The organism is Falsiroseomonas sp., assembly GCF_051859025.1.
In the GTDB taxonomy this organism is placed as follows: domain Bacteria; phylum Pseudomonadota; class Alphaproteobacteria; order Acetobacterales; family Acetobacteraceae; genus Falsiroseomonas.
Map to the genome: position 1 here is coordinate 1 of NZ_JBHYGL010000039.1, position 113,361 is coordinate 113,361.

General features: G+C 70.2%; 101 protein-coding genes and 3 tRNA genes (1 of these 104 only partly in view). 36 read left to right on the top strand and 68 right to left on the bottom strand.

Annotated elements, in window-relative coordinates; all coding sequences use genetic code 11:
- Positions 1–221: 221 nt before the first annotated feature.
- From ACTIE5_RS25965 to ACTIE5_RS25975, 3 genes are all read right to left on the bottom strand, one after another.
- Entirely contained in the window at positions 222–1,205 is a 984-nt protein-coding gene (locus ACTIE5_RS25965) for a tripartite tricarboxylate transporter substrate-binding protein (RefSeq protein ID WP_439552640.1), read from the bottom strand.
- A gap of 97 nt (positions 1,206–1,302) precedes the next feature.
- Positions 1,303–2,280: a tripartite tricarboxylate transporter substrate-binding protein gene (locus ACTIE5_RS25970; protein WP_439552641.1), complete on the bottom strand. Its 978-nt coding sequence runs from the start codon at positions 2,278–2,280 to the stop codon at positions 1,303–1,305.
- Between the two features lie 73 nt (positions 2,281–2,353).
- Positions 2,354–3,262, bottom strand: a complete 909-nt coding sequence (locus ACTIE5_RS25975; RefSeq protein ID WP_439552642.1) for a LysR family transcriptional regulator — start codon at positions 3,260–3,262, stop codon at positions 2,354–2,356.
- 111 nt (positions 3,263–3,373) lie between these two features.
- Here ACTIE5_RS25975 and ACTIE5_RS25980 point away from each other — a divergent pair, with 111 nt between their 5' ends.
- From ACTIE5_RS25980 to ACTIE5_RS25995, 4 genes are all read left to right on the top strand, one after another.
- Entirely contained in the window at positions 3,374–3,613 is a 240-nt protein-coding gene (locus tag ACTIE5_RS25980) for a DUF1127 domain-containing protein (protein ID WP_439552643.1), read from the top strand.
- A 90-nt stretch (positions 3,614–3,703) separates the two neighbouring features.
- The gene (gltX, locus tag ACTIE5_RS25985) at positions 3,704–5,101 is read left to right on the top strand and encodes a glutamate--tRNA ligase (protein ID WP_439552644.1); all 1,398 of its coding nucleotides are present in this window, start codon (positions 3,704–3,706) and stop codon (positions 5,099–5,101) included.
- 222 nt (positions 5,102–5,323) lie between these two features.
- Entirely contained in the window at positions 5,324–6,103 is a 780-nt protein-coding gene (locus ACTIE5_RS25990) for a hypothetical protein (protein ID WP_439552645.1), read from the top strand.
- A 122-nt stretch (positions 6,104–6,225) separates the two neighbouring features.
- Positions 6,226–10,251, top strand: coding sequence for a beta strand repeat-containing protein (locus tag ACTIE5_RS25995; protein WP_439552646.1), 4,026 nt, complete (start codon positions 6,226–6,228; stop codon positions 10,249–10,251).
- Positions 10,252–10,431: 180 nt separating this feature from the next.
- Here ACTIE5_RS25995 and ACTIE5_RS26000 read toward each other — a convergent pair whose 3' ends face one another.
- The 17 genes from ACTIE5_RS26000 to rpsB form a co-directional block, all read right to left on the bottom strand.
- On the bottom strand, positions 10,432–11,313 hold the full coding sequence (locus ACTIE5_RS26000; RefSeq protein ID WP_439552647.1) for a DUF697 domain-containing protein: 882 nt from the start codon (positions 11,311–11,313) through the stop codon (positions 10,432–10,434).
- Positions 11,310–12,737 carry a YcjX family protein gene (locus tag ACTIE5_RS26005; protein WP_439552648.1) on the bottom strand — a complete coding sequence of 476 codons (1,428 nt, stop codon included), beginning with the start codon at positions 12,735–12,737 and terminating at the stop codon, positions 11,310–11,312. The genes ACTIE5_RS26000 and ACTIE5_RS26005 overlap by 4 nt, the downstream gene beginning before the upstream one ends.
- A 12-nt stretch (positions 12,738–12,749) precedes the next feature.
- Positions 12,750–13,139 carry a lactoylglutathione lyase gene (gene gloA, locus ACTIE5_RS26010; RefSeq protein ID WP_439552649.1) on the bottom strand — a complete coding sequence of 130 codons (390 nt, stop codon included), beginning with the start codon at positions 13,137–13,139 and terminating at the stop codon, positions 12,750–12,752.
- The gene (locus ACTIE5_RS26015) at positions 13,136–14,044 is read right to left on the bottom strand and encodes an LpxI family protein (RefSeq protein WP_439552650.1); all 909 of its coding nucleotides are present in this window, start codon (positions 14,042–14,044) and stop codon (positions 13,136–13,138) included. Before ACTIE5_RS26015 ends, gloA begins: the two co-directional genes overlap by 4 nt.
- The gene (lpxA, locus tag ACTIE5_RS26020) at positions 14,041–14,946 is read right to left on the bottom strand and encodes an acyl-ACP--UDP-N-acetylglucosamine O-acyltransferase (protein ID WP_439552651.1); all 906 of its coding nucleotides are present in this window, start codon (positions 14,944–14,946) and stop codon (positions 14,041–14,043) included. Before lpxA ends, ACTIE5_RS26015 begins: the two co-directional genes overlap by 4 nt.
- A complete protein-coding gene (gene fabZ / locus ACTIE5_RS26025) occupies positions 14,943–15,434 on the bottom strand; it encodes a 3-hydroxyacyl-ACP dehydratase FabZ (RefSeq protein WP_439552652.1) in 492 nt (163 codons plus the stop codon). Before fabZ ends, lpxA begins: the two co-directional genes overlap by 4 nt.
- 107 nt (positions 15,435–15,541) lie before the next feature.
- Complete coding sequence (lpxD, locus tag ACTIE5_RS26030) at positions 15,542–16,573, bottom strand: UDP-3-O-(3-hydroxymyristoyl)glucosamine N-acyltransferase (protein ID WP_439552653.1); 1,032 nt, start codon at positions 16,571–16,573, stop codon at positions 15,542–15,544.
- 4 nt (positions 16,574–16,577) lie between these two features.
- Positions 16,578–17,375 (bottom strand): OmpH family outer membrane protein, encoded by a 798-nt coding sequence (locus tag ACTIE5_RS26035; protein ID WP_439552654.1) that lies wholly within the window; start codon positions 17,373–17,375, stop codon positions 16,578–16,580.
- Positions 17,376–17,398: 23 nt separating this feature from the next.
- Positions 17,399–19,729, bottom strand: coding sequence for an outer membrane protein assembly factor BamA (gene bamA / locus ACTIE5_RS26040; protein WP_439552655.1), 2,331 nt, complete (start codon positions 19,727–19,729; stop codon positions 17,399–17,401).
- A 182-nt stretch (positions 19,730–19,911) separates the two neighbouring features.
- Complete coding sequence (gene rseP / locus ACTIE5_RS26045) at positions 19,912–21,021, bottom strand: RIP metalloprotease RseP (RefSeq protein WP_439552656.1); 1,110 nt, start codon at positions 21,019–21,021, stop codon at positions 19,912–19,914.
- Between the two features lie 86 nt (positions 21,022–21,107).
- A complete protein-coding gene (dxr, locus tag ACTIE5_RS26050) occupies positions 21,108–22,289 on the bottom strand; it encodes a 1-deoxy-D-xylulose-5-phosphate reductoisomerase (protein ID WP_439552657.1) in 1,182 nt (393 codons plus the stop codon).
- On the bottom strand, positions 22,289–23,149 hold the full coding sequence (locus ACTIE5_RS26055) for a phosphatidate cytidylyltransferase (protein WP_439552658.1): 861 nt from the start codon (positions 23,147–23,149) through the stop codon (positions 22,289–22,291). Before ACTIE5_RS26055 ends, dxr begins: the two co-directional genes overlap by 1 nt.
- 23 nt (positions 23,150–23,172) lie before the next feature.
- Positions 23,173–23,931 carry a polyprenyl diphosphate synthase gene (gene uppS, locus ACTIE5_RS26060; RefSeq protein ID WP_439552659.1) on the bottom strand — a complete coding sequence of 253 codons (759 nt, stop codon included), beginning with the start codon at positions 23,929–23,931 and terminating at the stop codon, positions 23,173–23,175.
- A gap of 72 nt (positions 23,932–24,003) precedes the next feature.
- Positions 24,004–24,576: a ribosome recycling factor gene (gene frr, locus ACTIE5_RS26065; RefSeq protein WP_439552660.1), complete on the bottom strand. Its 573-nt coding sequence runs from the start codon at positions 24,574–24,576 to the stop codon at positions 24,004–24,006.
- 14 nt (positions 24,577–24,590) lie between these two features.
- On the bottom strand, positions 24,591–25,313 hold the full coding sequence (gene pyrH / locus ACTIE5_RS26070; RefSeq protein ID WP_439552661.1) for a UMP kinase: 723 nt from the start codon (positions 25,311–25,313) through the stop codon (positions 24,591–24,593).
- 187 nt (positions 25,314–25,500) lie between these two features.
- Positions 25,501–26,409, bottom strand: a complete 909-nt coding sequence (gene tsf / locus ACTIE5_RS26075) for a translation elongation factor Ts (protein WP_439552662.1) — start codon at positions 26,407–26,409, stop codon at positions 25,501–25,503.
- Positions 26,410–26,548: 139 nt separating this feature from the next.
- Complete coding sequence (gene rpsB / locus ACTIE5_RS26080; RefSeq protein ID WP_439552663.1) at positions 26,549–27,370, bottom strand: 30S ribosomal protein S2; 822 nt, start codon at positions 27,368–27,370, stop codon at positions 26,549–26,551.
- A gap of 292 nt (positions 27,371–27,662) precedes the next feature.
- Between rpsB and ACTIE5_RS26085 the strand changes: the two genes are divergently transcribed.
- From ACTIE5_RS26085 to ACTIE5_RS26095, 3 genes are all read left to right on the top strand, one after another.
- Positions 27,663–29,951, top strand: coding sequence for a glycosyltransferase (locus ACTIE5_RS26085; RefSeq protein WP_439552664.1), 2,289 nt, complete (start codon positions 27,663–27,665; stop codon positions 29,949–29,951).
- Between the two features lie 97 nt (positions 29,952–30,048).
- Positions 30,049–31,260: a glycosyltransferase gene (locus ACTIE5_RS26090; protein WP_439552665.1), complete on the top strand. Its 1,212-nt coding sequence runs from the start codon at positions 30,049–30,051 to the stop codon at positions 31,258–31,260.
- Complete coding sequence (locus ACTIE5_RS26095; protein ID WP_439552666.1) at positions 31,257–33,641, top strand: DUF6212 domain-containing protein; 2,385 nt, start codon at positions 31,257–31,259, stop codon at positions 33,639–33,641. Before ACTIE5_RS26090 ends, ACTIE5_RS26095 begins: the two co-directional genes overlap by 4 nt.
- Before the next feature lie 44 nt (positions 33,642–33,685).
- Here ACTIE5_RS26095 and ACTIE5_RS26100 read toward each other — a convergent pair whose 3' ends face one another.
- The 3 genes from ACTIE5_RS26100 to cysN form a co-directional block, all read right to left on the bottom strand.
- Complete coding sequence (locus ACTIE5_RS26100) at positions 33,686–34,507, bottom strand: sulfotransferase family 2 domain-containing protein (protein ID WP_439552667.1); 822 nt, start codon at positions 34,505–34,507, stop codon at positions 33,686–33,688.
- Positions 34,504–35,298: a hypothetical protein gene (locus ACTIE5_RS26105; protein ID WP_439552668.1), complete on the bottom strand. Its 795-nt coding sequence runs from the start codon at positions 35,296–35,298 to the stop codon at positions 34,504–34,506. The genes ACTIE5_RS26100 and ACTIE5_RS26105 overlap by 4 nt, the downstream gene beginning before the upstream one ends.
- Before the next feature lie 104 nt (positions 35,299–35,402).
- Positions 35,403–37,298 carry a sulfate adenylyltransferase subunit CysN gene (gene cysN / locus ACTIE5_RS26110; RefSeq protein WP_439552669.1) on the bottom strand — a complete coding sequence of 632 codons (1,896 nt, stop codon included), beginning with the start codon at positions 37,296–37,298 and terminating at the stop codon, positions 35,403–35,405.
- Between the two features lie 174 nt (positions 37,299–37,472).
- Between cysN and cysQ the strand changes: the two genes are divergently transcribed.
- From cysQ to ACTIE5_RS26130, 4 genes are read left to right on the top strand one after another with little or no spacing between them, the layout of a single operon-like run.
- Positions 37,473–38,258: a 3'(2'),5'-bisphosphate nucleotidase CysQ gene (gene cysQ, locus ACTIE5_RS26115; RefSeq protein ID WP_439552670.1), complete on the top strand. Its 786-nt coding sequence runs from the start codon at positions 37,473–37,475 to the stop codon at positions 38,256–38,258.
- A 21-nt stretch (positions 38,259–38,279) separates the two neighbouring features.
- Positions 38,280–39,866, top strand: coding sequence for a hypothetical protein (locus ACTIE5_RS26120; protein ID WP_439552671.1), 1,587 nt, complete (start codon positions 38,280–38,282; stop codon positions 39,864–39,866).
- A complete protein-coding gene (locus ACTIE5_RS26125) occupies positions 39,859–41,112 on the top strand; it encodes a glycosyltransferase (protein WP_439552672.1) in 1,254 nt (417 codons plus the stop codon). The genes ACTIE5_RS26120 and ACTIE5_RS26125 overlap by 8 nt, the downstream gene beginning before the upstream one ends.
- The gene (locus ACTIE5_RS26130; RefSeq protein ID WP_439552673.1) at positions 41,109–42,155 is read left to right on the top strand and encodes a glycosyltransferase family 4 protein; all 1,047 of its coding nucleotides are present in this window, start codon (positions 41,109–41,111) and stop codon (positions 42,153–42,155) included. The genes ACTIE5_RS26125 and ACTIE5_RS26130 overlap by 4 nt, the downstream gene beginning before the upstream one ends.
- A gap of 74 nt (positions 42,156–42,229) precedes the next feature.
- Here ACTIE5_RS26130 and ACTIE5_RS26135 read toward each other — a convergent pair whose 3' ends face one another.
- Together ACTIE5_RS26135 and ACTIE5_RS26140 are read right to left on the bottom strand one after the other, a co-directional pair.
- The gene (locus tag ACTIE5_RS26135) at positions 42,230–43,354 is read right to left on the bottom strand and encodes a hypothetical protein (RefSeq protein WP_439552674.1); all 1,125 of its coding nucleotides are present in this window, start codon (positions 43,352–43,354) and stop codon (positions 42,230–42,232) included.
- Positions 43,351–44,016, bottom strand: a complete 666-nt coding sequence (locus tag ACTIE5_RS26140; protein WP_439552675.1) for a hypothetical protein — start codon at positions 44,014–44,016, stop codon at positions 43,351–43,353. Before ACTIE5_RS26140 ends, ACTIE5_RS26135 begins: the two co-directional genes overlap by 4 nt.
- Before the next feature lie 223 nt (positions 44,017–44,239).
- Between ACTIE5_RS26140 and ACTIE5_RS26145 the strand changes: the two genes are divergently transcribed.
- Positions 44,240–44,671 carry a hypothetical protein gene (locus ACTIE5_RS26145; protein WP_439552676.1) on the top strand — a complete coding sequence of 144 codons (432 nt, stop codon included), beginning with the start codon at positions 44,240–44,242 and terminating at the stop codon, positions 44,669–44,671.
- Positions 44,672–44,678: 7 nt separating this feature from the next.
- On the opposite strand, the gene dnaE is transcribed toward ACTIE5_RS26145, so the two are convergent.
- Positions 44,679–48,125 carry a DNA polymerase III subunit alpha gene (gene dnaE, locus ACTIE5_RS26150; protein ID WP_439552677.1) on the bottom strand — a complete coding sequence of 1,149 codons (3,447 nt, stop codon included), beginning with the start codon at positions 48,123–48,125 and terminating at the stop codon, positions 44,679–44,681.
- Between the two features lie 80 nt (positions 48,126–48,205).
- Between dnaE and ACTIE5_RS26155 the strand changes: the two genes are divergently transcribed.
- From ACTIE5_RS26155 to ACTIE5_RS26165, 3 genes are read left to right on the top strand one after another with little or no spacing between them, the layout of a single operon-like run.
- Positions 48,206–48,682: a nucleoside deaminase gene (locus tag ACTIE5_RS26155; RefSeq protein WP_439552678.1), complete on the top strand. Its 477-nt coding sequence runs from the start codon at positions 48,206–48,208 to the stop codon at positions 48,680–48,682.
- Positions 48,683–48,693: 11 nt separating this feature from the next.
- A complete protein-coding gene (locus ACTIE5_RS26160; protein ID WP_439552679.1) occupies positions 48,694–49,389 on the top strand; it encodes a class I SAM-dependent methyltransferase in 696 nt (231 codons plus the stop codon).
- Positions 49,382–50,314: a hypothetical protein gene (locus tag ACTIE5_RS26165; RefSeq protein ID WP_092960801.1), complete on the top strand. Its 933-nt coding sequence runs from the start codon at positions 49,382–49,384 to the stop codon at positions 50,312–50,314. Before ACTIE5_RS26160 ends, ACTIE5_RS26165 begins: the two co-directional genes overlap by 8 nt.
- Positions 50,315–50,347: 33 nt before the next feature.
- Here ACTIE5_RS26165 and ACTIE5_RS26170 read toward each other — a convergent pair whose 3' ends face one another.
- The 37 genes from ACTIE5_RS26170 to ACTIE5_RS26350 all read right to left on the bottom strand — a co-directional run bounded on the left by ACTIE5_RS26170 (position 50,348) and on the right by ACTIE5_RS26350 (position 90,614).
- Positions 50,348–51,028, bottom strand: a complete 681-nt coding sequence (locus ACTIE5_RS26170) for an ABC transporter ATP-binding protein (RefSeq protein ID WP_439552680.1) — start codon at positions 51,026–51,028, stop codon at positions 50,348–50,350.
- A complete protein-coding gene (locus tag ACTIE5_RS26175) occupies positions 51,021–52,268 on the bottom strand; it encodes a lipoprotein-releasing ABC transporter permease subunit (RefSeq protein ID WP_439552874.1) in 1,248 nt (415 codons plus the stop codon). Before ACTIE5_RS26175 ends, ACTIE5_RS26170 begins: the two co-directional genes overlap by 8 nt.
- A 7-nt stretch (positions 52,269–52,275) precedes the next feature.
- Positions 52,276–53,529 carry a lipoprotein-releasing ABC transporter permease subunit gene (locus tag ACTIE5_RS26180; RefSeq protein ID WP_439552681.1) on the bottom strand — a complete coding sequence of 418 codons (1,254 nt, stop codon included), beginning with the start codon at positions 53,527–53,529 and terminating at the stop codon, positions 52,276–52,278.
- A gap of 2 nt (positions 53,530–53,531) precedes the next feature.
- Positions 53,532–54,836 carry a proline--tRNA ligase gene (proS, locus tag ACTIE5_RS26185; RefSeq protein WP_439552682.1) on the bottom strand — a complete coding sequence of 435 codons (1,305 nt, stop codon included), beginning with the start codon at positions 54,834–54,836 and terminating at the stop codon, positions 53,532–53,534.
- A gap of 431 nt (positions 54,837–55,267) precedes the next feature.
- Positions 55,268–55,576 carry a DUF1467 family protein gene (locus ACTIE5_RS26190; RefSeq protein WP_439552683.1) on the bottom strand — a complete coding sequence of 103 codons (309 nt, stop codon included), beginning with the start codon at positions 55,574–55,576 and terminating at the stop codon, positions 55,268–55,270.
- A gap of 140 nt (positions 55,577–55,716) precedes the next feature.
- Positions 55,717–57,357 (bottom strand): ribonuclease J, encoded by a 1,641-nt coding sequence (locus ACTIE5_RS26195; RefSeq protein WP_439552684.1) that lies wholly within the window; start codon positions 57,355–57,357, stop codon positions 55,717–55,719.
- A gap of 164 nt (positions 57,358–57,521) precedes the next feature.
- The gene (locus tag ACTIE5_RS26200; RefSeq protein WP_439552685.1) at positions 57,522–58,337 is read right to left on the bottom strand and encodes a type III pantothenate kinase; all 816 of its coding nucleotides are present in this window, start codon (positions 58,335–58,337) and stop codon (positions 57,522–57,524) included.
- Positions 58,338–58,343: 6 nt separating this feature from the next.
- Positions 58,344–59,084 (bottom strand): biotin--[acetyl-CoA-carboxylase] ligase, encoded by a 741-nt coding sequence (locus ACTIE5_RS26205; RefSeq protein ID WP_439552686.1) that lies wholly within the window; start codon positions 59,082–59,084, stop codon positions 58,344–58,346.
- A 21-nt stretch (positions 59,085–59,105) separates the two neighbouring features.
- Entirely contained in the window at positions 59,106–60,524 is a 1,419-nt protein-coding gene (gene nuoN / locus ACTIE5_RS26210; protein WP_439552687.1) for an NADH-quinone oxidoreductase subunit NuoN, read from the bottom strand.
- Between the two features lie 5 nt (positions 60,525–60,529).
- Entirely contained in the window at positions 60,530–62,041 is a 1,512-nt protein-coding gene (locus tag ACTIE5_RS26215; protein ID WP_439552688.1) for an NADH-quinone oxidoreductase subunit M, read from the bottom strand.
- A complete protein-coding gene (nuoL, locus tag ACTIE5_RS26220; RefSeq protein ID WP_439552689.1) occupies positions 62,038–63,954 on the bottom strand; it encodes an NADH-quinone oxidoreductase subunit L in 1,917 nt (638 codons plus the stop codon). Before nuoL ends, ACTIE5_RS26215 begins: the two co-directional genes overlap by 4 nt.
- A 4-nt stretch (positions 63,955–63,958) precedes the next feature.
- Positions 63,959–64,270: an NADH-quinone oxidoreductase subunit NuoK gene (gene nuoK / locus ACTIE5_RS26225; protein ID WP_217648733.1), complete on the bottom strand. Its 312-nt coding sequence runs from the start codon at positions 64,268–64,270 to the stop codon at positions 63,959–63,961.
- Complete coding sequence (locus ACTIE5_RS26230; protein ID WP_439552690.1) at positions 64,270–64,956, bottom strand: NADH-quinone oxidoreductase subunit J; 687 nt, start codon at positions 64,954–64,956, stop codon at positions 64,270–64,272. The genes nuoK and ACTIE5_RS26230 overlap by 1 nt, the downstream gene beginning before the upstream one ends.
- A gap of 69 nt (positions 64,957–65,025) precedes the next feature.
- A complete protein-coding gene (nuoI, locus tag ACTIE5_RS26235) occupies positions 65,026–65,514 on the bottom strand; it encodes an NADH-quinone oxidoreductase subunit NuoI (protein WP_439552691.1) in 489 nt (162 codons plus the stop codon).
- A gap of 11 nt (positions 65,515–65,525) precedes the next feature.
- Positions 65,526–66,542 carry an NADH-quinone oxidoreductase subunit NuoH gene (nuoH, locus tag ACTIE5_RS26240; protein WP_439552692.1) on the bottom strand — a complete coding sequence of 339 codons (1,017 nt, stop codon included), beginning with the start codon at positions 66,540–66,542 and terminating at the stop codon, positions 65,526–65,528.
- A 6-nt stretch (positions 66,543–66,548) separates the two neighbouring features.
- The gene (gene nuoG / locus ACTIE5_RS26245; protein ID WP_439552693.1) at positions 66,549–68,603 is read right to left on the bottom strand and encodes an NADH-quinone oxidoreductase subunit NuoG; all 2,055 of its coding nucleotides are present in this window, start codon (positions 68,601–68,603) and stop codon (positions 66,549–66,551) included.
- Between the two features lie 5 nt (positions 68,604–68,608).
- Positions 68,609–69,916: an NADH-quinone oxidoreductase subunit NuoF gene (gene nuoF, locus ACTIE5_RS26250; RefSeq protein WP_439552694.1), complete on the bottom strand. Its 1,308-nt coding sequence runs from the start codon at positions 69,914–69,916 to the stop codon at positions 68,609–68,611.
- A 4-nt stretch (positions 69,917–69,920) separates the two neighbouring features.
- A complete protein-coding gene (locus tag ACTIE5_RS26255) occupies positions 69,921–70,529 on the bottom strand; it encodes a complex I 24 kDa subunit family protein (protein ID WP_439552695.1) in 609 nt (202 codons plus the stop codon).
- Complete coding sequence (locus tag ACTIE5_RS26260) at positions 70,526–71,773, bottom strand: NADH-quinone oxidoreductase subunit D (protein ID WP_439552696.1); 1,248 nt, start codon at positions 71,771–71,773, stop codon at positions 70,526–70,528. Before ACTIE5_RS26260 ends, ACTIE5_RS26255 begins: the two co-directional genes overlap by 4 nt.
- The gene (locus ACTIE5_RS26265; RefSeq protein WP_439552875.1) at positions 71,770–72,399 is read right to left on the bottom strand and encodes an NADH-quinone oxidoreductase subunit C; all 630 of its coding nucleotides are present in this window, start codon (positions 72,397–72,399) and stop codon (positions 71,770–71,772) included. The genes ACTIE5_RS26260 and ACTIE5_RS26265 overlap by 4 nt, the downstream gene beginning before the upstream one ends.
- A gap of 10 nt (positions 72,400–72,409) precedes the next feature.
- The gene (locus ACTIE5_RS26270; RefSeq protein WP_092960862.1) at positions 72,410–72,970 is read right to left on the bottom strand and encodes a NuoB/complex I 20 kDa subunit family protein; all 561 of its coding nucleotides are present in this window, start codon (positions 72,968–72,970) and stop codon (positions 72,410–72,412) included.
- A gap of 55 nt (positions 72,971–73,025) precedes the next feature.
- The gene (locus ACTIE5_RS26275) at positions 73,026–73,394 is read right to left on the bottom strand and encodes an NADH-quinone oxidoreductase subunit A (RefSeq protein ID WP_439552697.1); all 369 of its coding nucleotides are present in this window, start codon (positions 73,392–73,394) and stop codon (positions 73,026–73,028) included.
- Between the two features lie 285 nt (positions 73,395–73,679).
- Positions 73,680–73,756 (bottom strand) — tRNA-Asp (locus ACTIE5_RS26280).
- Between the two features lie 510 nt (positions 73,757–74,266).
- Positions 74,267–74,338, bottom strand: a tRNA-Val gene (locus ACTIE5_RS26285).
- 90 nt (positions 74,339–74,428) lie between these two features.
- Complete coding sequence (locus tag ACTIE5_RS26290; RefSeq protein ID WP_092960779.1) at positions 74,429–74,704, bottom strand: HU family DNA-binding protein; 276 nt, start codon at positions 74,702–74,704, stop codon at positions 74,429–74,431.
- A gap of 287 nt (positions 74,705–74,991) precedes the next feature.
- On the bottom strand, positions 74,992–77,412 hold the full coding sequence (lon, locus tag ACTIE5_RS26295; protein WP_439552698.1) for an endopeptidase La: 2,421 nt from the start codon (positions 77,410–77,412) through the stop codon (positions 74,992–74,994).
- 256 nt (positions 77,413–77,668) lie between these two features.
- Positions 77,669–78,925, bottom strand: coding sequence for an ATP-dependent Clp protease ATP-binding subunit ClpX (gene clpX / locus ACTIE5_RS26300; RefSeq protein WP_439552699.1), 1,257 nt, complete (start codon positions 78,923–78,925; stop codon positions 77,669–77,671).
- A gap of 214 nt (positions 78,926–79,139) precedes the next feature.
- Positions 79,140–79,784, bottom strand: coding sequence for an ATP-dependent Clp endopeptidase proteolytic subunit ClpP (gene clpP, locus ACTIE5_RS26305; protein WP_092960776.1), 645 nt, complete (start codon positions 79,782–79,784; stop codon positions 79,140–79,142).
- 327 nt (positions 79,785–80,111) lie between these two features.
- On the bottom strand, positions 80,112–81,458 hold the full coding sequence (gene tig / locus ACTIE5_RS26310; RefSeq protein ID WP_439552700.1) for a trigger factor: 1,347 nt from the start codon (positions 81,456–81,458) through the stop codon (positions 80,112–80,114).
- Positions 81,459–81,571: 113 nt separating this feature from the next.
- Positions 81,572–81,652: transfer RNA gene (locus ACTIE5_RS26315), tRNA-Leu, on the bottom strand.
- A 75-nt stretch (positions 81,653–81,727) separates the two neighbouring features.
- Positions 81,728–82,897, bottom strand: a complete 1,170-nt coding sequence (locus ACTIE5_RS26320; RefSeq protein ID WP_439552701.1) for a class I SAM-dependent methyltransferase — start codon at positions 82,895–82,897, stop codon at positions 81,728–81,730.
- Entirely contained in the window at positions 82,894–85,185 is a 2,292-nt protein-coding gene (locus ACTIE5_RS26325) for a 1-deoxy-D-xylulose-5-phosphate synthase N-terminal domain-containing protein (protein ID WP_439552876.1), read from the bottom strand. Before ACTIE5_RS26325 ends, ACTIE5_RS26320 begins: the two co-directional genes overlap by 4 nt.
- 174 nt (positions 85,186–85,359) lie before the next feature.
- Positions 85,360–86,550: an MFS transporter gene (locus ACTIE5_RS26330; RefSeq protein ID WP_439552702.1), complete on the bottom strand. Its 1,191-nt coding sequence runs from the start codon at positions 86,548–86,550 to the stop codon at positions 85,360–85,362.
- Complete coding sequence (locus ACTIE5_RS26335) at positions 86,547–87,098, bottom strand: hypothetical protein (RefSeq protein ID WP_439552703.1); 552 nt, start codon at positions 87,096–87,098, stop codon at positions 86,547–86,549. Before ACTIE5_RS26335 ends, ACTIE5_RS26330 begins: the two co-directional genes overlap by 4 nt.
- A gap of 108 nt (positions 87,099–87,206) precedes the next feature.
- On the bottom strand, positions 87,207–87,668 hold the full coding sequence (locus ACTIE5_RS26340; protein WP_439552704.1) for a hypothetical protein: 462 nt from the start codon (positions 87,666–87,668) through the stop codon (positions 87,207–87,209).
- The gene (locus ACTIE5_RS26345; protein WP_439552705.1) at positions 87,665–89,101 is read right to left on the bottom strand and encodes a malonyl-CoA decarboxylase; all 1,437 of its coding nucleotides are present in this window, start codon (positions 89,099–89,101) and stop codon (positions 87,665–87,667) included. The genes ACTIE5_RS26340 and ACTIE5_RS26345 overlap by 4 nt, the downstream gene beginning before the upstream one ends.
- 88 nt (positions 89,102–89,189) lie before the next feature.
- Positions 89,190–90,614, bottom strand: a complete 1,425-nt coding sequence (locus tag ACTIE5_RS26350) for an NAD(P)H-hydrate dehydratase (RefSeq protein WP_439552706.1) — start codon at positions 90,612–90,614, stop codon at positions 89,190–89,192.
- A 46-nt stretch (positions 90,615–90,660) separates the two neighbouring features.
- Between ACTIE5_RS26350 and ACTIE5_RS26355 the strand changes: the two genes are divergently transcribed.
- The 4 genes from ACTIE5_RS26355 to ACTIE5_RS26370 all read left to right on the top strand — a co-directional run bounded on the left by ACTIE5_RS26355 (position 90,661) and on the right by ACTIE5_RS26370 (position 93,857).
- Entirely contained in the window at positions 90,661–91,041 is a 381-nt protein-coding gene (locus tag ACTIE5_RS26355; protein WP_439552707.1) for a hypothetical protein, read from the top strand.
- 70 nt (positions 91,042–91,111) lie between these two features.
- Complete coding sequence (gene parA / locus ACTIE5_RS26360; RefSeq protein ID WP_439552708.1) at positions 91,112–91,747, top strand: ParA family partition ATPase; 636 nt, start codon at positions 91,112–91,114, stop codon at positions 91,745–91,747.
- A 97-nt stretch (positions 91,748–91,844) separates the two neighbouring features.
- Positions 91,845–92,426 (top strand): GNAT family N-acetyltransferase, encoded by a 582-nt coding sequence (locus tag ACTIE5_RS26365; RefSeq protein WP_439552709.1) that lies wholly within the window; start codon positions 91,845–91,847, stop codon positions 92,424–92,426.
- 45 nt (positions 92,427–92,471) lie between these two features.
- Positions 92,472–93,857, top strand: a complete 1,386-nt coding sequence (locus tag ACTIE5_RS26370) for a tetratricopeptide repeat protein (RefSeq protein ID WP_439552710.1) — start codon at positions 92,472–92,474, stop codon at positions 93,855–93,857.
- On the opposite strand, the gene ACTIE5_RS26375 is transcribed toward ACTIE5_RS26370, so the two are convergent.
- Positions 93,838–94,740 carry a DMT family transporter gene (locus ACTIE5_RS26375; RefSeq protein ID WP_439552711.1) on the bottom strand — a complete coding sequence of 301 codons (903 nt, stop codon included), beginning with the start codon at positions 94,738–94,740 and terminating at the stop codon, positions 93,838–93,840. The genes ACTIE5_RS26370 and ACTIE5_RS26375 overlap by 20 nt on opposite strands.
- On the opposite strand from ACTIE5_RS26375, the gene ACTIE5_RS26380 reads away from it, so the two are divergent.
- The 4 genes from ACTIE5_RS26380 to metC are packed head-to-tail and all read left to right on the top strand — an operon-like array spanning position 94,739 to position 98,209.
- Positions 94,739–95,434, top strand: coding sequence for an NUDIX domain-containing protein (locus tag ACTIE5_RS26380; RefSeq protein ID WP_439552712.1), 696 nt, complete (start codon positions 94,739–94,741; stop codon positions 95,432–95,434). The two genes, ACTIE5_RS26375 and ACTIE5_RS26380, sit on opposite strands and share 2 nt — an antisense overlap.
- Positions 95,431–96,147, top strand: coding sequence for an alanyl-tRNA editing protein (locus ACTIE5_RS26385; RefSeq protein WP_439552713.1), 717 nt, complete (start codon positions 95,431–95,433; stop codon positions 96,145–96,147). Before ACTIE5_RS26380 ends, ACTIE5_RS26385 begins: the two co-directional genes overlap by 4 nt.
- A gap of 5 nt (positions 96,148–96,152) precedes the next feature.
- Positions 96,153–97,004, top strand: a complete 852-nt coding sequence (locus ACTIE5_RS26390; protein WP_439552714.1) for a sulfurtransferase — start codon at positions 96,153–96,155, stop codon at positions 97,002–97,004.
- Positions 97,004–98,209, top strand: a complete 1,206-nt coding sequence (gene metC / locus ACTIE5_RS26395) for a cystathionine beta-lyase (RefSeq protein ID WP_439552715.1) — start codon at positions 97,004–97,006, stop codon at positions 98,207–98,209. Before ACTIE5_RS26390 ends, metC begins: the two co-directional genes overlap by 1 nt.
- A gap of 127 nt (positions 98,210–98,336) precedes the next feature.
- Here the strand turns inward: metC and ACTIE5_RS26400 are convergent, their stop codons facing one another.
- Together ACTIE5_RS26400 and ACTIE5_RS26405 are read right to left on the bottom strand one after the other, a co-directional pair.
- On the bottom strand, positions 98,337–98,693 hold the full coding sequence (locus ACTIE5_RS26400) for a hypothetical protein (RefSeq protein ID WP_439552716.1): 357 nt from the start codon (positions 98,691–98,693) through the stop codon (positions 98,337–98,339).
- A 98-nt stretch (positions 98,694–98,791) separates the two neighbouring features.
- Entirely contained in the window at positions 98,792–99,322 is a 531-nt protein-coding gene (locus ACTIE5_RS26405) for a transcriptional repressor (RefSeq protein ID WP_439552717.1), read from the bottom strand.
- A gap of 60 nt (positions 99,323–99,382) precedes the next feature.
- On the opposite strand from ACTIE5_RS26405, the gene hisI reads away from it, so the two are divergent.
- The 4 genes from hisI (at position 99,383) to ACTIE5_RS26425 (ending at position 101,991) form a co-directional block, all read left to right on the top strand.
- Positions 99,383–99,856 (top strand): phosphoribosyl-AMP cyclohydrolase, encoded by a 474-nt coding sequence (gene hisI, locus ACTIE5_RS26410; RefSeq protein ID WP_439552718.1) that lies wholly within the window; start codon positions 99,383–99,385, stop codon positions 99,854–99,856.
- A complete protein-coding gene (locus ACTIE5_RS26415) occupies positions 99,853–100,890 on the top strand; it encodes a CobW family GTP-binding protein (protein WP_439552719.1) in 1,038 nt (345 codons plus the stop codon). The genes hisI and ACTIE5_RS26415 overlap by 4 nt, the downstream gene beginning before the upstream one ends.
- An 88-nt stretch (positions 100,891–100,978) precedes the next feature.
- On the top strand, positions 100,979–101,629 hold the full coding sequence (locus tag ACTIE5_RS26420; RefSeq protein WP_439552720.1) for a GOLPH3/VPS74 family protein: 651 nt from the start codon (positions 100,979–100,981) through the stop codon (positions 101,627–101,629).
- A 29-nt stretch (positions 101,630–101,658) separates the two neighbouring features.
- The gene (locus ACTIE5_RS26425; protein ID WP_203074971.1) at positions 101,659–101,991 is read left to right on the top strand and encodes an STAS domain-containing protein; all 333 of its coding nucleotides are present in this window, start codon (positions 101,659–101,661) and stop codon (positions 101,989–101,991) included.
- Positions 101,992–102,092: 101 nt separating this feature from the next.
- Here the strand turns inward: ACTIE5_RS26425 and ACTIE5_RS26430 are convergent, their stop codons facing one another.
- Entirely contained in the window at positions 102,093–102,347 is a 255-nt protein-coding gene (locus ACTIE5_RS26430; protein ID WP_439552721.1) for a SemiSWEET family sugar transporter, read from the bottom strand.
- 49 nt (positions 102,348–102,396) lie between these two features.
- Between ACTIE5_RS26430 and ACTIE5_RS26435 the strand changes: the two genes are divergently transcribed.
- The 5 genes from ACTIE5_RS26435 (at position 102,397) to ACTIE5_RS26455 (ending at position 107,694) form a co-directional block, all read left to right on the top strand.
- Complete coding sequence (locus ACTIE5_RS26435; RefSeq protein ID WP_439552722.1) at positions 102,397–103,008, top strand: GNAT family N-acetyltransferase; 612 nt, start codon at positions 102,397–102,399, stop codon at positions 103,006–103,008.
- The gene (locus ACTIE5_RS26440; protein ID WP_439552723.1) at positions 103,005–103,901 is read left to right on the top strand and encodes a carbon-nitrogen hydrolase family protein; all 897 of its coding nucleotides are present in this window, start codon (positions 103,005–103,007) and stop codon (positions 103,899–103,901) included. The genes ACTIE5_RS26435 and ACTIE5_RS26440 overlap by 4 nt, the downstream gene beginning before the upstream one ends.
- Positions 103,898–105,112 carry a lipid-A-disaccharide synthase gene (lpxB, locus tag ACTIE5_RS26445; protein ID WP_439552724.1) on the top strand — a complete coding sequence of 405 codons (1,215 nt, stop codon included), beginning with the start codon at positions 103,898–103,900 and terminating at the stop codon, positions 105,110–105,112. Before ACTIE5_RS26440 ends, lpxB begins: the two co-directional genes overlap by 4 nt.
- Before the next feature lie 28 nt (positions 105,113–105,140).
- On the top strand, positions 105,141–106,895 hold the full coding sequence (locus ACTIE5_RS26450) for an HWE histidine kinase domain-containing protein (RefSeq protein WP_439552725.1): 1,755 nt from the start codon (positions 105,141–105,143) through the stop codon (positions 106,893–106,895).
- A gap of 79 nt (positions 106,896–106,974) precedes the next feature.
- Positions 106,975–107,694 (top strand): ArsR/SmtB family transcription factor, encoded by a 720-nt coding sequence (locus ACTIE5_RS26455; RefSeq protein WP_439552726.1) that lies wholly within the window; start codon positions 106,975–106,977, stop codon positions 107,692–107,694.
- Between the two features lie 153 nt (positions 107,695–107,847).
- Here the strand turns inward: ACTIE5_RS26455 and ACTIE5_RS26460 are convergent, their stop codons facing one another.
- Positions 107,848–108,780 (bottom strand): Gfo/Idh/MocA family protein, encoded by a 933-nt coding sequence (locus ACTIE5_RS26460; RefSeq protein ID WP_439552727.1) that lies wholly within the window; start codon positions 108,778–108,780, stop codon positions 107,848–107,850.
- A 150-nt stretch (positions 108,781–108,930) separates the two neighbouring features.
- Here ACTIE5_RS26460 and secD point away from each other — a divergent pair, with 150 nt between their 5' ends.
- The 4 genes from secD to ACTIE5_RS26480 form a co-directional block, all read left to right on the top strand.
- A complete protein-coding gene (gene secD / locus ACTIE5_RS26465) occupies positions 108,931–110,517 on the top strand; it encodes a protein translocase subunit SecD (protein WP_439552728.1) in 1,587 nt (528 codons plus the stop codon).
- Between the two features lie 14 nt (positions 110,518–110,531).
- Positions 110,532–111,488 (top strand): protein translocase subunit SecF, encoded by a 957-nt coding sequence (gene secF / locus ACTIE5_RS26470; protein WP_439552729.1) that lies wholly within the window; start codon positions 110,532–110,534, stop codon positions 111,486–111,488.
- Positions 111,485–112,432, top strand: coding sequence for a tripartite tricarboxylate transporter substrate-binding protein (locus tag ACTIE5_RS26475; protein ID WP_439552730.1), 948 nt, complete (start codon positions 111,485–111,487; stop codon positions 112,430–112,432). Before secF ends, ACTIE5_RS26475 begins: the two co-directional genes overlap by 4 nt.
- Before the next feature lie 158 nt (positions 112,433–112,590).
- Positions 112,591–113,361, top strand: the 5' portion of a protein-coding gene (locus tag ACTIE5_RS26480) for an EAL domain-containing protein (protein WP_439552731.1). The gene runs 372 nt beyond the window's last position; the window shows 771 of its 1,143 coding nt (coding positions 1–771); its start codon is at positions 112,591–112,593; the stop codon falls past the right edge of the window.

Below are 113,361 nucleotides of genomic sequence, written 5' to 3' on the forward strand. Positions count from 1 at the left end.
ACCACCTCGTCGTCGGTGAGCGGTTTCTATCCGCCAGACCCAGAACTGTCAAACGCGGCCCATCAACACCCCACCAGCCCGGGAAACCGAGGGAACTCCTGGGCCCGGGATGCAGAAGGGCGGCCCCACCGGGCCGCCCCTCCTCGCTCAGTCCCGAAATATCCCCAGAAAAAGCGCCCCGGCCCGAAAATTGGACCCGGGCGCCTTGCCCGGCGGGCCGCTCAGCTATCCGCGCGGATGTTGTTGTCGCGGATCACCTGGCCCCAGCGCTCGATCTCATTGGCCACGAAGCGCCGGCAGGTCTCCGGGTCGCTGGCCTGGATGTCGCAGCCCTGCTCCTCGATCCGCGCCTTCACCTCCGGCTCCCGCAGCACCTGGGTCAGGGCGGCGTGCATCCGGTCCAGGATCGGCTGCGGCGTGCCGGCGCGGCCGAACATGGCCCACCAGGTCGGCGCCTCGAAATCGCCGAAGCCCTGCTGCGCGAAGCTCGGCGCGCCCGGCACATGCCGGCTTTCCGTCCGCGTGGTGACGCCCAGCGCCCGCAGCGTCCCGGCCCGGATGTGCTGGGACACGATGACCACATTGGTCATGAACAGCGGGACCTCATTCGCCACCGCCGCCGTCACGGCCGGCCCGCCGCCGCGATAGGGCACATGGGTCAGCTTGAAGCCGTTCTGCTGCTGCAGCAGCGTGGTCGCGATATGCGCCAGCCCCCCGGCGCCGGAGGTCGCGTAATTGTAGCGGTCCGGCTCCCGCTTCGCCGCATCGACCACGTCCCGGAAGGTCCGGAAGGGGGTGGAGGCATGGCAGACCATCGCCAGCGGCCCCGTCGCCACCAGGCTGACCGGCGCGAAGGCCTCCAGCGTCCGGTAGGTCAGGCGCATGAGGGTCTGGTTCGGCCCCTCATTGTCGTACTGGAACATCCAGGTGGAGCCATCCGCCGGCGCCCGCGCCGCTTCCGCGGCCCCGATGGCGCCGGAGGCCCCTCCCCGGTTCTCGATCACCACGGGCTGGCCGAGCACGGCGCCGAGCCGGGCCTGGAACAGGCGGGCGATCGTGTCGGTGGAGCCGCCCGGCGCCCAAGGGACGATCAGGCGGATGGGTCGGTCGGGCCAGCTTCCCTGCGCGCGTGAAACGGAGGGTGCGGCGATGGCCGCGGCGGACCCCATGGCGGACAAGGCGATCAGACTGCGGCGCTGGAACATGCGCTCGATTCCTCCCGAAATTGGCGGGCAAGTGCCCTTTTTCGTCCCATGCCATCCTCCGGCGCCGCGCACAAGCGAAACGCCGGCCACGGACCCGTCAGCTATCCGCGCGGATGTTGTTGTCGCGGATGACGGCGCCCCATTTCTCGATCTCGGCCCGGACGAAGGCCTCGGTCTGCTGGGGCGTGCTGGCGACGATCTCGGCGCCCTGGTCGGCCATGCGGGCCTGGACATTGGCGTCCTGCAAGGCCTGCGCGACCGCCTGCTGCATCCGCGCCGTGATCGGCGCCGGAATCCGCGCCGGACCGATCAGAACCCAGTAGGTCAGGGCCTCGAAATCCGCGAAGCCCTGGTCGGCGAAGGGCACGACATCCGGCAGGAAGCGGCTGCGCGTCTTCTGGGTGATGCCGAGTGGCCGCAGCGAGCCCTGCCGGATATGCGGCAGGATGATCACGATATTGGACATGAACAGCGGCACATGGCCCGCCAGACTGTCCTGCAGGGCCGGCCCGCCGCCGCGATAGGGCACGTGCTCCAGTTCGAACCCGCCGCGCTGCTGCAGCAGCACGGTGGCGATATGCGCCCCGCTGCCCACGCCGGTGGTCGCGTAGTTCAGCGTCTTCGGCGCCCGCTTCGCCGCGGCGGTCAGCTGGCCGAAATTCTGGAAGGGCTGCTGCGGGTGGGTCACCAGCGCATAGGGGCAGGTGCCGACGACCGTGCAGTAGGTGAAGCTTTCCCCCGCGCGGTAGGGCAGCTGCATCAGCGTGTCGTTGGTGGCCAGCGTGTCGTTCGCCAGGCACCAGGTATAGCCATCCGGCGCCGCCCGGGCGGCCTCCCCATTGCCGACGGACCCCGAGGCCCCGGCCCGGTTCTCCACCACGATCGGCCGCCCCAGGATCTCCTGCATCTTGGGCTGAAGGATGCGGGCCACCGTGTCATTCGACCCGCCCGGCGGGAAGGGGATGATGATGCGGATGGGGCGGTCCGGCCAGGCGCCCTGCGCCCCGGCGATGGTCGGCATGGCCAGCCCGGCACCGGCAGCGGTGGCGGCCAGCAAGTGGCGGCGGTTCATCATCTTGGCTCTCCCTGATCCCTTGCCCCGCATTGCCGCATAGCGGGGCCGGTCGATCAAGGTCCGAACTGATTCGTCACGCCGCGATCGGCACGCCCGTCCCGCCCGCCCGGCCGAAGCCCTCCGCGATGTGGCGCGCCAGGGCATCCGCGGCCGGCACGCCCATCGCGGCTTCGTGACGCAGCAGCAGGATGCCCATCTCCGGCAGGGGCGGCAGCCCCTCCGCCTCCCCCATCCAGGACAGCCCCTCCGGCAGCGTCGTCGGCGTGCTGACCGTCAGCGCCAGCCCCGCCAGCGCCACGGTGAAGCACCCCGTCTGCGTGGCGGAGTTATAGGTGACGCGCGCCGCCCTGCCCTGCTGCCGCAGCGCCCCCAGCGCCGCGTTACGCCAGGGGCAGCCCGAGGCCGGCAGCGCCATGGCCAGCGGCAGCGGGTCCCGCCGCTGCAGCGCGTGCCGGGGGCTGCCGACCCAGCGCAGCGGCCCGCGCCAGATGCGCTGCGCGGCGCTTCCCGGCGCCTCATGCCCCTCCGTCAGCAGGGTCATGTCGAGCCGCCCTTCCCGGAACCGCTCCGCCAGCACGTCGGAGTTCAGGCAGGTCACGTCCAGTTCCACCGCCGGATGCGTCTCCGCGAAGCGGGCCAGGATCTGCGGCAGCCAGTTCAGCGCGTAGTCGTCCGGCGTGCCCAGCCGCACCGTGCCCACCATCGGCGGCGCGCGGAAATTGCCGATGATCTCGTCGTTCAGGGCCAGCATCTCCCGCGCCCGGTCCAGCAGCCAGGCGCCCTGCGGCGTCGGCTGCACGCCCTTCGGCGTGCGCATCAGCAGGGGATGGCCCAGCGTCTCCTCCAGCCGCCTGATCTGCATGGAGATCGCGCTCTGTGTCCGCCCCACGCGTTCGGCGGCGCGGGTGAAGGACCCGCCCTCCGCGATCAGCACGAAGCTCCGCAGCAGATCGGGGTCGAGGCCGGGGGGTGGGGCTGCCATGGGCGCCATCATCAACAACTCTGATGCGCTACGTCAACAGAACTCGTTTTACTGATCCCTCTCGCTATCCGATCCTTCCGGTGCCACCACACACCGTAAGGATCGCCCACCATGTCCGGCTTCGTGATCACTCCAGGCTCCCTCCGGCACGGCGCCCGCGCCGCCCGCCGCAAGGCAGCCGGGGGCAACACCTGGCTGGGCTGGCTCGGCCAGGCATTCCGCGCCGTCACCACGCGCCGCTACCTCGCGGAGATGGATGACCACATGCTGAAGGATATCGGCCTGACGCGGATGGATGCGGCGCAGGAAGCCAACCGCGCGCCCTGGGATTTCGGCCCCCGGTCCATGTAGAGGGCCGATCGGCGCCCGCCGGCAGTTCCGGCGGGCGCCGATCTGCGCTACCCGGGCGGCCCTGCCTCGCCGTTTCCGGAACTGGAAGCCATGTCGGTCCGCACCCGCTTCGCCCCCTCCCCCACCGGCTACCTCCATATCGGCGGTGCCCGCACGGCGCTGTTCAACTACCTTTTCGCCCGGCGCCATGGCGGGCAGTACCTGCTGCGCATCGAGGATACGGACAAAAGCCGCAGCACCCAGCAGGCGGTGGACCAGATCCTGGAAAGCCTGGCCTGGCTCGGCCTGTCCCCCGACGAGCCCCCGGTGATGCAGTCCGCGCGCGAAGCCCGCCATGCCGAGGTCGCGCGCGATCTCCTCGCCAAGGGCGCTGCCTACCTGGCCTATGACACCCCGGAGGAACTCGCCGCCGCCCGCGCGGAGGCCGAGGCCCAGAAGCGCCCCTTCAAATATGATGGCAGCCGCTGGATCGGGATCGACCCGTCCCAGGCCCCCTCCATCGCGCCGGCCATCCGCATCAAGGCCCCCAAGGGTGGGGAGACCCTGGTGCCCGACCTGGTGCAGGGCGATGTCCGCGTGAACCATGCGGAGTTGGATGACATGATCATCCTGCGCTCCGACGGCACGCCCACCTACCTGCACGCCGTGGTGGTGGACGACCACGACATGGGCATCACCCATGTCATCCGCGGCGACGACCACCTGACCAACACGTTTCGCCAGTGCATGGTCTATGACGCGATGGGCTGGCACCGGCCGGCCTTCGCGCACATACCCCTCATCCACGGGGCCGACGGCGCGAAGCTGTCGAAGCGCCACGGGGCGGTGGGGGCGCTGGAATTCCGCGACCAGGGGCTGCTGCCGGAAGCCGTCTGCAACTACCTGCTGCGCCTCGGCTGGGGCCATGGGGATGAGGAGATCGTGCCGCGGGATCGCGCCATCCAGCTCTTCGACCTCAAGGATGTCGGCCGCGCGGCGTCCCGCATGGACTATGCCAAGCTGTCCCATGTGAATGCCGTCTATCTCCGCGCCGCCGATGACGACCGGCTGCTGCATGAGGTCACCGCCCGGCTGACGAAGCGCGGCATCGATTTCGGCACCACCGCCGCCGCCCGCATCCGCGCCCTGATGCCGGATCTGAAGGAACGCGCCCGCACCATCGACGACCTGGCCACCGCCACGATCTTCGCGGTCGGCGACGGCGCGCCGGAACCCGATGCCAAGGCCGCCGCGCTCCTCACCCCCGAAGCCCAGGCCCGCCTGGCCGACCTGGCCCAGTTCCTCGCCGACGCGCCGTGGGAGAAGCAGGATCTGGAGAAGTGGCTGCGCGACTATGCGGAGGTGAAGGGCGTGAAGCTCGGCCAGGTCGCCCAGCCGCTCCGCGTGGCGCTGACCGGCAGCACCCAGTCGCCACCGATCGACGCGGTGCTGGTCGCGCTCGGCCGCACCGAATCCCTCACCCGCATCGCGGCCGCCGCCAACCGCTGACCGCCCCCCCCCGCCGCCCCCGCCTCGGGGGCGGCGGAAGGGCCGATGCGCGCCGCTGGGCCTGGGCCGCTTCTCCTGTCTCGCGCGATAATTTTGTACAAATAATAAGAATGCGCAACCGATTAGGCATAATCGGTCGATTGCGCTTGACCTCGCCTCCCGACGATATCTAAAAAATAACTTAAGAGGCGTGATTTGGTTCGCCTCCCTCAGGAGGATGTCATGCGTGGTTTGCCCAAGCTGGCTTTCTGGATCCTCGGCCTCACCGGTGTCGCCCTCTGGACGGGGCTCATCATGACCCTCGCCCACCTCCCTTTGCCCGTTGAGCTCGCGCTCGGCGGCATGGGCCTGGTCACCTGCTTCTGGGGCCACGCGGTCCTCTACCCCACCGAACGCGTGACCCTCGCCGCCGCCGCCCCCGGCCGCATGGGGCGTGAGGACATGCTCCAATCCGTGGCCAGCCATCCGTTGCCGGTCGGCAACGCCCGCGCCCCGGTCACGCGCCGCCCGCGGGACGCCGGCCCGGGCCTGCCCCTGGCGTCCCATGCCCGGCTTGGCCAGGACGTCCCCGCCGGGGACCTGCCGCCCCTGCTGCGCTCCCCCTTCGAGGAAGCGGCCCGCATGGAAGCCCGCCGCCTGGCGGAAACCGTCACGGCCACCGGCATCTTCGGCCCCGTCACCGTCACGCTGGAGGCGGATGGCAGCGCCATCGTCGCCCCCGTCCAGGCGGAAAAGGGCGTGCGGGTTCCCGCCAATACCCTGCTGCGCTTCGCCACCCTCGCCACCCAGTCCGATGGCCTGGCCCCGGGTGGGCAGCGCCGGGAGGGCCTGGCCGGCGCCGGCAACTGGCCCGGCGAGGATCTGCACGCCGCGCTCGATGCCCATATCCTGGCCGCGTCCATGGATGCCGCTTCCGCCGCCATCATCCCGGCGCCGGCCCCGCCCGCGCTGCCCGCACCGGCCTGGTCCTCGCCCCATGGGGCCCAGCCCCGCGGCGCTTGAGCGAAAGCCAACCGCGGCGCATGGACGGATCGCTGTCCAAAATATTAACCGCCGTTGCACCGCCGGGCTGATCCAGCCGATAATGACGTCCCTTCCCGACGCCCCGCTGCCAGGACCCCTTCATGCCCGTGATCGTCGGCGGTGACGGCGACGACGTCGCCACCCCCAGCTTCCAGTCCATCGACGTCACCGGCGGCGCGCCCGGCCCGGGCGCCGATACCCTCTTCGGCCTGCGCGGGCATGACACGCTGGATGGCGACGCCGGCGACGATCGCCTGCATGGCGATGAGGGCAATGACGTCCTGGTCGGGGGTAACGGCGCCGACACCATCTTCGGGCTCGAGGATAATGACGCCCTCTATGGCGGCCCGGGGGCGGACAGCCTGTTCGGCGGCGACGGCGCCGATTCGATCATCGGCGACGCCGATGGGGACACGCTCTTCGGCGGGGAAGCCGCCGATACGCTGGATGGCGGCATCGGCGATGATCGCCTGTTCGGCGAAGCGGGCGCGGACAGCCTGAACGGCGCCGATGGCCGGGACACGCTTTCGGGCGGCATCGCCGCCGACAGCCTCGATGGCGGCGCCGGCGACGACCAGGTCAATGGCGATGACGGCACGGATTGGCTGGCCGGCGGCGCGGGCAGCGACACGGTGAATGGCGGGTCAGATGACGATACGCTGGAAGGCCAGGCGGACAGCGACCTGCTGAATGCCGAAGCCGGCACGGACAGCCTGGTGGGCGGCGCCGGCGACGACACGCTGAATGGCGGCGACGATGCCGATTCCCTGGATGGCGGCGATGGCGCCGACCAGATCAACGGCGAACAGGGAACCGATCTCCTCGCCGGCGGCAGCGGCGCGGATACGCTGTCGGGCGGTCTCGACGCCGATACCCTGTCGGGCGGATCGGACAATGACCTCCTCGATGGCGGGGCCAGCCAGGACATCCTGGCGGGCAATGCCGGGGATGACACCCTGTCCGGCGGCGATGCCCCGGATACGCTGCTTGGCGGCGACGGCAACGACATCCTGTCCGGCGATGCCAGCGCCGACAGCCTGGATGGCGGCGCGGGGCAGGACACGCTGCGCGGCGGGCTCGATGTCGATACGCTCGATGGCGGCACGGGCAACGACAACCTCGATGGCGGCGAAAGCGCCGACAGCCTCTGGGGCGGCGAAGGCGACGACGTGCTGCTGGGCGGCGTCGATGCCGATACGCTGCGCGGCGCGGAGGGCAACGACACCCTGATCGGCGGCGCGGGGTATGAGCTGATCGATGGCGGCGCCGGCGACGACTACATCGCCAATGGTGCCGGCGAGGATCAGGTCGATGGCGGGGACGGCATCGACCGCATCGATTTCTCCGGCGTCACGGGTGCCGCGCCGGGCAGCGTCTTCACCGTCAACCTGCCCGGCTTCACCTTCGGGGAAGGCGCCTTCGCCACCGGCGGCCTCGCGAATTTCGAGAACGTCACCGGCTCCGCCTATGCCGACCGCATCATCGGCACGGAGGCCGCCAACCAGTTCCAGGGCGGCGCGGGCATCGACACGCTGTCGGGCATGGGGGGCAATGACAGCCTCTTCGCCGGCGCCGACGGCGCCTCCCTCTCCGGCGGCGAGGGGCAGGACTACCTTGATGGAGGCACCGGTGCCTCCACGCTCCGCGGCGATGGCGGGCAGGATGTGCTGCAGGGCGGCACGGGCCATGACCTGCTGGATGGCGGCGCGGGGAACGACACCGTCGCGGGCGGCGCGGGCGACGATACGCTGGCGGGCGGGGATGGCAGCGCCGATATCCTGTCCTACCGCGATGCCGCGACCAGCACCGCGATCAACATGGCCAACGGCATCGCCACCGATGGCCTGGGAGGCACGGACAGCCTGGCTGGCGGCATGGCTGGCGGGTTCGAAGGTGTCTATGGCGGCGATGCCGCGGACACCATCACCGGCAGCGATGCCGGCGATTCCATCTGGGGCTTCGGCGGCGCGGACCGGATCGCGGCCGGCGATGGCGCGGACAGCGTCTTCGGCGGCGATGGCGCGGACAGCATCGGCGGCGGCGCCGGCCATGACCTGCTGGAGGGGGGCGCGGACGCCGATACCCTCCTCGGTGAGGGCGGGAACGACACGCTGCTCGGCATGGCGGGCGATGTGCTGGATGGCGGTGCGGGGAACGACATCCTCGGCGCCACGCTGCCCGGCGCCGTCAGCCTCTCCGGCGGCGAGGATGACGACACGCTGCTGGGCAGCGCCTCCTCCACGCTCGATGGCGGCGCGGGCAATGACTATCTCTCGGGTGGCCTGGTCCTCGATGGCGGGGATGGCGAGGACACGCTGGTGGGGCTCGACGGCTCCCGGCTGTCCGGCGGCGGCGGGCATGACATCCTGACGGGCGGCGCGACGCTGTCGGGCGGCGATGGCGATGACCGCCTCTCCACCAGCATCGCGGGCGCGGCCAGCCTGGATGGCGGCGCGGGGAATGACAGTCTGACGGGCAGTGCCGGCGCCACCACCCTGGCGGGCGGCACGGATGACGACACCATCGCCGCCTTCGGCGGCAACCTGGCCCTGGGCGATGCCGGGCGCGACCTGCTGCGGGACCTCGGCACCGGGGGCGCCAGCCTCTCCGGCGGCGAGGGCGCCGATACGCTGTTCGGCGGCACCGGCGCATCCCGCCTGTCCGGCGATGGCGGGGATGACCGCCTGGTGGGCGGCACCGGCGCCAGCACCCTGTCCGGCGATGCGGGGCAGGACAGGCTGGAAGCCGGGGGCGCCAATCTGCTGCTGGGCGGCGCGGACCGGGATGTGCTGCTGGACCTCGGCGCCGGCGGCGCCACCCTGGCCGGCGGCCTCGGCGCGGATACCATCACCGGCGGCACCGGCAATTCCCTGCTGCTGGGGGAGGGCTCGAACGACGTCATCAATGGCGGCATCGGGGCCGATACCCTGTTTGGCGCGGCCGGGGACGACACGCTGACGGCCTATGGCGCGCAGTACCTCGTCGGCAATGGCGGCTTCGACCTGCTGCGCAACCTCGGCGACAGCGGCGCCACGCTGTTCGGCGGCGGCGGCGATGACAGCCTGGTGGGCGGCCATGTCGATGACCAGATCTTCGGCAGCACGGGCAACGACACCCTGGCCACCGCCATCGGCGCCGCCATGCTGGATGGGCGGGAAGGCAATGACAGCATCGCCGCCGGCGGAACCCTGGCCTTCGTCGATGGCGGGCAGGGCGACGACATCATCCACCTGACCGGCAGCGCCCGGCTGGTGCGCGGCGCCGCGGGCGATGACCGCATCACCATCACCGGCACCACCGACGCGGTCGATGGGGGCTTCGGCGATGACACGATCGATGGTGGAGACGACGGCACGCGGCTCATCGGCGGGCTCGGCAACGACCTGCTGAGGGGCGGCGCCGGCGATGATGACCTCTGGGACAACAGCCCCGGCGCCGCCTCCGCCCCGTCCGCGCTGGTGGGCGGCGATACGCTGATGGGGGGCGGCGGCAATGACAGCTACCACCTGACCGACGCCGCCACCGTCATCATCGAGCAACCCGGCGGCGGCAGCGCCGACTGGGTCGCCACCCGGTTCGACTACACCCTGGGCGATGGGCTGGAGAATTTGAACCTGCTGGCCGGCCACGCCGGCACCGGCAATGCCGCGGGCAACATCATCCTGGGCAACAGCGAGGCCAATATCCTGGACGGCCAGGCGGGCGATGACGAGCTGCGTGGCGGCAAGGGGGACGACACGCTGCTGGGTGGCACGGGGCAAGACCTGCTGCGCGGCCAATCCGGGGCCGACAGCCTGCTTGGCGATGCGGGCGCCGATACGCTGGATGGCGGCCTGGGCGGGGATACGATGACCGGCGGCGACGGCGCCGACGACTTCCTGCTGGACCGGGACAGCGCCGGGCGACCCACCTGGTACGACGATTCCGACCTCGACCTCATCACCGATTTCGAAGCGGCGGAGGATCGGCTCGTCATCGCCGGGCACGGCTTCACGGATGCCGCGGCGGTGAAGGCGGCGATGGTGCAGTCGGGCGGGGATGTCGTGCTGACGCTCGGCACCGATACCCTCATCCTGCGCGGCGTGACGCTGGACCTTCTGGATGAGGGCAATATCGAGGTTCGGTAGCGCCGCGAAATCCGCTGGCGCCCGGCGTGGTGTTCCTGGTATGTTTCGCCATCGCCGGGCGATCTGCGCCCGCGAAGCACCGTTCATCTGGAAATCGGGGCCGGCCCGACCCCCGCGAAAACGGTGCTAAAAGTGCTAAAAGAGCTAAACCGGCCTAAGGATTGAGGACCGAGGCGCCGCCTATCGCGGCGTCACGATCCGGCAGGCCCGGGACGCCGCCCGCGCCAGCAGCAGCATCCGCCGCGCCGCCACGGCGCCGGTCGCGGCATCGCCCACCACGCTCGCCACCAGGGGGTTGGTCGTCACCGCTGTCACCGCAGCGTTGATGGCGATATCGGCTGCGGCCACGGCTCCGGCCTCGAACAGCGTCCGCCGCAGCAGTTTCAGTGTGCCCGCGAAGCCGGGCCGCAGCCCATGGATCGCCGCCACTTCCCGCACCAGGCGCACGCCGCGCCAGGCGATGAAGACCCCGTCCAGCGCGGGCGATGGCACGACCGCCGTGGCGGCAAGGGATTGCAAGGCCGCCGCCCGCCCCGCCGCCACCGCCTGGCGGTCCAGCGCCGCCAGCGGCCCGGCCTCCAGCAGCGCCAGCAGGGTCGGCAGATCAGGGGCCTGTTTCAGGGCCGGCAGCGTCGGCACCGCCGCTGGCACCCGCGCCGCCCAGTCCAGCACCGCGCGCCGCGCCGCGGCGTGGTCGCCCCTCGCCACAGCCTCCCGCCCACGTTCCACGCTCTCCAGCGCGGCGAGGCCGCGGAGTTCGCGGAATCCGGCCCAGCCGATCAGCCCGTAGCCCAGCGCGGCCACGCCGAGCGTCAGCCAGCCCAGCGGCGCGCCGCGGGCGAACTGGTCCGCGACAAAGCCCGCGACATCGATGGCGGACAGGCCGAGCAGCAGCACCAGTACGCCGGTGGCGGCGAGCGCCGGCGCCGACCAGCGCCGCGCGATCGGCGGCGGCGCGACGGGCACCACCGCCTGGTCCCAGCCGAGGTCGAGCCGCGGCGCCATGGGCGCTGCCTCCTCCGTCAGCACCCGCGGGCCACGCGATACCGTCTTCTCGCTCACAACAGGTCTCCGATCAGCGCCGCCAGCAGCGCGTCGAGACCCAGATGGGGAATGCCGGCGCCCCATTCACCCACAAAGGGGGCACCCACAAGAGGGGCACCCACAAGGCGGGGCGGCTGGAACGCCGGCATCTCGAAATAGGGGGCGTCCCAGAAATCCGGCTCGGGCCGGCGCATCGGCACCTCCCCGGGATAGACGGGCGTCAGGCGCCCATCCTTCATCAGCACGCCGCGCACCGCCGCGACCGGCCTGCCATCCAGCAGCGCGGAGGTATCCTCCGTGCAGCGGATGGCGGCGATCGCCCGCACCGGCGTCTCCGCCCCCGCCGGCCCCGGCGCCTGACGGCCGACAAGGTCCGCCATCAGGGAGGCCAGCGCATCCCGCGCCCGCGCGGGAACGTGATCCGCCTTGGTCGCCGCGAAGCCCACGCGCCGCACGCCCTGCCCCGTCAGCAGGTCGAGCCACCCGCCCCCCTGGCGCAGCGCGCGCGCAATGGCGGAAAGCGCTTCCGCCGTGTCGTCGAAGGCCTGTTCGCCGGCATGAAGCGCGCCGAGCGCATCCACCAGCACCACCTGGCGATGGAAGCGGCGGAAGAAGGGGTCGAAGAAGGCGGCGCGCTGGTCGTCGAGGTAGGCGGCATGCCGCCGCCGCAGCAGCTCGGAAAGGCCGCCCTCATGCCCCTCCGGCAGCGGGAAGAACCACAGCAGCGGCGCCTCCCCCCGCGGCCCGGGGTTCAGCGCCCGCCCGGGCTGGAGGAAGCGGAACCCCATACGGTCCCGAAGGCGCAAAAGCGCCGCGCGATACAGACGAAAGCCCTCCCGCGCCAGCGCCTCCTCCGCCGTGGCGCGCGGCGGCAGCGCATCGACGAAGGCCAGGAATTCCGCCGCCGCCTCCGCCCTCCGCCCGACGCGCAGCCGTGCCAGCGTCTCCCGCGACCACTCGGCGAAGCCTTGGTCCAACATCGGAAGGTCGAGCAGCCATTCCCCGGGATAGTCCAGCAGTTCCAGCGTGATCCGCCGGTCCCCCATCACCATCCCCCGCGCCTGGCCGAGCCAGGAGGCCGGGGAGATGGTGAGTTCCAGCTCAAGGGTGGAAAGGTCCTCCGTCCGCCCCGGCCAGCGCGGCGGATCGGCGGCAAGCGCCGCCAGGTGGCCGGCCGCGTCGAAGCGGGGCGTCGCCTCGACGCCTGCGGGCACCAGCCGCACGCCACGCAGCCTGCCGCCGGCCGCGGACTCCAGCGCCGGCAGCGTCCGTGCCCCCTGCCCCGCCGCCAGCAGGTTCGCAACCAGCGAGGTCAGGAACACCGTCTTGCCGGCGCGGGACAGGCCGGTGACGGCCAGCCGCACCCTCTCCCGCCCCGCCATGGCCCGCGCCAGGTCGGACATGCCGGCCAGCGCATCCTCCAGCGGGGTCAGGATCGGCATGGCGTGGCCGGGTTACTTCCGCTCGATCAGCTCGATCTTGTAGCCGTCGGGGTCTTCCACGAAGGCGATGACGGTGGTGCCGAACTTCACCGGCCCCGGCTCCCGCGTGATCTTGGCACCCGCCGCGCGCAGCGCCTCGCACATCCCATAGACATCCGGCACGCCGACCGCGAGGTGGCCGAAGCCGGTGCCGAGGTCATACTTCTCCGTGCCGTAGTTGTAGGTCAGCTCCACCACCGCGGCGCCGGTGGCTTCCTCGGCGTAGCCGACGAAGACCAGCGTGTACTTGCCTTCCGGCACGTCGCGGCGGCGCAGTTCCTTCATGCCGAGCAGCTTCGTGTAGAAATCGACGCTCCGCTCCAGGTTGCCGACGCGGATCATCGTGTGCAGCAGGCTGCTCATGGCAGGTATCCTTCCTCGTTCAGGGCCTTGTCGGCATTGAGCGCCGCCAGGAACAGCCCGGCGGCATCGGCGGCGGCAATGGTGGCTTCCCGGTCGATCACGATGGTGCCGTAATGGCCATCCCGCCGCGCTTCCACCGCGATCCCGCGCAGCCCGGCCTCCGCCACCGCGCGGATCGTATCCGGCCCGATCACCGGCAGATCCGCGAGCGCGCTCTGGGTCGGCTTCACGAGCTTCACCAGCACGCCGCCGGGACCCTCCCGACTCTGGCTGCCGGAGCGCGCGACCATCGCATCCGTTCCCTCGATGGCCTCCACCGCCAGCACCAGGCCCTGCTGCACGACGCAGCCCTGCCCGGTATCGGCGATGCCGAGTTGCCGGCACACCGCGATCCCGCGGCGGATGTCGGCCATCGCTGCGTCATCCGGCCGGGCGCGCGTCGGGACGCCTTCCTCCATGAGGAGCTGTTCGAAGACGTGCTGCGCGCCGATCGGCGTGAAGCCCTGTTCGCGCAGCACCGTGACCACAGCGGTCAGCAGCGCGTCATCGCCGCCGAACAGCGCCTTGCGCCCCACCCGCGCGACCAGCCGCGCGCCTTCCGCATCCAGCCGGAGCGACAGGATGGAAGGCCGCTTCACCCGCCCCGCCATCACCAATTCACGCACACCGGCGTGGCGCAGCACGGTAAAGAGGTGGCCGACCGCCCCCAGCCGGACCACGGCATGGGGGAAAGCCGCCCAGTCCCGCGGCTCCGCGAAACCATCGATCAGCGCGGCGAAGACCGGCCGACCCGCGCGCCGGGCCGCATCCGCGACGCGCAGCGGCATCACACCGCCGCCGGCGACAATACCCAGGGTCGAATTGGCAGCAGGCGCCGGGGGTCGCAGGGAGGGCGGCAGGCTCACGCGGCCTCTCCGCCCTCATCCTCCTCCGCGGCCCGGCCGAAGGGGCACAGCCCGTGGCGTCCGCGATTCGCGGCGAAGGACAGGATCTCCGCCACCAGCGCATTGCCGGGATGGGCGGCGGCGATCGCCTCCACATGGTCCTCCGGCCGTCCGCCGCGATAGAGGTCGTGCACCGCGCGCGCCACAACCATCACCTGGTCCTTGGACAGCCCCAGCCGGCGCCGCATGGCGATGGTGTTCAGGCCATGCAGCTTCGCGCGATAGCCCTTGGCCCGGCCATAGGGCAGCACGTTGCGTTCCACCCCGGACATGCCGGCGACCATCGCCATCCGCCCGATGCGGACGAATTGCTGCACCGCCGCGCCACCCTGGATGATGGCGAAGTCGCCGATCTCCGCATGGCCGGCCAGCATCACGTTGTTCACCAGGATCACGCCGTCGCCGATCCGGCAGTCATGCCCGACATGCGCCACGCACATCACCAGGCAATCGGCGCCGATGCGCGTCATGCCCTCGCCGCCCGTGCTGCCGCGGTGGATGGTGGCGTGTTCGCGGATCTGCGTGCGGGCGCCGATGGAAACGCCCGTCGGCTCGCCCTTGTACTTCAGGTCCTGGGGCGGCAGGCCGATGGTCGCGAAGGGGTAGATCTTCGCCCCCGCGCCGATGAAGGCGCGGCCGTCGACGACGACATGGGCCGTCAGCTCGACCCCCGCCTCCAGCACCGCATCGGCGGAGACGACGCAGCCGGGCCCGATGCGGCAGCCCTGGCCGATGCTGGCGCCGGGCGCCACATAGGCGGCGGGGTGGATGAAGGCGTCCGGATGGACGCCCGGGTGAGCAGGGGCGTCCGGATGGACGCCGGCAGGCGCTGGCACGGCGTCCACGGTGGCTTGTCCGTTCACTTATCGAGGATCATGGCGGCGTAGGTGGCTTCGGCCACGACCTTGCCGTCCACCTTGGCCTCGGCGCTGAAGCGCCAGATGTTGCCGCGCTGCTTTTCCTTCACGACATGCACGCGCATCTGGTCCCCCGGCACCACCGGCTTGCGGAACTTGGCGCTGTCCACGGTCATGAAATAGACCAGCTTGCCCTGGGCGGAGGGGCCGAGCGTTTCCACCACCAGCACCGCCGCGGTCTGGGCCATGCTCTCGATGATCAGCACGCCCGGGAAGACCGGGTGCTGCGGGAAATGGCCCTGGAAGAAGTTCTCGTTGATCGAGACGTTCTTGATGCCGACGGCGGAGACGTTGGGAACGATCTCCACCACCCGGTCCACCAGCAGGAAGGGGAAGCGGTGCGGGATCGCCTGCATGATGCGGGCAATGTCATAGGCTGCCACGGTCCCCTCGGGGGCGGGCACTGCTGCGTTCGGGTCTGCGTTCTGGTCCATCGTCGTCTCTTCCGTCCCGTCCCATCGCCCCGTGCCGCGCACGACCGGGGCTTCCGCCGGCCGACCAGGCCCTGACCGGCCAGACAGTCCCGGCCAGGCAGTGTTGGTCAGGCCTTCGCCGCGGGCTTCCCCGCGAGGCGCCGCAGCGTGGCGAAGGCGCGCAGTGTTTCCCGCAACGGCCAGGCCGGCGAACCGCCGACGACCTCACCAGCCCCGACATCGGACATCACGCCGGATTGCGCCGCGACCTGCGCGCGATCACCGATGCTCAGGTGGCCGGAAGTGCCGGATTGTCCACCCATCTGCACGCCGTCGCCGAGCACCGTGGAGCCGGCGATGCCGACCTGCGACACCAGCACGCAAGCGCGACCGGTCTTCACGTTGTGGCCGATCTGCACCAGATTGTCGAGGCGCGTGCCCGCGCCCAGCACGGTGTCCCCCTGGCTGCCGCGGTCCACGCAGGCATTGGCGCCAACCTCCACCGCATCGCCCAGCATCACGCGGCCGAGCTGGGGCATCGTCTCGAACCGCCCCTCCGGTGAAACGGCGAAGCCGAAACCCTCCTGCCCGATGCGGGCGCCGGGGTGCAGCACCACGAAGCGGCCGGCGACGCAGTGGCTCAGGCTGGCATGGGCGCCGATGCGGCAGCCCTCACCCAGCACCACGCCTTCGCCCACCACCGCATGGGGCCCGATCACGCAGCCCGCGCCGATCTCGGCGCCCGCTTCGATCACCGCATAGGGCCCGACCTGCACGCCATCACCGATGGTGGCGGCGGGATCGACGACCGCCGTCGGGTGGATGCCCGGCCGCGCGGGGGGCTGCGGAAACAGGCGGCGCGCCACGCGGCCAAAGCCGAGATAGGGGTTGGCGGCGACGATGGCCGCGACGCCATCCGGCACGCGGCCGGCGAAATCCCGGGCCAGTACGACGGCCGCGGCGCGCGTCTCCGCCAGCTTCGGCAGATAGCGTCGGTTGTCGAGGAAGCTGACATGGTCCGGCCCCGCGCCATCCAGCGGCCCGACGCCGGAGACGAGGCGCGCCGGGTCGCCGCCGACGAGTTCGCCACCCGCCGCGGCGGCGGCCTCGGCGAGGGTCAGCGCGCCCCCCGCCCGATGGAAGCGGGGATCGGCTGCCATGGGATCAGTTCCGCCGGGCGGGCGGGGCGGCGGCCGGCGGGGTCGCCGGCGCGGCAGGTGCCGCGGGCGTCGCAGCGGGCGGCGGCGGTTCGACCGGGGCCGCACCCTCCGGCAGCATCGTCACGCTGCGCAGCACGCGGTTCATCTGGGCGCTGATCTCATCCGTAAGGTCGAAGCCCGATTCGTTGAAGATCACGAGCGGCCGCGGCAGCACGATGTTCACGCCGCGCGATGCCGCGACCTGGCGGATCACGGCGCCCAGCGCCTGCTCGATCTGCTGCAGCGCCATCTGCGCCGCCTGGTCGATGGCGCGCGACCGGTCGCGGAAGATGCGCTGCGCATCGGTGATGCGGTCCTGCAATTCCCGTTCCCGGTTGCGCAGCTGTTCGGCCGGCAGCGTGGCGCGGGCGGCGGCCAGCGCCTGCTGCTCCTCACGCCACCGCGCCTGTTCGCGCTGCAGATCCTCGTTCAGCCGGGCGCGGCGACGCTCGATCTCCTCCCGCACCTGGTTGAACGCGGCGGAGAGGCGCTGGACCTCCGGGATGTCGACGATGGCGATGACCGGCGCGGGGGTGCGCTGGCCGGCGGCGGGCGCCGGCGGGCGCTGGGCCTGCTGGCCCTGCGGCGGGCGCTGCTGCTGGGCCGGCTGGCCCTGTGCCGGCTGCCCCTGGGGGCGCTGCTGGCCCTGGCCGGGCACGAACCATTCCTGCCCCTGCTGGGCCTGGGCCAACGCCGCCGGTGGCAGCGCCGGCGCCGTGGCCAGGGCGATCAGGGAAGCGGTCAGGAGAAGACGCAGACGCATCGGTCGATGATCCTGGAAACTGCTCAGAAGCGCGTGCCGAAGCCGAAGCGCACAAGCTGCGTCTCGTCATACGACTTCTTCACCAGCGCCTGGGCGATGTCGATGTTGATCAGGCCTACCGGCGTACGCCAGGACAGGCCGACGCCGGCACCCACGCGGGGGCTGCTGTCATCGGCCACGCCCGTGCCGGTGACAGGGGTGTTGGAGAGGGAGCCGACATCCACGAAGGCGCGGCCCAGCAGACCGAGTTCGGACGGCAGCGGCAGCGGGAAGCGCAGCTCCGTCGTCTGCGTCCAGATCAGGCGGCCACCGAGCGGGTCGCCCGAGGGCACGTCACGCGGACCGGCACCGGCCAGGGAGAAGCCGCGCAGATTGTCGCCGCCGAGGAAGAAGCGGTCGATGATCCGTTCCGGCCGGCCGCCCCAGGGCGTCAGCTGGCCGACGCCGGCCTGCAGGGCCAGCACGTAGTCGCTGTCGCCGAAGAAGCGTTCCAGCGGGATGTAGCCGGCGACGTCGCCGCGCAGACGCACATAGGCGACATCGCCACCGAGGCCCGCGACATCCGTGCCCACGCGGACGATGTAGCCGCTTTTCGGCTCGATCCGGCTGTCACGCACGTCATAGGACAGCGTCGTGCCGATCTGCGACAGCAAGGTCTGGCCGGACTGTTCGCGGATGAAGCGGCTCGCGTCGCTCGTGATGTCGAAGATGTCGCGCTGCACCAGGCTGTAGGCCCAGCTCTGGCGAACCCGCTCGTTGAACTCATAGCCCGCGCGCAACGCCATGCCGACGCGCTTCTCGCGGTAGCCCGACGTCTCCGTCAGGTTGCGCGTGATGTAGAAGAGGTCGATGCCCGCGGCCAGATTCCGGTCCAGGAAGGACGGGTCCGTGACGGAGAAGTCCACCTGGGTACGCCGCTGCGCCAGCATGGTCTGCAGCCGCGCATCGACGCCGGTGCCGAGGAAGTTGCGTTCCCGCACGCCGAAATCGGTCAGGAAGCCCGCATCGGTGGAGAAGCCACCACCCAGCGAGATCTCGCCCGTCGCGCGTTCCGTGATGGTGGTCTGCAGCACGGTGCGGTCGGGCGCCGAGCCCGGCTGCGCCGTGATCTCCGCCTGGCCGAAATAGCCGAGGTCGCGGATGCGCTGGCGCGAACGGCGCACCTGCGCGGCGTTGAAGGCATCGCCCTCCGCGATGCGGAATTCGCGGCGGATGACGCGGTCCTGCGTGCGGGCGTTGCCCTGGATGTCGATGCGCTCGACATAGGCGCGCGTGCCTTCGGCGATCTCGAAGGTGATGTCGACGCGACGCCCCTCGCGGTCCCGCACCACGCGGGGGCGGACCTCCACGAAGGGAATCCCGCGCAGGCCGACGGCATCGGACAGCGCCTCGACCGACCGTTCCACCGCATCGCCGTCGTACCAAGCGCCCTGCTCGACCGCGAGTTCGCGCATCAGCGCCTCGGGCTCCACGCCGCGCAGCGTGCTGGTGATCTGCACCTGGCCGACGCGGTAGCGCACGCCTTCGTCCAGCGTGTAGGTCACGAAGAAGCCGCTGCGGTCCGGCGCCAGTTCCGCCGTGGCGGACGCCACCTGCACATCGGCGTAGCCGCTGCGGAGGTAGTAGCGGCGCAGCAATTCGCGGTCGAAGTTCAGCCGCTCCGGGTCATAGATGTCGGAGGTGGAGAGGATGCGGTACCAGGCCTGTTCCCGCGTCGCCACCACGTCCCGCAGCCGCGTGTCGGAGAAGGCGTTGTTGCCCACGAAGTTGATGCGGCTGACCAGCGCGGCATCGCCTTCCGTGATCTCGAACACCACATCGACGCGATTCTGGTCGAGCTGGATGAGCTTGGGTTCGACCCGCGCCGCGAAACGGCCGCGGCGGGCATAGATGTCGAGGATGCGCTGCCGGTCCGCCTGCGCCTGCTGCGGCGTGAAGACCGCGCGCGGCCGCATCTGCACCTCCGGGCGCAGCACGTCGTCGCCGACCTTGCTGTTGCCCTCGAAGGCCACGCGGTTGACGATCGGGTTCTCCTCGACCTGCACGCGGATGCGGTCGCCGACGCGCGTCACCGTCACGTCGCGGAACAGGCCTGTCGCGAACAGGGTGCGCAGGCTGCGGTCGAGGCGATCCGCATTGAAGGCGTCGCCGGGCTGCAGCAGCATGTAGGAGCGGATCGTGTCCTGCTCGATGCGCTGGTTGCCGACCACGTCGATGCCGCGGACGGTGCCCTGGGCGGGCGCCGCCGCGGGCGCGGGCTGGCGCGGCTGACGGGTCTGCGCTTCCACCGGCAGCGCGAGCGCGACCGGGACAAGGCAGGTGGCGGCGAGCAAAAGGAGCCGGTTGGCGACCAAGACGCAATTCCCTGGGGGGGTGGGGGCGGTCCGGACACTAGCCGAGCGCACCCGGCGCCGCCACCCCTGCACCGGGGCGGCCTCACCTGGCGCCCCCTGCCCCGTCGCGGCCCCGGCGGATGGGCGGGGGCCGCAGGCTTGAAACCCGCGGCCAGCCGCCATTTCCGCCCGGCGCCGCCCGTTCAGCTGAACAGGCCGGCGACCCAGGTGAACAGGCCGAACTGGGACAGGTCGTTCCAGGTGGCGAAGACGAAGAGGGTGATGAGGAGCGCGAATCCGGCGCGATACCCCATCTCCTGCGCCCGCGGCGGCAGCGGCCGGCCGCGAATCGCTTCCGCCGCGTAGAACATCAGGTGCCCGCCATCCAGCACGGGAATCGGGAACAGGTTGATCAGCGCCAGGTTCACCGACAGCACAGCCATGAAGGAGACGAGGGCCGTGATCCCCATCTCCGCCACCTGGCCTGACATCTGCGCGATGCGCAGCGGCCCGCCCAGATCCTCCGCCCCGCGGCCGCCGGCGATCATCTGCCAGACGGCGGCAAGGGTCTGGACCGTGATGTCGGCGGTCTGCGTCACGCCGCCCCACATGGCGCTGAAGGGGTCGAGCCGCTTGAACTCCGCCGCGCCGGCGCCGACGCCGAGCACACCCACCGTGCGCTCCCCGTTCTGGCGCGGCTCGGGCACGGCTTCCACCTGGCGCTGCCGGCCCTCACGGTCGATCGTCATCGTGACGGTCTGGCCGGCGCGGGGCTGGATGTGGCGCTGCACCTCCTCGAACCGCGTCACGGCCTGGCCATCCAGCGCCAGGATCCGGTCGCCGGGCACCAGCCCGGCCCGCGCGGCGGCGGAGCCTTCCTGCACGGTTGAGACGGTGGTGGTGGCGGAGGGCTTGCCCACGGTCATGTAGAGGCCGCCGAACATCAGGACGGCCAGCAGGAAATTCGCGAAGGGCCCGGCCGCCACGACGATGGCACGGTCGCGCACCGGCTTTTCGTGGAACGTCTCACCCGGGCGCCAGGAGGCACGGACCTCCGGGCTCGCATCCTCCGGCGTCTCCTGCCCGTGCAGCTTCACATAGCCACCGAGCGGCAGCCAGCCGACCCGCCATTCCGTGCCGCGCTTGTCGGTCCAGTTGGCGATGGCGCGGCCGAAGCCGACGGAGAAACGCTCCACATGGATGCCCCGCCAGCGCGCCGCCAGATAGTGGCCGAGTTCGTGGAAGAAGACGAGCACGCCGAGCACGACCACGAAGGCGACGATGGTGCGGATGGGTTCTGGCAGGAAATCCAAGGTGCTCTCCAGGGGCGCGGCACTGCGCCGGTATTCTGGCGCGTGGCCCCGCGCCGGGTCGGCAAAGGAGGTGGCAGCCCGCGCCCTCAGGCGACCTTGGCGCGCATCCCGGCCCGCCGCGCGGCTTCCCGCCGCGACAGGGCATCGAGCGCGAGGATGCCATCCACCCCCAGCGCCAGCGGCGTGCCGGCTTCCGCGACCAGGGCGCCGAGCGTCTCCTCGACCACCGCCGCGATGTCGAGGAAGCCGAGGCGCCGTTCCAGGAACAGCCCCACCGCCACCTCATTCGCAGCGTTCAATATAGTCGGAGCGCCGCCGCCTGCCTGCAAGGCCTCCCTCGCCAGGCGGAGCGCGGGGAAGCGGACGGGGTCGGGGGCGGAGAATTCGAGCTTGCCCAGCATGGCAAGGTCGAGCCGCGGCGCGCCGACCGCCATGCGTTCCGGCCAGGCCAGGGCATGGGCGATGGGGGTGCGCATGTCGGGCGATCCCAACTGCGCCAGGATGGAACCGTCGCTGTACTGCACCAGGCCATGCACCGCGGATTGCGGGTGGATCAGCACCTCGATCCGCGATTCGTGGACGGGGAAGAGGCGCGCGGCCTCGATTACCTCCAGCCCCTTGTTCATCATCGTGGCGCTGTCGACGCTGATCTTGGCGCCCATGGACCAGACGGGATGGGCCACCGCCTGTTCCGGCGTGGCCGTCGCCATCCGCGCCAGGTCCCAGTGGCGGAAGGGACCGCCGGACGCCGTCAGGATGATCTTCTCCACGCCCTTCGGGTCCTGCCCCGCCAGGGCCTGGAAGATGGCGTTGTGCTCGCTGTCCACGGGCAGCAGCAGCGCGCCGCTTTCGGCCGCCGTGCGCAGCACCAGCTCCGCCGCGCAGACCAGGCTTTCCTTATTGGCCAGCGCCAGCGTGCCGCCGCGCGCCAGCGCCGCGAGGGTGGAGCGCAGCCCCGCCGCGCCGACGATCGCCGCCATGGTCCAGTCCGCCGGCCGCGCGGCTGCCTGTTCCACCGCCGCCGCACCGGCCGCGATTTCGATTCCCGTGCCGCCCAGCGCCGCCTTCAGCGCCGGCCAGGCCGCTTCATCCGCCACCACCGCCATGCGGGCGCCGAGGCGCCGGGCCTGGTCGGCCAGCACCGGCACGTCCCGGTTGGCGACCAGCGCCTCCACCGTGAAGCGCCCGGGTTCCGCCGCTTCCAGCAGCGCGATGGTGGACCGGCCGATGGAGCCGGTGGAGCCGAGGATGGTGATCGAGCGCGGCATCAGCCCCAGCCCCAGAGCGGCCGGCCGAGGCCGAGCATGAAGGAGATGACGGATGCCACCGGCGCCGCCGCCAGCACGCCATCCAGCCGGTCCAGCAACCCGCCATGGCCGGGGATGAGGGACGAGGTGTCCTTCACCTTGAAGTGCCGCTTGATGGCGGATTCCAGCAGGTCCCCGGCCATGGAGGCGACGGAGACGATGGCCACGACCACCGCGATCGACAGCAGCGACGCGCCCGGCGTGAAGGCCAGCGCGCAGGCGCCGCCCGCGATCATCGCGGAAACCAGCCCCCCCGCCGCCCCGGACCAGGTCTTGTTGGGGGAGATGGAGGGCGCGAGCTTCGGCCCGCCAAAGGCCCGGCCCGCCATGTAGGCTCCGATGTCAGACGCCCAGACGACCAGGAACAGGAACAGGACATTGGCCCGCCCGGCTTCCGTATCGTGGCGCAACTCGATCAGCGCGATGCCGGCCAGGCCGATATAGAGCACGCCCGCCGCGAGCCGCCCGGCAGGCTGGGTCAGGCTGCCGCCCATCCGCTGCGCGCCCACCCAGGTGGCGATCCAGCCCGCGACCAGCACGGCGAGCGCGGTGCGGGGATGATCCTCCACCGCGAAGGCACCGGCGACCAGCACCACGAGCGGCACGGCGAGCCCCGGGAAGACCCGGGTCCGGCGGCCGCAGAGATGCACCCATTCCCAGGCCAGCACCGCGACGGCGATGGCCATCAGCGCCGTGAAGGCTTCCGCGCCGAACCAGATGCAGGCCACCGCCGCCGGGCCCAGCACGGCGGCGGACAGCGCGCGCTTGCGCAGGTCCCGCCACCGCTTGGCGTCATCGGCCGCCGCCGCCACTGTTGTCATTCCCCCCGGACCACCCTGTACTGCTACGCGACGCGAACGCCGTAGCGCCGCTCCCGCCGCGCGAATTCGCCGATTGCCTCGGCCAGATGCCGTGCCTCGTAATCCGGCCAGAGCACGTCCTGGAAGACGAACTCCGAATAGGCGGATTGCCACAGCAGGAAATTGGACAGCCGCTGTTCGCCCGACGTGCGGATGATGAGGTCGGGGTCGGGCATCCCCTGGGTAGAGAGCATCCGCCCGAAGGCGGCCTCGTCCAGCGCCGCCGGGTCCAGCCCACCTTCCAGCGCCCGCTGCATGGCGGCCCGCGCGGCGGCGACGATTTCCGCCCGCCCGCCATAGGACAGCGCGACGTTCAGGTTGAGCCGCCTTCCCTCCGCCGTCATGGCTTCCGCCGCATCGATGGCGCGCACCAGGTCGGGGCCGAAGCGCTCCCTCTCCCCGATGATGCGGAGGCGGATGCCCTCCTTCACCAGGGTCTTCACTTCCGAGCGCAGATAGAGGCGCATCAGGCCCGTGAGGTCCCGCACCTCATCCGCCGGGCGGCGCCAGTTCTCGGAGGAGAAGGCGAAGAGGGTGAGCCAGCCGATGCCGGCTTCCGCAGCGGCCTCGATCGCCCGCCGCGCGGCTTCCGCGCCGGCCTTGTGGCCGAGTGCGCGGGGCAGGCCGCGGGCGGCCGCCCAGCGGCCATTGCCATCCATGATGATGCCGACATGGACCGGCACCGCATCGCCGGACCCGGAGGCCTGGCTGGCCGCGGCGGCAGGCTTGGCGGCCGCGCTCATCGGCGCGCCGTCCCGGTCACGGTCGGCCCGTGGCTGGCTGGCATGGCGCTGCGCCTTCCCACCGGAATGCCGTCAGCTCGTGCGGATGTCCTTTTCCTTCTCCGCCAGCGTCGTATCGACGGTCTTGATCTGGGCGTCGGTCATCTTCTGGATCTCGTCTGACCAGCGCTTCACGTCGTCCTGGCTGGCCTCGGACTTCTTGTCCTTCTCCCAGCCCTTCACCGTCTCCATCCCGTCGCGACGGACGCTGCGCATGGCGACCTTGGCGGCCTCGGCATACTTGCCGGCGGTCTTCACCAGGTCGTTGCGGCGTTCCTGCGTCAGCGGCGGCAGCGGCACGCGGATCACCTGGCCTTCCGCCATCGGGTTCAGGCCAAGGCCGGAGTCGCGGATCGCGACCTCCACGTTCTTCACCACGGACTTGTCCCAGACCTGGACGGAGAGCAGCCCCGGGCCCGCGACGCCGATATTGGCCAGCTGGGTCAGCGGCTGGTTGGTGCCATAGGCCTCGACGCGGATCGGCTCCAGCAGCGCGGGGCTCGCGCGGCCGGTGCGCAGCCCGGCGAATTCCTTCTTCAGGGTCTCCAGCGCACCGTCCATGCGGCGCTGCAGGTCGCGCTTGTACGCGGCGAAATCGGCGGCCATGCCTGCCCTTCTCCCTACGGATCGATCACGGTGGTGAACTTGCCGTCGCCCAGCATCACGGCGGTGAAGGCACCGGGTTCGTGGATGTTGAAGACGACGATCGGCAGCTTGTTCTCGCGCGCCAGGCTGATGGCGGCAGCGTCCATCACCTGCAGGTCCCGCGCCAGGACCTCAAGGTAGGTCAGCTGCTCGTAGCGTTCCGCCTTGGGGTTCTTGCGCGGATCGGCGGTGTAGATGCCATCGACCTGCGTGCCCTTCAGCAGCGCGTCGCAGCCCATCTCGGCAGCGCGGAGAGCGGCCGCGGTGTCGGTCGTGAAGAAGGGGTTGCCCGTGCCGGCGGCGAAGATCACCACCCGGCCCTTTTCCATGTGCCGGATGGCGCGGCGGCGGATGAAGGGCTCCGCCAGGCTCGCCATGGAGATCGCGGATTGCACCCGCGTCGGCACACCCATCTTCTCCAGCCAGTTCTGCATGGCCAGCGCGTTCATCACGGTGGCCAGCATGCCCATGCCATCGGCCTGGGCACGGTCCATGCCGGCGGAGGCGCCGGCGACGCCACGGAAGATGTTGCCGCCGCCGATCACCATGCAGACCTGCACGCCCAGGTTCACGACATCGCGCACGTCTTCGGCGATGCGACGCAGCACGCCGATGTCCAGGCCGTAGTCGCGCTCACCCATCAGCGCCTCGCCGGACACCTTGAGCAGGACGCGCTTGTAGATGGGGGGTCTGCTCATGGGTGGCGAAATATCCAGGCGTCTGAGGGGTTGCGCACCATAGGCGGCGCATCATGGCGGCGGCAAGGCGAGCCCCTGGCCCGCCCTGTCACACCATGCCGAGAGCAGGCACCGTATACGATGCTGCTCCACGGCATGCTGGTTCCGGCGCCCCGAACCGTCGCGGGATGGGGCGCCGGGTCGGGCGTCAGCCCTTGGCGGCGGCCGCGACTTCGGCGGCGAAGTCGGTCGCCGCCTTCTCGATGCCTTCGCCCAGCTGGAAGCGGGCGAAGCCCGTCAGCGTGCCGCCGGCCTTCTGCACCACCTGCTTCACGCGGCTCTCGCCGTCATGCACCCAGACCTGCTCCAGCAGCACCACTTCCTCGTAGTACTTGCGGATGCGGCCCTCGATCATCTTCTCGATGATCGCGGCCGGCTTGCCGGAACCGGAGGCCTGTTCGCGCAGAACCGCCTTCTCGCGCTCCAGGGCCGAGCCCTCGACGTTGGAGATGTCGAGCGCTTCCGGACGGGCGGCGGCGACATGCATGCCGATCTGCCGGCCCAGCACCTCAAGCGCCTCGATCTCGCTCGCGGCTTCCAGCGCCACCAGCACGCCGATCTTGCCGAGGCCCGGCTTCACCGCGTTGTGGATGTAGGTGGCGACGGTGCCGGACGGCACGCGCAGCACCTTGGCGCGGCGGATCGACATGTTCTCGCCGATCGTGGCGATCAGCTTGACCAGCTCGTCCTGCGTGGAGTGCGAGGTGCCGGGGAAGGTCGCGGCCTTCAGCGCTTCCACGTCATCGCCGACGGACAGCGCCAGGCTCGCGACTTCGGCGACGAAGTTCTGGAAGGTCTCGTTGCGCGCCAGGAAGTCGGTCTCGGCATTCACCTCGACCATCGCGGCGATGTTCGGGCCGGAGGCGACGCCCACCAGGCCCTCGGACGCCACGCGGCCGGACTTCTTCGCGGCAGCCGACAGGCCCTTCTTCCGCAGCCAGTCGATCGCGCCTTCCATGTCGCCGTCGGATTCGACCAGCGCCTTCTTGCAGTCCATCATGCCGGCGCCGGTCTTCTCGCGCAGGTCGCGCACCAGTGCCGCGGTGATCTCGGCCATATCGATCGCTCCCGATTCATCGAATCACGGCCGCATCGGGTCAGTGCCCGGCGGCCTGGGTACATCAGGGTGCCGGGCGTGGTTCGCCCGGCATGTCAGGAAACGCCCCAGGCCTGCGGCCCGGGGCGCCTTGCACTTATTAGGCTGCGGGCCGTTCCGGCGCAGCCTCGGCGGCGGCCACAGGGGCCTCCTCCAGCACTTCGGCGGCGACGTCGGGCAGCGCCTCGATCGGCAGGTCCGCCTGCGCGCCGAGGTCGGCGCCGGAGGAGCCGAGCTCGGCCGAGATGCCGTCCAGCACCGCGCCGGCGACGCTGTCGCAGTACAGGTGGATGGCGCGGATCGCGTCGTCATTGCCGGGGATCGGGAAGGCGATGCCCGAGGGATCGGCATTGCTGTCGACCACGGCCACGACGGGGATGCCGAGCTTGTTGGCCTCCTCGATCGCCAGCTTCTCCTTCACCGTGTCGATGACGAAGATGATGTCGGGCAGGCCGCCCATGTCCTTGATGCCGCCGAGCGCGCGGTCCAGCTTCTCCTTGTCCCGCGTCAGCATCAGGACTTCCTTCTTGGTGAGGCCCTGGATGTTGCCGCCGAGCTGCTCTTCCATCTGCTTCAGGCGCTTGATGCTGCCCTGGATGGTCTTCCAGTTGGTCAGCATGCCGCCGAGCCAGCGATGGTTCACGTAGTACTGGCCGCAACGCGCGGCGCTTTCGGCCACGTAGTCCGCCGCCGCCTTCTTGGTGCCGACCAGCAGCACGCGGCCGCCGCCGGCGACCACATCACGGATCGCGCGCAGCGCGCGGTCCATCATCGGCACGGTCTGCTGCAGGTCCAGGATGTGGACCTGGTTGCGGACGCCGAAGATGTACGGCGCCATCTTGGGGTTCCAGCGGCGCGTGTGGTGTCCGAAGTGGACGCCGGCCTCGAGCAGGCCGCGCAGGGTGACGTCGGGCATCGCCATCGGCGAAATCCTTTCTAGCTTCCAGTGGTCCGGTTTGCCTCCGCGCTGCCGCCCCCGCCCCGTGAACCGAGGGGGTGGGGACCGGACCCTCGCCAGGCCACCTGTTCAGGGTGGCGTGCCGGAAGGGTGCACCGCGTGCGAATTTGCCGCCCCGGGGGTTGAGCCCCGGACCGGCGGGCGCGGTATGCCCCAGCCCGGCCGCCCGCGCAAGCACGGCGCCCCTCCCGCCTGACGCAACTCCGGCGCGAACCCCTTGGCAAAGCAGGGCGGAGGACCCCAGACTCCCCCTTGCATGCGCATCCTGGCCATCTCGCCCACCCCCAGCCACCCGCAGGATGCCGGCAACCGCGCCCGCATCCATGCGGTGCTGTCCGCCCTGAAGGCGGCCGGCCACGCCGTCCACCTGTGTCTGCTGATGCGGGAAAACCCCCCGCCCCCCGCCCTCGCCGCCATGCGGGATGCCTGGGACGAGCTCGTCGAGGTGCCGCATGACCGGGGGCGGGAGGCGCGGAGCCTCGGCCCCCTCCAGGCCATCGACGACTGGATCCTGCCGGAGGCGAAGGCCGCCTTCGCCGCGCTGGCCGCCCGCCAGCCGCGATTCGACCTGGTGCTGGTGAACTACGTCTTCCTCTCCCGCGCCCTGACCTTCTTCGACCACCGCACCATCAAGGTGATCGACGCCCATGACATCTTCGCCGGCCGCGCGCAGGCGCTGGCCGCGATCGGCCTGGAGAACCGCTTCTTTGCCACGACGGCGGAGGAGGAGGCCGCGGGCCTGGACCGCGCCGACCTGGTGCTGGCGATCCAGGAGGAGGAGCGGCGCCACTTCACCCTCGTGACCCGCGCCGCGACAGCGACGCTCGGCCACCTGCCGGTGTCGAACCAGCCGCCGCCGCCGCCCGCGGAGGCGCTTTCCATCGGCTATATCGGCAGCGGCAACCCGCTGAACACCCGCGCGCTCGGCCGCTTCCTGGCCGCGCTGCCACCGGGGGAGGTCGCGGCAGCCGGGGGGCGCGTGGTGGTGGCCGGCGGCGCCTGCCAGGGCCTGGCCCCCGCGCCCGGGCTGCAACTGCTCGGCCCCGTGGCGGACCCCGACATGCTCTACGCCGAGGCCGGCCTGGTGGTGAACCCGCATGAGGGCGGGACGGGCCTCAAGATCAAGACGGTGGAGGCGCTGGCCCGGGGCCGGCCCGTGATCGGCACCGCCGCCGCCTTCGCCGGCCTGCCCGCCGAGCACGTCTTCCACGCCGCGCCCGATGCCGCCGCGGTGGCGCGCCTGGCCCGCCGCTGGCTCGCCTCCGCCGCCTTCCGGGATGAGGTGGCGGAGGCCTCCGCCCGCCTGTTCCACCGCTACGCGCTGGGGGTGGGGGCCGCCCGCGCGCGCCTCGCCTCCCCGGCTGGCCTGGCCTCGATCCTCGATCGGCCGCGCCTGCTGATGCTGACGGATGTGCCGTGGTGGCGCGGCAGCCTCGGCAACCAGGCGCGGATCGGCGCAGTGGTGGAGGCGACGCGGGAGGAATTCGACCTCGACCTGTTCTTCACCGGCGACCTGCCGGGGGCGGAGCGGGAGGCAGCGCGCCGCGCGCTCGGCCGCCGCGGGCGCCTGTTCACGCCCCGCCCGGCGGGAGAGGCGGCGATGCCATGGGGGCTCACGCCCTTCGAGAAGCCGCGCTTCGACGGCGCGGTGATGGCATCGCTGGAGGCGCATCTGGCGCGCAACCCGCCCCAGGCCGTGATGGTGCAGTATCTCCGCCTGTCATGGATGCGCCTGGCGCGCGGGATGCCGAAGCTGACGGTGCTGGACACGCATGACGTCATGTCGCTGCGCGCCCAGAATTTCCGCCTGTTCGGACAGGAGCACTTCATCCAGATCCCGGTGGCGGAGGAGTTGAAGATCCTGGACGGCTTCGCCCAGGTGATGGCGATCCAGGCGGAGGAAGCGCGGTGGCTGGAGGCGCTGCTGCCCGGCCGCGTCATCCTGGCCCCCCATGCCCTGCCGGCGCTGCTGCCGGCGCGCGGATCGCCACCCGGCGCGCAGCCCCGCATCGGCTTCATCGGCGGCGACAGCCCGATGAACCGCGACGGGCTGCGCTGGCTGCTGGACCAGGTTTGGCCGGCGATCCAGCCGCTCGGCGCCGAATTGCATGTGGCCGGTGGCGTCTGCGCGGAGATGCCGAAGGGCCGCCCCGGCGTGGTCCTGCTGGGGGAGGTCGCGGACCAGCAGGCCTTCCTCGACGGGCTGGATATCGCCGTGAACCCGGTCTTCTACGGCGGTGGCCTGAAGATCAAGACAGTTGAGTACCTGGCCCGCGGGCTGCCCAGCGTGCTGACGGCGGAAGCGCTGTTCGGCATCCAGGGCGGCGCCGGCACCGCCTATGCCCTGGCGGAGAATCGCGCGCAGTTCGTGGCCGCGCTGGCTCTGCTGGTGCAGGATCGCGCGGCGCGGGCACGGATGGCGGAAGCCGCCTTCACCTTCGGACGCCGGCATTTCGGCCCGCAGGCGCTGGCGCCGGCGATCGGCACGCTGGCGGCGCTGGCGCGGGGCGTGCCGCGACTGGCGCCGGCCTCCATCCCCGCGTGACCGGCGCATATCGCGTGGCATCCGGCGCCGGCTTGCGCTACCTACGCGGCATGGCGCCCGGCGGACCGATACCCCCCTGCATCGTGCGCGCGGCGTCATGCCGCTGAACCCGTCCCGTCACCTCACGCGGCTGTTGCTGGCGCTGCCCTCCCTCCGCTTCGGTGGCACCGAACGCCATGCGGCGGAGCTGGCCGCGCGGCTTAGCGCGGAGGGGCTGGAGGTGACGCTGGCGGCGGAACCCGCACTGCTGGCGCCACTCATCGCCGCGCTCCCGCCCGGTCTGCCCACGCCGCGAATCATGGCGGCAAACCTTGGCTGGGATGAAGACGAATCTCCCAGCACCGCGACGGAGCGCCAGCGCGCGGCCGCGGAAGCGCTGCTGGCGACGGAGACGCCCGACATCGTTCTGCTGCCCCTGCCCTGGCCGGATGCGGGGCTTGGCCTCATGCGGGCCGTGGCGGCGCGCGGCGTGCCGCGGCTGGTGGCCCTGCACCTGGCGGCGGAGGGTCCGCCCCCGCCCGCCATCGCGGCGGCCTTGCCGGCGCTGGATGCCGCCGGCGCCGCCTGGGCCGCCGTCTCCGCCCCGGTCGCCCGGCGCGGTGCCGCCTGCTTCGGCCTGCCCCCGGGGCGCATCGCGCTGATCGACAACCCCGCCCCGGCCGTGAGCCGCGCGGGGCGGGGCGCCGCGCGCGCCACGCTGCGCGCCCTGCTGGGGCTGGGTGACGGCCAGCCGCTGATCCTCTTCGTCGGACGGCTGGAGGAAGCGAAAGGTGCCGACCTGCTGCCGGCGCTGACGGACCGGCTGAACCTGCCTTTGGCGGTGCTGGGTGACGGGTTGCTGCGCGGGCACCTGGAGGCGGAAGCGCGGGCCGATCCGCGCGGGCTGCTGCGGCTGATCGGCCAGGTCCCCGACCCCGCCGACTGGTACCTCGCCGCTGATGCGCTGGTGCTGCCATCCCGCCTGGAAGGCGCGCCGCTGGTCTTCCTGGAAGCCGCCGCGCGCTTCTGCCCGGTCGTGGCCTCGGCAGCGGCGGTGGAGGGGCTGGGCCCGGACGCCCCCCGCCTGGCCCGCATCGCCGCCAGTGCCGATGCGGCCGGGCTGGCGGAGGCCGTGCAAGCGCTGCTCGCCGATCCCGCCGGCGCCGCCGCCATGGCCGCCCGCGCGGCCGCCGAAGCCGGGCGACGAAGCTGGCCACGCGCCGTCCCGGCCTGGATGGGGCAGCTGCGCCTGGCCGCCGCCCTGGCGCCCCCGTCACAGACCGACCGGCCCTGGGCCGAACCCCTCCCCTACCCGGAGAATGCCGCATGACCGCCTTCCTGATCGGCGCCGCGGAACTGGCCGCGCTGGCCGCCGGCACGCCGATGATCGTCGCCGCGCCCAATGTGGAGAGGCTCGGGCTGGAGGGCGCCGGCAGCCTTCCCATCACCGTGCTCCGGCCCGTGGATGGGGTGCTGCGCCAGGCCGATGGTCCGCCCGGGCCGGCCCTGCCCCTGCCGCCGGGCCTTCGCCCGCTGGCCAGCGTGGCAGGCGATGCGGCGAGCGCCGTGGCCCTTGCCGCCGGCCTGCCGCCGGGCATCCCGGCCCTGCCCGCCACCGGCCTGCTGCCCGCGCTGATCGCAAGGCTGGTGGCGGCACTGACGGAGGCCGAGGCCCTGCGTGGCGCGCTGCAACGCCGCCTGGCCGCCCAGCCCGTGGCGGCGCCGCGCCGTGTGATCGACCTCGCCCCCGTCCCCACCGGTCCTGCGCCGCCGCCGCGCGCCATGCAGCCGCTGGGCCGCGGGGCTGAGAGCCTTTGCTGCGTGGCGCTGTACCTGGCCGTGCCGGCGAGCGAGGCCGCATCCCTGCTCCGAATCCGCCTGGTGGCCGGAGGCCGGATCATCGGCGCCTGGACCGTGCCCGGGCGTGATCTGGTGCCGGGATGGCTGGCCCTGGAACTGCCGGAACCCGCCCCCGCCGGTGGCGGGGAGGCGCATCTGGAGATCGCGCTGGATGCCGCCGCGGGTGACCGGGTGCGGATTGCCTCCGGCGGGCCCGATGCCGGCGCGCCGCTGGCGCTGCGGGTGGAAACGGCGGAACCCGGCCATCTGCGCGCGCCGCGCCACTTCGACTGGGCGATGCGGGACCTGCCCGCCCCCGCCCCCGGCGTGATGCTGGCACTGCCCGAAGGCGCCTGGGCCGCCGCGACGCTGCAGGGCGCGACGGCGGACCGCATCGCGCTGGGGCCGGAGTCGCCGCGCCTGCTGCTGGCAATCGCCCCGGGCGCCGAAGCGCGCCTGTCCCTGCCACCGCTGCCGGCCGGGCCGGCCGACCTGGCCATGCTGGAAGCGTCGCTGCGCCTGGGCGATGCGGCGCAGGTCGAGGTCGCCCTGCTGGCCGCCCCCGCGGAAGCCACCGACAATCCGCGCCACAGCGGCTGGCGCCGAGCGGATGCGGAGGGCCGGCTGCGAGTGGCGCTGCCGCTCCCCGCCACACCCTCCGGCGCCATCGCGCTGCGCCTGGTGATCCGCAATGCCGGCCCAGCAGCGAGCATCGAGGTCGCGCGGCTGGCCCTGGCGACGGGTGCCGCCGGCGTGCCGCGGCGTGAACCCGAGGCGCCGCTTCCCTTGGCGTCGCCCGCAATGCCGGTGGCCGAGCCGCCCCAGCCCCGGCCTACCCCAGTGGCCGAACCGATCGCCGAACCGGTGGCGCCGCCGCCCCTGCCAGTCGCAGCCCCGCGACCGGTGCCCGTGGCGCCTCCCCCCGCCGCGCCCCCCCCCGCGGCGCCGATCGTTGTGCCGCGCGTGACCCCCCCGCCTGCGCCGCGGATAGACCCGGCCGCGCCGCCGCCGCAGCCGGCTGCGGCGGCGATCCGGATCGCCGCGATCCCGCCCTTGCCTGTCAAGACCGCCGCGCCCGTGGGCTCATCCCTGGGCGCCCCCCCGGTCGCGTCCCCGGTCGCGCCCCCGCCGGCACAGCTCCTCGCGGGAACCGCGCCGCCGGCGCCGAGCGGCCCGGCGCCATCGCGCGTCATGCTTCCGGGGGGCGCCCCCGCTCGTCCCGGCCCGGACGCGCCGGCGCCCTTCGGTGGCCTGGTGCCGTCGCGGGGCAGCGCCTTCCGGGTGACAGCGCCGCAGCCGCCGCTTCCCGCCGCCGTGGCAGAGGAACCAGCCGTCACCGCCATCCCGGTGACCGCGTCACCGCCCCTGCCGGCAACGGCCGCGCCACCCACCGCGCCCATCGCCTACGCGCAGGATGCGCCGACCTCGACGGCGTGGCGGGACCTCAAGCTGAACCAGCACCTCATCAACAAGGAAGGCACCTACCGCCACCTGGACCTGGCGATTACCGGCCTGGTGGCGCCGGCGGGTCTCTGGCGGCAGGTGCGGACGAAGCTGTTCGACCGGCGCGGGACCGTCGGCCTTGAATTCCGGTCCATGAAGGGCTGGCCGCAGATGTTTGACCGCTGGCCGGGCGCGCAGGTGGACAATTTCGGCCCGCTCTGGCGCCTGGAACATGCGGCGCCGGCCGAGGCGCTGTCGCAACTCGCCACCCCGCATGACCGCGCCCTGGTCGCGGCGGTGCTGGAGGTGCTGCCAGCCCTCGCCGCCCGCGCCGCCGCCACGGCCAGCCTGCCGACGGAGGACCAGGATGCCTGGACGGAGCGCGCGCAGCGCCTGGCGGCCGCGGTGGCGGAGGCCTTGCGAGGCTGAAGCAGGGCGAGGGCGAGGCTGACGGGGGCGGGCGGCCCGCCCCCTCAGCGTTGGTCCAGCCAGGCCTCCAGCGGCCCGGCGATGGCATCCCAGCGCCCCGCGACATGCCGGTAGAGCGCGATGTCCATCGCATTGGCGGCCGCGATCCGCGCCGCCAGCGCGGGGTCCGACAGGCGCGCCGCGATTTCCGCCCGCTCCGCCGCCGCGGCGCTGTTCACCCGCATACGCGCGGTCGGCGCACGATGCGGCACACCCAGCAGGGCGCAGAGCGCGCGGAAGGAAAGGGCATAGCGTTCCTGCACGCCGATGAAGGCGTAGCTGGCATCGACATGGGCGATCGCCGCCGCGATGTCGCCGGCCTCGACGATTTCCGCCGGCACCAGGTGGCGCGCAGCGCGGTTGCGCGGGCCGGCCAGGTCCAGGAAGGCCTCGAAATCGGGGATGCGGCGGCGCACCTCCTCCGCCAGCGGATGCATGGGTGATCGCTGGTAGAGGTAGTCGCTGACCAGCCGCGCGGCGGGTTCGCGCAGCATGCTGAACAGCCTGGTCCCGGGGATCCCCGCCACCAGCCGCGCGACATGGCGCTGCTGCACATGGCCGGAGGCGAAGCGGAAGGGCGTTTCGGCATGGGCCGCCAGCGCCTGTTCCACCGCCGCATCATAGCGTTCCAGCGCCGGCTTGGCCCGGTCGAGGTGATCGATGTGCAGGCTGCGGAAGGGGTTGAGGGAGATCGCGACCTCCGCCGCCAGGCTGCTGCCGGCCGTCTTCGGCACATGCACGAACAGCCAGAGCGGCGGTGGCGGCAGCGCGGCGGCCGCCAGCCATTCGTCGAACCGGCCCGCCAGCAGAAGGGGCAGCGCCGTCATCGATCCGCCAGCGCTTCCGCCAGGCGCGGCGCGACACCGGCGAGGCGCCCGTGGAAATGATCATAGAGCGCGAGGTCGAGGCGGTTCGCCTCTCGGATCCGCTGCGCCATGGCGGTGGTGACGCGGCGCTCATCCTCGTCATCGTCATTGACGTTGGCGCGGATCCTGGGGCCGCCCTGCCGCCCGGCAAGTGCGGTCAGGGTACGGAAGGAGATTTCGTACATCTCCTGGATACCGACGAAGGCGTAGGCGCGCATGACATGGGCGATGCAGGCGGGGGCGCGCCCCCCGCCCAGGATGGGCTCCGGCACCAGATGCTGGGCCATCTTGTTCTGCTCCGGCGCGAAGTCGACGTAATCCTCCAGCGTCGGGAAGCGGGCGATGAAGGCCTCGTGGACCGGGTGGCGCCTGGATCGCTGGTGGCGGTAGTCCGACACCACGCGGTCCACGGGGTTGCGCAGCATGGTCACGAAGCGGGCATCGGCGAAGCAGGCCTGCAGCCGCGCGACATGGCGGGCCAGGATGTGGCCGGATGCGAAGCGGATGCCGGCTGGCCCGGCCTCCGCCATGAATCGGTCCACCGCGTCGTCCATCCTGGCGTGGAAGCTGCGGCTGGTGTCGGTGTAGTCCACCACGATGTTCACGTCGGGCGGCAGCAGCGCCGCCAGTTCCGCACGCAGCGACGTGCCCGCCGTCTTCGGGATGTGCACCAGGATGCAGGGGTCAACGCCGACGGCCGCATCCCGCAGGTAGTCGTCGATCCTTCCGTCAAACAGGGCCTGCATCAGCATGGCCGGACGCTTCCGGAAGGGTGCGACGCCGAGGGGTCGTGCAGTCTCAATTCAAGCCACTCGTCGCCATTTCCATGCCCCCTACCGCTTCGGCCACCGCCGGGTCAACGTGGGAGTATCCGGCGGAGATGCGCCAGCACCGCCTCGGCCGCCTGTTCCGGCGTCAGCCCGACGGTCGGCAGCCGCAACTCCGGCGTCTCCGGCGGCTCATAGGGGCTGCTGACGCCGGTGAAGTTCTTGATCGTGCCGGCCATCGCCTTGGCATAGAGGCCCTTGGGGTCGCGGCGGACACATTCCTCGATCGGGGTGTCGACGAAGACCTCGATGAACTCGCCCGGCCCCATCAATTCCCGCACCATCCGCCGTTCGGCCCGGAAGGGAGAGATGAAGGAGCAGAGCACGACCAGCCCCGCATCGACGAAGAGCTTCGCGACCTCTCCCACCCGGCGGATGTTCTCCACCCGGTCGGCATCGGTGAAGCCGAGATCCCGGTTCAGGCCGTGGCGGAGGTTGTCGCCATCCAGCGTGTAGGTGTGCCGGCCTTCACGGTGCAGCGCCTGTTCCACCAGCTTGGCGATGGTGGATTTGCCGGAACCCGACAGGCCGGTGAACCACAGCACCAGGGGGGTCTGCCGGTCCAGCGCCGCGCGGGCGGCCTTGTCCACCAGGAATTCCTCCTGGTGGATGTTGGTGGCGCGGCGCAGGCTGAAGGCCACCATCCCCGCGCCGGCCGTGCGGTTGGTGAAGCGGTCCACCAGCACGAAGGCGCCGGTCTGCCGGTTCTCCGCATAGGGGTCCATCGGCACGCGTTGCGCGGCGGAGAGATTGCAGAAGCCGATCTCGTTCAGGTCGAGCCGCCGCGCGGGCAGCTGCTTCTGCGTGTTCACATCGACGCGGTGGCGGATGCTGGTGACGGAAACCGGCGTCCAGAGGTTGCCGATGCGCATCAGGTACTGCCGGCCCGGCAGCATCGCATCCTCATCCATCCATAGCAGGTGGGCGGCGAACTGGTCGGTGATGGCGGGGCGGTCCTGCGGGCCCGCGAGCACGTCGCCGCGGGCGACATCCACCTCATCCACCAGGCAGATCGTCACTGCCTCCCCGGCCTCCGCCACCGCCTGGTCCGCATCGGGGCCGAGGATGCGCGCGACCTTGCTGGCCCGGCCGGATGCCGCGACCACCACCGCATCCCCCACCGCCACGCGGCCGGAGGCGATGGTGCCGGCGAAGCCGCGGAAATCCTGGTTGGGCCGGTTCACCCATTGCACGGGGAAGCGGAAGGGCCGGCTGGCGGCGTCGGTATCCGCGTCCACCGCCTCCAGATGCTCGACCAGCGTCGGGCCTTCATACCAGGGCATGCGCGGGGACCGGACGGTGACGTTGTCCCCGAACCGGGCGGAAAGCGGGATGGCGACCAGCGTGCGGAAGCCCATGCCGGCGGCGAAGGCGGTGTATTCCGCCACGATCCGGTCGAAGACCGCCTGGTCGAACTCCACCAGGTCGATCTTGTTCACCGCCAGCACGACGTGGCGGATGCCGAGCAGGGAGACGATGGTGGAATGGCGCCTCGTCTGCGTCAGCACGCCCTTCCGCGCATCGCAGAGAATGATGGCGAGGTCGGAGTTGGACGCGCCCGTCGCCATGTTGCGCGTGTATTGTTCATGCCCCGGCGTGTCGGCGACGATGAAGCTGCGGGCGGGGGTGGCGAAGAAGCGGTAGGCGACATCGATGGTGATGCCCTGCTGGCGCTCCGCCTCCAGCCCGTCCACCAGAAGCGCGAGGTCGATCTCCTCCCCCACCGTGCCGTGCTTGCGGCTGTCCTTCGCGATGGTGGCCAGCGTGTCGTCCATGATGAGGCGGCTGTCATAGAGCAGCCGGCCGATCAGGGTGGACTTGCCGTCATCGACGGAACCGCAGGTCAGGAACCGCAGCAGGCCGCGCGTCGCCCTCGCATGCGGCCCACCGGCCAGGGACGGGTCAGCGGTCAGTCGGGCATCCATCGCGGCCGTGCTTCCCTTTCCGCGCCAGGCCATGCCCTTCTGCGCAGGCCCGGGTTTCCCCAGGGGCCGCGGGCCGGCTACAAACTTGCTATCACACGACCGGACCGCGACCGGCAAGATGCGCCCCGGTCCCCAGGATGCCCCCAAGGATACCCGCGAGGATACCACGCGCCGATGAATGAATTGCACGCGCTGCTCGCCCGCTTCACCGCCCTCTCCGCCGAAGCGGGAGAGCGGGTGGTGGAGGTGCGTTCGCGCAGCTACGGCGTCGCCTCCAAATCCGACGGATCGCCGCTGACGGAGGCGGACCTGGCCGCCGATGCCGTGATCGCCGCCGGCCTGCCCCGCGCCGCCCCTGGCATCCCCGTGGTGTCGGAGGAGGATGCGCTGCATGTGGCGCTGCGCGCCGGCGCGCCCTTCATCCTGGTCGATCCGCTGGACGGCACGCGCGAATTCCTGGGCCCCTCCGGCGAATTCACCGTGAACATCGCCCTGATCGAGGATGGGGTTCCGGCCTGCGGCGTGGTCTATGCGCCCGCCCTCGGCATGGCCTGGCGCGGCATCCGTGGCCAGGGCGCGCAGGCCGCGCGGCTGGCGGTGGGGGATGATCCGTCACGCGCGGAATGGCGGCCCATCCGGGCGCGGCCCCGCCCCGCGGCGGATTGGACCGCGGTGGCCAGCCGGTCCCACATGGATGCGGAAACCACCGCCTTCCTGGCCGGGCTGCCGATCGGGGAGCATCGCTCGATCGGGTCCTCCATCAAGTTCTGCCTGCTGGCGCAGGGGGAGGCCGATGTCTATCCGCGCTTCGGCCCCACCATGGAATGGGACACGGCGGCCGGCCAGGCGGTGCTGGAAGCCGCCGGCGGACGGGTGGAAACACCGGCCGGCGCGCCCTTCCGCTACGGCAAGACCGAACAGGGCTTCCTCAATGGCGCCTTCATCGCCTGGGGTGCATGAGGCGCGGTGGGAGGCAGCACGATGATCATCGCCGCGGATGAAAGCCTGCAGGTCGGCATCGATGCCGTGGTCCCGCTGTCGCCGCGCCATGCCGTGGCGATCGGCTGGGCGATGACGCCGCGTGGCGAGGGCACGGAACTCTCCATTGCGGCCGGGCGCGCCGGCGACTGCCCGATCGAGCATTCGAGCTTCCACGCCCGCCCCGCAATCCAGCCTGCCGATCCGCGCCATGCCGTCGTCAACGGCTTCATCCTGGTCTTCGGCATGCCGGAGGATCCGGCGAACGCCATGCCCGAGGATGCCGCGGAACTGGTCTTCACGCTGCAGGCCGGGGACCGCGTGGTGCGGGCCGATCTGCGCGACCCCCGCATTCCGCGCGACCCGGCCCGGGTGCTGGTGCAGACGGATTGGCAGGCCGCCTTCGGCCTGCTGAAGGACGCCGCCGCCAGCCCCCTGCTGGCGCCGCTGGCCGCGCAGGCGGACCGCGCCTATGGCGTCTTCGGCGATTGGCTCGCCCGCCTGCCCCTGCTGCGCGGGCGGCAGGAGAAGGTGGCCCCGCTGGCCGAGGCCGAGGCCCTGTCCGCCCCGTCCGGGGAGGTGGTGGTGGTGCTGCGCGCCACCCACCCCGTGCCGCCCGACGCGACGCTGGAAGCCGCGCTGATCGGCTACTACGCCTCCCCCGATGGTGGGCTGCCCGCGCTGGTGCCGGTACCGCTGGCCGAATGGCACGCCGCCCCCCTGCCGACGATGATGGCCGGCTATGGGCGCATCGACGCCGCCTGGCTGGATGGCCTGCAGGGGATGGAGGTGGTGCTGCAGGCGAGACTCCGGGGGGAGGAAGCCTTCTGCCTGCGAATCCAGCCCCGCGGCGGCGCGGTGCCGCCGCTGCTGGATGCGCTGTGCCGCGGCAACCGCCTGGCCGCGATGCCGATGGATGCGGGCAGCGGCCCCGCGATCGCGCTGCTGCGGGCCGTGATCGCAAGGCGGGAAGCCGCCTTCGCGCCGGGGCTGGAGGCACTGGCCGCCCAGGCAGCCACATCACCTGCCAACACGCCCGCCAGCCCGCGCACCATCCTGCTGCTCGGCACCGACGATCCCTCCGCCGCGCGGCTGTTCCATGTGGTGGCGCCGGAGATCGAGCGCCGTTGCGACCGCCTGCTGCTGATGGGCGATGCGGCGGAGGCGGTGGCGCAGGTCTTCGCCCGCCGCGGCCGCGTCCCCGCGGTGACGGGACCCGCGGCGGTGCAGGCGCTGCGGGATGCGGCGGGGGAGGATGGGATCCTCGTCGTCGATGTCGCGCGCTATGCCGCCGCCCTGGCCGCCGGCGCGGGGCAGGACGACGCGCTCGGCCAGCCGCTGCGCCGGGCGGACCTGACGCGGCTGCTGGCGCTGCACGCCGCGGCGGGCTGCGGCGCGGGGCTGCCGGACAGCCTGGCCCGGCTGCTGCGCCTGGTCCGCGCCACGCCGGGGGAACTGCCCTTCCCGCCCGCGCCCTACGCCATGGCGACCCCCGAGGTGGCGGACCTGGTGAACGACCACCTCGCCCGGCTCTGGACCGCCGGCGATCCCGCCGCCCGCGCCCGGATGGAGGCCCCGCCCCATGGCTGACGCGCCGCGCATCTGCATCCTCAGCCATTCCCACCCCGATTTCTCCAAGGGGGGCGGGGAGATGGCGGCCCATCGCCAGTTCACCGCGCTGCGCAGCGCCGGGCGCCGGCCGATCCTCGTTTCCGCCAGCGATGTCGGCACCCGCTACGCCGCGCTGCGGCCGATCGAGCCGTTGATGCGCCAGGCGGAGGATGAGTACATCTACACCTTCGCCGGCATGGCCGATGACCGCCTGGCGTGGGAGGACCCGCACCAGCGCCGCGTGCTGGTGCAGTTCCTGGCGAGCCTGCCGGTCGATGTCTTCCACCTGCACCACTACTGGCGCGTCGGCACCGACCTGATCGTGGATCTGATGGCCGCGCGCCCCGATGCGCGCTTCGCCATCACGATGCATGAGATGCTGGCGATCTGCCTCCACTACGGCCAGATGGTGCGCACCCAGTCGCGGGAACTCTGCCGGGCGGAAAGCCCGATGCGCTGCCTGACCTGCTTCCCCGACCAGACCCTGGAACGCTTCGCCATCCGCAAGGCGACGCTGTTGTCCACGCTCAGCCGCTTCCACGCCGTGATCCACCCCAGCGCCTTCATCCGCGACCGCTACCTCGCCTGGGGGCTGACGCGGCCGCATGCCGCGGTGATCGAGAACTACCTGGGCGACGAGGCCCTGGCCCTGCCCCGCCCCATCGCCCCCGCCCCCGCGGCCGGCACCAGCTTCGGCTTCTTCGGATCGCCGACGCTGTTCAAGGGGCTGGACGTGCTGCTGCGCGCCCTGCCGCTGGCGCTGCGCGCCAACCCCGCCATCACGCTGACCGTCTTCGGGACGGAGCGGGAGGAGGTGGTGAAGCTGTTCCCGAGCCTCGACCCCGTCATCACCGATGCCGGGCAGGCGCTGGCCTTCGCCGGGCGCTACGACCCCGCCGACGCGGTGGCGCTGATGGGCTCTGTCGGCTGGGCGATCATGCCATCCATCTGGTGGGAGAATTCACCGGTGGTGATCCAGGAAGCGCGACGCGCCGGCACGCCGCTGATCGTCGCCGACATCGGCGGCATGGCGGAGAAGGTGGCGAACGGCATCGACGGTATGCACTTCAAGCGCGCCTCCCCGGTGGATTTGGCCCGCGCGATGGCGGAGGCCGCCACCCCCGGCACCCGCGCGCGCTACGCCGAAAGCGTCAGGGACGTGATGACGCGGGACGAATTCCTGGTAGCGCTGGACGACGCCTATGCGCGGGATGGCGCGGCTTGAGCGGCTCCGCCTCGCGCCTCGCCATCGTCATGTCCCACGCCCAGCGCAGCATGGGCGGCGCGATGCGGGAGGCCGTGCTGGCGCGCGCGCTCGTCGCCCAGGGGCTCGATGTCCGCATCTTCCGCCTGCATGGCGGGACGGCGCTGGAGGAAGAGCCGGTGCTGGACGGCGCCGTGCGCGCCAGCTTCTGCCCGGCCGACAACCCGGAAGCCATCCCGCACCGCCAGGTCTCGGCATCGCTGAAGGCGGAACTGCGCGCCTTCGCGCCCGGCATGGTGCTCTACAAGGGGCTGGGTTACCGCGTGAACGCGGACACCCAGGCGGCCCTGGAACCCGGCACGCGCTGCGGCTTCATCGTGGGCGGCGGCGTGACCGATCCGCTTCTGGGCCAGGCGACCCTCGTACTCGGCGAATACCGGGAACAGCTGCGCCAGCACTTCATGCCGCTCTGGCGGGCCGGCCAGGCGCTGGTGCTGCCGAAATACGTGGACCTGGCCGAAGCCGGCGCCGGCCGGCCGGTGCCGCTGGCGGAGGCCACCTGCGACATCATCAATGTCGGCAATTTCGGCGATGACCGGAAGAACCAGGCGGCGCTGCTGCCGCTGGCCGCGCGGCACCGCATGACGCTCGTGGGCGGCGGCACGAAGCTGGGCGAGTTCCGCCGTTCGGTGCCCGGGCGCCTGCGCGCGAAGATCACCTTCGCGGGCCGCCTGCCCCATGCCGGCGTCTTTGCGGCACTCCGCGGCGCCCGGCTGATGGTCCATACCTCCACCATGGACGGCCTGCCGCGCGCGACGGTGGAGGCGATGGCCTGCGGCGTGCCCGTCATCGCCTATCGCAGCACCATTCAGGGCGGCATCCCGCATGGCGGAGCCGGGCTGCTGGTGGCGGAGGCCGCCCTGCCCCACGCGGTGGAGATGGTGCTGGCGGATGATGAGTTGCGCTGCCGCATGGGCATGAATGCCCGCCGCCATGTCGAGAAGCACCACGGCGTGCCGGCGATCGAGACCGCGGCGGTCGAGGTGCTGAAGCTGCTGGGCTGACGCCACCGCGCGGCAGCGCGTGATCCTCAGCGCGCGGCAGCGCGTGATCCTCAGCGCGCGGCCGCGCGTGATCCCTACCGCGCGGCCGCGCGGGCCGCCGCGATGTCCCACGGCAACTGCATAAAGATCTCGTCCCACCCCCAGAACTGGCGGAGCGAGGCACGCAGCGCGTTGGGCGGCAGCACCGGCCGGTGACCGTCATGCGCCGTCACCGCCACCAGCGGCGCCAGCAGGTCCCGCCAGAAATCCGCCGCCGCCCAGGCATCCACCACGCTGGCATGAAGCCCCATGCGCAGCGCCTGGCGGCTCGACGCGATGTGGAAGGGCGGCGTGCCGAGGAACAGGCCCTCCTTCCCGAAGAACCGCGCCTCCGCCACCAGGGAGGAGGAGACGCCGATCACGCGCTTCACCGCATCGTGGCCGAGCAGGACATAGCTGTTGTCCGGCACCTCCCGGATGCGGGAGAGCGGCAGGCCCACATGGTGGATGCCAAAGCCATCGGGGTTGTAGGGATGCGGCTTGAACAGCACGCGCCCCTCCTCCCCCACCGCCTGGCGCAACGCCGGGCCGAAATGGGCAAGGTCCAGCAGCCTTCCGTCGCGGATCAGCGCCCGGTCCACCCGCGTCTGCCCCACCACCAGGCAGGGTTCCAGGATCGGCCGGTGCGGGGGAATGCGGCTGACGGTGGCCGCCATCAGGTCGGCCCAGGGCTCGAAGACCAGGTCATCGGCGTGGTGGCGGCGCAGCCCCGCCATCACCTCCGGCTCCCCGGTCGCGATGGCGAAGAGGAGATCGGGGCCGAAGCGGTAGGGGTGGATGTTCACGTCGATCCAGGGGATGCGCGCCTGGGTCAGCAGCCGCTTCTGGATTTCCGCCAGTTCGAACCCCACCACCACGGCGGCATCGGCATAGGCCGCCGCCATCATCGCGGCGGCCTCCGCCGGCAGGTCAGGCGCGTCGAACAGCGAAACCCACCCCTCCACATCCGGCGTGGCGCCGGCGGCGGCGTAGAAGCCGGGGGTATCGAAGCCGGGGCCAAGATGGTCCCACAGCACCGTCTCCACCGGCAGCCCCGTGGCGGCGGCCAGCGGGCGGCGGACCAGGCGGTGGAACCAGCGGATGTTGTCCCGCTGCGCCGGCCGGAAGGCTTCGTCCTGCGGCCGCAGCAGGTCGCCGGTGATGAGGATCCTGCGCGTCACTCCGCGCGCTCGACGCGTGCCCAGGACAGGCCGAGGCCCAGCGCCCTCGGGTCGCGCCGCGGCCCGCTGGCGGGGTCGGTGCGCGGCGTCGGGCGGATCAGCAGCGTGGCGCGGGACCCCGCCGGGCGTTCCAGCAGCGTCACGCGGGCGGAGAACAGGCCGGAGACTCCGTCATTCGACAGCGTCTCGAACACCAGCGGCATGCCATCCAGCACCCATTCCTCCGCCGCCATGTCGAGCCCGCTGCCATAGGGGGCGCGCACCGCGACGGTCAGCACCAGGTCGCCGCCGCCAAGCGCCGGCAGCAGCAGGGAAGCCCAGGGCGCCTGGCCGGACCAGCGCAGCACGCCGCCTTCCGTCGGCTCGATTCCATACCAGCCGAAGCCGATGAAGTCGGGCGTTCCGGCCTCCACGAAGACGGGCCCTTCCTCCGCCGCCGCTTCGGGGCTGCGGGCGGCGATGCGGCGGGCGGAGGGGATGTAGGACAGCGGGTCGATGCGCAGCCTTTCCTGCCGGGTCAGCGCGGCTTCCCGCTGGGCCTGCGCCACGGCTTCCACCTGCGCGGCCAGCCGGGCCAGTTCCTCGATCAGGAACTCGCTCATGATCCGCGCATCCGGCCCCAGCCGTTCCAGCAGCGGCCCCGCGGCTTCGCGCAGCCGCACGGCATGGGAGGCCAGCAGCCCGGCATCCAGCAGCGCCGCGGCTTGCCGATCGGGCGAGAGGTCGAGCAGGGGGGATGACAGGGCGGGCTCCTCCTCGGGCGGGCCTCCTTCCTAGACCATCCCGGCGCGCGCTGGAATCATCCCCGTGACGCGACGCGCCCCCTGCACGGCGCCGCAGCGGCCCGGCATGATACGGGGCGGGGCAGGCAGCGGGATCACGGCCATGAACACGCAGGTCTTCGAGGCGCCGGGCCTGTCGCTGATGGCGATCATCGTCCTGATGGTCCCGATGCTCTACTTCGCCTTCGCCTCGCTGACATTCTTCCTGCGGCCGCTGGCCGATCCCATCGTCGGGCGGATGCTGCGGGGCCTGGTCAACACCTGGCTGCTGGCGGTGACCGGGCTTGGCGCGCTGGCCGTCATCGCCTTCATGGCCGCCGGCCAGCCCCGCGTGGCGGCGGGCCTTTCGCTGCTGGCGGCCTTCGCGCTGGCGGCGCGGGGCTGGGCCGTGCCGCGCATCGACGCGGTGCTGCGCGCCCCGGGGGATGGCACCGCCGCCACGCTGCGGCGCCTGCAACTGGCGGGCATCGCCTACAATCTGGCGGAGCTGTCCATCATGCTGGGCAGCATCCCGCGCATCTTCCCGGCAGCGTAGCGGGACGTCAGATCTCCTCCACCTCCGCCACGCCCGGCACCACCTTCATCGCCTGCATGAGGCGCGGGGAGACGTTGAAGCCGCCAGGCAGCGCGATCTCGACCTCCTGCCCCGGCCCCGTCACGGGCACCAGCAGCACGCGGCCTCGGCCCTTGCCTTCGCGGCCCAGCAGGGTGCGGATGTGGTCCACCGCCGCGGTCTGGTCCAGCCACAGGCGGATGCCGCTGGCCATCCCCTGCGCCACCTTCTCCAGCGGTTCCAGTTCCAGCGCCGTCAGCCGCACCGTGTCGCCATCCAGCCGCGCTTCCGTCGTCACCACCAGCGCCTGGCCTTCGGACAGCATGCCATCCGCCCGCGCCAGGGTTTCGCTGAAGAAGGTGACTTCGTAGCTGCCTTCCGCGTCGCTGAACTTCACCCAAGCCATCTTGTTGCCGGTCTTGGTGCGCCCGGTCTTCACCGCCACCACCGTGCCCGCCAGCTTCAGCCGCGCGGACCCGCCCCGCGCACGCTCAGCGATCCGGACGGAGGAGACGGCGCCGAGCTTGGTCAGCACCTTCTTGTAGGCATCGAGGGGATGGGCGGAGAGGTGGAAGCCGACCGCCTCCGCCTCATAGGTCAGGCGTTCCAGCGTCGGCCAATCCTGCGCTTCCGGCAGGCGCAGCGGCGGCGGCGCACTCTCCGCGCCGAACATGTCGCGTGTCGGGTTCGCCCGGCGCTCGGCGGCTTCCTGCGCGGCGCGCAGCACCGATTCGACGCCCTGCACCATGCGCGCGCGGTTGGGCTCCAGGTTGTCGAAGGCCCCGGCGCGGGCCAGGTTCTCCAGCTGCATCTTGTTCAGCAGCTTCGGATCGACGCGCCCCGCGAAGTCGGACAGCGAGGCGAAGGGCCCCGACGCATCCCGCGCCGCCACCAGATCCTTCATCGCGCCCAGGCCCACGCGCTTCACGGCGGCCATCGCGAAGCGGATCGCGATGCTGCCATCGTCGCGCGTCTCCAGCACGAATTCCGCGCCAGACTTGTTCACATCCGGCGGCAGCACCGCGATGCCGAGCCGCGCGGCTTCCTGCATGTGGCCCGCGAGCTTGTCGGTATTGCCGAGGTCGAGCGACATGGACGCCGCCAGGAACGCGACGGGATGGTTCGCCTTCAGCCAGGCCGTGTGATAGCTGACCAGCGCATAGGCGGCGGCGTGGGACTTGTTGAAGCCGTATTCGGCGAACTTCTCCATGAGGTCGAAGATCTCGCCGGCCTTGGCCTCCGGCACGCCGTTCTTCACGGCGCCTTCGACGAAGATCTTGCGCTGCGCCTCCATCTCGCTGCGGATCTTCTTGCCCATGGCGCGGCGCAGAAGGTCGGCGCCGCCCAGGCTGTAGCCCGCCAGCTCCTGGCTGATCTGCATGACCTGCTCCTGGTACACCAGGATTCCGTAGGTCTCGCCGACGATGTTCATGATGGCGGGATGCGGCGGCTCCCATTTCTCGCCATGCTTGCGCTGGCAATAGGCGGGGATGTTCGCCATCGGGCCCGGGCGGTACAGCGACACCGCCGCGATCAGGTCCTCGAACCGGTCGGGGCGCATCATGCGGAGGCATTCCCGCATGCCCTGGCCTTCGAACTGGAACACCCCGGCCGCATCGCCCTTGGCGAGCATGGCGTAGGTCTTGGCGTCATCCAGCGGAATGCGTTCGAGGGCGATCTCCACCCCCTGCTTCGCCAGCATCTGCACCGCGCGCTGCAGAACGGTCAGCGTCTTGAGGCCCAGGAAGTCGAACTTCACCAGGCTCGCCTGCTCGACATATTTCATCGAGTACTGGGTGATGAGCATCGGGCTGCGCGGGTCGCGATACAGCGGCACGATCTCGTTCAGCACCTTCCGTCCGATGACGACGCCGGCGGCGTGGGTGGAGGCGTTGCGGTACAGCCCCTCCAGCTCCTGCGCCACTTCCAGCAGGCGGCTCACCTGCTCGTCATTGTCGCGCATCTCCTGCAGCTTGGGCTCGCCCTCGATCGCCTGCGACAGCGTCACGGGCTTGGCAGGGTTGAAGGGGATGAGGCTGGCGATGCGGTCCACCTGGCCATAGGGCAGGCCCATGACTCGGCCGACGTCGCGCACCGCGGCCTTCGCCTGCAACTTGCCGAAGGTGATGATCTGCGCGACGCGATCCGCGCCGTATTCGCGCACGACATACTGGATCACCTCGTCCCGCCGGTCCTGGCAGAAGTCGATGTCGAAGTCCGGCATGGACACGCGTTCGGGATTCAGGAAGCGTTCGAACAGAAGGCCGAAGCGCATGGGGTCGAGGTCGGTGATCAGCAGCGCCCAAGCGGCCACGGACCCCGCGCCCGAACCACGCCCCGGCCCCACCGGGATGTCCTGCGCCTTCGCCCATTGGATGAAGTCGGCCACGATCAGGAAGTAGCCGGAGAAGCCCATCTTCTCGATGACGTTCAGCTCATAGGCCAGGCGCTCGCGGTACTTGGGCCGCTCAGCCTCCGGCGTGCCCTGGTCTTCCAGCCGCTTCTCGAGGCCGCTGGTCGCCATGTCGGCGACCGTCTCGGCCTCCGTCATGCCGGGTTTCACCTTGGGGCAGACCGGCAGTTCGGGCTTCTTCGATTCCGCCATGATGGCGCAGCGCCGCGCGATGGCCAGCGTGTTGTCGCAGGCGTCGGGCAGATCCGCGAACAATTCGCGCATCGCCTCGGGCGACTTGAAGTAGTGCTCCGGCGTCACGTGGCGGCGGTCGGTCTCCGCGATCACGCGGCCCTGCGCGATGCAGAGGAGCGCATCATGCGCGGCATGCATCTCCGGCTTGGCGAAATAGACGTCGTTGGTGGCGACGATCGGCAGGCGGGCGGCATCCGCGAGCGCCAGCAGCCCGGGCTCGATCACCTTCTCGATCGGCAATCCGTGGCGCTGCAATTCCACCGCCAGCCGGTCCCCGAACATCTCTGCCAGTTTCGCCAGCAGCTTCTCCGCCGATTCCTTCCGGCCTTCCGCCAGCAGGCGGCCGAGCGGGCCCGTGGTGCCGCCGGTCAGCAGGAAGATACCCTCGGCATGGGTGCCGAGTGCCGCCAGCGTCACGCAGGGCTCGCCGGAAGGATCGGTCGCTAGATAGCCGAAGGAGGACAGGCGCTGGAGGTTCTCCAGCCCCGCTGCGTTCATCGCCAGCGCGACGATGGGGTCCGGGCGGTTGCGGTGGGGGTCGCTGGCGCGGCCGCCGCCTTCATCCGTCTCGCCCCGGGCCAGGTTGAGCTGGCAGCCCATGATGGGCTGGATGCCCTTGGCGGTGCAGCCCTGGCTGAATTCCAGCGCGCCGAACAGATTGGCACTGTCCGTCAGCGCCACCGCGGGCATGCCATACCCGCGCGCGAGCGCCGGCAGCTTGTCCGCCTTGATGGCGCCCTCCGACAGCGAATAGGCGGAGTGGGCGTGGAGGTGGATGAAGCTGCTCATGCTCCCCAAGCTAGGGGCTCGCGCGCTTCAAATCCACGACTTCGCCTTGCCCCCTGCGCCCCCGCCATTCCAGGCTGTGGATGATGCGCGAATCGACCGACCTGAAGCTGCTCCGCCGGGCCATCGCCCTCTCCGAGGAAAGCCGCGCAGAGGGCAACCACCCCTTCGCCGCCCTCCTCACCGCCCCCGACGGGACGGTGCTGATGGAGGCGAAGAACGGCTTCCATCCCCATGGCGACGGCACCGCCCATGCCGAAAGGCTGCTCGCGACCCGCGCCTGCATCGAATTGAGCCCGGAGGTCCGCGCCACCGCCACCATGGTGAGCAGCGCGGAGCCCTGCGCCATGTGCGCCGGCGCGCTCTACTGGTCCGGCATCGGGCGGCTGGTCTATGGCCTGTCCGAAGCCCGCCTCAAGGCGCTGATCGGCCCGCATCCGGAGAACCTGACCATGGACCTGCCCTGCCGCCAAGTCTTCGCCGTGGGCCAACGCCCCATCGCCGTCAAGGGTCCGGCCCTGGAGGATGAGGCGGAGGCGCCGCATCGCGGCTTCTGGTAGGATCACGTCCCATGAAAACCTATCGCCAGATCTGGGAAGCGCCCAAGCCCTTCCGGTCCGACAAATGGGACCACTACCTCGACCTCTATGACCGCTACCTGGCGCCCTACCGAGACGGGCGGCCGATCACCTACCTGGAGATCGGCGTGCAGGGGGGCGGGTCGCTCTGCGCCGCGCGGGAGTATTTCGGGCCGGAGGCCGGCATCTTCGGCATCGACACGGACCCCGGCAGCCGGGCCGTGGAGGAAGCCGGCATTGCCAACCGCGTCTTCACCGGCACCCAGGGCGATTTCGACTTCCTGAACGAGGTGATCGCGGAAATCGGCACGCCCGACATCATCATCGACGATGGATCGCACCAGCAGGGCGACATGGTGACGACCTTCCTCGGCCTGTTTCCGGTGCTGGCTGATAACGGGCTCTACATCGTGGAGGACACGCACACCGTCCACTACCCGTCGCACCAGGACACTACGCTCGGCATCAATGTCTACGACTACTTCAAGGGCCTGACGGACAAGATGATGGCGGACTTCATGCACCAGAACCGCCACCGCGCCCGCTTCCGCGAACACCCGGACGCGCGCGAAGGCCGGCTGGACCGCCGCAATCCCATCGGCACCGCGATCGGCGGCCTGCATTTCCATGACAGCATGATCGTCGTCGAGAAGACGCCCTACCGGGAAGCCTGGAGGCGGAATGCCTGAGGCGACCCTGCCTGAGGCAACCGGACCGCGCGATATCGTCTTCGTCATCGAACGCGCGCAGCAAAGGGCGGGGTCCGCCCATCTCCGCGGCAGGCAGCTTGCATCCCTCTTCGCGCAGGTGGCCGCGGATTATGGGCGCGGGGTGCGCGTTGCGTTCAGCGACGAAGCCATCGCCGACGCCGTCGCCATCGTCAACAAATCCGCGCTGATGCCGAAGCCGCAATCCGTGGTGGCGCGGCTGAAGCAAGCCGGCTGTACCGTTCTGGTCGATTTCGTGGACCGGCGCGTGACCGCGGCCGATGGCGACGCGGCGGATGGGTTCATCGCCGTCTCCGCAGCGCAGTACAGGCACCTCCGCGCCACCTGGCCGGACAAGGCGGTGATCCACCTGCCGCACCATGTGGACCTGGATATCCCGCCCATCGCCTGCCAGTGGGACCGCTTCGCCTGCGCCTATTTCGGCAATTTCGACAACGCGCTTCACCTGGACGCGGTGCGCGAGGCGGGGCTGGTCACGACGGTGGAGACGCTGACGGGCAACAAGAACCATTGGTTCGAGGTACTGCCCGGCTACAACCTGCACTACGCCTTCCGCCCCCGAGCCCATTGGGGCGCCGGCTTCAAGCCCTTCACCAAGGGCTTCACCGCCGCCCATGCCGGCGCCATCGTCGTCGTCGCCGATGATGACGAGGAAGCGACCGAGTTGCTGGGGGCCGACTACCCCTTCCGTATCCCAGCGGCCGCTACCGCAGACGCCGTCATCGGCCACCTCCGCGCCATGCGTGACAGCTTCGGCAACAGCGCCTGGCGCGAAGCCCGGCTGCGAATGCGGCGCCTGCGCACCATCTCCTCCGCGCCCTATCTGCTCCACCTGATCCGCGCCCTGGCCTTCGAGGCGGGGCCGCATGAGAGAGTGTTCGCGTAGGCGGTGAACCTGCGCGGGGGTGTTGGCGCGGGCTTACGCCTGCTCGATCTTCCCCCCCCGCAGCGTCACCACGCGGTCCATGCGCGCGGCGAGGTCGGGGTTGTGGGTGGCGATCAGGGCGGCCATGCCCTCGCCGCGTACGGCGTCCAGCAATTCGTGGAAGACCCGGCCCGCGGTTTCGACATCGAGGTTGCCCGTGGGCTCATCCGCCAGCAACACGCGCGGGTGGTTGGCGAGGGCGCGCGCGATGGCGACGCGCTGCTGTTCGCCGCCGGAGAGCTTGCCGGGCCGGTGCTGTTCGCGCCCCGCCAGGCCGAAGCGGGCCAGCAGCGCGTGGGCCCGTTCGGTGGCGGCGCGGCGGGGCACGCCGGCGGCGAGTTGCGGCAGGATGATGTTCTCGGCGGCCGTGAATTCCGGCAGCAGGTGGTGGAACTGGTAGACGAAGCCGATGCCCTGGCGGCGGATGGCCGTGCGCGCATCGTCGGAGAGCGTGCCGGCGGCCTGGCCGTTGAAGAAGACCTCTCCCGCATCGGGCTTTTCCAGCAGGCCCGCCAGATGAAGCAGGGTGGATTTGCCGGTGCCGGACGGCGCGACGAGGGCCACGATCTCCCCCGGCACCAGCGCCAGATCGGCGCCGTTCAGCACGGAAAGCTCGCCGGCCTCGGTGCGGAAGCGGCGGGCCACGCCGGCCAGGCGCAGTGCGGGCTCACTCATTCCGAAGCGCCTCCACGGGGTCGAGCCGCGCGGCGCGCCAGCTCGGGATGATCGTCGCCAGCAGGGAGAGGCCGAAGCCGAGCGCCAGGACCTGCGCCACTTCATGCGGGTCCACCACGGCCGGGATCTGCGTCAGCAGGTAGACATTGGGGTCGAAGACGGTCGTGCCGGTAGCGGCCATCAGCGCCTGGCGGATGGTCTCGATATTCGCGCAGAACACCAGCCCCAGCCCGAAGCCCAGGATAGTGCCGAGCCCACCGATGGCCGCGCCGCACAGCAGGAAGATGCGCAGCACCGCGAAGCGCCCCGCCCCCATGGTGCGGAGGATGGCGATGTCCCGCCCCTTGTCCTTCACCAGCATGGTCAGGGAGGAGACGATGTTGAAGGCGGCGACGAGGATGATGAGCGTCAGGATCAGGAACATCACGTTCCGCTGCACCTGCACGATCTGGAAGAAGCCGCTATTGGCGTCCTGCCAATCCGTGATGCGGAGCGGCGTGGGGATCGCCGCCTGGATGGCCTGCGCCGCTTCCGCCACGCGGTCGGGATCGCGGAGGTGGACCTCGATCAGCGTGGCGCTGCGGGGTGTCTGGAAGAAGACCTGCGCGGCGGGCAGAGGCACGAAGGTGAAGCCGGCGTCGTAATCCTGCATGCCGACCTCGAAGATCGCGGCGACGCGATAGGCCCGCAGCCGCGGCACCGTGCCGAAGACGGTGACGCGGCCGATGGGGGAGACGACCGTCACGCGGTCCCCGATGCCCACCGACAGGCGGCGCGCCAGGCCGACCCCGATGATGATGGCGTCGTCGCCCTGGAAATCCGCCAGGCTGCCGGCGCGGATGTTCTCCGCCACGATGCGGCGCGCGCGAAGATCATCGGGTGCGATGCCGCGCATCAGCCCGCCCGCCGCGCTGCCGCCATCGCTGGTCAGCAGCACCTGCCCCTCCACCACCGGTGTCGCCTGCGCCACCATCGGCAGGGCGCGGATACGCGCGACGACATCGGCAAAATTCTCGACCGTGCCGCGATCGCCCGTGACGCCGATATGCCCGTTGAGCCCGAGGATTCGCCCCAGCAATTCCTGCCGGAACCCGCCCATCACGCTCAGCACCACGATCAGCGTCGCGATGCCGAGTGCGATGCCGATCACGGAGAAGCCGGCGATGACGGAGACGAAGCGTTCCCCCTTTCGCGCCCAGAGGTAGCGGATCGCCACCGCGCGTTCGAAGGCGCCGAAGATGCGCGCCTCAGCCATGGCGCAGCGCCTGGGCCGGGTCGATCCGCGCGGCGCGCCAGGACGGGTAGATGGTCGCCAGCAGCGACAAGGCCAGGCCCATCACCAGCACCTGCACCACCTCCCGCGGGTCCACCACGGCGGGGAGTTGGACGATGAACAGCAGTTCCTGGCTGAAGAAGGGCGTTCCGCGCAGCGCCAGGATGGCAGCGCGCAGATTCTCGAAGTTCAGGCAGACCGAAAGGCCCAGCGCGAAGCCGATCAACGTACCGCCACAGCCGACGGACCCGCCGCACAGCAGAAAGATGCGCAGCACCGCGCCGCGCGTGGCGCCCATCGTGCGGAGGATGGCAATGTCCCGCCCCTTGTCCTTCACCAGCATGGTGAGGGAGGAGATGATGTTGAACGCGGCGACGAGGATGATCATCGTCAGGATCAGGAACATCACGTTCCGCTCCACCACGACAGCCGCATACATGGTGCTGTTGGTGTCCTGCCAGTCCGCGATGCGCAGCGGCTGCGCGCCGATCGCCGCGCGCACGGCCTCCGTCACGCCGCGGACCTGGGTCGGGTCCGCCACCAGGATTTCCACCTGGCTGACGGCATCGCCGAGGCCGAAGAATTCCTGCGCCGCGGCCAGCGGGATGAACAGGTGCCGGTTGTCGTATTCCGGCATGCCGACATCGAACAGCGCCACCACCTGGAAGCTGCGGAGCTTCGGCGCCGCGGTGAAGTCGGACCCCCTCGCCTGCGGCAGCACCAGGCTGACGCGGTCGCCGACGCGCACCCCCATCCGGATCGCAAGCCGCTGGCCCATCACCAGCGCGTCCTGGTCCTTGAAGTCGTCCAGCGTGCCGCGGCGCAGCGAAAAGGCAATGGTGGTACGCGCACGCAGATCGGCGGGCGCGATGCCGCGCACCAGCGCGCCGGCGGCGCCCCCGGCCTCGCTGGTCACCAGCAACTGCCCCTCGACGATCGGCGCCACCTGCGTGAGGCTTGGCAGCGCCCGCAGTCGCGCCACCAGGCCCGCATGGTCCGGCAGACGGTTGCCGCTGGCGGGCTGGACGATGAGGTGCCCGTTCAGCCCGATGATCCGGCCGATGAGGTCCTGCCGGAAGCCGTTCATCACCGCCATGACGATGATGAGCGTCGCCACCCCCAGCGCGATGCCCACCAGGGAGAAGATGGCGATGATGGAGACGAAGCGTTCGCCCTTGCGGGCGCGCAGGTAGCGAAGCGCGACCGCGCGTTCGAACGCCCCGAACATCCTCAGCCGAGAATCTTCGTCAGCGCGTCCTCGGGCGAGACTTCCTGCTTCTCACCCGTCGCGCGGCGCTTCAGTTCCACCACGCCGGCGGCGGCGCCGCGGGGGCCGATGACCACCTGCCAGGGATGGCCCATCAAATCGGCGTCGGCAAATTTCGGGCCGGCGCGCTCGCTGCGATCGTCATAGAGGCTGTCGGGAATCGCGGCGTACATCCGCTCGCTCAGCGCATCGCAGGCGGCGTCGCCCTGCTTCAGGTTGATCACGACGGCCTTGAAGGGCGCGATGGCGTCGGGCCACTTGATGCCCTGCTCGTCGTGGTTGGCCTCGATGGTAGCGCCGACGAGGCGGGAGACGCCGATGCCGTAGCTGCCCATCTCCGGCACCACGGTCTTGCCATCCGGCCCCTGGACGGAAAGCCCCATGGTCGCGGAGTATTTGGTGCCGAAATAGAAGATGTGACCGACCTCGATGCCACGGGCGGAGACCCGCTTGCCTTCCGGCACCTGTTCCCAGGCGGCGGGGTCGTGCATCTCCTCGGTCGCGGCGTAGTGGCTGGTCCAGGCATCGACCGCGGGCGCCAGGTCAGCGCTGTAGTCTGGCGCGGTGGCCAGCGCATCCAGGTCCAGCAAATCCTGGCTGACGAAGACCTGGCTTTCGCCCGTCTCGGCCAGGACGATGAATTCGTGGGAAAGGTTGCCGCCGATCGGCCCCGTATCGGCGCGCATCGGCACCGCCTTCAGCCCCATGCGGGCGAAGGTGCGCAGGTAGGCCAGGAACATCTGGCGGTAGCTGTGCTGCGCGCCTTCCTTCGTGACGTCGAAGGAATAGGCGTCCTTCATCAGGAATTCGCGGCCGCGCATGACGCCGAAGCGGGGGCGCACCTCGTCCCGGAACTTCCACTGGATGTGATAGAGATTGCGCGGCAGGTCGCGATAGCTCTTCGCATAGCCCCGGAAGATGTCGGTCACCATCTCCTCGTTGGTGGGGCCATACAGGCATTCGCGGTCGTGCCGGTCCTTCAGGCGCAGCATCTCCGGCCCATAGGCGTCATACCGCCCGGACTGGCGCCAGAGGTCGGCCGACTGGATGGTCGGCATCAGGATTTCCTGCGCGCCGGCACGGTCCTGCTCCTCCCGCACGATCTGCTCGATCTTCTGCAGCACCCGCCAGCCCAGCGGCAGCCAGGCATAGATGCCGGCGGAGGTCTGCCGCACGAGCCCCGCGCGCAGCATGAGCCGGTGGGACGCGATCGTCGCCTCCGCCGGGGTTTCCTTCAGGGTGGGGAGGAAGGCACGGGAGAGGCGCAAGGGGCGGATCCTCAGCGGAGGTCAGGGGCATCTACCTAGCCCGCCCTGCGCCCCGGGGGAACACCGGCGGGTTGCGGGGTGCCTCCGGAGGCCCTTCTTGCTGCACCGCAGCAACAAATGTTCGCGTTCCCCCCGGTTTTCCGCAAGGAAAGAGCGAAAAAACGTCCCGGCGCTTAAGAAACCCCTTCCCAAGCCCCCGTGAGCGGGGATACAAAAAAAACGGGCAGCACCCATGGGGTGCCGCCCGAGTTTAGGGAGGAAACGCCAGTCACACGGCAGAGAAAGGATCAACCTCTCTCTGAAACCGAATGTGGCCCTGCTTACCAAGGTGGCACAATAGAAAACGCCGCCATCGGAAGCCAAAAAACAGGCTTCCATATGTAAACTGCGCGTTTTACAGGCGGCACCCGCGGGGAGGCGGGTTGGCCGCCTTAATTTTGTGCACGGCTCGGCGCCACACCCGGAATCGGGCTCGATTGCTCCGGCCCGCCATAGGCCCACCAGCCATCACGGAAGCTGATCACCTCCGTGGACATCAGCGCCCAGGCGCCAAGCCAGAACACCCCCGCAAGCACCGTGGTGCCCGCCACCTTCAGGCCGAGGCGCGGATTCGACGGCGCACCGCGCCAGCCGCCCTCCTCCACCTCCGTGTCCCGAGGCCGCGCGCCGATCGGCAGCACGCAGAACAAAGCGACCCACCACAGAAGCAGGTAGGTCACGATCCCTGTGAACCAGTCCATCGTCCGTCATCCCCACCCCGGGGGAGCGCCCCGGGGCCATGCCTGGAATCGCCATGCCGGATTCCGTCGGGCGCAGAAGCGCCCGACGGAATCCGACCTATTGCTTCGTCGTGCGATCAGCGCCTTCAGGCGATCGCACGTCAGACCCGCAGCAGATGCACCTCGACCGAAGGCCGCTTGCGCAGCCGGCGGCCGACCGCCTTGCGGACCGCGCTGCGCGCGGCCTCCCGCAGCAGCCCGTCCTCGCGCCTCGTGGCGTTCGGCATCTCGCCGACCGCCCGCGCCAGATCCGCCGCGATCTGCGCCGGCTCCTCCCCGAATCCGTCGAAGAGGCCCGGCGCCGAGATCTGCGGCTGGCCGAGCACACGCCCGGCGCCATCCACCGCGAAGCTCGCCACCACCACGCCGTTCATCAGCATCTTCTTGCGCGCCGCCAGCACATCGCCATCCAGCGGCAGCAGGCGGTCCCCATCGATGGCGAGCCGCCCGACGGGCACGCTCTCGATCGTCTCGACCGGCCCGGGGGCCAGGCGCAGCACGTCGCCATCCTCGATCACATGGGCGATGGCGCCCAGGCTCTCGGCCAGGTTCGCGTGCTCGTTCATGTGGCGCCATTCGCCATGCACCGGCACGCAGTATTTCGGCTTCACCAGCTGGTACAGCCGCTTCAGCTCATCCCGCGCCGGGTGGCCGGAGACATGGACCATGTGGTCATCCGCCGTCATCACATCGACGCCAGCGCGGCTGAGTTCATCCTGCACCCGCAGGATCGCCCGTTCATTCCCCGGGATCATGCGGGAGGAGAAGATGGCCGTATCGCCCTCCCCCAGCGAGATGTGGGGATGCGTGTCGGCCGCGATCTTGGACATGGCGCTGCGGGGTTCGCCCTGGCTGCCGGTGCAGATCACCACCAGCTTGTCGTCGGGCATGTCCTCCGCATCCTCCTCCGACAGGAAGGGCGGCGTGTCCTTGAGGTAGCCGCATTCCCGCGCGGCGGCTTCCGCGTTGCGCAGGCTGCGGCCGAACAGCGCCACTTCCCGCCCGGCGGCGCGGGCGGCGACGGCCACGGATTCGACGCGCGCCAGGTTGGTGGCGAAGCAGGTCACAGCGATGCGGCCGCGCTTGATGCCCTTGATGAGGGCGGTCATGTTGCGCCGCACCTCGGCCTCGCTGCCCGAATGGCCCTCGACCAGCGCATTGGTGCTGTCGCAGACCATGGCCAGCACGCCCTCCGCCCCGAAGCGCGCGAAGGCGGCTTCATCCGTCGGCGGGCCGATCAGCGGGTTGGGGTCCAGCTTCCAGTCGCCGGTGTGCATGATGTTGCCGAACTTCGTCCGGATCGCCAGCGCCTGGGCTTCCGGCACCGAATGCGACACGCGGAGGAATTCCAGGTCGAAGCTGCCAACCTCGAACCGCCCGCCGGGCGGCACCACATTCACCTGTACCTGCTGGCCGAGCCCGGCCTCACCCAGCTTCCGTCGCAGCACCGCGGCCACGAAGGGCGTGCACCAGATGGGGCAGCGCAGCTGCCGCCATAGATGCGCCACCGCGCCCACATGGTCTTCATGGGCATGGGTGATCACCAGGCCCTGCAGCCGGTCGCGCCGTTCCGCCAGCCAGGCGGGGTCCGGCACCATCACCTCCACCTCGGGATGCTCAGGCCCCCCGAAGCCCAGGCCGCAATCCACCGCCAGCAGCGCCCCGTCACAGCGGTAGACGTTGAAGTTGAGTCCGATCTCCCCCGTCCCGCCGAGCGGGATGAAGGCCAGGTCTCCAGTCATGTTGTTCTTCCAGTTCTCAGTCTGTTCAGTCGTCGTCATCGTCGGAAGCACGCACCCGCCCGGACCCCTCGGTCGGGGCCGGATGGCACTTCCTGGTAGTCTCGGGGCGCGACGCCGACCGGGCCGAGGGGACTGCCCGCCTTGCGGAAGGGGCAGCCGTCGCCTCAGGGGTCGTCGCGTCGCGCGGTCCGCGTGAAGATGGGTGCGGGATTGCGCAGCGCCAACAGGCGAAGGCCATCCAGCGTCGTGTCCTGGTCCGTCGTCTCGATCACCGTGGTGCCTTCGGCGAAAAGCGGAGCGAGGCCGCCGGTCGCGATCACCTTCAGGCGATCATCCACCGCTTCCTCCTGCTCCGCCCTGATTCGCGCGACGATCCCCTCGATCAACCCGACATACCCCCAATAGATGCCGGACTGCATCGCCGCCACCGTATTCCGTCCGACCACCGCCTGCGGCCTGCCGATGCCGATGCGCGGCAGACGCGCCGCGGCCCGGTGCAGCGCCTCGATCGACAGGTTGATGCCGGGTGCGATCACGCCGCCGAGATAGGCACCGTCCTTCGCCACCACGTCAAAGGTCGTGGCCGTCCCGAAATCGATGACGATCAGGGGGCCCTTGTAGCGTTCATGCGCCGCGAGCGCGTTCAGCAGCCGGTCCGCGCCGACCTCGTGCGGCGCATCGACGCGGATATCGAAGCCCCAGTCGAGGTTGGCGCGCGCGATCAGCGGCTCGCAGTCGAACCATTCGCGCGACAGGCGGCGCAGATTGTACAGCGCGGCCGGCACGACGGTGCCGATCACGCAGCGCTCGATGTCATGCGGCTTCAGGCCGGCATGCTGCAACAGCGTCAGCAGCCACACCGCGTATTCGTCGGAGGTGCGTTCGGCATCCGTGCGGATGCGCCAGCGCCCGCGCCATTCCGTGCCGTCATGCACCGCGAAGACGACATTGGTATTGCCCGCATCAACAGCCAGCAGCATCGGTCCCTACCTCGCCTCCCCGCCGATCTCGCCACTGGACAGGGCGACGATGCGCCCCTCCCCGGCCAGCAGCAGGCTGCCGTCATCCGCCAGCCCGGCATAGGTGCCGGCCCGCCCATCCCGCATCGCCAGTGGCTGCCCCATCGACGGCCCGCGCGCCATCCAGGCCTGGCGGATCGCGCCGAAACCCTGGGCTGCCAGGACACCGCGCCAGTGGTCGATGGCGCGCAGAAGCGCGGCCGCGACCGCCTGCGGCGCCGGGGCCGCATGGCCATCCCGCGCCAGGCAGGCAGTCTCCCGCCCCGGCACCGATGGCGCGGTGGCCAGGTTCGCGCCCATGCCGAAGATGATCCACTCCACCTGACCGGTCGGATCGGCGGCACTGTCCGTTAGGATGCCGGCGACCTTGGCGCCATCCAGCAGCAGGTCGTTCGGCCATTTCGCCGTCAGCCGTGCCCCCGGGGGCAGGAACGGCGTCAGCGCATCATGCAGCGCGACGGCTGACAGCAGCGCCCATTGCCCGATGTCACGGGCCGGCCCGCCGGGCCGCAGCAGGGCGGACAGATAGAGGTTGCCCGCCGGGCTGTCCCAGACCCGCCCATCCCGCCCGCGTCCTGCCGTCTGCCGCAGGGCAAGGACCGCCATCCCCTCCGGCTCCCCGGCCGCGGCCAGGCGCAGCAGGGGATCGGTGGTCGAGCCAAGGCTTTCATGCACCCGCAGCCGCCAGCCGGCCGGGGGCGGGGTCATGCCGCGCGCATCCCGCCCCGGTCAGCCCGCGAGGGAGGCGATGGCCGCCTGCGCCGCGGCGATGATCGGCGCGGGGAACAGGAAGAACAGCAGGGTCAACAGCCCCGTGCCCGCCATCACCACCGTCACACCCGCCGTGCGCGGATCCAGCGGTTCCGCCGCGGCGTCGAAGTACATCACCTTGATGATGCGCAGGTAGTAGTAGGAACCCACGACGCTGGTGAAGACGCCGATCAGCGCGAGCACCCAGAAGCCTTCCTGCACCGCCGCGAGAAAGACGTAGAGCTTGCCGAAAAAGCCCGCCATCGGCGGGATGCCGGCCATCGAGAACATGAAGATCGCCATCCACAGCGCCATCTGCGGATCGGTGCGGCCCAGCCCCGCCAGGTCATCCACCTGTTCCAGCGGCTTGCCGTTGCGGCGCATCGCCACCAGCACCGCGAAGGTGCCGAGGTTCATCACCAGGTAGATCGCCATGTAGACGAGCACGCCGCGGAACCCGCCATCGGTCGCGACCGCCAGGCCCATCAGCGCGTAGCCGACATGGCCGATGGAGGAATAGGCCATCAGCCGCTTGATGTTCTTCTGCGTCAGCGCCGCGAAGGCGCCGAGGATCATGGACCCCGCCGCGGCGAACCAGATCACCTGCTGCCACTGGGCCGACAAATCGCCGAAGGGCCCCGCCAGCACCCGCATCAGCAGCGCGATGGCGGCGATCTTGGGCGCGGTGGCGAAGAAGGCCGTCACCGGCGTGGGTGCGCCCTCGTACACGTCCGGCGTCCACATGTGGAACGGCACGGCGCTGATCTTGAAGCAGAGCCCCGCCAACACGAAGACCAGCCCGATGACCAGGCCCATGCCCACCTGGCCGGAGGACAGCGCATCCGCCAGACGGTCGAAATTGGTGGTGCCCGCGAAGCCGTAGACCAGCGACGACCCGTACAGCAGCAGACCTGAAGCCAGCGCGCCGAGCACGAAGTACTTCAGCCCCGCTTCGGCACTGCGCGGATTGTCGCGATCGAAGGCCGCGATGACGTAGAGCGACAGCGACAGCAGTTCGAGCCCGATATAGAGGCTCATCAGGTCATTGGCCGAGACCATGACCAGCATGCCCTGCGCGGCGAAGAGCATCAGCACCGCGTATTCGAAGCGGTCCAGCCCGGCCTTGGTGTTGAAGTCCAACGCCAGCACCAGCGCCAGCGCGGCACCCAGCAGGATCAGCACCTTGGCGAAGCGGGAGAAGCCGTCGGAGACATACTGGCCCATGAAGGCCGTCCCCTCCCCCTGCCCCAGCACCAGCGCGGCGGTGAGGACGAGGGCGCCGATCACGGCCATGGAAACGGGGAAGAAGGTGTCCTTCTTCGGGATCACGCCACCCGCCAGGATGAGCAGGCCGGAGACGCCGAGGACGATCTCCGGCAGCGCGAGGGTCCAGTTCATCGGGCTCACATCCCGGCCAGGCGGGCGACACCGAGCGCGGCTTCATGCCGCGTCACCAGGGCCGTCACGCTTGCCTCGAAGAAATTGAGGAAGGAGGAGGGATAGACCCCCATCCAGATGGTCAGCAGGATCAGCGGCGCGAAGACCGCGTATTCCCGCGGGCTGAGGTCGAGCAGCGCGCGAAGATCGTCACGCGTGATCTTGCCGAAGGCGACGCGGCGATAGAGGTACAGCGCATAGGCCGCGCCGAGGATCATGCCCATGCAGGCGCCGAGCGCGACCCAGGGGCTGACCTTGAAGGCGCCGACGATCACCAGCAGTTCGCCCGGGAAACCCGCCAGCCCCGGCAGGGCGACGGAGGCCATGGTGAAGAGCATGAACACCAGCGCATAGGCCGGCATGATCTTCGCGACCCCGCCATAGCGCGCGATCTCCCGCGAATGGACGCGGTCATACAGCACGCCGACGCAGAGGAAGAGCGCGCCGGAGACGACGCCATGGCTCAGCATGGTGAACAACGCACCCGACAGCCCCTGCACCGTGAAGGTGAAGATGCCGAGCGTCACGATGCCCATATGCGCGACGGAGGAGTAGGCGATCAGCTTCTTCATGTCCTCCTGCGCCAGCGCCACCAGCGATGTGTAGATCACCGCGATGACGGACAGCGCGAAGATGAAGGGCGCGAAGTCCGCGCTCGCTTGCGGCAGCAGCGGCAGGCTGAAGCGCAGGAAGCCATAGGCCCCCATCTTCAGCAGCACGCCCGCCAGGATGACCGAGCCCGCCGTCGGTGCCTCCACATGCGCGTCCGGCAGCCAGGTATGCACCGGCCACATCGGCACCTTCACGGCGAAGGAGGCGAAGAAGGCCAGGAACAGCCAGAACTGCATGCGCGGGGAGAAGACCGTCTCCATCAGCGTCGGGATGTCCGTGGTGCCTGCGTGGTACCAGACTGCCAGGATCGCCAGCAGCATCAGCACGGAGCCGGCCAGCGTGTAGAGGAAGAACTTGAAGGCGGCATAGACCCGCCGGGCGCCGCCCCACACGCCGATGATGAGGAACATCGGGATCAGCACGGCTTCGAAGAAGATGTAGAACAGCACGAAGTCCAGCGCGCAGAACATGCCGATCATCATGCTTTCCAGCACGAGGAAGGCGACCATGTATTCCCGCACGCGGGACTGCACGCTTTCCCACGACGCCAGGATGCAAAGCGGCGTCAGCAGGGTGGAGAGCAGCACGAACAGGACGGAGATGCCGTCCACGCCCATGTGGTAGCCGACGCCGAATTCCGGCAGCCAGCTTGCCTGCTCCACGAACTGGAAATCGGCCGAGGCGCTGTCGAACCGCGCCCAGAGCACGAGCGAGAGCGCGAATGTGATCAGGCTGGTCCAGAGCGCCGTCCAGCGGGCGTTGCGCGCCACGACCTCTTCCTCACCACGGATGGTGAGGATGATGAGCGCCCCCGCCAACGGCAGGAAGGTGACCAGGCTGAGGATGGGAAAGCCGGCGGCGTTCATCGGGGCATCCCGAGCAGGAGAAGGGATATGAAGGCCACGAGGCCGATGATCATCGTGAAGGCGTAGTTGGCCACGCGCCCGGTCTGCAGCTTCACCGCACCCCGCGCCGCATCCACCGCCAGCGCCGCGGCGCCGTTCGGCATGCCGTCGATAAGCTTGACGTCACCCGTCTTCCAGAAAGCCTGCGCCAGCGCCCGGGTCGGCTTCACGAAGATCGCGTCATACAGCTCGTCGAAATACCACTTGTTGAGCAGGAAGCGGTACAGCCCGCCGAAGCTCGCCGCCAACTTCCCGGGGATCCCCGGTGCGAACATGTACAGCACATAGGCCAGCGCGATGCCCGCCACGCCGGCGACCGTCGGAGCCAGCGGCACCCAGGCCGGTACCTCATGCGCGTGGTGCAGCACGTGGTTGTCCGGGCCGGTGAAGATGGCGCCGTTCCAGAAGGCTTCCTGCAGGTCGCCCACGAAGTAGTCGTAGAACACGTAGCCCGTGAAGACCGCGCCGACGCTCAGCACCAGCAGCGGCACCAGCATCACCAGCGGGCTTTCATGCACATGCTCCATCGTGTGGTGGTCCGCCCGAGGCGCGCCGTGGAAGGTCAGGATGAGCAGGCGCCAGGAATAGAAGGCCGTCAGGAAGGCGGCCAGCAGGCCGAGCACGAAGGCATACATGCCCGGGCCACTATGCGCGGCGTAGGCAACCTCCAGCACCATGTCCTTGGAGTAGTAGCCGGCGAAGTACGGAACGCCCGCCAGAGCCAGGCTGCCGATCCACATCACGGTGTAGGTGACCGGGATCTTCTTCCAGATCCCGCCCATCTTCCGGATGTCCTGTTCGTCCGACATCGCGTGGATGACGGAACCCGCGCCGAGGAACAGCAGTGCCTTGAAGAAGGCATGCGTGAACAGGTGGAAGACGGCCGCCTGGTACACGCCCACCCCGACCGCGAAGAACATATAGCCGAGCTGCGAGCAGGTCGAATACGCGATGATCCGCTTGATGTCGTTCTGCACGCAACCGATCGTCGCCGCGAAGATCGCGGTGGAGGCACCGACAATCGTCACGATGGCCAGCGCCGTCGGCGCGTATTCCATCACCGGCGACATGCGCGCCATCAGGAATACGCCCGCCGTCACCATCGTCGCGGCATGGATCAGCGCGGAGACGGGCGTCGGCCCCTCCATCGCATCCGGCAGCCAGGTGTGCAGGCCGAGCTGCGCGGATTTCCCGCAGGCGCCGAGGAACAGCAGCACGCCGATGACTTCCAGCGCCGGCATGCCCAGGAAACGCTGCGACTGAGCCTGTTCCACGCTCGCGAAGATCGTGTCGAATTCGACGGACTGGAAGGTCCAGAAGGTCAGCGCCAGGCCGAGCATGAAGAACACGTCGCCCACGCGATTGACGATGAAGGCCTTCATCGCCGCGCGGTTCGCACTCTCCTTCTCGTACCAGTAGCCGATGAGGAGATAGCTCGCGAGGCCGACGCCTTCCCAGCCGAAGAACAGCTGGACCAGGTTATCCGCCGTCACCAGCATCAGCATCATGAAGGTGAAGAGGGACAGGTAGGCGAAGAAGCGCGGCGTCGTTGGGTCGTGGGACATGTAGCCCACGGAGTACAGGTGGATGAGCGTCGAGATGAAGGTGACCATCGCCACCATCACCACGCTCAATGTGTCGTAGCGCAGAGCCCAGGAGACCTCGAAGCCGCCGACATCGATGAAGGTGAACAGCGGCGCCACGCCGGGCGCATGGCCCAGCGCCACCTGGATGAAGGCCGCGCTGCCGCAGGCCGCGGCGATGGCCATGCAGACCACCGTCGCCCATTGCGCCGCGCGGTCGCCGATCCAGCGGCCGAGGAACCCGGCGATGGTCGCGCCGAGCAGCGGGAAGAAGATCGCACCGACATACATCGGCTCAGCCCTTCAGGGTGGAAACGTCTTCCACCTCGATCGTACCGCGGTTGCGGAAGTAGATGACCAGGATCGCCAGGCCGATCGCGGCCTCGGCCGCCGCCACGGTCAGGATCAGCATGGCGAAGATCTGCCCGGTCAGGTCATTCAACTGCGCCGAGAAGGCGACCAGGTTGAGGTTCACCGACAGCAGGATCAATTCCACCGACATCAGGATGACGATGATGTTCTTGCGGTTCAGGAAGATGCCGAGGATGCCCAGCACAAACAGGATCGCGCCCACCGTCAGGTAGTGCGCAAGGCCGACGGCCATCATCAGTGGTGCCCCCCACCATGCCCATGGTGATCGACCTGCTTCGGAGCCTCCGGCGCCGCAACCGGCGGCCGCTCGATCCCGATCTCGCCAAGCCCCGCACCGCTGCGCACCTGGCGCAGATTGACGCTGCCCGTCCGCGCGACCTGGGCCGCGATATCCTGGCGCTTCGAATTCGGCCGCCCGCGCAGCGTCAGCACGATGGCACCGATCATGGCCACCAGCAGGATCAGCCCCGAAAGCTGGAACAGCCACACATGGTCCGTGTAGAGGATGCGGCCGATGGCGCGCGTGTTGTCCACGCCCTCCGGCGTCGGGTTCAGCCGCAGACCGCCGACATCATCGGCGAAGCGCCAGGTCGCGAAGACGAAGACCAGTTCCGCGAAGAGCACCAAACCCACCGCGCCACCGACCGGTGCGTATCGCTGGAAGCCTTCCCGCAGGGCGGAGAAGTCGACATCCAGCATCATCACGACGAAGAGGAACAGCACCGCGACCGCGCCGACATAGACGATGACCAGGATCATCGCCAGGAACTCGGCCCCGGCCAGCAGGAACAGCGCCGCCGCGTTGAAGAACGCCAGGATCAGGAACAGCACGCTGTGCACGGGGTTGCGGCTGGTCACGACCATGACCGCGCTGGCGATCAGCACGGCCGCGAAGAGGTAGAAGGCGGCTGCGGCGATCATCGCGCCCCTCCGGGATCGGTAGCATTCATCATCTGGTCCCCATCGTCCCCGAAATTCGGGGGGGTCGTCTCAGCGATACGGCGCGTCAAGTTCAAGCCGCGTCGCCAGCATCGCTTCCCAGCGATCGCCGTTGGCGAGCAGCTTGGCCTTGTCGTAGAGCAGCTCCTCGCGCGTCTCCGTCGCGAATTCGAGGTTGGGCCCCTCCACGATCGCATCGACCGGGCAGGCTTCCTCGCACATGCCGCAATAGATGCACTTGGTCATGTCGATGTCGTAGCGCGTGGTGCGGCGGCTGCCGTCGTCACGCGGCTCGGCCTCGATCGTGATCGCCTGGGCGGGGCAGATCGCCTCGCACAGCTTGCAGGCGATGCAGCGTTCCTCGCCATTGGGGTAGCGGCGCAGCGCGTGCTCCCCCTTGAAGCGAGCGCTGAGCGGCGCACGTTCATGGGGGTAGTTCAACGTCGCCTTCGGCTTGAAGAACTGCCCCAGCGTCAGCGCCATGCCGGAGACGATCTCGGTCAGCAGCAGGCTTCGGGCAACACGGTCGAGCATGGGCATGGTCTATCTCCTCACCCGACAGCCGGCAGCCAGCCGAACAGCTTCAGCGCCGCGGCGGTGAGCACGAGCCACACCAGGCTGAACGGCAGGAACACCTTCCAGCCGAGACGCATGAGCTGGTCGTAGCGGTAGCGCGGGAAGGTGGCGCGCACCCAGACGAAGACGAAGAGGCAGAAGCAGATCTTCAGGATGAACCACACCGGACCCGGGATCCAGGTGAAGGGCTCGATCGCCATCGGCGGCAGCCAGCCACCCAGGAACAGGATGGTGATGAGCGCGCTCATCAGGATCATGTTCGCGTATTCGCCAAGGAAGAACAGCGCAAAGCTCATTGAGCTGTATTCGACGAAGAAGCCCGCCACCAGTTCCGACTCACCCTCCGGCAGGTCGAAGGGCGCGCGGTTCGTCTCCGCCAGGGCGGAGATGAACATGATCACGAACATCGGGAAGAGCGGGATGATGAACCACATCGTGGACTGCGCCCGCACGATCTCCGTCAGGTTCAACGACCCCACGCAGAGCAGCACCGTCACGATCACGAAGCCCATGGAGACTTCGTAGGACACCATCTGCGCGGCCGACCGCAGCGCGCCGAGGAAGGCGTATTTCGAATTGGACGCCCAGCCCGCGATGATGATGCCGTAAACGCCGAGCGAGGAGATGGCGAAGAGGTAGAGGATGCCGACATTGATGTCGGCGATCGCCCAGCCGTCATTCACCGGGATCACCGCCCAGGCCAGCATCGCCAGCATGAAGGTGATCATCGGCGCCATCAGGAACAGCGCGCGCGACGCGCCGGAAGGAATGATGGTCTCCTTCATCAGCATCTTCAGCGCATCGGCGAAGGGCTGCAGCAGGCCGAAGGGGCCGACCACATTCGGCCCGCGCCGCATCTGCATGGCGCCCAGGATCTTGCGCTCCGCCCAGGTCAGGTAGGCGACGCCGATCAGCAGCGGCACCAGCAGCGCCATCGCCTTCGCGACGGTCAGCGCGAGGATGCCGACAGGGGTAGCGAGAAAGGCTTCCATCGTCCCTTACTCCGCCGCAAGCGCCGGCGCGGGGCCGTAGGTGCGCGCGCATTCGGCCATCACATCCGACGCGCGGGCGATGGCATCAGCCAGGTGGTACTGCGTGATGGCGGAGGCGAAGGGCGCATCGCCCAGCGCATTCGCATCGCCGGCCGGGCCAGACGTATCCGTGCAGAAGGACCGCGTGAAGCCCTCCGCCAGCCCCGGCGCCGCCGCGATCATCGCCGTGCGCAGCTGCGCCAGATCATCGAAGCCGACCGTCACGCCGAGGCCCTGGGCAGCGGCGCGGATGATCCGCCAATCCTCCCGCGCCTCACCGGGTGCATGCAGCGCCGTGCGGCTGATTTGCGCGCGCCCCTCCGTGTTGAGATAGGTGCCGTCCTTCTCGGTATAGGCGGCACCGGGCAGGATCACGTCGGCGCGCGAGGCCGCGCGATCCCCATGGTGCCCCTGGTAGATGACGAAGCTCTCCGGCGCGATCGCGGCAGGGTCGATCCCATCCGCGCCCAACAGCCACAGCACATCGACGCCGCCACTCAGCATGGCACCGAGGTCCTTGCCGCCCTGGCCGGGCAGGAAGCCCATCGCCAGCGGTGCAACCTGGCCACCGAAAAGATGCAGCAGGTTGAAGCCGTGCCAATCGTCGCGCAGCGCGTTGCAATCCCGCGCGATGGCCCAGGCCGCCGCCAGCACCGCCGCGCCATCCGGCCGCGCCAGCGCACCGCGCCCCAGCAGGATCATCGGCTTCTTCGCTTCCCGCAGCACCGTCATGAAGCGATGCGTGCCGGCCAGCATGGAGCGGAGCGTCGCCGGCCCTTCCCCCACGTGATCGTAGCTGTAGGTGAGATCGACACCCGCCGGCCCGACGACGCCAATGGGGAAGCGACCCGCCGACCAGCGCTTGCGGATACGCGCGTTGATGACGGGCGCCTCGGTCCGCGGATTGGCGCCGATGACCAGCAGCGCATCCGCTTCCTCGATCCCTGCGATCGTCGTGTTGAAGCGGTAGAAATCGGGCCGCGACGCATCGATCGCCGCGCCATCCTGCCGGCAATCCAGATTGGCCGAGCCCAGCCCCGCCATCAGCGCCTTTAGCGCGAAGGCGCTTTCGGCATCCACCAGGTCACCGGCCACCGCGCCGATCCGGTCGGGCGCCGTCGCCTTGATGCGCGCGGCAATCGCCGTGAAGGCTTCCGCCCAGCCCACCGGCTTCAGCTTGCCATCAACCCGCAGCCAGGGCCGGTCCAGCCGCTTCCGCTTGAGACCGTCGAAGGAGAAGCGGCCGCGATCGGCCATCCACTCCTCGTTCACATCCTCATTGATGCGCGGCAGGATGCGCAGCACTTCGGGGCCGCGCGTGTCGATGCGGATGTTGGTGCCCGTCGCATCCTGCACATCGATGCCATCGGTCTTCCGCAATTCCCACGGCCGAGACACGAAGGCGTAGGGCCGGCTGGTCAGCGCGCCGACGGGGCAGATGTCGATAAGGTTGCCGGAAAGCTCGCTGGTCAGCGCCTTCTCGACATAGGTGCCGATTTCCATGTTCTCGCCGCGATTGGTCCCGCCGAGTTCGGCGGTGCCGGCGACCTCGGCCGAGAAGCGAACGCAGCGCGTGCACTGGATGCAGCGCGTCATGATCGTCTTGATCAGCGGCCCGATATTCTTGTCCTTCACTGACCGCTTGGCCTCGCGGTACCGGGACTTGTCCATGCCGTAGGACACGGACTGGTCCTGCAGGTCGCACTCGCCGCCCTGGTCGCAGATCGGGCAGTCCAGCGGGTGGTTGATCAGCAGGAATTCCATGACGCCGCGGCGCGCGTTGCGCACCACCGGACTGTCAGTCTTCACCACCATCCCGTCCGCGACCGGATAGGCGCAGGAGGCAACCGGCTTCGGCGCCTTCTCGACCTCCACCAGGCACATGCGGCAATTGCCCGCGACGCTCAGGCGTTCGTGGTAGCAGAAGCGCGGGATTTCCTTGCCTGCGGCCTCACACGCCTGAAGCACCGTGGCGCCGTTCGGAACCTCGACCTCGATCCCGTCGACCGTGACCTTCGCCATCGCCCTTACTCCGCCGCCAGCGGCATGGACGGCCGCGCGTGCTTCGCCTTGTAGTCGGCGATGCGCGCTTCCATCACCGGCCGGAAATGCCGGATCAGCCCCTGCACCGGCCACACGCCGCCATCGGCCAATGCGCAGATGGTGTGCCCCTCGATGCGCCGGGTCACTTCCTCCAGCACGTCGATCTCCTCGACATCCGCGCGGCCTTCGACCATGCGGTCCATCATGCGGCTGACCCAGCCCATGCCTTCGCGGCACGGCGTGCACTGGCCGCAGCTCTCATGCTTGTAGAAGCGCGACAGCCGCGCGATCGCGCGAACGATGTCCGTGGACTTGTCCATCACGATGACACCCGCGGTGCCGAGGCCCGATTTGTGCTCGCGCAGCGCATCGAAATCCATCAGCACCGTGTCGCACACATCCTTCGGCAGCAGCGGCGTGGAGGACCCGCCCGGGATCACGCAGAGCAGATTGTCCCAGCCCCCGCGCACGCCGCCGGCATGTCGCTCGATGAGCTCCCGCATCGGGATGCTCATCTCCTCCTCCACATTGCAGGGCTTGTTCACATGCCCCTGGATGCAGAAGACCTTGGTGCCGCTGTTCTTCGGCCGCCCGAAGCCCGCGAACCAGGCCGCGCCGCGCCGCAGGATGGTCGGGACAACGGCGATGGTCTCGACATTGTTGACGGTGGTCGGGCAGCCGTAGAGGCCAACGGCGGCGGGAAACGGCGGCTTCAGCCGCGGCATTCCCTTCTTGCCTTCCAGGCTCTCGATCAGCGCGGTTTCCTCACCGCAGATATAGGCGCCGGCGCCACGGTGCACATACAGGTCGAAATCCCACCCGCTGCCGCAGGCGTTCTTGCCAATCAGCCCAGCGTCATAGGCTTCCTGGATCGCGGCCTCGAGCACCACGCTTTCGTTGTAGTACTCGCCGCGGATGTAGATGTAGCCGGCATGCGCGCCCATCGCGAAACCCGCGATCAGGCAGCCCTCGATCAGCGTCTGCGGATCGTGGCGGATGATGTCGCGATCCTTGCAGGTGCCAGGCTCGGATTCATCGGCATTGACCACCAGGTAGTGCGGCCGCTCGCTCGCCTGCTTCGGCATGAAGGACCACTTCATGCCGGTCGGGAAGCCCGCGCCGCCGCGGCCACGGAGGCCGGACGACTTCATCTCCTCGATGATCCAGTCGCGACCCTTCTCCAGGATGCCCTTGGTGCCGTCCCAGTTGCCGCGACGCTGCGCGGCGGCCAGGCGCCAATCCTGCATGCCGTAGAGGTTGGTGAAGATGCGGTCCTTGTCGGAAAGCGCCATGGCCCTATTCCCCCGCCACGTCCAGCAAGGTCAGCGGTCCGCCTTCTGGCGCGCTGGTCTGCCGACCGATGGTGCTGCCCGGCTTCGGCCGCTCACCCCGCTTCAGCGCCTCGATCAGCGCGACGGTGCGGTCGTAGTCCAGGTCCTCATAGTAGTCGTCATCCACCTGCAGCACCGGCGCATTCACGCAGGCGCCGAGACACTCGACCTCCGTCAGCGTGAACAGCCCGTCGCTGCTGGTCTGGCCGACCTTCACATGCGCCGCGTCGTGGCAGGCGCGCATCACGTCGTCGCTGCCGCGCAGCATGCAGGGCGTGGTGCCGCACAACTGAAGGTGATGCTTCCCGATCGGCTTCATGTTGAACATGAAGTAGAAGGTCGCGACCTCATACACACGGATCGGTGCGACGCCGAGGCGCTTCGCGATCTCATCCATCGCCACATTCGGCACCCAGGCGCTGCCCGTCGTGCGACCCATCTGCCGCTGCACCACGTAGAGCAGCGGAATGGTGGCGGAAGCCTTCTTCGCCTCCGGATACCGCGCGAGAACCTTGCTGATCTGCGCTTCGCTCTCGGCGTCGAAAGCGAAGTGTGTGGGCTGTTCGACGCTCACCGGTCGATCTCCCCGAAGACGATATCGAGGCTGCCGATGATGGCGACGGCGTCGGCCAGCATGTGCCCCTTGGAAAGCGCTTCCATGGCCTGGAGATGCGCATAACCCGGCGCGCGGATCTTCACGCGATAGGGCCGGTTGGTGCCGTCGGCCACCATGTACACGCCGAACTCGCCCTTCGGCGCTTCCGTCACCGTGTAGGTCGCGCCGGCAGGCACGTGGTAGCCCTCCGTGTAGAGCTTGAAGTGGTGGATGAGGCTTTCCATCGACCGCTTCATCGCACCGCGGCTCGGCGGCGTGATCTTGTTGTCCGCAATCTTCACCGCGCCCGGCCGGATGTGGTTCAGGCACTGCTTCACCATCGACAGCGACTGCCGCATCTCCTGCATCCGTACGAGATAACGGTCGTAGCAATCGCCATGCACGCCCACGGGAACCTCGAAATCGAGCTTCTCGTACATCTCGTAGGGCTGCGACTTCCGCAAATCCCACGCGCAGCCGGAGGCGCGTAGGCAGGGCCCGCTGAAGCCCCAGGCCATCGCCTGTTCCGCCGTCATCACGCCGATGTCGACGGTGCGCTGCTTGAAGATGCGGTTGTTGGTGAGCAGGCCTTCAAGATCGTCGAGGAAGGCAGGGAACTGGTCGCACCACTTGCCGATCCGATCCTCCAGCCCCGCCGGAAGGTCCTTCGCCACGCCGCCGGCGCGGAAGTAGTTCACGTGGTAGTGGCTGCCGCCCGTTGCTTCATAGAACTCGAGCAGATGCTCGCGCTGCTCGAACCCCCACAGCGACGGCGTGATGGCGCCGACGTCGAGAGCATAGGTCGTGACGTTCAGCAGGTGGTTCAGGATGCGCGTGAGTTCCGCAAACATCGTGCGGATCCACTTGGCGCGCAGCGGCACGTCATTCTCGATGCCGAGCAGCTTCTCGACGGCGAGCACGAAGCTGTGCTCCATGCACATCGGAGACACGTAATCCAGCCGATCCATGTAGGGCATCGCCTGGAGATACGTCTTGTACTCCATCAGCTTCTCGGTGCCGCGATGCAGCAGGCCGATATGCGGATCGGCACGCTCCACCACCTCGCCCTTCATCTCCAGGATGAGGCGCAGCACGCCATGCGCGGCCGGGTGCTGCGGGCCGAAATTGATGGTGTGCGTATCGGCGTCGAACAGCTTCTGATGATGGCCCGAATCCTCGCTGCCACCCGGCAGCGGCAGACCGCTCACAAGCTCCGTGCTCATGCTTTTGGTCCTTCGATCTGCCCGCGCTCGGCGCGAACCAGATGCACCTTCTCGTCGCCCGGCAGCGTCGTCATGCCTTCCCAGGGCGAGAGGAAATCGAAGTTGCGGAAATCCTGCGTCAGCGCCACGGGCTCATACACCACCCGCTTCTGCTCCTCGTCGTACCGGACCTCGACATGGCCGGTCAGCGGGAAATCCTTCCGCAGCGGATGGCCCTCGAAGCCGTAATCCGTCAGCAGGCGGCGCAGATCGGTCAGGCCCGCGAAGACCACGCCGTACATGTCCCAGCATTCGCGCTCGTACCAGGTCGCGGCGACCCAGACGCTCGCGATGCTCGGCACCGGCGTCGCCTCATCCGTGCTGACGATGACGCGGACGCGCTGGTTCAGCGCCAGGCTCAGCAAATTGTAGACCACCTCGAAGCGCTCCGCGCGCTCGGGGTAGTCCACGCCGCAGAGGTCCACCAGCTGCTCGAAGGCGAAGCGCGGATCATCGCGCAGCATCGCCATCAGCGGCACGATCATCTCCCGCGTCGCGCGCAGCACCAGTTCCTGCCCGCGCTCCACGAACACTTCCTGCACCGCGGGGCCGGCCGCCGCCGCGATGGTCGCACCCAGCTCGTGCATCGCGCTCGCCTCAGCCACGGAGGATGGTCCCCGTCCGGCGGATCTTCTTCTGCAGCTGGAGGATGCCGTAGACCAGCGCCTCCGCCGTCGGCGGGCAGCCCGGGACATAGACGTCCACCGGCACCACGCGGTCGCAGCCACGCACCACGGCGTAGCTGTAATGGTAGTAGCCGCCACCATTCGCGCAGCTGCCCATGCTGATCACCCAGCGCGGCTCGCTCATCTGGTCGTAGACCTTGCGCAAAGCGGGCGCCATCTTGTTGGTCAGCGTGCCCGCCACGATCATCACATCCGACTGCCGCGGCGATCCGCGCGGGATGATGCCGAAGCGGTCGAGGTCGTAGCGCGCCATATAGGCGTGGATCATCGGTACCGCGCAGCAGGCCAGGCCGAAGGTCATCGGCCAGAGGCTGCCGGTCCGGGCCCAGTTCACCACCTTGTCGAGGTTGGCGATGACGAAGCCCTTCTCCTCGATCTCACCCGTGATGCCCTTGACCACGGCGTCCTGCGCCGGACCGGGGGGCAGGGCCTCCCGGTTCCAGGCGATGTCCTGTGTGTTCGAACCGCTCATGCCGATCTCCGGGCGCCCCGCCGGCGCCCCCTGAAATTGGTGCGAAGCCGCGCCTTCATTCCCAGTCGAGCGCGCCCTTGCGCCACTCATAAATGAAGCCGACCGTCAGCACGCCGAGGAAGCCCATCATCGACATGAAGCCGAACCAGCCGATCTCGTTCAGCGTCACCGCCCAGGGGAACAGGAACGCCACTTCCAGGTCGAAGATGATGAACAGGATCGCGACCAGGTAGAAACGGACATCGAAGCGCCGGCGCGTGTCGTCGAAGGGCTCGAATCCGCACTCATACGCCGAGAGCTTTTCCGGATCCGGCTTCTGGTGCGCGGCCAATAAGGCCCCGCCCACCATTGCGCACGCAATGGCGGCCGCGATCCCAAGGAACACCAGGATCGGGAAGTATTCAGCCAACATGGGCTGGGTCATGCCACGGCACCCTTTGCCTTACCTCAATCCCCGGCATTAAGGCCCCGGGGTTTTCCGCATGCGCGATATGGGGGAGCTTCCCGCGTTTTCCCGCAGGCCCCCGTCCCATGCCGCACCGCAGCAGGGGGAGATTAGACCCGCCCGCCGCGCTCCGCCATAGGGTGCAGCGCATCATGGCAGTGTTGACATGCGGAGATTGCCGAAAGCGGAACAAGCGCCCCAGCCAACCGGTTATCCGGGAGCCAAAGCGCTAAATCATTCGGGTTGTGAGGAAAACCAGTCGCGTGGCGCGAGTGACGGGGCTCGAACCCGCGACCTCCGGCGTGACAGGCCGGCGCTCTAACCAACTGAGCTACACCCGCACGCGACTGGTGAGGCGGGAGATACGGGGGCAGCGGGGGGGTGTCAAGCGCGAGCCCCCGGTGAAATGGAGCGCCGCCGCAGATGGATGTGGACGGTTTCCGACGTTCGTTATGGCGCGCGGATTCGGTGATGAATGGAAAATTTCCGGCTGCCGGAGCCGACGCCGTGATGATCGCCGAGGGGATACGGCCAAGGACAAGCCGCGCTGCGCGGCGGTGCCGCGCAGGTCGCTTCTTGCCGCCTCGTCCGGCCGCTGCAGGACATCGCCATCGGCGGGCCACGCTGCGCGGCGGTGCCGCGCAGGTCGCTTCCTGCCGCGTCGTCCGGCCGCTGCTGGACATCGCCATCGGCGGGCCACGCTGCGCGGCGGTGCCGCGCAGGTCGCTTCTTGCCGCCTCGTCCGCCCGCTGCAGGGCATCGCCATCGGCGGGCCACGCTGCGCGGCGGTGCCGCGCAGATCGCTTATTGCCGCCTCCGGCGCATTCCTCCTCGCCTTCGGCGAGGAGGAATGGGCGCTGACGGGATCGAACCGCCGACCAACTGCGTGTAAAGCAGCCGCTCTACCTCTGAGCTAAGCGCCCGCGGCCCTCCCCTACGCCAGGCCGGCACAAACGAAAAGGGGCCGGTCCCTGCGGACCAGCCCCCTTCCCGCTTCCCGTTGCCGGGAGAGCTCAGTTCACGGCGTCCTTGAGGCCCTTGCCGGCCTTGAAGCGCACGGTGGTCGAGGACGGGATCTTGATCTCCTCGCCCGTGCGCGGGTTGCGGCCCTTGCCGGCCTTGCGCTTGGACGTCGAGAAGGTCCCGAAGCCGACCAGCCGGACCTCGCCGTCCTTCTTGCTCAGCGCCTTGGTGATCGCGTCGAAGACCGCATCCAGCACATCCCCGGCCTTCGCCTTCGGCAGATCGCCAGCCTCGGCAACAACGGCGACCAGATCCTGCTTATTCATATGGGACCCCCCTTCAGGTTCCTGTGTGACGACATTCGATGGCCAGCCGGCACGACTCTGCCGGCGCCCCGGCGGCACACTAGGAGGCGCTTTTCCGTCGCGTCAACGCTGCGCGGCCCGATTAATGGCGGATATCCGCCATTCCTGGCAGTGGTGAGGCGCAAAACCCACGGATTGCGCCGGTCTGCCCAACTGCCTGAGACAAATCCCAGACAGCCCAACAAAAAAAGCGAAGGGCGCGCACCGTTCCCGATGCGCGCCCCCTCAACCCCGTCGATCCGGCCGGATCAGTGCGGCCGGACGGCCGATCCATCGCCACCGGCACCCGATGCCGCCGCGGGCGGTGCCTCCGGCGGCTCTTCCCAGGTGATCGCCTCCGGCGGCCGCACCAGCGCCTTGGAGATCACCTCGTCCACATGGCTCACCGGCAGGATGGTCAGGCCCTTCTTCACGCTGTCCGGAATCTCGGCCAGGTCCTTCTCGTTCTCCTTGGGGATGAAGACCGTGGTGACGCCAGCCCGCAGCGCCGCCAGCAGCTTCTCCTTCAGGCCCCCGATCGGCAGCACGCGGCCACGCAGCGTGATCTCGCCCGTCATGGCCACATCCCGGCGGATCGGGATGCCGGTCAGGACGGAGACGATCGACGTCGCCATCGCGATGCCGGCCGAGGGTCCATCCTTCGGCGTCGCGCCTTCCGGCACGTGCACATGGATGTCCCGCTTCTCGAACAACGTGGGCTTCAGGCCGAAGCTGGGGGCGCGGGAGCGCACATAGCTCATCGCCGCGCTCACGCTCTCCTGCATCACGTCGCCGAGCTTGCCGGTCGTCTTGGTCGCGCCCTTACCGGGCACCACGACCGATTCGATCGTCAGGATCTCGCCGCCCACTTCCGTCCAGGCCAGGCCGGTGACGACGCCGACCATGTCCTCGGCCTCCGCCTCGCCGTAGCGGAACTTCCGGACCCCCGCGAATTTCTCGAGGTTCTTGACGTTGACCGCGACCTTCTTCGCCTTCTTGGAGACGATCTCCTTCACCGCCTTGCGGGCGATGCCGGCCAGCTCGCGCTCCAGGTTGCGCACACCAGCCTCGCGGGTGTGGTAGCGCACCATGTCGCGCAGCGCGTCCTCGCTGATCGACCACTCGCCGGCCTTCAGCCCGTTGGCTTCCGACACCTTCGGCAGCAAATGGCGCTTGGCGATCTCGACCTTCTCATCCTCGGTGTAGCCGGGGATGCGGATGATCTCCATGCGGTCCAGCAGTGGCTGCGGCATGCGCAGGCTGTTCGCTGTCGTCACGAACATCACGTCCGAGAGGTCGTAATCGACCTCCAGGTAGTGGTCGTTGAAGGTCGCGTTCTGCTCGGGGTCCAGCACCTCCAGCAGGGCGGAGGAGGGATCGCCACGCCAGTCGGCGCCGAGCTTGTCGATCTCGTCCAGCAGGAACAGCGGGTTGGAGGACTTGGCCTTCTTCATCCCCTGCACGACCTTGCCGGGCATGGACCCGATATAGGTCCGCCGGTGGCCACGCACCTCCGCCTCGTCCCGCACGCCGCCCAACGACATGCGCACGAAGTTCCGCCCCGTCGCCTTGGCGATCGACTTGCCGAGCGAGGTCTTGCCCACGCCAGGCGGGCCGACCAGGCACAGGATCGGGCCGCGGATCTTCGGGCTGCGCGACTGCACCGCCAGGTACTCGATGATCCGTTCCTTGATCTTCTCGAGCCCGTAGTGGTCGGCGTCCAGCACCTTCTCCGCCGCCTCGATGTCGTTGCGGATCTTGGTCTTCTTCTTCCACGGGATCGACAGGATCCAGTCGAGGTAGTTGCGGACCACGGTCGCTTCCGCGCTCATCGGCGACATGGTCTTGAGCTTCTTCAGCTCCGCCATCGCCTTGTCGCGCGCTTCCTTGGAGAGCTTGGTCTCCTTGATCTTCTTCTCGAGCTCGGCGGTCTCGTCCTTGCCATCCTCGCCCTCGCCCAGCTCCTTCTGGATCGCCTTGAGCTGTTCGTTCAGGTAGTACTCGCGCTGCGTCTTCTCCATCTGCCGCTTCACGCGGCTGCGGATGCGCTTCTCCACCTGCAGGACGCCGATCTCCGACTCCATATGGGCGAAGACGCGCTCAAGCCGCGGGCCGACGCCCACGATCTCCAGCAGTTCCTGCTTCTCGGCGATCTTGAGGTTCAGGTGGCTCGCCACCGTGTCGGCCAGCTTGGCCGGCTCCTCGATCTGGTTGATCGAGACGAGGACCTCAGGCGCGATCTTCTTGTTGAGCTTGATGTACTGCTCGAACTGCGCGACCACGGTGCGCGCCAGGGCTTCAAGCTCCCGCGCCTCGGTCGCGGGTTCCTCGGCCAGTTCGGAGAAGGCCTCGAAATACGGATCGGTGCCCTTGTAGGCGGCGATCTTCGCGCGCTTCCCGCCTTCGACCAGCACCTTCACGGTGCCGTCGGGCAGCTTCAGCAGTTGCAGCACCGTGGAAACGGTGCCGACCTGGTACAGGTCGTCGATGCCCGGGTCGTCCTGCGCCGCGTTCTTCTGCGCGACGAGGAGAATCTGTTTGTCGTCCCGCATCACCGCTTCCAGCGCGCGGACGGATTTCTCGCGCCCGACGAAGAGCGGCACGATCATATGGGGGAAGACGACGATGTCGCGCAGCGGCAGGACGGGAAGCAGTTCGCCGCGTGCGGGTTGGGTGGGATTGGCCGCCATATCGGACCTCACTCAGGACAGTCGGCGCGGGGTCCGCCCCCAGGACGATCCCACCACGGGGGCCCTGGTTATCGGCACGGGCCCCGGCGCCACGGGGTTGTCATCCAGATGGGTCCCCTTCCCCGCGGCCACAAGGCGGGCCTGCCATGCTGGCAGCGCCTTCCTGGGTGGACCGCCGGCGCCGGCTTCCGGGGACCGTGCATCACCAGCGCAGGCCTCGCGCCTCACCAGGCGCTGGCCTGCGACCATCGCCTTGTCAGGCGCTAGTCTGCTCCACGGGGCGTTCACCGTAGATGAACAGCGGCCTCGCACGCCCCTCCGCCACCTCGCGGTTCACGACCACTTCCTCCACATCCTCCAGCCCCGGCAGGTCGAACATGGTGCCGAGCAGGATGCTCTCCATGATCGAACGCAGGCCGCGGGCGCCGGTGCGGCGCTGGATCGCCCGCGTCGCGACGGACCGCATGGCGTCCTCGGTGAAGGTGAGCTTCGCGCCCTCCATCTCGAACAGCCGCTGGTACTGCTTGACCAGCGCGTTCTTGGGCTTGGTCAGGATCTCGATCAGCGCCTTCTCGTCGAGGTCCTCGAGCGTCGCGACGACGGGCAGGCGGCCGATGAATTCGGGGATGAGCCCGAACTTCAGCAGGTCTTCCGGCTCGACCTCGCGCAGGATCGCGCCCGTGCGGCGTTCATCCGGCGCCCGCACCTCGGACCCGAAGCCGATGCCCGAGCCCTTGCCGCGCGCCGCGATGATCTTCTCGAGTCCCGCAAACGCGCCGCCGCAGATGAACAGGATGTTCGTCGTGTCCACCTGCAGGAATTCCTGCTGGGGATGCTTCCGCCCGCCCTGCGGGGGGACGGAGGCGACGGTGCCTTCCATGATCTTCAGCAGCGCCTGCTGGACACCCTCGCCGCTCACGTCGCGCGTGATGGAGGGGTTGTCCGACTTGCGGCTGATCTTGTCGACCTCGTCGATGTAGACGATGCCGCGCTGCGCGCGCTCCACATTGTAGTCGGCGGACTGCAGCAGCTTGAGGATGATGTTCTCGACATCCTCGCCGACATAGCCGGCCTCGGTCAGCGTCGTCGCATCGGCCATGGTGAAGGGCACGTCGAGGATGCGGGCCAGCGTCTGCGCGAGCAGCGTCTTGCCCGAGCCCGTCGGCCCGACCAGCATGATGTTGGACTTCGCGATCTCGATGTCGCCGGACTTTCCACCATGCGCCAGGCGCTTGTAGTGGTTGTGCACGGCGACGCTCAGGACCTTCTTCGCGTGGTCCTGGCCGATGACATAGTCATCGAGCACCTTGCAGATCTCGCGCGGCGTGGGGACGCCATCGCGGGACTTCACGAGGTGCGTCTTATGCTCCTCGCGGATGATGTCCATGCAAAGCTCGACGCATTCGTCGCAGATGAACACGGTAGGCCCGGCAATGAGCTTCCGGACCTCGTGCTGCGACTTGCCGCAGAACGAGCAGTACAGGGTGTTCTTCGAGTCGCCGGACTTGCTCATGCGCGCTCCGAAAGCCTCAAGCCCCGGCCGCCTGGAAGGCTGACGGCGCGGGACGCCCACCCCCCGGCTGGGGAGCGGCAACGGGTGAATGTAGCCCCGCCTTGCGGCGGGGGAAAGCATAACCCTGTTCCAAAGGACAGATCAGAAACAAGACGTGAACAAAACCCGAGGGGTCCGTTCCCGCCCTGCCCTTGGATGGGGGATGGGCGCGCGTTCAGCTCTTCGCCGCTTCCACGGGCGGCGCCGGGCGCTGTTCCACCACCTGGTCGATCAGCCCGAAATCGCGGGCTTCCTCGGCCGTCATATAGGTGTCGCGCTCCATCTTCCGCTCGATCTCATCCAGCGCCTGGCCGGTGTGATGCACGTAGATCCGGTTGAGCCGTTCGCGGGTCTTCAAAATCTCCCGCGCCTGGATGGCGATGTCCGTCGCCTGCCCCTGCGCACCGCCGGAGGGCTGGTGGATCATCACCTGGCTGTTCGGCAGGGCGTAGCGCTTGCCCTTGGCGCCGGCCGTCAGCAGCAGGCTGCCGGCGGAGGCCGCCATGCCGATGCAAACGGTCGAAACCGGGCTGCGGATGTACTGCATCGTGTCGTACATCGCGAGACCGGCCGTCACCACGCCGCCGGGGCTGTTGATGTAGAAGGCGATGTCCTTGTTCGGATTCTCGCTTTCCAGGAACAGCAGCTGCGCGCAGATCAGCGACGCCACCTGGTCGTAGATCGGCCCGGTGAGGAAGATGATCCGCTCCTTCAGCAGGCGCGAATAGATGTCATAGGCCCGCTCGCCCCGTGCCGTCTGCTCGACGACCATCGGGACGAGGGAGTTGTTGTAGATCTCGACCGGATCGCGGTCCCGCATGGTGGTCCCTTTCATGCCCCGCCGCCGGCGGGGCTGCAGCCAACGGAACGACCCCTGGTGCGGCCGGTCCTCGAAGGCGATTCTCTACGATTGATATTAATGTGGGGAAACCAGGGCGACGCGCAAAGCCCCCCTGTTGCTGCATTTCCCCAACCAATCCCCCGCATCATCCAGGCGGCGGCAGATGGGATGCGCCCCACCACGACGCAAGCGCACCCAAAGCAAGCGGGGTCGGCACCCGCCAAGGCGCCGACCCCGTTCATGCCCAAGGCCCCGCGATACGCCCCGAAGGGCGCATCCCGCGGCCGATGCGGGGGGCTGGCCCGGTCAGGCCGCCTCCGCCGCCTGCGCGGTCAGTTCCGCCGGGGTGATCGTCGTCTCCGTCACCTTGGCCAGTTCCAGCACGAAATCGACCACCTTCTCCTCGAAGATCGGCGCGCGGAGATTCTCGACCGCCTGCGGATTCTTCTGGAAGAACTCGATGACCTGCTTCTCCTGCCCCGGGTAGCGGGAGGCTTCCTGGCGCATCGCGGCGCCCAGTTCCTCATTCGTCACCTGGATGCTGTTGGTCCGGCCGATCTCGCTCAGCAGCAGGCCGAGGCGGATGCGGCGCTCCGCGATGGCGCGGTAATCGGCCTTCAGCGTGTCCTCGTCCTTGCCCTGGTCGTCGGCGTCCAGCTTGCCGGCCTTCAAATCCTGCTCGACGCGCTGCCAGATCTGGGCGAATTCGCCATCGACCATGCCGGCCGGCACCTCGAAGCTCGCGCGCTCCGCCAGCGCGTCCAGCAGCTGGCGCTTCACCTTCATCCGCGCCAGCGAATCGTATTCGCGCTGCAGGTTCTCGGTCACCGTCTTGCGCAGGGCGGCCACGTCCTCCAGCCCCAGGCGCTTGGCGAACTCATCGTCCACCGCGGGCAGCGCCTTGGTCTTCAGGGACTTGGCCGTGATGGCGAAGACCGCGTCCTTGCCGGCCAGCTCGGCCGATCCGTATTCCGCGGGGAAGCTGACGGAAATATCCTTCTTCTCGCCGGGGCTCATGCCTTCCAGCTGCTCGGTGAAGCCGGGGATGAAGCCATCGCCAGCGACTTCGATCGGCATGTCGGCGGCGGTGCCGCCCGGGAAGGGCTCGGCCAGGCTGCCATCCTCGTTCTTCAGGCGGCCTTCGAAGTCGCAGACCAGCACTTCGCCCTTCGCGGCCGGGCGGGCTTCCGCCACGTCCTCGGTGGTGGCGAGGCGCGAGCGCATCGTGTCGAGGAAGCCGTCCACTTCCGCGTCGCCCGGCACGGCCTTCTGCCGGTCCAGCGCGATGCCGGCGAAATCGGGCATCGGGATCTCGGGCAGCAGTTCCAGCTCGACCTTGTATTCCAGGTCGGCGCCGTCGCTGTAGTTCACCAGGTCGACCTTGGGCTGCATCGCCGGGCGCAGGCCGCGCTCCGTCAGCAGCAGGCGCATGGATTCGTCGACCGACTGCTCCAGCACCTCGCCGGCCACGGCGCTGCCATAGCGCTGCTTGACCACGGCGGCCGGCACCTTGCCGGGGCGGAAGCCGGGCAGGCGCAGGTCGGCGCCCAGTTCCTTCAGCCGCTTGTCACGGCGCTCCGCCAGGCTCGCCGCCGGAACGACGACCTGGAACGCCCTTTTCAGCCCCTCTGCGGGAAGCTCGGTGACCTGCATTTCGGACCTTCTTTATCCTGAGGGCGCTCCGGGGCAGTGGTGGCCCGGTTGCGCGGCACGCTGGAAGCCCGCCCCCCTAGCGGCTTGGGGGCGCGGCGGCAATGGGGGGACCATGCGGGCGGAGGGACTCGAACCCCCATGGCTTGCGCCACTGGAACCTAAATCCAGCGTGTCTACCGTTCCACCACGCCCGCGCAGGCCGCTGGATACAGCGCCGCAGCCCCTTCCCGCTACCCCCCCCGATCAGCCCCCCGATCAGCTTCCCCCGGTCAGCTTGCCGGCCGACGGAAGACGAACAGATTGCTCAGCCAGCTGACCGTATCGGCGGCGACCACATGCGTGTCCTCCCGTACCTCCAGCACCTCCAGCCCGGCCTCCCGCGCCAGGGCGAAGATGGCGGGCTGGGGCAGGATATGGACCTCCATCCCCGGAGGATCCGTCGCGGCGGCCAGGTAGTCGTCGATCGAGAAGGCGTAGCCGACCCTGTGGGTCGCCATCTGGAACATCGCCACCCCGCCCGGCCGCAGCCCGACGAAGGCGATCGCCAGCAACCGCGCCGCGACGGGCGGCGGGTTGTGCTGCAACACCATTCGGCTGAACCAGAAATCCCATTCCATCCCCGGCGGCATCGGCGCGGCCGGCGTGCTGCGATGCCAGGCGACATTGTCCACGATCCGCGCCGCCGCCTGTTCCGCCGCCAACGCCAGATGGGGGGCGGAGATGTCGCAGCCCATCACCCCGTCGAACAGCCGGGCCAGCGCCAGGGTCGCGCGCCCCACGCCGCAGCCGAACTCGATGGCCTGCGGCAGCGCTTCGGGCGCGATGCCATGCCGTGTCAGCACGGCCTCCACCATCCGCGAATCGTCCAGGCCGGTGGCGTAGAAGGCGTCGATGCTCCGCCCGATGGCGTCCGGGCGGAAGCGGTCCTGCGTCAGCACCGACCAGTGCGGCGCCTCCCGTCCCACGGCATCCCAGTAGCGGCCCGTCCGCTCCAGCATCGCCTGCATCTGCGCCGCGCTGGCGGCGGTCTCGATCGCGAGGCCCGGCGCGCCGATCGGCAGGCGTGGTTCCACCCGCTGGCCGACCCGCGCCCGGTATTCATCCGAATGCAGGAAGCGCGTCACCAATTCGCCAGCGGTGCCGGCCTGGGCCAGATGGCGTTCGAGGACGCCGTCATTCTCCGGCTCCCGCCCCAGGAACATGCGGTAGCAGGCACGCACGTCATCGGGCGTCGCCGCGATGGCGCCCGTGCCCGGCCGCTGGGGCCGCGCCGCCCGGGGAGGCTTCGTCACCGACGGTGCCGGCGGGGCAGCGGCGGCAACGACGGAAGGCTGCACCGGAGCGACTGCCACGCGCGCCATACCCGCCGCCGGCCGGACCGCCGCCGGGATCGGCCGCACCACCGCCGGCCGCGCCGGCTTCGTCCCATCCCCGCTCATCGGCCGATTCGTCCCTTCGCATCCGGGCCCAGCAGAGCCGCCGCGCAGGCATCCAGGATGGCATCCGACCCCAGCCCATAGGCCGCGTAGAGGTCCGGGATATCCCCCGCCTGCCCGAATCGATCGACGCCGAGCGGCACCACGCGCTGCCCCCGCACCCCGCCCAGCCAGGAATGCGCCGCCGGATGCCCGTCCAGTATCGTGACCAGCGCCGCATCGCGCGCCAGCGGCGCCAGCAGCCGCTCCACTGCGCTCTCCCCCCCGCCGCGGCGGGATGCCAGCCACCCCTGGTGCAGCCGGTCGGGGGAGGTGATGGCCATCAGCCCCGCGCCAGGCACATCCTCCCGCACCGCCTCGAAGGCTTCCAGCGCCTCCGGCGCCACCGGCCCCTGGTAGCAGATCGCGAGTTCGGCGCCCGGCGCCGGCGGCACCACCCAGTAGCCGCCCGCGATCGCGCCTTCCGCATCCAGCTTCCGGTCCGGCTGAGCCAGCCCGCGCGTGGACAGCCGCAGCCAGACGGCGCTGCCATCGGGCTTCTGCATGTGGTCGAAGGCGAAGCGCATCAGCACAGCAAGCTCATCGGCATAGGCGGGCTCGAAGGCCACCAGCCGGTCCTGCGCCATGCCGATCAGCGGCGTGTTGATGGATTGGTGCTGCCCCCCTTCCGGCGCCAGAGTCAGGCCGGATGGCGTGGAGACCAGCAGGAACCGCGCATCCTGGTAGCAGCCATAGATCAGCGCATCGAGGCCGCGGTTCACGAAGGGGTCGTACACCGTCCCGATCGGCAGCAGCCTGGCCCCGTTCAGCGAATGGCTCAGCCCCAGCGCGCCCAGCAGCAGAAACAGGTTCTGCTCCGCGATGCCGAGCTCGATATGCTGCCCCTCCGGCCCCATGCCCCAGCGCTGCGCGGATGCCAGCTTGGCGTCGCGGAACACGTCGTTCTTGAGGTGCCGGTCGAAGATGCCGCGCCGGTTCACCCAGGGGCCGAGATTGGTGGAGACCGTCACATCCGGGCTGGTGGTGACGATCCGCTCCGCCAGCGGCGCGAACTCCCCGTGCCCGCGGCCGATCTCGGCCAGGATCTCCCCGAAGGCGGCCTGGGTGGACATCATCCGGCCCGGCGGGATGCGCGGCGATGGCAGGGCGGCCGGCACGGGCACGGTCGGCGCGGACAGGGCACGGCCTTCCGGTGCGATGGGCGTCGCGAAGGGGACCGCGGCCAGGAAGGCCTCGACCTCCTGCGCCGGGACCTCCAGCCCCTCGAACCGGTCCCATTCATGGCCGTCGCGGATGCCCATGGCGATCTTGAAGGCCGCCATCTGCTCCTTCGTCATCAGCCCGGCATGGTTGTCCTTGTGCCCCGCGAAGGGCAGGCCCATGCCCTTGATGGTGTAGGCGATGAAGCAGGTGGGCTGGTCGCCCGCCGCGTCCTGCGCGCGGAAGGCTTCCGTCAGCGTCTCGATGTCATGGCCGCCGAGATTGGTCATCAGCGCGGCCAGCTCATCGTCGCTCAGCGGATCGATGATGGCCCGCACCCCCGGCACCCGGCCGAGATCCGCCAGCACCGCGTTGCGCCAGGCGGGGCCGCCCTGGAAGGTCAGCGCGGCATAGAGGCTGTTGGGGCAGTCATCGATCCAGCGGCGCAGATGGTCGCCATCCTCCCGCGCGAAGGCGGCTTCCAGCCGGCGGCCGTATTTCAGGGTGACGACGTTCCACCCCATGTCGCGGAACAGGCCCTCGATCCGGCCGAACAGTCGGTCCGGCACCACGCTGTCCAGGCTCTGGCGGTTGTAGTCCACCACCCACCAGACATCGCGGACATCGTGCTTCCAGCCCTCCAGCAGGGCCTCGTAGATGTTGCCCTCATCCAGCTCCGCATCGCCCACCACGGCCACATGCCGCCCGCGCGCGATCTCCGGCCGGCCGAGCCCATGCAGGCGCACGTAATCCTGCACCAGCGACCCGAAGGTGGTCAGCGCCACGCCCAGGCCCACGGAGCCGGTGGAGAAATCGACCTCAGCCCCATCCTTCACCCGGGACGGATAGGGCTGGATGCCACCGAATTCCCGCAAGGTCGCCAGCTTCTCCCGCTGCTGGCGCCCGAACAAATAGTTGATGGCGTGGAAGACCGGTCCCGCATGGGGCTTCACCGCGACGCGATCCTGCGGCCGCAGCACCTCGAAATACAGCGCGGCAAGGATGGAGACGGAGGAAGCGCAGGAGGCCTGGTGCCCGCCCACCTTCAGCCCGTCCCGGTTCGGTCGGATGTGGTTGGCGTTGTGGATCATCCAGGCGGAAAGCCAGAGCAGCTTGCGCTCCAGCTGGTGCAGCACGCGCAGCCGGTGCGATTCCCGGTGGAGCGCATCCTCGGTCGCCTGGCGGATCGGGCGTTCGGCGGTCATCGGCGCCTCCTCTGGGTCTTGTCGCAAAGATAGGGACTGACGGCGATCAAGCGAAGCACCTCAGCGCGGTGCCCGCCACCAGCGCCAGGTGAGCGCCAGGGCCACCAGACCCTCCACCCCCATCAGCGCCGTGGCCGCCGGCGCGCCGATCCAGTCCGCCATCAGGCCCAGATGGAGAAAACCCAGCAGCCCGAGCCCGACGCAGACCGACAGCACGCCGAGCGCCCGGCTGCGTTCCTCCGCCGGCATGGCGATATAGACCAGCGTGGCCTGCATGGTGGCGAAGCCCGCGCCACCGGCCCCCATCACCACCAAGGCGAGCCCCGCCGGCACCACCCCTGGCGCCAGCGCGAAGGCCGTCGCCATCCCGCAATAGAGCGCACAGCCCCCGATATAGACCGGGCGATACCAATGCGCCGGCGCCCGCGCGGCCAGCACCATCGCGGCGATGAAGGCGCCCACGCCATCCATGCTGGCCAGCAGCCCGACGCCATCCGGGCCGAGCCCCAGCGTCCCCGCGCCAATCACCGGGACCATCGAATTCGCTGGCCAGCCGAACAGGTTGTAGATGATCGTTACGATCAGCACGCCCCGCATCCCAGGCTGGCGCAGCACCAGGGCGAAACTCTCCCGCGTGTCGCGAATGACGGAAAGCGGCCGTTGCGTGACCGTGCTGCGGTGCCGGATGCGCAGCGCCGCGATACCCGCCAGCAGGTACAGCACCAGGGACAGCAGGAAGGCCGCCATCGGTCCCTGCGCCGCCAGCAACGCGCCCCCCAGCGCCGGCCCCGCCACCCGGCTGGCATTGTTCGCCACGACATCGAGGGACATGGCCGATGCCATGCGCGTGGTGCCGACGATCTCCCCCAGCATCATCCGCCGCACCGGATTGTCGCTGGCCCAGGCGATACCGGAGATGAAGGCCGCCAGGCCCAGCAGCCAGACCGGCGGCTGCCCGATCAGCGATGCCGCCACCAGCCCCGCCGCCACCAGCGCCTGGCATCCCACCACAGCCACCAGCGCGTGCCGCCGCTGCACCCGGTCCGCCGCCACGCCCAGCGTCGCGCCGAACAGCCCCATCGGCAGCAGCCGCACCAGCGTCATGGAGGCAACGAGGAAGGGCGATTGCGTCTGGTCGTAGACCATGATGGCGATGACCAGCATCTCCAGCCACCGCGCGATGGAGATGAAGGTGCCGACAAGCCAGATGCGCCGGAAATCCGGCACCCCCAGCACCCCTGTCGTTGTCACTCCTTGGAACAAGGCGGACCCGGCGTTGTTGGAACGATCCTCGCAGGGGATTCCGCAAGTCTCAATCCACCGGGCTGCGCGCTGGGCGCGGGGCGCTCAGGCCCCTGGCGCATCGCGCCGCCCAGGGACCGGGCGCCTTCGCCCGTAGCGCGGTGGCGAGCAGGGCGCACAGCCGGCTGGCGCGCAACGGTCACGCCAGCCACCGCCGGCAGCGCCTCCCCGGCACCGATCACGACCAGGATGCCGCCATCCCGCCGCAGCCCCGGCAGCACCGGCTCCGTCCACTCGGATGCCTTGCTGGCCTCCTCCTCCGCGGCGCCCGCCCCGGTGAGCAGCGTCGCCAGCCTCTCCCGCAACCCGGGGGGCCAATCGGGCGAGGGTGCCAGCACCACCGTGGCATCGCCGGCCAGCCAACCCGGCGGCCTGGCCACCAGGCCGGCCGGCGCAGCATCGGCGGCGGCGGGCCACAGCGCTTCCTTCACCGGGAAGCCATCCATCACGCTCGCCCGGCAGAGGCCGGATGCGGCCATCACAGCCAGTACTGGCACCAGCCGCCACCGCCCCGCCACCCGCTACCTCCGCCCCGCCGATGCCGGGTAGAGACTGGCGAAGGGGCGGGGCCGCGGTCCTGAAGCCGGGGGGATGCCGGGGCGAAATCAGTCCGGGGTGGAGGTCACGCGAAAGACGCCCATCGGCGGGCCCGGCGGCCTGGCGACAAGGTTATGCGCCGGCGCGCCGCCGGGCTGTTCCAGCCAGTAGAGCGTCGCCGTCCGCGCCCCTCGCCCGGCGGGCCCGATGATGACCCGCATCGCCGCGGGTTCATGGGGGTCTGTCAGCGTCCGCACCGCCCGGCCCGGCAGGTCCGGCACGATGTGCACCAGCAGGGCGCCCGATACCCGCCCCACCGCCAGAAGCGTGTCCAATTCCTGGCCGCCGGCCCGCATCCTCGCCGGTGCCAGGCAGGGCGCGGGCAGCGGGCAGCGCAGCGTGCCGATCTCGGCGAAGGAACCGTCCTCCGCCCGCTGCTCCACCACCACGCGCACCGGCCCCGCCTCCTGCGCCGCCGCGCCGCCCGCAGCCATCATCACCGCCACCGCGGCGCCGACGAGAACCCTCACACGAACCCCTTGGCCAGCTTGCGGGTGGCGGAGGACGCCGCGCGGCGCCCCTCACCCGCATACTCCTCATGGTAATCCTCGATCTTCGCGGGATCGTAGCGGTAATTGACCATCAGGCCGAAGGACTCACGAAAACCCTTTTCGGAGGTATCGGCGCGCCAGTTCAGCCGTTCGACGCGCGCGCCGTTGCTCAGATGGAAATGCGCCACCGGGTCGCGCGCCCGCTTCGCAACGCGGCCGGATTCCGCCAGCAGGTAGCGCGCGCAGGCGCGCATCAGGATGGGTTCCAGCGCCTTGCCGAGCGGCTCCTCCCGCGCAGGCACGCGCTTCGCGAGGATGCGCCGCAGGGTCTGGGCCGGGGTTTCCGGCTTCGCCGCCTCGCCCTCCGGCCCCGCGATCGCCAAATCCGCCGGCACCAGCGCCCGCAGCGCCACCGCTTCCTCCTCCGTCACCAGCGCCACGTCGCCGGCATCCAGCTTCCCCTCCATCCACCGCCGGAAGCCGGGGATGGGAGAGAGGGTGGCGAAGCAGTCGAGGTTGCCGAACTCCGCGCCCAGCACCTCCACCACCCGCTTGATGAGGAAATTGCCGAAGGAGATGCCATCCAGCCCGCGCTGGCAGTTGTTGATGGAATAGAAGACCGCCGTATCCGCCGTCTTCGGGTCCTGCACAGGCGCCTTCTCATCCAGCAGCCCCTGCACGCTGGCGGCCATGCCCTGCACCAGCGCGATCTCGACGAAGATCAGCGGCTCATCCGGCATTCGGGGGTGGAAGAAGGCGTAGCAGCGGCGGTCGGAGTCGAGGCGGTTCTTGAGGTCCCGCCAGGTGCGGATGCGATGCACCGCCTCATACCCCACCAGCTTCTCCAGCAGCATGGCGGGGGATGCCCAGTCGATGCGGCGCAGTTCGAGGAAACCCACGTCGAACCACCCCGCCAGCAGGGTGCGGAAATCGGCCTCCAGCGCCTGCAGCAGGGGCTCGCCCTCCATCCGCGCCATCAGATCGGCGCGGAGGTCCACCAGGAACTTCACCCCATCCGGAATGGTGGTGAACTGCGTCAGCAGGCGCTGGCGCGGCGGTTCCAGCACCCGGCGCAGCGCCGCCTTGGCGGAAGCGCGTTCCGCCACATCAGCCGCCGCCGCCACCCGGTTCCAGGCCGCCGTCACCGCAGCGGCATCCGAATCGAAGCCCGCCAGCGCGCGCAGGAACTCCCCCCGCCCCGCATGGTCCGCCGCCAGATAGGCCTGGGCGAGCTTCGCGGCGCGGGACCGGGCAGAGACCTCGCCGCCCCGCGCCTCCAGGCAGGCGCGCATCTGCGCGGCGAAGCCATCCTCCTCCCCGCCCGTCACGGAGGAAGCCATGTCCCGCCACAGCGTGGTCACGCGGCGGAGCGCGCGATCGAAAAGCCCGGCGGGGGCGGCAAGGTCCGACATCACGGATCCTTTCTGCGTGTTTCAGGCACTCTGCCCGAGAAGCACCAGCGGCGTCGAGCAACCTTGCCGAGAGGCGCTTGCGGAGAAGCTAACGGGGCGCTCCGTGATGGGCGCGGAGCCCGTCCGGCAGATGGTCCGCGATCTCCTCCGCCACCAGCCCCGGGCCGATGCGCATCGCGGCCTCCCCATGCAGGAAGCAGGCGGCGCAGGCGGCCTCGAAGCGGGGCATTCCCTGGGCGAGCAGCCCCGCCACGATGCCGGCCAGCACATCACCGGTGCCGCCGGTGGCCAGCCAGGGCGGCGCATTGGCGTTGATGGCGATCCGTCCGTCCGGCGCCGCGATGATGCTGTCCGCCCCCTTCAGCACCACCACCGCGCCGGTGCCCGCGGCGGCTGCCCGCGCGGCGGCGGGGCGGTCATCGCCTGGCGGGCCGAAGACCGCGGCGAATTCCCCGGCATGGGGCGTAAGCACCGCGGCGCCGGCCAGCACGGCCGGGTCGCCCGCGGCCGCGCGCAACGCGCCGGCATCCGCCACCACCTGCCGCCCGGCCTTCACCACCTGGCGCAGCAGGGCGCGCGTCGCGCCATCCGGCGGCAAGCCGGGGCCGATCACCCAGGTGCCGATCCGCGCATCGGCAAGCAGCGCGAGGAGACCCGCCTCGCTCACCATCACGCCGGGATCGCCAGCGCGCAGCACGGCGGCGGTGGCGGCATCCGGCGCCAGCATCGTCAGCAGCCCGGCGCCCGCACGGCGCGCGGCCCGCGCCACCAGCCTGGCCGCGCCCGTCATTCCCGCCCCGGCCACAACGGCGACATGGCCGCGCGCGTATTTGTGGGCATCGGCCCCTGGCACGGGCAGCCGCCACAGCCCCGGCCCGTTGCGGAAGGCACGCGGGGCGATCCCCGCCAGCACGGCGGCCGGCAGCCCGATATCCGCCAGCACCACCTCCCCGCACAGCGCCCGCCCAGGATACATCAGGTGCCCCGGCTTCAGCCGGAAGAAGGTGACGGTCAGCGCGGACGGCTTCGCGAAGCCCCGCACCGCGCCGGTCTCGCCATCGACGCCGGATGGCACGTCCACCGCCACCACCGGCGCCGCCACGGCGCGCAGCACCTCGGCCGCCAGCCCCGCCACCGGCTTCGACAGCCCCGCGCCGAACACCGCATCCACCACCAGCCCCGCCCGCGCCGCCTCCGCGGCCGAGAACGCCACCATCGGCCCGCGCCAGCGCGCGGCGACGGCGGCAGCATCGCTGCCGGGCCGGGGTGGCGCCAGCGCCGCCACCGCCACCGGCCAGCCCGCCTGGTCCAGCAGCCGGGCGATGACATAGCCATCGCCCCCGTTATTGCCGGGCCCCGCCAGCACCAGGGTTCGCACCGGCCGGAAGCGGCGCATCGCCGCCCGCGCCACCGCCCGGCCCGCAGCCTCCATCAGCGCAAGGCCCGGGATGCCGCCGGCGATCGCCGCGGCATCGGCGCGGGCCATGTCGTCGGGTGTCAGAAGCTCATCCATGGCGGCAGCCTATCGAACCCGGGCGCCCCTGGCGCGCTTCCCGCTCATGAAAATCCTGCTCCCCCCGACGCTGCTCGCCGCCCTGCTGGCCCTGCCCGCCGCCGCGCAGCAGTTGGACCAACAGCCCGCCGCCGGGTCCCGCCCACCACCCACCCGGATGGAGGGCGACCGCGCCGGCCCGCCCACCGCCCCGACGCAGCCCCCCGCCCAACCCCCGATCGGCACTGGCGCCCCGCGCAACGAGCCCGCGCGGACCACGCCGCCGCCGGGCCATGCCACGATGCCGGCTCCCTCCGTGCCCAACCAGCGCCAGCCCGAGCGCAGCGAAGGCGCCAGCCAGGCCGGCCAATCCCCCATCGGCCCCCGCCCCGGCGCACGGCCGGACGCCAGCACGACGCGCGCCCAGGAAGGCCCCCAACGCCGATAGCGGCGTCTTGACGACCGCCATGCCCTCATTTGCTAGGCTTGGCGCGAAACCGGGTCGTGGAGTCGCAGGCATGGCCTTCATCGTGGCGGTCGCGCAGCGCAAGGGCGGCGCGGGCAAATCCACCCTCACCGCCAATCTGGCCGCCGCCCTGGCCGGCAGCGGCGCCCGCGTGGCGTTGCTGGACACGGACCCGCAGCAGACCCTCGCCCGCTGGGGGGCGGAACGCGCCAAGGCCGGCAGCCGCGCAACCCACCTCGACATCGATGCCCCCGCGGGCTGGCGCGTGCCCGCGGCGCTCGACAAGCTCCGCCGCACCCACGACTTCGTGCTGCTGGACACGCCCCCCCACGCCGATACCGACGCCAAGATCGCCATCCGCGGCGCCGACCTGGTGCTGGTCCCCCTCCAGCCCTCGCCGGCCGATCTCTGGGCCATGGACGCCACGCTGGACCTGGCCAAGGCGGAGAAACGCCCCGCCGCCATCGCGCTGAACCGCGCCCCGGCCTCCGGCAAGCTGCTGACCATGATCCAGGCGGAGATCGCCCGCCGCGGCCTGACCCTGCTGGCGCCCGCCATCGGTAACCGCACCGGCATCGCCCAGGCCTTCGCCTCCGGCCTCGGCGTGACCGAATCGGCGCCGCGCTCCGTGGCGGCGGAGGAGATGCGCGCCCTGGCCGCCGCGCTGAAGGCGCTGCGAAACGAATGAAGCGCGGCGGCTTTGCGCCGGCCGCCAACCCGCGCTATCGCCCACGGTCCGCCCTCGGCCTGATCGACACACGGCCTGGGCCCAGGAAGCGTAGCACATGGCAAAGGCGACGGGCGCCAAGGGCACCCGATCCAGGATCACCGCGGCCAAGCCCGCCATCCGCAAGGCGGCCGCCATCGCGGAGGCCATCGAGGCCCCCCCTCCCCCGCCTCTGCCGCGCGGCATGTCATCTGCTTTGCCCCGCGGGCTGTCGCCCGACGCCGGCGTCGAGATCAGCGAGGACGCCTTCCCCGAACTCGATGCCGTCGCCGCCATCCAGCGCGGGTTGCACACCTACAACCAGGAGATGGGCGGCAATTACGACCGCGAACCGGTGACGCTGCTGGCCCGCGCCCCGGACGGCACGGCCCGGGGCGGCCTGCTCGGCCTGACCTTCTGGGGCTGGCTGTTCATCGACTGGCTCTGGCTGTCGCGCGACCTGCGTGGCAAGGGCGTGGGGTCCGAATTGCTGCTGCGGGCCGAAGCGATCGCGCGCGAACGGGGCTGCGCCCATGCCTATACGGATACCTTCAGCTTCCAGGCGCCCGATTTCTGGCTGCAGAACGGCTACGCGGAATTCGGCCGGCTGGATGGCATGCCCGCGGGCCATTCCCGCATCTGGTTCCGCAAGACGCTGTGACCGCATGCCCGTCGATTCCCGACGCCTGAACGGCCCCTGACCGCGATGCTCCCGCCGCTTCGCCCCTTCAATGCCGCCTCCTCGGCCCCATCCTGGGATCCTCCCGCCTCAGGCCCCGACAGGCCCGAACTGATCCTGCATATCGGGCAGTCCAAGACCGGCACCTCCTCCATCCAGCGGGTGCTCGGCGCGCGCCGGGCGGATCTGGCGGCGCTCGGCATCTGCTATCCTGCCTCCCCCGGCTGGGCCAACCACGGGATGCTCCCGGCCTCCCTCGTGGCGCCGGAGGCACTCGGCCACTTCAACCCGGCGCTCTGGGACGGCATGGGGGCGGAAGCGCGCCTGGCCCGCTTCCGCCGCGAATTCGCCGCCGAGATGGGGTCCCTGCCCGACAAGACGCGCCTGGTCATCCTCTCGGCGGAGCAATGCTCCGGCCTGCTGGTCACGCGGGACGCCATCGCCCGGCTGCGCGACCTGGTCGCCCCCTATGCCGGCCGCATCCGCGTGGTGATGTATCTCCGCCGCCAGGACGCGCATTTCGCCAGCGGCTACACCCAGGCGCTGCGCGTGGCGCAGATCAGCCCGCCCGGCCTGCCGCCCTATGGCCCCGACCGCCTGCCGCATTACGACTACGCGACCGTGCTGGACGACTGGGCCGCCATCTTCGGCGATGCTGCGATCGAGCCCCGGATCTTCGAACGCGCCAGCATGGTCAATGGCGATGCGGTGGATGATTTCCTGGCCCTGGCCGGCGTCCCCCTGGTGGTCCCCTCCGACGACCAGGACCGCTACAGTAACCTCTCCGTCACCCCCGCCGCGATCGAGCTGATGCGCCGGTTCGGGGAGGCGATGCGCGGGACGCCGGAAGGGCTTTCCGCCGCCTCCCCCCTCTGGCGGCGATTCGTCGCCGCGGTGTCGGATGCGATGCCCGGGCCTGGCTGGAAGCCCGCCCCGGCCGAAGCCGCCGCCTTCCTCGCCCGCTATGCCGCGGTGAACGAGGCCACGCGCCGCCGCTGGTTCCCGGGCCGGCCGTCCCTGTTCGCGGAAATGCCCGTGGGCGCTCCCGATGGTACCTCCGTGGCCGAATCCGCGGCCATCGACCCAGATGCCGCGCTCGACGCCGCCTGCACGCTGCTGCTGCATGAACTAACATCCGCCGCGCAGCGGGAGGCGCAGCTGCTGGTTGCACAGGGCCGCCTGCTGGACCGCCTCGGCGATGAAGCCGCCGCCGCCCATGCCTACCGTTCCGCCACCCACGCCGTGCCGGACCACCCCGTGGCGCAGGCCCGCCTGGCCGATATCGCGCTTGCCGCCGGCGATGTCGCGGCGGCGGAGGCGCATCACGCCGTGCTGCTGCGCCGCCACCCGGACCACCCGCAGACGCAGCGCCTGGGTCGGCTGCTGGCCCGGACTACCGCCGCGCGCCCCTGACGACTTCCCGCCGCCAAATATAGAGGCCCGCCGCCACCAGCACGCCGAAGCCGAGCAGGTCATACCCGTCCGGCCATTCAGCCCAGATCCCGATGCCCACCATCATCGTCCAGATGATGCCGGAATACTCGAAGGGCGCGAGCAGCGTCGTCTCCCCCCGCCGGTAGGCCGCCGTCATCTGCAACTGCGCCAGCGCCGATGCCAGGCCAATCCCCACCAGCAGCGCCCATTGCGTGGCATCGGGCGTGACCCAGACCGGGATGGTGGCCAGCGCCGACGCCGCGGAACTGATCAGCGCGAACCAGATGACGATGGCGACGCCGCTTTCCCCCGCATCGCCCATGCGCCGGATGGTCATCATCGCCAACGCCCAGCCGACAGATCCCAGCAGCACGATGCCGACGGACAGCGCCGGCAGCGCGGCATCCCCGCCGCCGAAGGGCCGCACCATGATCAGCACGCCGAGGAAGCCCACCACCACCGCGGACCAGCGCCGCCACCCCACCTGTTCCTTCAGCACCACGACGGACAGCGCCGTCAGGAACAGCGGCATGGTGAAGCCCAGCGCCGTGACCGTCGCGATCGGCAGATTCGCATAGCCGTGGAAGGCGCCGAACATGCCGAACATGCCCCATAGAGCGCGCTGCGCGTGCTGGCCGGGGTTGCGGGTTCTCAGCGCCTCCAGCCCCCCGGCCCGCGCCAGCAGGATGAACAGAAGGGGCAGGGCGAAGAGGTTGCGGAACAGCACCACCTGCGCGACCGGCAGCGCGGGCCCGATCGCCTTCACCCCCGCCGCCGCGACGCAAAAGGTGGCGGAGGCCCCGATGACGAGGAGGATGGCGCGCGTGCGGGCGGCGCGCAGGGCAACGGGATCTGGGGACATGGACCTTCCTGACTCGCGAAGCTACGGTCCTGGCCGCATGAGCGCCACCCCACCGCCGCGTCATCCCAAGGCACCCCCGATCCCGCCCCATCCCGGGCTCGACATCCTGGAGGATGAGGTCGTCTGGGCGCAGCGCTTCGCCCTCCAGCGCGTCCGCTTCCGCTACACGCGATTCGACGGCGCGCCATCCGGCATCCTGACCTGGGAATTGTGGCGCCGCGGCCAGGGCGTGCTGGTCCTGCCCTATGACCCCGCCACCGACCGCGTCGCGCTGATCGAGCAGTTCCGCCTGCCCGCGCTCTCCGCCGGCATGGCGCCCGTCATGACCGAATGCCCCGCCGGCCTGCTGGAAGCCGGTGAGGATGCGGAAGCCTCCGCCCGTCGCGAACTGGCGGAGGAAACCGGCCTCACCGCCCGCGCCATGGCGCCGATCGGCCGCTTCATGCTGATGCAGGGCGGCTGCGATGAGGTCGTGCACTTCTTCTGCGGCCAGGTGGACCTCTCCGCCGACAATGCCACCACCCATGGCCTGGTGTCGGAGAACGAGGATACCCGCGTCCTGACCCTGCCGGCGGAAGACGCCTTCCGCCTGGTGGCGGAGAACCGGATCGAGAACGCGCCCGCCGCGCTCTCCCTCATGTGGCTGCAACTGAACCGCGCGCGGCTGCGCGCCGAATGGATTCCTTCAGCATGACCGATCAGCTTTTCACCGAAGACGCCTACCTCCGCGAATGCAGCGCGACCGTCGTCGCGGTGGAGGAAAAGGGGATCCTCCTCGACCGCACCTGCCTCTATGCCCGCAGCGGCGGCCAGCCCGGGGACAGTGGCACCATGCGCTGGGCGGATGGGGAGGCGGTGGTCGCGGAGGCCATCAAGGGCGAGGCAGGCGCCATCCTGCACGGGCTGGCGCCGGGCAGCGCCACGCCGCCGGTCGGCGCCACCGTCACCCTCACGCTCGATTGGGCGCGCCGCCACCGCCACATGCGCATGCACACCACGCTGCACCTGCTGTGCAGCATCCTGCCGGGCATCTACGCCACGGGGAACCAGATCGGCGCGGAGAAGTCGCGCCTCGACGTCGATCTCGCGGAGCCCCCCGCCAAGGAATGGTTTTCCGAGAAGCTGGCGGAACTCGTGGCCGCCGATCATCCCATCTCCACGACCTGGATCAGCGAGGCGGAGTTGGACGCCAACCCGGCGCTGGTCCGCACCCTCTCCGTCCAGCCGCCCCGCGGCGCGGGCCGCGTGCGCCTGGTGCGCATCGGCACGGAAGACGCCCCCATCGACCTCCAGCCCTGCGGCGGCACGCATGTGCGCAGCACCGGGGAGATCGGGCGCGTCGAGGTGACGAAGCTTGAAAGCAAGGGCCGGCAGAATCGCCGCATCCACATCGTGCTGGGAGACTGACGCCGATGGATAACCTCGTCACGACGGAATGGCTGGCCGCCGAACTCGGCAAGCCCGATCTCGTGGTGCTGGACTGCACCACCTACCTCCCGACCGAGAAGGGCAACGCGCCGGACGGCTTCCGAAGCGCGCATCTGCCGGGTGCCCGGCTGTTCAACATCGACAAGATCGCGGACCCGCACACGGACCTCCCGCACATGGTCCCGACGCCGGCCCACTTCGCGAAGCTGATCGGCGCGCTCGGCGTTTCCAACGACACGCGGGTGGTCTTCTACGACCAGCACGGGCTCCGCGCCTCGCCACGGGGATGGTGGATGATGCGGCTGTTCGGGCATGAGCGCGCCGCCGTGCTGGATGGCGGCCTGCCCAAGTGGCAGCGGGAAGGCCGCCCGGTGGAAACGGGCGATGCGCCCGATGCCACGCCCGCGACCTTCATCCCCGACATGGTCGCGAAGCGCCTGGCCGGCATCGGCGACATCAAGCGCATCGTCCGCCAGGGCGGGGGGGAGGCGCTGATCCTCGATGCCCGCAGCAAGGCGCGCTTCGACGGCACGGCGCCGGAGCCCCGCGCCGGCCTGCAATCCGGCCACATGCCCGGCGCGGCCAGCCTGCCGGCCGCGGATCTGGTCAATGCCGACGGCACGATGAAGGACATCGCGACGCTCAAGGCCCTGTTCGCCGCCCGCGGCGCGGATGGCGAACGCCCCCTCATCACCTCCTGCGGTTCCGGCGTCACCGCCACCGTCCTGACGCTCGGCGCGCTGCGCGCCGGGCTGCCGGAGCCCAGCGTCTATGACGGTTCCTGGACCGAATGGGCCGGCCGTCCCGAAACCCCGAAAGAGACGAGCGCATCCTGATGCCCGACGATCACGCCCCCAAGACCGGTCACGGCGCGCACGCCTTCGCGACCCGCATGTCCCACATCGCGCGGCCGGGCATCCGCACGCTCGGCTTCGTCAACCCGCCGGTGCATCGCGGATCCACCGTCACCGCGCCCTCCTGCCAGGCGCGGGTGGACAATGCGAAGCACCGCTTCGATCGGGTGATGACCTATGGCACCCAGGGCGGCCCGACCCACTACGCCCTGGAAGACGTGGTGGCGGAGATCGAGGGCGGCACCCATTGCACCATCACCGGCACCGGCCTCGCCGCCGTCGCCGTGCCGCTGCTGGCCTTCCTGAAGGCCGGCGACCGCTGCCTGATGCCGGACAGCGCCTATGGGCCCGCGCGGTCCATCGCCGAGGGGCTGATGAAGGGCTGGGGGATCGAGACGGTCTTCTACGACCCCTGCATCGATGCCGCGGGGCTGGAGGCGCTCTGGACCGCGAACACGAAGGTCCTTTACCTCGAAAGCCCCGGCTCCCACACCTTCGAGGTGCAGGACGTCCCCGCGCTGACGGCGGTCGCGAAGAAGCACGGCGCGGTCAGCATGATCGACAATACCTGGGGCATCCATCACTTCCAGCCCTTCGTGCATGGCTGCGACGTCTCCATCCAGGCACTGACGAAATATGTCGGCGGGCATTCCGACATCCTGCTGGGCAGCGTCACGGTGAACAGCCGGGACCATCACCTCATCATCCGCGCCGCCGCCTCCGCCATGGGGCATTATGCCAGCCCCGATGATTGCTGGCTGGCGCTGCGCGGCGTGCGGACCATGCCGGTGCGCCTGGCCCACCAGGAGGAAAGCGCGCTGATCGTCGCCGAATGGCTGGCCGGCCGGCCGGAGGTGCTGGAAGTCCGCCACCCCGCCCTGCCCGGCGCGCCGGGCCATGAATTGTGGAAGCGGGACTTCACCGGCGCCTGCAGCCTGTTCGGCATCGTGCTCCAGCCCCGCTACAGCGAGGCCGACGCCTATCGATTCGTGGACGGCCTCAAGCTGTTCGGCATCGGCGCGAGCTGGGGTGGCTATGAGAGCCTGGCCCTGCCGACCAATGCCAGCCTCAGCCGTTCCATCGCCGCCCCCCTGCCGGGCCAGGCGGTTCGCCTGCATATCGGGCTGGAGGATGTAGCGGACATCGTCGCCGACCTGGAACAGGGCCTGGCGTTGCTGCCCGGCTGAAGCAGCATGGGGGGGGGCGAATGCCCCCCCTGCGCCGATGCGCCTAAAATACCGGGACGCCGGTCGCGCAGCGCCCGCCGGCATTTAAAACCGCGTCGCCACCCGCCGGCAGAATACCGGGCGGCAATCAGCCCGCGTTGAATTCCAGGACCGCGGCGACATACTCGTCGAAGCCGCTGCGGCCCTTCGGCGTCATCTCATACAGCTGGGTCTTGCCGACTCGGCGGCTGGTGGTGACCGTTTCGCCTTCCATCAGGCGCTTCAGCACCAGCCTCACCGTCGGGCCGCTATACCCGGTGAGCGCCGCGATCTGATCGACGGACAGCGCAGCCGGCGCGGCGGCGGAGCCTTCATAGAACAGCAATGCGACGTCGAAAGCGATGCGGCTGTTCTTCACGCCCACTCGCTGATCAATCGTACGCAGCCGCCTCAAAAGCGCCAGCGCTGCCTCGCGCCGTGCCAGCCAATCCGCACTCTTCTTCATCGCACCGTTCTGCCAGACCAGAACTGCATTGCAACGTTCGCAAAAAAAGAATATGTACTGACTTTCCAATGGTTTCGCTCAGAAAACAGAAATGTCGATCAACCGGAAGTGGATTCCGTGTCATGACATTGCGCGCAAATTCCTTCCACTTCCACCGTCGTTCGATGAACCTGGAAGCCGAGCCGCCCCGCCGCCGCGGCCACCGCCCCTGCCACCGCCTCGTCGCAGACCTCCGCCGTGCTGCCGCAGCGGCCGCAGATCAGGAACTGATGGGGGTGCGGATGGGCGTGGGTGTGCCCGTGGCCGGGCTCCTCCGCACAGCCGACAAACGCGTTCAGCCGCTCGATCTTATGGATAAGCCCCTGTTCTATCAGGAAATCGAGCGCACGATACACCGTTGGCGGCGCCGCCCCGCGTCGTTCCCCCCGCAGCCGGTCCAGCAGCGCATAGGCGCCGATGGGCTGCACCGAATCGAGCACGAGGCGCAGCACCTGCCGCCGCAATTCTGTCAGTTGTGCCCCCCGCGCCAGGCAGGTTGCCGCCGCGCGGTCCAGGATCGCCTCGACATCACCAGCCCCGTGATGCCCGTGATGCGCCCCATGATGCGCGTGGCGCGCGTGTTCGCTCATGCCGATTCCCCGTATCGCGGCCGGCTGTCAGGCGCCGCCGGCGTGATATAGTGTATCACCATGACCGGCACACCCTCTCCCGCTTCCTCCGCCGATGCATCCTCACCCCAGGGGTCAGCCCCGGGAAACGCCGTCGCGGACCCCGCCGCCCGCGCCGCGCTGCTCGATGCCATCCGCTTCGACAGCCACGGCCTCGTCACCTGCGTCGCCCAGCAGCATGATACGGGCGAGGTGCTGATGGTCGCCTGGATGAACCGCGCCGCGGTCGCGGAGACCCTCACCACCGGCACCGTCTGCTACTGGTCCCGCTCCCGCAGCGCGCTGTGGCGCAAGGGTGAGACATCGGGCCAGGTGCAGCGCCTGGTCGATCTTCGCCTGGATTGCGATGGCGACACGGTGCTGGCCCTGGTCGACCAGACCGGCGTCGCCTGCCACACTGGCCGCCGCACCTGCTTCTACCGCGCGCTGCGCGACGGCGAACTCGCCACCATCGCGGCGCCCGAGGTCGATCCGGAAGTCCTCTACGGCCGATGATCCCCCTCACCGTCCTCACGGGCTTCCTCGGCGCCGGCAAGACCACGCTGCTGAACGCCCTGCTCAAGCACCCCGCCATGGCGGACACCGCCGTGCTGATCAACGAATTCGGGGAGGTCGGGCTCGACCACCTGCTGGTGGACCGGCTGGATGGCGACACGGTCCTGCTGAATGCCGGCTGCCTCTGCTGCACCATTCGCGGCGACCTGGCCCAGGCGCTGGAGAACCTCTGGGACCGCGTGCTGGCCGGCCAGGCGGTGAAGCGCGTGGTGGTGGAGACGACGGGCCTCGCCGATCCCGCCCCCATCCTGCACACGCTGATGTCGGACCCGCGCATCGGCGCGCGCTTCGTGCTGGATGGAGTCGTCACGCTGGTCGATGCCGCGACCGGCGGCGCGACGCTCGACACCCAGCCGGAAGCCCAGCGCCAGGCCGCCGTCGCCGACCGCATCGTCCTGACCAAGACCGACATCGCGCCGGCCGAAGCGACCGCGGCGCTGCGCGATCGTCTCGCCGCGCTCAACCCCGTGGCACCCATCCTGGTCGCGTCGCATGGCGCGATCGATCCCGCCCTGCTGCTGGCCGCCGGCCCCTATGACCCCGCGGTGAAGGCGCCCGATGTCGCCGCCTGGATCGGCGCCGCCGCGCCCCACCACGACGGGCATCACCATCATCACCACCACGACCCCAACCGCCACGACGCCCGCATCCAGGCGCTTTGCCTCGAATTCGACGCTCCCCTCCCCTGGGACGGCCTCGCCACCTTCCTGGAGATGCTCGCCATGACGCGCGGCGCCGCGGTGCTGCGCATGAAGGGCATCCTGGATCTGGTGGGGGAGGACCGGCCCGTCGCGGTGCATGGCGTGCAGCACATCTTCCACCCGCCGAAGCGCTTGGCCGCCTGGCCGGAAGGGGAGGCCCGGCGGTCGCGCCTCGTCTTCATCCTGCGCGACCTCGACCCCGCGGTGGTGCGCGATGGCCTTGCCGCCTTCATCGATGCCGCGGGCCAGGCGCCTGCCATCGTGTCCGCCTGACAGTCTTCCCCCCGCGTTGACTCACCCACCGGCACGCGCGACGCTCCGCCACTGCCGAATGTGACAGGCAAGGGAGTTCGGAAACGCCATGCCGCTGACAATGCCGGAGGAAATCCTCCTCCTGATGCTGGATGACGAGACCGGGCGCCTGCAGGAACGCGCCGCCCCCTCGGGCGATTTCGCCATCGCGGGCGCGGTGCTCGCGGAACTCGCGCTCGCGGGCCGCATCGATACCGACCCCACGCGCCTCTATGTCGTGAATCCCGCGCCGACCGGCGATGCGCTGCAGGACCGCGCGTTGGCGCAGATCGCCGCGGCGACGGACACGCAGGACAGCCGCCACTGGATCGAGACGCTGGCCGCCGATGCCGATGACTACCGGGAAGCGCTCTTTGCCCGCCTGGTCTCCAAGGGCATCCTCAAGCGCGTCGAGGGCCGCTTCCTCTGGGTCTTCCCGGAACGCCGCTACCCCGTGATCTCGGACAAGGAGGAACGGGAAGTGAAGGCGCGCATCATGGGCGTGCTGTTCAACGACGAAATCCCCGATCCTCGCGACTCGATGCTGATCGGCCTCTGCCGCGCCGGCGGCCTCTTCTCCCTCCTGCTCTCCTCGGCGGAGCTCGATCGCGTGCAGCCGCGCATCGACGCCGTGGCGGACCTTGAGGAGCTGAACCGGTCGCTCGCCGATGCGATCCGGGAAATCTATGCCCAGATCGCGCGCTACGCGCCGATGGTGTAAGTCAGCCGGGACAAGACAGGACAGGCTCCATGGACATCACTGAAAGCTCCGTTTCCGGCGTGAAGGTCGCTGCCCTCAAGGGCCGGCTCGACACCGCGACCGCCCCCGCGGCGGAAGGCGCCATCCTCGGCATGCTCGAAGGCGGCTCCAAGGTCGTGGCCGACCTGGCGGAGGTCCACTACGTCTCCTCCGCCGGGCTGCGCGTGCTGCTGAAGGCCGCCAAGCAGGCCAAGGCCGGTGGCGGCAGCTTCGCCGTCGCCTCCCCCCAGGCCCCGGTGCGGGAAGTCCTGGAGATCAGCGGCTTCGACAAGATCCTGAGCATCCACCCGACCCGCGACGCCGCCGTCGCCGGCCTGGCCTGACCATCTGTTCCCTCCCCCGCGCTTGCGGGGGGTTGGCGGCACTGCCGCCAACGCCAGGGGCTGGTCAGGGTGGGGGTCGGCGCAACCACCCGGGCAATAGCTCACCCCCGCCGCAGCTTCACCGTCAGCAGATACATCGTCAGCGGCACGGTCACGAGGTTGGCGGCGACCAGGCCCGTGGATCCCTTGAGGAACCCATAGGCCATCCACAGCGTGTTGCCCGCCACCAGCAGCACCAGCAGCCCCAGGCTGAAATCCCGCGCCGATCGCGTCCGCCACGTCTTCACGGCCTGCGGCACGAAGGCGGAGGTCGTCATCGCCCCCGCCAGCAGCCCGATCGCCTCGATCCAGTCCACGCGGCCATTCCCCTTCCCTGCCCGGCAGCCGCCCCCTATGCATCCCGCCATGGCACCAGTCTATCCGACCCCCGGCCATCTCACCTTCGAGACGTTGTCCGGCCCCGCGCTGCACCCGTTGCTGCCGGCGCTCGCCGGGCTGCGCATCGCCGTCTTCGCGGAATGGCCCTACCTCTACGAAGGGGACGCGGCCTACGAACAGACCTATCTCCGCGCCTATGCCGATGCCCCCGGCGCCGCCGTCGTGGTCTGCCGGGATGGGGACCGGGTGGTGGGCGCCGCCACCTGCGAACCGATGACGCAGGGCCACGCCCCCGTCCGCCAGGCCTTCGAACAGGCCGGCCTCGACCCCGCCCGCTACTGCTATTTCGGCGAATCGGTGCTGCTGCGCGAATACCGCGGCAAGGGCGCCGGCGTTCGCTTCTTCGCCGATCGCGAGGCCCAAGCCCGCCGCCTCGGCCTGCCCCACGCCACCTTCTGCGGTGTCGACCGCGCGGCAGATGACCCGCGCCGCCCGCCCGGCCACGTTCCCCTCGACGCCTTCTGGCGCAAGCGCGGCTACCAGCCCCTGCCCGGCCTCGCTGTCACCTTCTCCTGGAAGGAGATCGGCGCCACGGCCGAAACCCCCCACCGCCTGTCCTTCTGGGCGAAGGCGCTGTGACGGCCCCGCAGCCCCGCCCCCTCCGCCTCGGCCTGCTGGGGTGGGAGGTCGGGCACCCCGCGACCGTCGCCGATTTCGCCGCCCGCCTTGATGCGCGCCTGGACCAGGCACGCGGCCAGGCCGACCTTGTCCTGCTGCCCGAATACGCCTGCGTCGAACTCGGCGCCGGGCTCGCCGGCAATACGGCGCCCGACGAGGCGACCGAACTCCGCGCCATGGTCGCCCATGCCGATGCCATCCTTGCCGCCATGCGCCAGGCCGCCATCCGCAGCGGGTTCTGGCTCGCCCCCGGCACCCTGCCGGTGCGGGAGGGCGATCGCGTGGTGAACGTCGCCCCCCTCATCGCCCCCGATGGCCGCATGGCCTTCCAGCAGAAGCGCATGATGACGCGGTTCGAGGATGAACGCTGGGGCGTCGCCCAGGGCGCCACGCCGCAGGTCTTCGACACCCCCTGGGGCCGCATCGGCATCTCCGTCTGCTACGACGTCGAATTCCCGAAGCATGTCCGCGCCCAGGTCGAACAGGGCGCCTGGCTGATCCTGGCGCCCTCCTGCACGGACAGCCTGCACGGCTTCGCCCGCATCCGCATCGGCGCCCAGGCCCGCGCGCTGGAAAACCAGTGCTTCGTCGCCGTCGCCCCCACCATGGGCCTCGCGCCCTGGTCCGCGGCGCTGGATGAGAATCACGGGCAATGCGCCGTCTACGGCCCGCCCGACCGCGGCTTCCCGGCCGATGGCGTTGTCGCCGCCGGCGCGCCCGACCAACCCGGGTGGATGTTCGCGACGCTCGATCCCGCGCTGATCGACCATGTCCGCGCACATGGCGCCGTGCGCAATCACCGCGACTTCCCGCGGGGCCCCATGCCAAGGCCGGAGGTCGCGTCCTTCGAATGACCGCACCCCTCATCTACATCGTCGCAGGGGAGGCCTCCGGCGATGTCCTCGGCGCCCGCCTTGTCGCGGCACTCCGCGCCCATGACCCCGCCATCCAGGTGGCCGGCATCGGCGGCGACCGCCTGGCCGAACAGGGCATGCCCTCCCTCTTCCCCATGCGCGAATTGTCGCTGATGGGGCTGATCGAGGTGCTGCCCAATATCCGGCGCCTCGCCCGCCGCCTGAACGAGACGACGGCCGACATCACCACCCGCCGCCCGGCCGCCATCGTCACCATCGACAGCCCCGGCTTCACGCTGCGCCTCGCGGAACGCGTCCGGCCGCTCGGCATCCCCATCATCCACTATGTCGCGCCCCAGATCTGGGCCTGGCGCCCCGGCCGCATCGCCAAGATCAAGGCGCGCGTCGACCGCATCCTCTGCCTGCTGCCGTTCGAGCCCGTGATCTTCGAGGCCGCGGGCATCCCCGCCGATTTCGTCGGCCACCCCGTGCTCGAATCCGGTGTCGATGCCGGTGACGCCGCCCGCTTCCGCACCGCCCACGCCATCCCCCCCGGCGCGCCGGTGCTGATCGTCATGCCCGGCTCCCGCCGCATGGAGGTGCAGCGCCTGCTGCCCATCTTCGGCGCCGCGCTGCGCCTGCTCGCCCCCCGCCATCCCGGCATGGTCCCGGTGCTGCCTGTCTCCGCCGTGGTGGCGGATGCGGTGCGCGCGGGCACGGCGGGCTGGCCGGTGCGGCCCATCCTCGTCACCGACCTCGCGGAGAAGCACGATGCCTTCGCCGCCGCGGCGGAAGGCGGCGCCGGGCTCATCAAATCCGGCACTTCCTCCGTGGAGATGGCGGTGGCGGGAATCCCGCACCTCGTCGCCTATCGCGTGAACCCGATCACCGCCGCCATCGTCCGGCGCCTGGTCCGCGTGCCCTTCGCCAGCCTGGTGAACCTGCTGGCCGAACGCCAGGTGGTGCCCGAATACCTCCAGGAAGCCGCCACCCCGGAAGCCCTGGCGGAGGGGCTGCACGGGCTGCTGGCCGATGGCGCCAGCGCCGCCGCCCAGCGCGCCGGCTTCGCGGAGGTGCTGGCGAAGCTCCGCCCCGATACCGGAAGCCTTCCCAGCGCCGCCGCGGCCGATGTCGTGCTCAGGCACGCGGGCGATGTCGTGCTCAGGCACGCGGGCGATGCCGTGCTCCGGCAGGTGAAGTTGTCCGGCTGAATCCGCCAACCCCTGCAACTCCGGGCGTGTGGCGGAGGTTCTAGCGGTCGCACATCCCACGGGGGACCTTCCGCTGCGTAACCGGCACGTCAGCGAGCGCGACGAATTGCTCCGCCAGCAGACCGTGCTCGCCCGCTTCGGCGAATTCGCACTGAAGGCGGAGGACATCGACGCCATCCTGACGGAGGCCTGCCGCCTCGTCGGCGAAGCGCTCGGCACGGATCTCGCCAAGGTCATGGAACACGAACACGGGCACGACCGGATGCTGGTGCGCGCCGGCGTCGGCTGGAAGCCCGGCGTGGTGGGCCAGGTCCGGGTCGGGCTGCGCGACGACGCGGCGGAGTTCCTGGCCCTCACGAGCGAAGAGCCCGTCATCACCACCGACACGGCGCGGGAGGACCGCTTCCGCCTGCCCCGCTTCCTGGTCGATCACGGCGTCCGCGCCTTCGTCAATGTCCTGATCCTCGGCGCCGACAGCCGCCCACCCTTCGGGGTGCTGGAGGTGGACAGCGTCACCCCGCGCGAATTCCTGGAAAGCGACGTCGCCTTCCTCCGCAGCTACGCCAACCTGATCGGCGGCGCGATCGAAAGGCTGCGCGCCATCGCGGCGCTGCGTGCCAGCAACCAGGAACTGGAACGGCGGGTGGAGGAACGCACAAGCGAACTCCGCCGGGCCAATGACCGGCTGAAGCAGGCGGCGCGGGAACGCGACCAGGTCCAGGCCTCGCTGCGCGAAGCCGCGGGGATGCAGACGGTGGTGGAACACCTGCCGATCGGCGCCGCGCTGATCGCCCCGTCCGGGGAGGTGATCATCGGCAACCCCGAATTCCGCCGCCTGCTGGGCCGGCCGCGCATCCCCTCGGTCGATAAGGGGCATGACACGGCCTGGGTCGGCTTCGATGCGGAAGGACAGCGCATCCAGCCGCGGGACTTCCCCGGCGCCCGCGCGCTGCGGGGGGAGGTGACGCTGGGCGTCGATTTCCTGCACGCCATCGATGACCAGCCGGCGCGCTGGTGCCGCGTCAGCGGCGTGCCCGTGCATGGCCCGGACAAGCGGGTGATCGGCGCGCTGGTCGTGATGATCGACGTGGATGACGAACACCGCGCCCATGAACGCCAGGCGCTGCTGACGCGCGAAGTGGACCACCGCGCCAAGAACATGCTGGCCGTGGTCCAGGCGGCGCTGCGCCTGACGCGGGCCGAGACGATCGACAGCTTCGTCCAGGCGATCGAGGGCCGGATCGCCGCCCTGGCCCGGGCGCAGACCCTGCTGGCCGCGGACCGGTGGTCCGGCGCCGATCTCCGCAACCTCATCCAGGGCGAACTCGGCCCCTTCCTGGTCGGCGCGGCACCGGGGGAAGGCACCGATCCGGCCGGCATGGCGCCGCACGCGGTGCTGTCGGGCGACAGGGTCGTGCTGCCGGCCGGAGCCGCGCAGCCCTTCTCCATGGCCATCCACGAACTCGCCACCAACGCCATCAAATACGGGGCGCTGTCCTCCCCCACCGGCCGGCTGGCCGTGACCTGGACGGTGGATCGCCCGGCGGGCCACCTGCTGCGGCTGCGCTGGGCGGAAACCGGCGGCCCGCCCGCCGCCCCCCGCCGCAAACCGGGCTTCGGATCCCGCGTCCTGCACGGGACGGTGCAGGACCAGCTCGGTGGCCGCGTCACCATGGCGTGGGAGGCCGAGGGCCTGGTCTGCGATCTGGAAATCCCGCTGCGCCGCGCCGCGCCCGACGCGACCTGGGCCGACCCCTTGCACTCCCCCGATCCTGCCGGCTGATCCTTTGGCCGCCACCGAAGCCCGCGGCGCCCTGCCATGCCAGGATGGCGCGAGGCAGCATGCGGGAGGAGGATGGCCCATGCCCAGCATCAACGCCCTGGCGGAAACCGCCGGCCTGGTCGGCGACCCTGCCCGCGCCGCCATGCTGGCCGCACTGATGGATGGACGCGCCCTGACCGCGGGCGAACTCGCCACCATCGCCGGCATCGCGGCCCCCACCGCCAGCGGCCACCTGGCGAAACTGACGGCGGCCGGGCTGCTGGCCGTGGAACGCCAGGGCCGACACCGCTACCACCGCCTGGCCTCCCCGGGCGTCGCGCGGATGCTGGAGGGGCTGATGGCGGTGGCGGAGATCGCCCGGCCGAACCGCCTGCCCACCGGGCCGCGGGACGCCGCGATGCGCGCCGCCCGCACCTGCTACGACCATCTGGCCGGGCAACTCGCCGTCGCGCTCGCCGATGCCATGGTGGCGCGGGGGGTCCTGGAGCTCGGCCCCGATGGCGGGGCCGTCACCCCGGCCGGGCTGGGCTTCCTCGAGACGCTCGGCATCGCCCTGCCACGGCCCGGCGGCGGCCGGGTCTTCTGCCGCCCCTGCCTCGACTGGTCCGAACGCCGCCCGCATGTCGCGGGGCAGCTCGGCGCCGCGCTCTGCACCCGCTGCCTCGACCTCGGCTGGGTGCGGCGGCGGCGGGATGGGGAAGCCGGCGGGAGGCCAGGCGGGCGCACGCTGCTGGTGACGCCGGAAGGCGCGCGCGGCTTCCGCGAGGCCTTCGGGGTGACCGTGCCGGCCAGCGTCTGATTCCGCTGGCCTGGCGCCGCTGTTCCGCCTATGTTCCAAACACCATGGGGCGTGCCGGAGCCTCCCCGCGGGCACCCCGAAAACGGTGCTAAAACCACTAAAGAGGCTAAATCGACTAAAAAATTGAGGCCCGGGCCGAGGCGGAACGACGCCTCACCCGATAGCCGCCTCCACCGCCAGTGCCACCTTCAGCGCGGCGATCCCCTCCGCCGCCCCCACTTCCGGCGGCACGCCATCCAGGCAGGCCGCCACGAAGCCGGCCTGCTCGGCCTCCAGGCTGTCATGGTCGGTCCAGCCGCCACGGTCGATGCCATAGCCCGGCATGGTCGCCACCGCCTCCGCGCCGCCACGCCGCAGCACCGCCAGCGACCGGCCGAGGAAATCGACGCTCATCTCGCCCTCCGTCCCCAGCACCCGCAAGCGCCGTTCCATGGCGAGGGAGATGCGGGATGCGGTGATGGTGGCGGACCGCCCGCCGCTGAAGCCGAGGCGCGCGACGGCGAAATCGGCGTGGTCCGACATCACCCGCGCGCCCGTCGCCTCCACGGTCGTCGGCGCCTCCCCGGCCAGGGCCAGGACCAGGTCGATGTCATGGATCATCAGGTCCAGCACGACGGACACGTCCAGCGACCGCGGCCGGAAGGGCGCCGCGCGCACGGCCTCCCAGTGCAGCGCTGTTCCGCCGGCGGGCGCCTGCCGCACCGCGCGGAAGGCCGCCGAGAAGCGTTCGATATGGCCCACCTGCAGCACCTTGCCCGCGGCCAGGGCCAGCGCCGCCAGGTGCTCGGCCTCCGCCAGCGTCCCCGCGATGGGCTTCTCCAGGAAAAGGTGCCGCCCCGCCGCCAGGACCTGCCGGCCGAGCGACCCGTGGAAGCGCGTCGGCGCCGCGACGATCACGGCATCGGCGCGGGCGATGGCCTCCTCGGCCGCCAGGGCCGGCACGCCGCATTCGGCGGCGATGGCGGCGGCGCGGGCCGGGTCGGCGTCATGCAGGCCGATGAATTCGACCCGCGGCGCCTTCGCCGCCTTCAGCGCGTGGAAGCGCCCGAAATGCCCGCAACCCAGCAGCGCGACGCGGAGAGCCATGCCGAAACACCCTTCATCAAGCCTTCCACGGGATACTCCCTCCCGCGCGGGCTTGCATCAGGGGGGGGTCCCGCGCATGTTCCGCCCGTGTGGAACCGCCCCGCCCGGGGCAGGGGCCTCCTTGACCTTGGCCAGGATTCCGTTGCGCCCATGATGTATTTCGCCCGCTGGAAGGCGCTCGCGGTGGTTGGCGTGTGCCTCCTCGGCATGCTGCTCTCCGTGCCGAACCTGCTGCCGCGCAGCGTTCTGCCCGATTGGGCGCGCCAGATCAGCCTCGGCCTCGACCTTCGCGGCGGGTCCTACCTGCTGCTGGAGGTCGATACCTCCGCCATGGTCCGGGAACGGCTGGAAGCGCTGGTCGATACCGCCCGCCGCGGCACCGCCGCCGCCAATCCGCGCATCCTCTACACCGGCCTGAACGCGAACCAGGAGCAGCGGCGGATCACGCTCCGCGCCTCCGACCCCGCCCGCGCCGCGGACATCGCCCGCCTGCTGCGGGAGGCCGCCATCGCGGTGCCCGCCGGCGCCGGCGTGACCCAGCCGGATATCGAGGTCACGACCAGCCCCGACGGCACCGTGACCGCGACGCTGACGGAAGTGGCGCTGCGCGCGAAATCGGCCGGCGCCGTGGAGCAGTCGATCGAGATCGTCCGCCGCCGCATCGACGAGACCGGCGTGGCCGAGGCCCTGATCGCCCGCCAGGGCCAGAACCGCATCCTGGTACAGTTGCCGGGCGTGGAAGACCCCGCCCGCATCAAGGACCTGCTGGGCCGCACCGCCCGCATGACCTTCCACCTGGTGGATGAGACAGCGAACCTGCAGGCCCCCACCCCGCCCGCCGGCACCATGTTCCTGCCCGGGGAACGCGGCCAGGAACGCTACGCCGTGCGGCGCCGGGTGGAAGTCGATGGCGCCAACCTGACGGATGCCCGCGCGGGCCAGGATGGCCGGACCGGCGAATGGGTGGTGAATTTCGCCTTCGACAGCGTCGGCACCCGCCGCTTCGCGGAGATCACCCGCCAGAATGTCGGCCGCCCCTTCGCCATCGTGCTCGATGACAAGGTCATCACCGCCCCGGTGATCCGCGAACCCATCACCGGCGGCCGCGGCCAGATCAGTGGCAGTTTCGACGTCCGCGGCGCCAACGACCTCTCCGTCCTGCTCCGCGCCGGCGCGCTGCCCGCGCCGCTGACGGTGGTCGAGGAGCGGACCGTCGGCCCGGAACTGGGTGCCGACGCGATCCGCGCGGGCCTGCTGTCGCTGGCCGCCGGCACCGCCTTCGTCTTCCTCTACATGGGCCTCGCCTACGGCTTCTTCGGCTGGCTCGCCAACATCGCCCTCGTGGCCAACGTCATCATCATGGTCGGCATTCTGAGCGTGATCGGCGCGACGCTGACCTTGCCCGGCATCGCCGGCATCGTGCTGACGCTCGGCACCGCGCTCGACGCCAACGTCCTGATCAATGAACGGATACGGGAGGAGACGAAGCTCGGGCGACCACCGCTCAGCGCGCTGGAAGCCGGGTTCAGCAAGGCGTCAGGCACCATCCTGGACAGCAACCTGACGAATTTGATCGCCATGGCCTGCCTCTATGCCTTCGGCTCCGGCCCCGTGAAGGGCTTCGCCGTCACCGTCGCCATCGGCACCATCGTGCAGATGTACACCGCGACGGTGGTGGTGCGGCTCCTGGTCTCCATCTGGTACCGCCGGCGCCGCCCGGCCGTGCTGCCGGTATAAGGGGCAGACACGCCATGTTCCGCCTTCTCGCCCGCCCGCTGTTCCGCCTGGTCCCCGACAACACCCGCATTCCCTTCATGCGCGGTGCCATCATGGGCCTCATCGTCTCCGGCATCCTGTCCACCGCCTCCATCATCCTGGCCTTCTATCCGGGGCTGGAGCGCGGGATCGACTTCAAGGGCGGCATCATCATGGAGGTCCGCACCCCCCAGGCGGCGGACCTGGCGCGGGTGCGCGGCGCCGTCTCCGCGCTCAACCTCGGCGATGTCGGCGTGCAGGAATTCGGCAGCCCGGACCAGCTGCTGGTCCGCCTCCCCGTGCAGGCGGATGAGGCCGGCACGCAGCGCGCGGTGAATGCCGTCCGCTCATCGCTCGAAGCCACCACGCCGGGCACCCGCGTGCTGCGGGTGGAAGCCGTGGGCAACCGCGTGTCGGCGGAGCTGTTCCGCGGCGGCATGATCGCGCTCGGCATCAGCCTTCTCGCGATGCTGCTCTACATCTGGTTCCGCTTCGAATGGCAGTTCGGCATCGCGGCCATCATCACGCTGATCCTGGACGCCACGAAGACGGTGGGCTTCCTGGCGCTGACGCAGATCGAGTTCAACCTGCAGACTGTGGCGGCGATCCTGACCATCATCGGCTTCAGCGCCAACGACAAGGTCGTGGTGTTCGATCGGATGCGGGAGAATCTGCGCAAGTACAAGCAGATGCCGCTGCGTGAACTGGTGGATTTGAGCATCAACGAGACGCTGAACAGGTCTCTCGGCACCTCGATGACGCTCTTCCTCTCCGCCGTGCCGCTGGCGCTGTTCGGGGGCGATGCGCTGGGCGGCTTCGCCTGGACCATGCTGTTCGGCATCGTCATCAGCGCCTCCTCCTCCGTCTTCATCGCAGCCCCGATCGTGCTGTTCACCGGCGCGAAGTCGCTGCGGCGCGATACGGCGGCGGTGCCGCAGGCCGCCGCGCCGTGACGCTGCTCCGCCGCCGTTCGGCGCTGCTGCTGGCCGGGGCCGCGCTGCTGCCCGCCCCGGCGATGGCATCGCGCCGCAACCCGGTGGAACTGCTGGTGGGCGCCCCCGGCGGGTCGCCCGCCGATCTCTGGGCGCGCAGCGTCGCCCCCTTCCTGGAACGCACCCTGCCGCGCCTGGCGCTGACGGTGCGCAACCACCCCGGTCGCGGGGGGCTGGAGGCCGTGGCGCTGCTCGCCAGCGCCCGGCCCGAGCAGAAACTGGTCAGCGTCGTCACCACGCCGCTCCTGCTGGCCCGCGCGGTGGAGGCCGGGGAGGCCTCGCCAGCGGAGCGTATCGCGCCCCTCGCCTCCGTGATCGAGGAAAGCATGGTGCTGGTCGGCGCCCCCGCCGGCCCGCCCGACATGGCGGCGTTGCGGGCGCTTGGCGAACGCGGCACGCTCGGCACCCCGCCCGCCGGCAGCGCGGCGCATTTCGCCGGGCTTCGGCTGGAAGGGCGGCTCGACCTGGCGCGGCTCGCCTTCCCCTCCGCCACCGCCGCCCGACAGGCCGCCATCTCCGGCCATGTCGCGGCCGCCGTGCTGGCCCTGCCGGACGCCATCGCCGCGCTGCGGGAGGGCAAGCTGGTTGGAATCGGCATCGCGTCGGCCCGGCGCAGCACGCTGCTGCCGGATGTGGCGACGCTGCGCGAACAGGGGCTCGACCTCGTCGCCTCGGCGCAGCGCGGCTTCGCGATCAACCCCGCGGCGCCGGACGTCTTCCGCGCCGGCCTGCTGGCGGGGCTGGAGGCAATGGCCGCGGACCAGGATTTCGCCACCCAGGCCGCCACTCTCGGCCAGAATGCCCGGTTCCTGGGCCCGGATGCCTGGGGGCGCGTGCTGTCCCGGGCGGATGGGGAATTGCGGCGCCTATGGGCGGAGGAGCCCTGGCTACCCCGCCGCGCCTGACCTTCACCGGCAACCAACCATAAAGATTTTTTTTCGCGGCAATTGAGACGCCGTTTCATTGACCAACCGGCTTTGCTACACGTAGCAGGCGCGTCAGCCCCTGCCGATGCGCGTCGTGAAGGCCGCGCCGATGCGGCGGTCGGGGAGACGGTGTCTTGATGCTCAGGCGCTCCCGCCGCGCCATGGCGGAGCCCGGTACGGTGCTGCTGGTGGCCAGCGACCCGCTGGTGATCGCGGCCACGCGCGATGCGGCGCAGCGCATGGCAGGACCGCCCGCTGTCCTGGTGACGACCGGTGCCGAGGCCCTCGGCCGCCTCGTCGGCCCCGGCCTGGCCCCGCGCCACCTGGTGCTGGAAGGCGGCGACCGCCACAGCCCCGCCTTAATGAGCGCCCTGCGCGACCCCTTCAGCGGCACTGGCGTCGTCGTCGTCCACCGCCCGGGCCTTCCCGCCACGCCTGGCCTGCGCAGCGTCGATGCCGAAGGTGCCGCCCTGGCCGACGCCCTTATCGCCGGCGGCACGCCGGGCGAGATGCCGGCCAGCGACGTCGCGGCCCTCGCCGCCGGGCTGGACCGGGGGGAGATCACGGTCCGCTTCCAGCCCATGGTCCGCATGGCAGACCGCCGTCCCGTCCTGGTTGAGGCGCTGGCGCGCTGGGAACGCCCCGCCGCGGCGCTCGGCGCGGATCGCTTCATCCCGATGGCAGAACGCGGTGGCCTCGCCGCCCGGCTGACGCGGGCGGTGGCCCGCCGGGCACTCGGCGAACTGGCCGCGCTCGGTGCGCCGTACCGCCTGCGCATGTCCTTCAACGTCCCCCTCGCCGTGCTGGTTGAGGGCGACATGGCCTGCTGGCTGGATGCGGAGGTCCGGGCCGCCGGCCTATCATCCGATTCGCTGCTGCTGGAACTGACGGAGAGCACGGAGGTGCGG

Coding starts and splice junctions, on each gene's coding strand:
- ACTIE5_RS25965 (WP_439552640.1), bottom strand. CDS start 1,205: ATGTTCCAGCGCCGCAGTCTGATCGCCTTGTCCGCCATGGGGTCCGCC.
- ACTIE5_RS25970 (WP_439552641.1), bottom strand. CDS start 2,280: ATGATGAACCGCCGCCACTTGCTGGCCGCCACCGCTGCCGGTGCCGGG.
- ACTIE5_RS25975 (WP_439552642.1), bottom strand. CDS start 3,262: ATGGCAGCCCCACCCCCCGGCCTCGACCCCGATCTGCTGCGGAGCTTC.
- ACTIE5_RS25980 (WP_439552643.1), top strand. CDS start 3,374: ATGTCCGGCTTCGTGATCACTCCAGGCTCCCTCCGGCACGGCGCCCGC.
- gltX (WP_439552644.1), top strand. CDS start 3,704: ATGTCGGTCCGCACCCGCTTCGCCCCCTCCCCCACCGGCTACCTCCAT.
- ACTIE5_RS25990 (WP_439552645.1), top strand. CDS start 5,324: ATGCGTGGTTTGCCCAAGCTGGCTTTCTGGATCCTCGGCCTCACCGGT.
- ACTIE5_RS25995 (WP_439552646.1), top strand. CDS start 6,226: ATGCCCGTGATCGTCGGCGGTGACGGCGACGACGTCGCCACCCCCAGC.
- ACTIE5_RS26005 (WP_439552648.1), bottom strand. CDS start 12,737: ATGCCGATCCTGACCCCGCTGGAGGATGCGCTGGCCGGCATGTCCGAC.
- gloA (WP_439552649.1), bottom strand. CDS start 13,139: ATGAGCAGCCTGCTGCACACGATGATCCGCGTCGGCAACCTGGAGCGG.
- fabZ (WP_439552652.1), bottom strand. CDS start 15,434: ATGGACCAGAACGCAGACCCGAACGCAGCAGTGCCCGCCCCCGAGGGG.
- lpxD (WP_439552653.1), bottom strand. CDS start 16,573: ATGGCAGCCGATCCCCGCTTCCATCGGGCGGGGGGCGCGCTGACCCTC.
- ACTIE5_RS26035 (WP_439552654.1), bottom strand. CDS start 17,375: ATGCGTCTGCGTCTTCTCCTGACCGCTTCCCTGATCGCCCTGGCCACG.
- dxr (WP_439552657.1), bottom strand. CDS start 22,289: ATGCCGCGCTCGATCACCATCCTCGGCTCCACCGGCTCCATCGGCCGG.
- ACTIE5_RS26055 (WP_439552658.1), bottom strand. CDS start 23,149: ATGACAACAGTGGCGGCGGCGGCCGATGACGCCAAGCGGTGGCGGGAC.
- uppS (WP_439552659.1), bottom strand. CDS start 23,931: ATGAGCGCGGCCGCCAAGCCTGCCGCCGCGGCCAGCCAGGCCTCCGGG.
- frr (WP_439552660.1), bottom strand. CDS start 24,576: ATGGCCGCCGATTTCGCCGCGTACAAGCGCGACCTGCAGCGCCGCATG.
- pyrH (WP_439552661.1), bottom strand. CDS start 25,313: ATGAGCAGACCCCCCATCTACAAGCGCGTCCTGCTCAAGGTGTCCGGC.
- tsf (WP_439552662.1), bottom strand. CDS start 26,409: ATGGCCGAGATCACCGCGGCACTGGTGCGCGACCTGCGCGAGAAGACC.
- rpsB (WP_439552663.1), bottom strand. CDS start 27,370: ATGGCGATGCCCGACGTCACCCTGCGCGGCCTGCTCGAGGCCGGCGTC.
- ACTIE5_RS26085 (WP_439552664.1), top strand. CDS start 27,663: ATGCGCATCCTGGCCATCTCGCCCACCCCCAGCCACCCGCAGGATGCC.
- ACTIE5_RS26090 (WP_439552665.1), top strand. CDS start 30,049: ATGCCGCTGAACCCGTCCCGTCACCTCACGCGGCTGTTGCTGGCGCTG.
- ACTIE5_RS26095 (WP_439552666.1), top strand. CDS start 31,257: ATGACCGCCTTCCTGATCGGCGCCGCGGAACTGGCCGCGCTGGCCGCC.
- ACTIE5_RS26100 (WP_439552667.1), bottom strand. CDS start 34,507: ATGACGGCGCTGCCCCTTCTGCTGGCGGGCCGGTTCGACGAATGGCTG.
- ACTIE5_RS26105 (WP_439552668.1), bottom strand. CDS start 35,298: ATGCTGATGCAGGCCCTGTTTGACGGAAGGATCGACGACTACCTGCGG.
- cysN (WP_439552669.1), bottom strand. CDS start 37,298: ATGGATGCCCGACTGACCGCTGACCCGTCCCTGGCCGGTGGGCCGCAT.
- cysQ (WP_439552670.1), top strand. CDS start 37,473: ATGAATGAATTGCACGCGCTGCTCGCCCGCTTCACCGCCCTCTCCGCC.
- ACTIE5_RS26120 (WP_439552671.1), top strand. CDS start 38,280: ATGATCATCGCCGCGGATGAAAGCCTGCAGGTCGGCATCGATGCCGTG.
- ACTIE5_RS26125 (WP_439552672.1), top strand. CDS start 39,859: ATGGCTGACGCGCCGCGCATCTGCATCCTCAGCCATTCCCACCCCGAT.
- ACTIE5_RS26145 (WP_439552676.1), top strand. CDS start 44,240: ATGAACACGCAGGTCTTCGAGGCGCCGGGCCTGTCGCTGATGGCGATC.
- dnaE (WP_439552677.1), bottom strand. CDS start 48,125: ATGAGCAGCTTCATCCACCTCCACGCCCACTCCGCCTATTCGCTGTCG.
- ACTIE5_RS26155 (WP_439552678.1), top strand. CDS start 48,206: ATGATGCGCGAATCGACCGACCTGAAGCTGCTCCGCCGGGCCATCGCC.
- ACTIE5_RS26160 (WP_439552679.1), top strand. CDS start 48,694: ATGAAAACCTATCGCCAGATCTGGGAAGCGCCCAAGCCCTTCCGGTCC.
- ACTIE5_RS26165 (WP_092960801.1), top strand. CDS start 49,382: ATGCCTGAGGCGACCCTGCCTGAGGCAACCGGACCGCGCGATATCGTC.
- ACTIE5_RS26170 (WP_439552680.1), bottom strand. CDS start 51,028: ATGAGTGAGCCCGCACTGCGCCTGGCCGGCGTGGCCCGCCGCTTCCGC.
- ACTIE5_RS26180 (WP_439552681.1), bottom strand. CDS start 53,529: ATGTTCGGGGCGTTCGAACGCGCGGTCGCGCTTCGCTACCTGCGCGCC.
- ACTIE5_RS26190 (WP_439552683.1), bottom strand. CDS start 55,576: ATGGACTGGTTCACAGGGATCGTGACCTACCTGCTTCTGTGGTGGGTC.
- ACTIE5_RS26195 (WP_439552684.1), bottom strand. CDS start 57,357: ATGACTGGAGACCTGGCCTTCATCCCGCTCGGCGGGACGGGGGAGATC.
- ACTIE5_RS26200 (WP_439552685.1), bottom strand. CDS start 58,337: ATGCTGCTGGCTGTTGATGCGGGCAATACCAATGTCGTCTTCGCGGTG.
- ACTIE5_RS26205 (WP_439552686.1), bottom strand. CDS start 59,084: ATGACCCCGCCCCCGGCCGGCTGGCGGCTGCGGGTGCATGAAAGCCTT.
- nuoN (WP_439552687.1), bottom strand. CDS start 60,524: ATGAACTGGACCCTCGCGCTGCCGGAGATCGTCCTCGGCGTCTCCGGC.
- ACTIE5_RS26215 (WP_439552688.1), bottom strand. CDS start 62,041: ATGAACGCCGCCGGCTTTCCCATCCTCAGCCTGGTCACCTTCCTGCCG.
- nuoL (WP_439552689.1), bottom strand. CDS start 63,954: ATGTATGTCGGTGCGATCTTCTTCCCGCTGCTCGGCGCGACCATCGCC.
- nuoK (WP_217648733.1), bottom strand. CDS start 64,270: ATGATGGCCGTCGGCCTTGCGCACTACCTGACGGTGGGCGCGATCCTG.
- ACTIE5_RS26230 (WP_439552690.1), bottom strand. CDS start 64,956: ATGATCGCCGCAGCCGCCTTCTACCTCTTCGCGGCCGTGCTGATCGCC.
- nuoI (WP_439552691.1), bottom strand. CDS start 65,514: ATGCCCATGCTCGACCGTGTTGCCCGAAGCCTGCTGCTGACCGAGATC.
- nuoH (WP_439552692.1), bottom strand. CDS start 66,542: ATGGAAGCCTTTCTCGCTACCCCTGTCGGCATCCTCGCGCTGACCGTC.
- nuoG (WP_439552693.1), bottom strand. CDS start 68,603: ATGGCGAAGGTCACGGTCGACGGGATCGAGGTCGAGGTTCCGAACGGC.
- nuoF (WP_439552694.1), bottom strand. CDS start 69,916: ATGGCGCTTTCCGACAAGGACCGCATCTTCACCAACCTCTACGGCATG.
- ACTIE5_RS26260 (WP_439552696.1), bottom strand. CDS start 71,773: ATGAGCACGGAGCTTGTGAGCGGTCTGCCGCTGCCGGGTGGCAGCGAG.
- ACTIE5_RS26265 (WP_439552875.1), bottom strand. CDS start 72,399: ATGCACGAGCTGGGTGCGACCATCGCGGCGGCGGCCGGCCCCGCGGTG.
- ACTIE5_RS26270 (WP_092960862.1), bottom strand. CDS start 72,970: ATGAGCGGTTCGAACACACAGGACATCGCCTGGAACCGGGAGGCCCTG.
- ACTIE5_RS26275 (WP_439552697.1), bottom strand. CDS start 73,394: ATGACCCAGCCCATGTTGGCTGAATACTTCCCGATCCTGGTGTTCCTT.
- ACTIE5_RS26290 (WP_092960779.1), bottom strand. CDS start 74,704: ATGAATAAGCAGGATCTGGTCGCCGTTGTTGCCGAGGCTGGCGATCTG.
- lon (WP_439552698.1), bottom strand. CDS start 77,412: ATGGCGGCCAATCCCACCCAACCCGCACGCGGCGAACTGCTTCCCGTC.
- clpX (WP_439552699.1), bottom strand. CDS start 78,925: ATGAGCAAGTCCGGCGACTCGAAGAACACCCTGTACTGCTCGTTCTGC.
- clpP (WP_092960776.1), bottom strand. CDS start 79,784: ATGCGGGACCGCGATCCGGTCGAGATCTACAACAACTCCCTCGTCCCG.
- tig (WP_439552700.1), bottom strand. CDS start 81,458: ATGCAGGTCACCGAGCTTCCCGCAGAGGGGCTGAAAAGGGCGTTCCAG.
- ACTIE5_RS26320 (WP_439552701.1), bottom strand. CDS start 82,897: ATGAGCGGGGATGGGACGAAGCCGGCGCGGCCGGCGGTGGTGCGGCCG.
- ACTIE5_RS26325 (WP_439552876.1), bottom strand. CDS start 85,185: ATGATCCACAACGCCAACCACATCCGACCGAACCGGGACGGGCTGAAG.
- ACTIE5_RS26345 (WP_439552705.1), bottom strand. CDS start 89,101: ATGTCGGACCTTGCCGCCCCCGCCGGGCTTTTCGATCGCGCGCTCCGC.
- ACTIE5_RS26350 (WP_439552706.1), bottom strand. CDS start 90,614: ATGGATGAGCTTCTGACACCCGACGACATGGCCCGCGCCGATGCCGCG.
- ACTIE5_RS26355 (WP_439552707.1), top strand. CDS start 90,661: ATGAAAATCCTGCTCCCCCCGACGCTGCTCGCCGCCCTGCTGGCCCTG.
- parA (WP_439552708.1), top strand. CDS start 91,112: ATGGCCTTCATCGTGGCGGTCGCGCAGCGCAAGGGCGGCGCGGGCAAA.
- ACTIE5_RS26365 (WP_439552709.1), top strand. CDS start 91,845: ATGGCAAAGGCGACGGGCGCCAAGGGCACCCGATCCAGGATCACCGCG.
- ACTIE5_RS26370 (WP_439552710.1), top strand. CDS start 92,472: ATGCTCCCGCCGCTTCGCCCCTTCAATGCCGCCTCCTCGGCCCCATCC.
- ACTIE5_RS26380 (WP_439552712.1), top strand. CDS start 94,739: ATGGACCTTCCTGACTCGCGAAGCTACGGTCCTGGCCGCATGAGCGCC.
- ACTIE5_RS26375 (WP_439552711.1), bottom strand. CDS start 94,740: ATGTCCCCAGATCCCGTTGCCCTGCGCGCCGCCCGCACGCGCGCCATC.
- ACTIE5_RS26385 (WP_439552713.1), top strand. CDS start 95,431: ATGACCGATCAGCTTTTCACCGAAGACGCCTACCTCCGCGAATGCAGC.
- ACTIE5_RS26390 (WP_439552714.1), top strand. CDS start 96,153: ATGGATAACCTCGTCACGACGGAATGGCTGGCCGCCGAACTCGGCAAG.
- metC (WP_439552715.1), top strand. CDS start 97,004: ATGCCCGACGATCACGCCCCCAAGACCGGTCACGGCGCGCACGCCTTC.
- ACTIE5_RS26400 (WP_439552716.1), bottom strand. CDS start 98,693: ATGAAGAAGAGTGCGGATTGGCTGGCACGGCGCGAGGCAGCGCTGGCG.
- ACTIE5_RS26405 (WP_439552717.1), bottom strand. CDS start 99,322: ATGAGCGAACACGCGCGCCACGCGCATCATGGGGCGCATCACGGGCAT.
- hisI (WP_439552718.1), top strand. CDS start 99,383: ATGACCGGCACACCCTCTCCCGCTTCCTCCGCCGATGCATCCTCACCC.
- ACTIE5_RS26415 (WP_439552719.1), top strand. CDS start 99,853: ATGATCCCCCTCACCGTCCTCACGGGCTTCCTCGGCGCCGGCAAGACC.
- ACTIE5_RS26420 (WP_439552720.1), top strand. CDS start 100,979: ATGCCGCTGACAATGCCGGAGGAAATCCTCCTCCTGATGCTGGATGAC.
- ACTIE5_RS26425 (WP_203074971.1), top strand. CDS start 101,659: ATGGACATCACTGAAAGCTCCGTTTCCGGCGTGAAGGTCGCTGCCCTC.
- ACTIE5_RS26435 (WP_439552722.1), top strand. CDS start 102,397: ATGGCACCAGTCTATCCGACCCCCGGCCATCTCACCTTCGAGACGTTG.
- lpxB (WP_439552724.1), top strand. CDS start 103,898: ATGACCGCACCCCTCATCTACATCGTCGCAGGGGAGGCCTCCGGCGAT.
- ACTIE5_RS26455 (WP_439552726.1), top strand. CDS start 106,975: ATGCCCAGCATCAACGCCCTGGCGGAAACCGCCGGCCTGGTCGGCGAC.
- ACTIE5_RS26460 (WP_439552727.1), bottom strand. CDS start 108,780: ATGGCTCTCCGCGTCGCGCTGCTGGGTTGCGGGCATTTCGGGCGCTTC.
- secD (WP_439552728.1), top strand. CDS start 108,931: ATGATGTATTTCGCCCGCTGGAAGGCGCTCGCGGTGGTTGGCGTGTGC.
- secF (WP_439552729.1), top strand. CDS start 110,532: ATGTTCCGCCTTCTCGCCCGCCCGCTGTTCCGCCTGGTCCCCGACAAC.